Genomic DNA, 115,343 nt, shown 5'->3' with positions numbered 1-115,343 from the left:
TTTGCGCTGCACGATCGTCACTCGCGGCCAAAGCGCCCTGCATTTTTCCTCCGGCTCACTGGATTTGCTCAGCAACTTGCCCGATGGCCAACCCGTGACCGACATAGAAGTGGGTCTGAATACGCTGCGCACTCAGGCACCCGCGCATCCATATAGCATCATCGGCACGAACAATGTCCTGGACCTGGCCCAGCAGGCGCAAAATCTGCTGGAAGATTGCGGCACGCATTTGCAGGGCAAGGTACTTCAGTCACATCAGCGCGTAACCCCGTTGGGAACCCTGCGCTCAACCTGGTTAAGCTCACCAGAAGTTCCGGTCTGGCCACTGTCCGCAGATCGTATCTGCGTTGTGGGTATTAGCGGTTTACTGGATTTTCAGGCGCATCTCGCCGCAGCCTCACTGCGCCAACGCAATCTCAGCGTCGAAACGGCAGAAATCGATCTCCCTGAGCTGGATGTCCTGCGTGATAACCCGACCGAGTTTCGCGCCGTCAACATTGCGCGTCTGCTGGATAACGACGATAAATGGTCGCTACTCTATGACGCACTGCTGCCAATAGCAAAAACCTGCGACATGATAATCATGCCAGCCTGCTTCGGTCTGGCAGATGAGCGGCTCTGGCAGTGGCTGAATGAACGCCTTCCCTGCTCGCTGTCGCTGTTACCGACCCTACCACCTTCGGTACTGGGCATGCGTTTGCACAACAAATTACAGCGCCAGTTTGTGCGTCAGGGCGGCGTCTGGATGCCAGGCGATGAAGTGAAAAAAATAACCTGTCAGGATGGCGTAGTCAGCGAAATCTGGACCCGTAACCATGCCGATATTCCCTTGCGACCACGTTTTGCCGTGCTCGCCAGCGGCAGTTTCTTCAGCAGCGGACTGGTCGCCACCCGAGAGGCTATCTACGAACCGATCCTCGGACTGGATGTGCAGCAAACTGCCACCCGCGCCGAATGGTATCAACGTGATGTCTTCGACCCACAGCCATGGCAACAGTTTGGCGTCACAACCGATGCCGCCCTACGCCCGTCACTGGCGGGAAAAACGATAGATAATATGTATGCCATCGGCTCCGTTCTTGGCGGATTCGATCCCATCGCCCAGGGTTGCGGAGGCGGCGTGTGCGCAGTAAGCGCCTTACATGCCGCACATCATATTGCGAAACGTGCAGGAGGTGAGCAATGAGCGACACACGTTTTGAAAGTTGTATCAAATGTACGGTGTGCACCACCGCCTGCCCGGTTAGTCGCGTCAATCCAAACTACCCTGGCCCTAAACAGGCTGGCCCGGACGGAGAACGTCTGCGTCTGAAAGATGGCGCGTTATATGACGATGCGCTGAAATACTGTATCAACTGTAAGCGCTGCGAAGTGGCTTGTCCGTCAGATGTGAAAATTGGCGATATCATCCAACGCGCACGCGCCAAATACGACACGACGCGTCCGTCTATACGTAACTTTGTCTTAAGCCATACCGATTTAATGGGTAGCGTATCCACACCCTTCGCCCCGATAGTGAACACGGCTACGTCACTGAAACCGGTACGCCAGCTGCTGGATTACGCGCTAAAAATCGATCATCGCCGTACGCTACCGAAATACTCTTTTGGCACCTTCCGCCGCTGGTATCGCAGCGTTGCCGCCCAGCAAGCGCAGTATCAGGATCAGGTCGCCTTTTTCCACGGCTGTTTTGTAAATTACAACCATCCGCAGCTCGGTAAAGATCTGATCAAGGTGCTCAACGCCATGGGAACCGGCGTTCAACTGCTGAGCAAAGAGAAGTGCTGCGGCGTACCGCTGATTGCCAACGGCTTTACCGATAAAGCACGTAAACAGGCGGTGAGCAACGTGGCCTCGCTCCGGGAAGCGATTGACGGCAAAGGCATTCCAGTGATCGCCACTTCATCAACCTGCACCTTTGCGCTACGCGATGAATATCCGGAAGTGCTGGACGTCGATAACGCAGGCCTACGCGAACACATTGAGCTGGCAACCCGCTGGCTGTGGCGCAAGCTGGATGAAGGCAAAACGCTACCGCTGAAAACACTGCCGCTGAAAGTGGTCTACCACACGCCATGCCACATGGAGAAAATGGGCTGGACACTCTACACGTTGGAACTGCTGCGAAAAATTCCGGGGCTGGAGCTGACGGTGCTGGATTCTCAATGCTGCGGGATTGCCGGGACTTACGGCTTTAAAAAGGAAAACTACCCGACTTCACAGTCTATTGGCGCACCGTTATTCCGTCAGATTGAAGAAAGCGGCGCGGATATCGTCGTCACCGACTGCGAAACCTGTAAATGGCAGATTGAGATGTCGACAAGCCTTCGTTGTGAGCATCCCATTACCCTGTTAGCAAAAGCGCTAAGTTAAGCGCTGTATCAGGCCCGATAGCCATACACCATCGGGCCTGATATTAGTAACTGCTTTTTAACGTTTGTGCAGGCTTCTCCGGCTTAAATATTGCCAACCGGCGATCCAGCGCTTCGGTATAAAGCATGGTATCAACGCCTACAGCGACAAAGTTCGCGCCCCAGTGCAGACATTTTTGCGCCATTGCCGGGTCAACCGCGAGGAATCCTGCGGCTTTACCGGCTGCGCGGATACGGCGAATGCACTGCTCAATGATCCGCTGCACCACTGGGTGTCCGGCGTTATCCGGATAGCCCAGTGATGCAGAAAGATCCGCCGGACCAATAAAGACACCGTCAATACCTTCAACGTCCAGAATCGCATCCAGATCATCCAGGGCTGCTTTACTCTCGACCTGCACCAGCAGACAGAGTGATTCATTGGCCCGTTCCATATACTTGTCGATACGCCCCCAGCGCGCCGCTCGCGCCACGCTGGCACCAACGCCACGCTCGCCGAGCGGAGGATAACGAGTGGCGGAAACCACCTGACGCGCCTGCTCTGCACTGTCGACCATTGGGATCAGCAGCGTCTGCGCACCAATATCCAGTACCTGCTTAATCAACGCTTTACTGCCCTCAACGGGACGTACCACCGGTTGACTGGAATAAGGCGCAATCGCCTGGAGTTGGTGGTAGAGATCTTGCACCGTATTCGGCGCATGTTCACCATCAATCAATAACCAGTCATAGCCTGATGTAGCGGCAATCTCCGCCATATAGGAGGTGGTCGAACTGAGCCACAGGCCAACCTGGACCTCTCCTCTCAACAATCCTTCTTTGAAAGAGTTTGATAACAATGCGTTCATAACGATCCTTACAACGTAGATAAGATTAATGATGCGCAGCGCCGGTTTGTGAAACCGAACGGTTCACACTCAGCGTAAAGATGATAAGCGAGCCAATCATTGCAACGCCCGCCAGGACCAACAGACCAGCCGCATCGCTGGCAAACAACGTTTCGGCTTTGACGCGCAAAATTGGAGCAATAAAACCGCCTACGGCACCAAACAGGTTGACGAAACCAATCCCTGCCGCCAGCGCTGTGCCGGAAAGAAGTTGCGTTGGCATCGTCCAGAACACCGGCTGTACGGCGATGAAACCGACCGCCGCGACGCAGAGCGCCACGATCGCCAGTATTGGTGAAACCAGCCCGGACAGGCCAATGCCAATCCCGGCCGCCAGCAGCGTAAGCGCAGCAACGTTACGTCGGTCGCCAGTGCGATCGGAGTAGCGGGGAATAAGCCAGGTGCCAAACAGCGCCGCGACCCACGGTATCGCCGTCACGACTGAAGCCGTAAAGCCAACTTTTGTCCCTAACAATGCCGCAACCTGAGTGGGCAAGAAGAAGATCAAGCCATACACTGCGACCTGAATCGTCAGATAGATAATCGCCAGTTGCCAGACACGACCATTACGCAGTGCATCCGACAGTCGCGACGTCACCTTTTTCTCCTCTTCACTCGCCAGTTGGCTAATGAGCGCAGCCTTTTCCTCAGCGCTCAGGAAACGCGCCTGCTGCGGCGTGTCGTCAAGCCAGAAGAAGGTGAAAACCCCTGCGCCTACCGCCAATAAACCTTCGATAACAAACATCCAAAACCACCCCGGATGTCCCATAAAACCGTGCATCTCAAGCAGCGCGCCAGACAGCGGCGATCCCAGGGTTAATGCCAGCGGCGCCCCCATATAGAACAGGCCCATAATGCTGGCGCGATTGCGCTGGGGGAACCACTGCGATGTCAGGTAAATCATACCGGGGAAGAAGCCCGCCTCTGCCGCACCCAGCAGAGTACGGATAATCAGAAACTTCGCTTCCGTATCCGCCCATGCCATCGCCGCAGAGAGAAATCCCCACAGCAACGTGGTGGTACCAATCCAGGTTCTGGCGCCAAATTTACGCATCAACAAGTTGGCAGGAACGCCCAGAAAGGCGTAAACCACAAAGAAAATTCCTGCTCCCAATGCATAAGCTTCATTGCTCAGGCCGGTATCAATCTGATAGGTCTCTTTGGCAAACCCGATGTTCGAGCGGTCAAGAAACGCCAGCACATACAGCGCCAGCATAAAGGGAATCAAACGGGCACGGTTTTTCTTCACCACACCGTCAAGTAACGTGGTACTCATAGCAAAATCCTCAAAAAAATGAGGGCGTTGCCGTGAAAAAGGCAACGCACAGGTCATTAGTGGCTATAAGGGCGCTTCAGATTGCAGTCGCGGTTAAGCTCGACGCCAAATCCCGGTTTATCCAGCACTGACTTATGAATGCGGCCATTGACGGGCACGGGTTCGTCAAGAAGGATAGGGTCAAACTGCGGACGCATCGTTGAGCAATCCGGGCTGGTCATCAGGAATTCGCTGAACGGGGTGTTGGTGAACGTGATCACCGCATGGTGTGAGTAAACTGATGAGCCATGTGGCACCACCAGTTGGCCACGCGATTTCGCAATAGCGGCAATTTCTACTAACGTGGTTAACCCACCGCACCAGCCTACATCCGGCTGCATAATATCGATGCCAGTTTCAGACAGCGTGCGGAAGGATTGCAGCGTTCCGTGATGTTCACCGCTGGTGACCATCATCCCCGCCGGAGCGTTGCGTTTCAGTTCGCGATAGCCTTCATACTGTTGCGGAGGCAGACACTCTTCGATCCACTTCAGATTGTGTGGCGCACAGGCATGAGCCAGTTTGGTGGCATAGTTCACGTCCTGACTCATCCAGCAGTCGAGCATCAGCCAGAAATCAGGACCGCATTTCTCGCGCATATCAGCAACCATTGCCGAATCTTTGCGGATCCCGGCATCCCCGTCATGCGGTCCCCAGTGGGTTGGCATTTTACCGCCAATAAAACCCATCTCCTTCGCCAGATCCGGACGCGCGCCCGTCGCGTAGAATTGAATTTCGTCTCGTACCGCACCACCCAGCAACTTATAGACCGGTAACCCCACCACTTTGCCAAACAGATCCCACAACGCCAGATCTACGCACGAGATGGTGTTCATTACCAGACCACCAGAGCCGGAGTAATACATTGTTGCACCGAGCATCTGGTCATGAATGAGTTTGATATCGCTAACGCATTTACCTTCGATAAAACGATTGAGATGCTTTTCCACAATAAAGCAGCCCATCTCCCCTGCCGTCGAAACGGCAAAACCGGTCTGCCCGCTCTCAGCCTCTACTTCAACAATCAACGTTCCTAACACGTTGATGCCAAAAGACTGACGTGATTGCTCGTATTCACGATATTTACTCATTGGCGTGGCGATATGATCGTCAATCCAGTGGTTAGCGCCCTGATCGTGATAATCACCACCGCCTGCGCCTTTATCTGCTGTAGCGCCACCGGTAAACCAGGCACGGACATGTTTAATTTTAGGTAGGGTCATGATGTTCTCCTTTTTATGAAGCGAGTGAGTCGAAGGGACTTTTCCATCCCAGCAGGCGCGAAATATCCCTGGCGCAGGCAATTGCTTTCCCGGCCAGATAGTCACGATTCTCTTCGTTAATTTGCAGACGCGTGCCGACCACCGAAATTGCTGCGGTCAGTTCATTGTTAGCGTTAAAAACAGGCGCTGCGACGCAGCGAACATCGGGGTAATCTTCGCCATTATCAAAGCTCCATCCACGCTGACGAATACGCTCAAGCTCGTCATTCAACTGCTGTGGTCTGGTGATAGTGGTTGGCGTTGCCTGTTCCCATATCAGTTGTTCAATAATGGCTTTACGTACGGCGGCAGGTTGCCAGGCTAGCAGACACTTGCCGATCCCAGAGCGATAGAGCGAAAGACTTTTCCCCTCGTGGGAGCGCACGCTAATAGTGGATGACGACTCCACTTTCAGGATGTAATACGCGCTTTCGTGGTCAATGATCCCCAGATGGCAAAGTAACCCGGTCTCATCCATCAGTTGTGTCAACCGTGGACGCGCCAGTTCACGTAAATCCATCTTACTCAGAGCGTGCCCCGACAGCTCAACCAACTTGGTCCACAGGCAGTAATTCTCCTGATGATCAATGCTGATAAAACGCTGACGTTTAAGTTCGTTGAGTAACAGGTAAGCGGTACTTTTTGGTATACCCAGCGTCTCTATGATCGTAGCAGCACTGCATGGGCCGATACGCGCAATGAGATTGAGAATTTCGATCGCCCTGGTGAGCGCGGGAACTTTACTTGATTCCAACATACTGGACTCCAGTCTGAGATACTGGAATCAGTGTGGTAGGTTAAAGTGGTTAAAATTGTGAAGCGCATCAAATCCTCTCGTTCTTCCAGTAGGCTGGAGAAAAATCGAGTACAACTGTGAACTAACGCACAGATTTTTTTGTTGGGAGTACAACAGGTTGGACTGATAATGGGAAGGCCAGGGCACCTTCCCATAACAAAAAGAAGAGAGAGAATAAATCAGGCAGGCAGCGTCAGGGATTCCACCACGTCGATCCAGCCATGTTCGTTGGCAATATCCTGTCCGTTAAGCCAACGGCGCAGCATATTCAGTGCCATCATCGCGCACACTTCCTGGTGAATCGCCAAGCTGTAGCGATTAGCATTCAGCCGGACGCGTAAGGCATGCGTTCCATCAGGTGTTGCCAGCGCAAAGTTAATATGTTCGTTTTCGAACGCGGATATCGCCAGTGCCAGCCCCGCATAATGGTTGCCGCGTCGCTCGGTTACCCAGTGCGCTGTTTGCGCCAGCGTTTCTTCCTGGGGCGGAACCACTTCGCTCGCGAGCAGCGGAGCATTTGCGCGCGAAAGCTGCAGCGCCACCAGACCACTGGTGAATTGTTCGCTCAGCGTCAGGCTGTATTGCCGTTCCTGTAACGTGCGGGCAATTTGCGCAGGCAAGCCTTCCGTGCCTTCGAAAATCATGTTTTGCCCGGCAACCTTTTTCACCTCAGGCCACAGCGCCAGCATCGCTTCACGTTGGGAATCCGGACCGGTCAGTTTCAGCTCAATAATCGGCATCGACGAGCGATACCCCATTGTTACGCCCGGTGGCAAAGTCAGCAGATCCAGGCTTTGTGCCAACTCGCTTTCAGAGCGGCCAAAGGTGGTTAATCGCAGGCATAGCGGGGGTTGAGACAGTGAAAAGCGCTCACGCAAACGCGGCAGGATCTCATGCTCAACCATGACTTTAAATTCTGATGGTACGCCCGGCGTAAAGAACATCAGGCAGCGGTTAAGCCTCAGGGCAAACCCGCATGCAGTACCTACTGGATTATTGATAAACTCCGCGCTGGCGGGAAGCTCAGCCTGTTTGCGGTTGCTTGGTGCCATCACGCGGCCGCGTTCACGGAAATAACGTTCCATCTCGGCGAGCCAGGCTTCATGCAACACCAGCCCTTCGCCTTTTGCCGTTGCCGCCGCCAGCGCGCTCAAATCATCGCTGGTCGGCCCCAGACCGCCGTTAACGATCAGTACGTCGGCGTGTTCGCTACGCTCACGCAAAACGGCGACCAAATCGTCAAGATTGTCACCTACTGTGTTGCGACGTGTTAACGGTAAACCCTGATGAAAGAAAAAATCGGCCAGCCAGGCGGCATTGGTGTCGACAATTTGTCCGTGCAACACCTCATCCCCGGTGGATAGCATCTCCACGTTTAACATCGTGTTCTCCTGCTTTTATGATGAAAACACTATAACGCATGGAGGGGGGAAGGCGCGACTGAACGCCGCGCCGGAAAAATCAGAAACTCGCGTTAACCCCAACGTACGGGCCATCAGCAATCGCGTTATCGCGGTTGCCGTCTTTGCCAGCAAGGTTCAGGTAGCGATAACCGGCTTCAATACTCAGCGGACGCATAATGGTCAGACGTGCACCGGCATTAGCCTCTTCATAGCTGTCGATACCGCTGGAAAGCGAATCGGGAGAATAATAATACTCGCCAAACAGGCGGATGCTGTCGCCAATCGGCCACTGTAAACCACCACCGACCGCCGCCGCGTAACCCTCATCACCATCATTCGGGTTAGTATAAATGCCTTTCCCACCCACCGTTGCCAACAGCGGACCGAGTGGAACATTCAAACCTAACCCCAGACCAGCTGCATCGCCGTCGTCATCGTTATGCATCCAGTTACCACTGACGGCCAGCCCCGTAGTCTCGGTGCCCATACCGAACCCAAGGTTGGTGTAATCTTCGCCAGCCTGGCCACTAATGCTAATTGCGCTCGCCGACGCAGAAACAAACAGCATGCCGGCAAAACCCAACATTAAACTTTTTTTCATTTTCTATCCTTTCAAGCAAAAATCAAAACATAGCCCCAAAACCGAGGGATTGTACTGCCAGATGGCGAGGAATCAATGAACTAAAAAAGCGATGCACTGCCATATTGTAACTAAATACTACTTAATGAGACGAGATAATGTTAAATTTTTGTATGAAACGTATCGTTGTGTACCCCTGAATGCCATTTTCAACAACTATCAATTTTTCCCCGGTCACACGGACTTAATCGTCGATGAAGCGTTTTTTCTCCAGCCAGCAAAAGGTAAGATAGGTGAATGATGGAATTATCAATCCCCTGGAAGGACTTGACCTATGCGCCAAAGAACAATTGTTTGCCCCTTAATTCAAAACGATGGCTGCTATTTACTGTGTAAAATGGCAGATGACCGCGGCGTGTTTCCCGGTCAGTGGGCGCTTTCTGGTGGTGGCGTTGAGCCGGGTGAGCGCATCGAAGAGGCTTTGCGTCGGGAAGTGAGGGAGGAGCTGGGTGAACAACTGGTATTATCAGAAATTACTCCGTGGACCTTCAGCGATGATATTCGCACCAAAACCTATGCCGATGGCAGTCGGGAAGAGATTTATATGATTTATCTCATCTTCGATTGCGTGGCAGCTAATCGTGAAGTGAACATTAACGAAGAGTTTCAAGATTTCGCGTGGGTTAAAGCGGAAGATCTTGGTACCTACGACTTAAATATCGCCACGCGAAAAACGTTAACCTTGAAAGGACTACTGTAAGTCTAACGAGTTTAAACGTAATATAAACAATGTTCACAATAGCGGTATTGTTTTCAACATTCAGCACAGAAGCCAATGCCGCCACGTTGTATAAAAATATTTTATATTCAAACAAATAAATCACCTCCCTCTTGTCTTTATCTTGACATCCCAAACCTTAAACTCTTAAGGATAAATTAACCTTTGGCCATTAACCTTTGTAGCCTGATGAAATAATTAACGACGCCCCTGTTTAGTCCTAAAAATAAAACTTCGGTAGCGTTAAATGGCTTGAAGGAATAATGATGCCTGACTTTTTGCCTTTCTCTCGCCCGGCAATGGGTGCTGAAGAGCTTGCAGCCGTGAAAGCAGTGCTGGACTCTGGATGGATAACCACTGGCCCGAAGAATCAACAGCTGGAAGAAGCCTTCTGCCAGTTGACAGGAAATCAACACGCCGTCGCTGTCTGTTCCGCCACGGCAGGTATGCATATCACGCTAATGGCGCTGAACATAGGTGCAGGCGATGAGGTCATTACGCCGTCAATGACGTGGGTTTCTACCCTCAACATGATTGTCCTGCTGGGTGCGACCCCCGTGATGATCGATGTCGACCGCGATACGCTGATGGTCACACCAGAGCAAATTGAAGCCGCTATCACGCCACGCACCAAGGCCATTATTCCGGTACATTACGCTGGCGCTCCAGCCGACCTTGACGCGATTTATGCGATTGGCGAGCGGTATGGTATTCCGGTCATAGAAGATGCAGCCCATGCCGTAGGAACGCAGTATAAAGGCCGCCATGTCGGCGCGCGCGGCACGGCAATCTTCTCATTTCACGCCATCAAAAATATCACCTGCGCAGAAGGTGGGCTGATTGTTACTGACGATAGTCAGCTTGCTCAGCGGCTTCGCAGTCTGAAGTTTCACGGTCTGGGCGTTGATGCTTACGATCGACAAACCTATGGCCGGGCGCCGCAGGCCGAAGTGCTTGCGCCAGGCTACAAATACAACCTTACCGATATCAATGCTGCCATCGCGCTGGTACAGCTGAATAAACTACAACAGCTGAACTCACGGCGGGCGCAAATTGCCCATGAATATCAACAGGCGCTAGCCGATACGCCATTTCAACCGCTGAGCCTGCCTCAGTGGTCGCATGTTCATGCCTGGCATCTGTTCATCATTCGCGTTGACGAAGCGCGCTGTGGCCTGAGCAGAGATGCTCTGATGGAAGCACTGAAGGCTAAAGATATCGGCACTGGTCTGCATTTTCGTGCAGCCCACACGCAAAAATACTACCGCGAACGCTTCACTACCCTTTCGCTCCCAAATACAGAATGGAATAGCGCACGCATCTGCTCGCTGCCGTTATTCCCCGATATGACCGCCGCTGACACCCAGCGGGTCATAACGGCACTTCGCGAGATTGCAGGACAATAAATATGTTTGAAGCAGCACCGATCAAAAAAGTCTCGGTGGTCATTCCCGTTTTTAATGAACAGGAAAGCCTGCCTGAACTAATCAGACGTACCAGCGCCGCCTGCGAAAAGTTGGGCAAGGACTATGAAATCCTGCTGATCGATGACGGCAGCAGTGACAATTCCGCTCAGTTGATGATGAACGCCTCCCAGGCACCAAACAGCCATATTGTTTCTATTTTGCTGAATCGCAATTACGGGCAACACTCGGCGATTATGGCCGGTTTCAGCCATGTCACTGGCGACTTGATCATCACACTGGATGCCGATTTGCAGAACCCGCCGGAGGAGATCCCACGGCTGGTCGCCACCGCAGATGAGGGGTTCGATGTGGTAGGAACGGTACGTCAGAATCGTCAGGACAGCGTATTTCGTAAGACCGCCTCACGCATGATCAACCATCTGATTCAGCGCACCACCGGTAAAGCGATGGGTGACTACGGTTGTATGTTACGCGCCTATCGCCGCCACATCGTCGATGCCATGCTGCATTGCCAGGAGCGCAGCACTTTTATCCCGATTCTGGCCAATATTTTTGCCCGTCGCGCTACGGAAATCCCGGTACACCATGCAGAACGTGAATTTGGTGACTCCAAATACAGCTTCATGCGTCTGATCAACCTGATGTATGACCTGGTGACCTGTCTGACCACAACGCCGCTTCGTATGTTGAGCCTGTTGGGCAGCGTAATTGCAGCCACGGGCTTTACCATATCCGTTCTGCTTGTTGTTCTGCGCCTGACGCTCGGTCCGCAGTGGGCTGCAGAAGGGGTATTCATGCTGTTTGCCGTTCTGTTTACCTTTATCGGCGCACAGTTTATTGGCATGGGTTTACTCGGGGAATATATCGGTCGCATCTATAACGATGTCCGTGCCCGCCCCCGCTATTTTGTTCAACACGTTATACGCCCACAAACCACGCAGTCAACCGAGGAAAACCACGCATGAAAGCCGTCGTATTTGCCTATCACGATATGGGATGTCAGGGTGTCCAGGCCTTGTTGGATGCAGGTTATGAAATCGCTGCAATTTTTACGCACACCGATAACCCAGGTGAAAAAGCGTTTTTTGGATCTGTTTCCCGCCTCGCCGCCAGCGCTGGTATTCCGGTTTACGCCCCGGACGAGGTCAACCATCCCTTATGGATTGAGCGCATCAGCCAACTGGCACCGGATGTTATTTTCTCGTTCTACTATCGTCATTTGCTGAGTGACGAGATCCTCAGCCTTGCCCCTAAGGGTGCATTTAATCTGCACGGCTCGCTGCTACCGAAATATCGCGGTCGCGCGCCGCTGAACTGGGTATTGGTCAATGGCGAAACCGAAACCGGCGTCACGCTTCATCGGATGGTCAAACGTGCGGATGCAGGTGCCATTATCGCCCAGCAACGGGTTGCTATTTCGCCGGATGATGTGGCATTAACGCTGCACCATAAATTATGCCAGGCTGCGCGTCAGTTACTGGAACAAACACTACCCGCGATTAAAACGGGAGATTATGCAGAACGTCCCCAACAGGAAGAAGAAGCGACCTGTTTTGGTCGCCGTGCGCCAGAAGATAGCTTCCTCGACTGGAACAAGCCAGCTGCAGAGTTGCATAACCAGGTACGCGCCGTCAGCGATCCTTGGCCGGGCGCGTTTAGCTATGTTGGTACGCAAAAATTCACCGTTTGGTCGTCACGCGTTTGCACAAATGACCTCGCAGCCCAACCAGGAACCGTCATCTCCATTTCGCCTTTGCTGATCGCCTGTGTCGATGGCGCACTGGAAATTATCACCGGACAAGCTGGCGATGGTATTGCCATGCAGGGATCACAGCTGGCGCAGGTTCTGGGTCTGGTGCCGGGTTCCCGCCTGAACAGCCAGTCAGTTACCACCACTAAACGCCGTACTCGCGTGCTGATCCTTGGCGTCAATGGCTTCATTGGTAACCATCTGACTGAACGCCTGTTACAAGAAGACAATTACGAAGTGTATGGACTTGACATTGGCAGCGACGCCATTAGTCGTTTTCTGCAGCACCCGCGATTCCACTTCGTCGAGGGTGACATCAGCATTCACTCCGAATGGATTGAATATCATGTGAAAAAATGCGACGTCGTACTACCGCTGGTAGCAATCGCCACACCAATCGAATATACCCGCAACCCGCTGCGCGTGTTTGAGCTCGATTTTGAAGAGAACCTGAAAATCATTCGCTACTGTGTGAAATACCGTAAGCGCATCATTTTCCCGTCAACATCTGAAGTCTACGGCATGTGTACCGACAAAGTCTTCGATGAGGACAGCTCGAATCTGATCGTCGGCCCGGTGAATAAACCACGCTGGATCTACTCCGTTTCCAAGCAGTTGCTGGACCGCGTAATCTGGGCATACGGCGAAAAAGAGGGATTGCGCTTCACCCTGTTCCGTCCATTTAACTGGATGGGGCCGCGTCTGGACAGCCTTAACGCCGCACGTATCGGCAGCTCACGCGCCATTACCCAACTTATTCTCAATCTGGTGGAAGGTTCACCGATTAAGCTGATTGAAGGCGGCAAGCAAAAACGCTGCTTTACTGATATTCGCGATGGTATCGAAGCTCTGTACCGCATCATTGAAAACGAAGACGGACGCTGTGACGGCGAAATTATCAACATCGGTAACCCGGAGAACGAAGCCAGTATTCAGGAATTGGCAGAAATGCTGCTTACCTGTTTTGAAAAACATCCATTACGCAACCACTTCCCGCCGTTTGCCGGTTTCCGTAACGTCGAAAGCAGCAGCTACTATGGTAAAGGTTATCAGGACGTTGAGCATCGTAAGCCCAACATTCGTAATGCAAAACGCTGCCTGAACTGGGAGCCCACCATTGAGATGCAGGAAACAGTAGAAGAGACGCTGGACTTCTTCTTACGCAGTGTGGATATCACGGAACACACATCATGACCAAAGTAGGCTTGCGCATTGATGTCGATACGTTCAGGGGGACGCGCGAAGGCGTGCCCCGCCTGTTGGAGACATTGAACCGACATAACATTCGGGCAAGTTTTTTCTTTAGCGTTGGACCGGACAACATGGGACGCCATCTCTGGCGTCTTGTGAAGCCGAAATTTCTGTGGAAGATGCTGCGCTCAAACGCAGCATCACTCTACGGCTGGGATATATTGCTCGCGGGAACCGCGTGGCCGGGAAAAGAGATCGGCCAGGCCAATGCGGCAATCATCGCGCAAACCGCCCTGATTCATGAAACCGGTTTGCATGCCTGGGATCATCATGCCTGGCAGGCGCGTAGCGGAACCTGGAATGATAAACAGCTGATTGATGATATTTCACGAGGCATCACCGCTCTTGAAACCATCATCGGACAACCTGTTACCTGTTCTGCCGTTGCCGGATGGCGTGCCGACAACCGCGTCGTCGACGCAAAAGAAACATTCCATCTGCGCTATAACAGCGACTGTCGGGGAACGTCGTTATTTCGTCCTGTACTGGCCTCAGGGAAAGCAGGTACACCACAAATTCCCGTCACGTTACCAACATGGGATGAAGTGGTTGGTCAGGAGGTCCAGGCGGTGGACTTCAACGCTTATATTCTCTCCCACATCCAGATGAGCAGAGGAACTCCGGTGTATACCATTCATGCGGAAGTTGAAGGCATCGCTTTTCATCAGAATTTTGACGAGCTGCTGACTCGAGCCGCCGACATGGGGATTACATTTTGCCCGCTCGGCGATCTGTTACCTGACGATGTCAGTTCGCTGCCAACAGGGCAGATCATACGTGGAAAAATACCCGGCAGAGAGGGATGGCTCGGCTGCCAACAATTGGTGAGTGCAACACAATGAAACCTGCTGCCCGCTACACTCTGGCCTTTATCGCGTTTATTGCGCTGTATTTCATTCTCCCCATTAACAGCCGCCTGCTCTGGCAACCTGATGAAACGCGCTATGCCGAAATCAGCCGGGAAATGCTGACGTCTGGCGACTGGATCGTGCCGCACTTTTTAGGACTCCGTTACTTCGAAAAACCCATTGCCGGATACTGGTTAAACAGCATCGGGCAATGGGTGTTTGGCACCAATAATTTTGGCGTCAGAGCGGGGGCCATTTTTGCCACCCTGCTGACGGCACTACTGGTTGCCTGGCTTGCCATGCGGTTATGGCAGGATAAGCGGACCGCCGTACTCTCTTCAGTAATCTTTTTAACGTTTTTCTCGGTTTACAGCATCGGCACCTACGCGGTACTTGATCCCATCATTGCTCTCTGGCTAATGGCTGGCATGTGCTGCTTTTGGGAGGGGATGCAGGCCACCACCCGAACGCGCAAAATTATCGCCTTTTTGTTGCTAGGGTTAACCTGCGGCATGGGCGTGATGACCAAGGGCTTCCTGGCGCTAGCTGTTCCTGTGCTCAGCGTACTGCCGTGGGTTTTCATGCAAAAGCGTTGGAAAGACCTCATTATCTACGGTCTGCTGGCAGTGGTCGGCTGCGTCATGATTGTGCTGCCGTGGGGAATAGCGATTGCCCAGCGTGAGCCGGATTTCTGGCATTACTTCTTCTGGGTTGAACATATTCAACGCTTCGCGCAGGATGATGCCCAACACAAGGCCCCCATCTGGTACTACATTCCGGTATTTGTGGTTGGTGCACTACCATGGCTCGGACTGCTCCCCGGCGCGCTGCGTACGGGCTGGCGTGAACGGGATGTTCCGCGCAGCGCACTGTACCTGTTAAGCTGGATTATTATGCCAATCCTGTTTTTCAGCATCGCCAAAGGAAAACTTCCGACCTATATTCTTTCCTGCTTCGCGCCGCTGGCGATATTAACGGCGCGTTTCGGCCTGCAGGCCGCGGAAAAAGGCTCAGCCGCGCTGCGCGTGAATAGTTGGATCAACGTGCTGTTCGGTGTGATCGGTATTGTTGCCACATTTATTGTGTCCACATTGGGTCCGTTAAAGACGCCGGTCTGGTCGTATATCGAAACGTATAAGGTGTTTTGCGCGTGGGGCATTTTTATCACCTGGGCACTGTTCGGCTGGTATACGCTAAATAACAGCGAGAAGAACTGGAAATTTGCCGCGCTGTGCCCGCTGGGACTCGCGCTGCTGTTTGGCTTCTCAGTCCCTGACCGGGTGATGGAGTCTAAACAGCCGCAGTTTTTTGTCGAGATGACCAAAGAGTCGCTGGAGTCGAGCCGTTACATTCTCGCCGACAACGTTGGTGTTGCCGCAGGGCTGGCCTGGAGCCTGAAGCGTGACGACATCATGATGTACAGCCAAACGGGCGAGTTAAAATATGGCCTCAACTACCCGGATGCGCAGGGGCGCTTTGTCAGTCGGGAAGACTTTGCCGACTGGTTAGCGCAACATCGTCAGCAAGGAAATATTACGCTCGTGCTCACAATTGATAAGGATGAAGATATTAATCAATTTGCCATCCCTCCCGCTGACTACATTGATAATCAGGGGCGTTTGGTTCTGATTCAGTATCGGCCTAAATGATCTGGATAGCCTTAGTTCTCGCCAGTCTGCTCAGCGTCTGCGGTCAGTTATGCCAGAAGCAGGCGACCCGCCCCGTCTCCGTTCGTGTGCGGAAACGCCATGTTACGCAATGGATAGGGCTTGCTCTGGCAAGCCTCGGTCTGGCCATGCTGCTGTGGCTGGCGGTACTGCAGAACATTCCTGTCGGTATCGCCTATCCCATGCTTAGTCTTAACTTTGTATGGGTGACACTGGCCGCATGGAAAATCTGGCGCGAACCAGTCACCACGCGTCACTGGCTGGGGGTTGGGCTAATCATCACCGGCATCTTTATTCTTGGGAGTGCGGTGTAATGGGCCTATTTTGGGGATTATGTAGCGTGATTATCACTTCAGTCGCCCAGTTGAGCCTCGGCTTTGCGATGGATAATCTGCCGCCAATGCTGCAACCGCTGGCATTCATCTCTGCCGTATTTTCTCTTAGCATCGGCGCGTTTTCCCTGTATGCCGGGCTGGCAGGCTATTTACTATCGGTTATTTGCTGGCATAAAGCCCTGCACCAGCTTGCGCTCAGCAAGGCCTATGCCCTGCTCAGCCTGAGCTATGTGTTAGTGTGGGTTGCATCCATGATCCTGCCCGGCTGGCAGGGATCATTTTCAGTAAAGGCGCTCGCTGGAGTGCTATGCATCATGGCAGGGCTAATGACGATTTTTCTGCCTTCACGCAAGTGTCAGCCCTAATTATTTATCTTCGGACTGTCGTAACAGGCGTTCCCATTCGTCACAAATATACTGTCTGGCATCAATGATTTTAATCATTCGGGCCTTATCGCGATTAATACAATATTGGGCATCTTTCAGGGGTGAAAGGAGGTCTCCGGGCTTAAGCGACTCGGTAGATTGCGCCTCGGCCAGCATCTTCAGCGAACCGCCGCTATCGCAAAGTACGATATAAAGCCTCCTTGCTTTTTTGAGACAGCAAGACTTCTTCACATGCCATTCCATAACGCACCTTTTGTTAATAAATTTCACATCAGGTTACACTTTAGCTGATAAACAAAACGACAATAGCGACGGAATGGCAAAAATGAGAAATGTAATTAATGTTTTCTTAATGTTAACGACGAAGCACCTACCCAATCCGACAGTGCGCGACGGGAGATTTTAATCCCTCCGGCTTTGAGTTCGGGTGGTAATGTCAGCCAGCACACCGGTTGTTGAAAGCGGGCCAACTTATCTTTAACCCACTCAGCCAGATTGGTATCACCTGCGCTGGCGTCATATTCAACGACTGCTACCGGACGATGCCCAAACTCTTTATCTTCTATCGGCACAATAAAAGCTTGCAGAACATGCGGATGCGCTGCAATCACGCGTTCCACTTCTTCCGGCTGGATGCCTTCCCCACCGCTAAAGAACAGATTGTCCATACGACCGACAATCGTTAACTTGCCGTCCATTAACACACCGCGATCGCGGGTGGCAAACCAGCCTTCCGCGTTCACTAATGGAATAAGCTGCCCATTACGCCAGTAACCTTGCGCCATGCTGGCGGCTCGCAACCAGACTTCGTCGTTAACGATCCTGACTTCCCGCCCCGGTAAAGCAGAGCCCACATCCGCCCGGCCATCCGCTTCTTTCGCACAGACCGTAGAAGCAAACTCCGTCAGGCCGTAACCGCACCAGCAACGAATCCCCTGTTTGCGCGCTTGTTCGGTCAATTCCACAGGAATTGCCGCGCCACCTAATAGTACAGCTTTAAGCGATACCGGCGTGTTGTTGACCAGCAAGCGCCACAGCTGTGTGGGAACCAGTGAAGCGTGGGTACATCCAGCCAGCATTTGCTCAAGCGGCTGCTTGTCGCGCACGGTCATTCGTGCCCCGGCAAACAACCAGCGCCACAAAATACCCTGGCCGGAAACATGAAACAGCGGCAGCGAGAGCAGCCAGTCATCTTCAGCGCCAAACGGCATTAATGACAGCACACCCTGAGCGCTCGCCAGATGTGCCTGACAGGTATGAACTGCCGCTTTTGGTAATCCGGTAGAACCAGAGGTTAACGTCATCGTGCTCAAACGTTCGGGTAACCACGCGGCGGCATGCTTGCCCGGCAATACCTGCATTTGCAACGGATTGAGTCCCTGAAGTGCGTGAGTGGACTCCAGATCCAGCGCAAAACGCAGCGTTAACTCGGGGACCAGCGCATCAAGCAGCGGCTGAGGCAACTGTGGGTTCACAGGTAAAACCCGCGCCCCACACTGCAACAGTGCCAGCCAGGTCAACAATGCTCGCGGATGATTCCAGGCGCGAAGCAGAACACCATCGCCCTCTTCCACGCCCTGAGCGGCAAAGCCGCAGGCCAGATGGTCGACACGTGTACAGAGGTCGTCCCAGCTTAATACTTCATCATTGAGTCGTAGGGCTGGCATATGCGCACGAATCTGTCGCCAGTGGCGCCAAGGCCAGTTTCCGGGGTGTAACAGGCCCGATATGCTTACGCTATCGGGCATTTCCCACTGGGTCATAGCAGGCGTTCCAGCGCATCAACGTTGATACACGGCAACGCGCTGCCCGGCCAGGTGCGTACCTGCTGGCATTGCATCAGACTCAGGGTATCCAGACCCGGAATGGTCTGCGGTGTCAGCCAGGCGGCAATTCTCGCCAGTTGGGTTAAGCCGAGACTCGACTCGATCGACGAACTAATAACCGCGGTGAGACCAAGTGCATGCGCCGCTGCAACCTGTTCGCGCACTTTATCGAGACTGCCCGTCAGCGTAGGTTTGATAACCACAGCCTTAACGCCCTCTTCGGCTTCGAAGGTGAAATCCGCTTCACGCAGACTTTCATCCCAGGCGATAGCAATGCCGGTTTCTCGCGCGAAAGCACGGGAGTCGTCGCGGGTTTTACATGGCTCTTCGAGGAAGGCAATGCGCCCGCGATACTCAGGATTGACATATTTCGCAAACTGCTGAGCTTTTAACGGCGTCCAGGCGCGGTTGGCGTCAAGACGCAAATGCAGCTCCGGAATCGCCTCAAGCAGCAGGTTGGCAACCATGCCGTCGCGAACAGCTTCATACAGTCCGACCTTGATCTTCGCCACTTTCTCACCCGGCATATCCGCCAGTTGCAGGACCAGATCGTCAGGATCGCCCGTACACAGCGGCGCAGCACGGTAGTCCGCCGCCTCCGGCAGAGTACCTGCCAGTTCGGCCAGCGCACAGCTTGCGCCAAAGGCGACCGAAGGCAGTTGCGGCAAGGAAGCATTGCCCTGTAGCCAACCGTTGACCCAGGCCAGCAGCTCAGTTTGCGCCTCTGCCCAGCTTTCCTGACTGAAGCCCGGCAGTGGGGAGATCTCTCCCCACCCTTCGCGCTCGCCGTCACGAAGACAAACGTACAGCCCGTCACGCGTTTTTAACCGCCTGTCGCGCAGAATCACCCCCGCGTCCATGGGGATCTGCCAGCGGTATACCTGCGCGCTACGCATTACGGATTCCGTTTGAATTTGCTGAAATCAGGCTGACGTTTCTGGTTAAAGGCATTGCGGCCTTCCTGACCTTCTTCCGTCATGTAGAACAGCATCGTGGCGTTACCCGCCAACTCCTGCAGACCCGCCTGACCATCGCAGTCGGCGTTCAGCGCAGCTTTCAGGCAGCGCAGCGCCATTGGACTGTTTTGCAGCATCTCGCGACACCAGCGTACAGTCTCTTTTTCCAGATCCGCCAGCGGAACGACAGTGTTTACCAGGCCCATATCCAGCGCTTGTTTTGCATCGTACTGACGGCACAGGAACCAGATTTCACGTGCTTTTTTCTGACCGACGATGCGCGCCATGTAGGAAGCGCCCCAACCGCCGTCGAATGAACCGACTTTCGGTCCGGTCTGACCAAAGATTGCGTTTTCAGCGGCAATGGTCAGGTCGCACATCATGTGCAGCACATGGCCGCCGCCGATGGAAAAACCTGCAACCATCGCCACGACCGGTTTCGGACAGGTACGAATCTGGCGCTGGAAGTCCAGCACGTTCAGGTGATGCACCCCGGAGTCATCCTGGTATCCGCCATAATCGCCACGTACTTTCTGATCGCCGCCAGCGCAGAACGCTTTATCGCCCGCACCGGTCAGAATAATCACGCCGATGTTGTCATCATAGCGGGCATCCGCCAGCGCCTGGATCATCTCTTTCACGGTGACAGGACGGAAGGCATTACGTACCTGTGGACGATTAATGGTGATTTTTGCGATACCGTCGGTGGATTTCTCGTAGAGAATGTCGGTGTAGCCTTCAGAGCAATCGTGCCATTCTACCGGTGCGTAAAGCATTGTTTCATCAGGATAGATCATAAAATGTCCTATAGTCAGCGACGCAGAATCTGAGCCAGACAGTCCACCACGCCAGCGGGATTGTCCCGATGGGCGTTGTGCCCGGCATTACGAATCACATGGTTTGGTACTGACATTTCCGTCGCCAGAGCGCGGAATTTATCGTCACGTTCACCACATAAATAATAAAACGGAAATGTGCGCGTAGTGAGTTGCGCACGTAAATCAGGTTGTACTGCAAGCGAGGTGGCCTCCAGCATTGCCGCCAGTGTTTGCCCGTTATTCTGGCTACGCAGTTCGACCAGCGCCTCTCTTTGCACGACATTCAGCGAGGAAAAAACCGGCTGTTGATACCAGTCATTAAACACCTCGCACAGCGGCTCAGTGCGAAAACGCGCAGCCCAGAGGCTATCTGAGAGACGACGCTGGGCGCGTTCATCTTCGCTTTGCAGCCCTGGATGCCCACCTTCAACTACCAGACCACACAGTCCGGACAACGCCTGACAGGCCGTCATCATCGCGACCCTGCCACCAAGAGAGTATCCCACCAGCCAGTAGTTAAGTATGTTGTAACTAAATAAAGTATTACGCAGCAATTCGCTGACGTCATCAAATCCGCTTACGCTGATGTCAGCGGACCCACCATGTCCCGGCAGGTCGATATACAGCCGCGAATAATTTCCAAATGCTTCGCCAACCGTCTGCCATTCCCGACAATCACCCGAAAAACCGTGCAGGAAAACCAGCCAGGGAGATCCCGTCTGGCCCTCGTTCGCCTGCGCGTGCAGGATCATAGATGGCTTACCTGCGCCAGCAGTTGCTGCAAGGTTTGCGCCCCGTCAGTTTCGTTTACCACCAGCTCAATCACCGTTGCCGCCGGAGTACGCCAGGCGTCAGTCAACGCACTCTCCAGTTGCTCCCAGTTTTCCGGACGCTGGTATTTAAGGTCAAACATGGCGGCAGCATGCTCAAAATGCACGTTCTGCGGCATCAGATAAAACCGTTCGCGTTCGTTTGCTGGCGTCGGCAGCAGGGAAAAAATTTGTCCGCCGTTATTATTGACCACGATCAGGACAAACGGCGCGGAAACCTGACGCAATAACGCCAGCGCATTGAGGTCATACAAAGCAGATAAATCGCCGACGATAGCCAGCGTCGATTTCGCGCTGGCGCGCTGTACGCCGGCTGCAGTTGACAGCAGGCCGTCAATGCCGCTCGCGCCACGATTGCTATAGACCGGGTAACCAGCCGGAAGCTGCGACAGCGCATCAATCAGGCGCACCACCAGGCTGTTGCCCACGAACAGCTGCCCCTGTTCCGGTAAATAGTCGCGAATGCGATGGGCCAATTGCGCTTCACCAAACGCGTCACGACGGGCCTCTACCGCCTGCCAGGCCAGTTGCGCCAGGCGAGGGATCTCCACACACCAGGGCTGGCGTTTCTCCGCCGGATGCAGTTCCAGCCAGTCACCAACCTTCGCGACCAGCCTGCGCCCACGATGGTGAGCCGGATCGAGACGACCTTCGATATTATCAATAATCCAGTATTCCTGCGGATCACAGCTGGCCTGCCATTGCAGGAGTCGTTTTCCGGTCAGGCTGCTGCCAAGCTGCACCACAATCTGCGCCTGCTGTAATTCAGCCACCGCTTTCGCATTCCCGAGCCACAGGTCGGCGCACGGCAACGGCTGTCCGGTTTGCGACAGAACATCGCCAATCAACGGCCAGCCTAGCATCTGCGCCCATTGCGCGACTTTCTTACCTTCTTCCGCGCTCATGCGTCCCGCAATCACGACGCCGCGTTTTTGCCGCCAGAAAAACCAGTCACGCTGTTTGTCGCTCTCCAGCCGACGCGCTTCACGCAGCCAGGGCTTATCATCCTGCCACCAGTCGCCAAGGCGCTGCTGCCAGGCGATCCCCGTTTCGTCCATGTCGCCATACAGCGGCTCCGCAAACGGGCAATTGATATGCACCGCCCCGCTGTGCAGCGCAGCTAAAGCGTTATCAATGGTGGATACCAGCCAGCTTGCCGGAATATCTTGAGTCGGGCGCGGTAAAGAGAGCGTCTGCGACGGATGCGAAGCAAACATACCGGTCTGACGGATTGCCTGGTTAGCGCCACAGTCGATAAGTTCAGGAGGTCGGTCAGCCGTGAGCAAAATCAGTTTTTCACCGGTCAGGCCCGCTTCAATCAATGCGGGATACAGGTTCGCCACCGCCGTACCGGACGTGACAATCACGGCGACAGGCTGGCGACTCACTTTTGCCAGACCTAAGGCCAGATGCCCAAGACCACGCTCATCAAAATGAGTATGGTGGATAAAAGCGGAGTTTTCCGCGGCCGCCAGCGTCAGCGGTGTAGAACGAGAGCCAGGGGCAATACAGACATGCCTGACGCCGTGGCGAGTGAGTGCTTCAAGAATGACCGCCGCCCAGCGTCGGTTAAATGCGCTTACTGACATGAGATTGTCCGGTATCAATATTGCGACACAGTATAAAGAATCGAATAAATGGATTTTTGATATGAGTCGGTAATGTGTGACTCATTAGGCTTCCATCTGTAATAAAGTACGTAAACCCGCCGCTTTGTTGTCTATTTCTTGCCATTCCTGCTCAGGATCTGAGCCATGCACGATCCCTGCCCCGGCATACAGGCGTACCACGTTTGCGCTAATTTTTGCCGAACGTAATGACACGCAAAACTCACTTTGCCGCAGTGAAAGATAACCCGCAGAACCGGCATACCACTCGCGCTCAAAGGGTTCATTATGTTGGATAAAGTCTCGCGCCAGTTCACGCGGGATCCCTGCGACTGCCGCCGTGGGCTGGAGCTGCATCAGGCAAAGCGTATCGTCGGCCTGATTCAGTTCCGTCCAGATACAGCGGCGCAGATGCTGCACTTTGCGCAGTCTGAGCACCTGCGGCGGCAGCACGTCGAGAGTTTGCGTACAACCTTGCAGACGCTGGCAAATATCTTCGACCACCAACATATTCTCGCGTTGATTTTTATCATCTTTCATTAACCATTCGCCCAACTGCCAGGCCCGATGATCCTCAGGGTGGTTGGCAACGGTTCCGGCCAGAGCTTCAGTACGCAGAGCCTTGTCACGCCGCCGATACAGACGTTCAGGGGAAGATCCAAGAAAAGCGGAATCGGCGGAGAATGCCATAAAGAAATGGTAGCAGTTCAGGTTTAAGCGACGGCTGGATGCCATCATGGCCGCGGCATTAACCGACTGAGAAAACTGTAAGTCGGTCGCTCGCGCCAGCACGACCTTATCGAGTTCTTCCCTATTGATCGTTTGCGTGGCGAGTTTTATCAGTTTTGTCCAGCCCGCTTTGTCCGGCCAGTTCTGCTCGCCGGTCAAACTGAGACGCAATGCGGGTAGCGGCTTAACATTGGCGAGCGATGAGATAAACGCCACTGCCTGCGCGGCGTCGTCACGCAGCGATACGTCGCTGTAAAGATGTAGGCGTAAGCTCGCCACCCCGGCACAACGTCGCCATTCCAGTCGCGGCAGCAGCAAATTGCCGCGCTGGGGCTCAAAGGCATTCAGACCCCAGATACGCAGGTCGGGATGATTATCATGCTGGTGTAAAAAATGCTGAGCTGATTCCAGCGAGGAAAATGCGGCGACGGCTCCCAGTACAGCGGCCTCTTCGTCGCCGTTACGCTGCTGCCAGTAAAACTGGGGCCAGACGGGTTGACTGGCCAACCATCCTAAAGCGTCAAACGCATCATTCAGTGGGAAAGGTATGTCGTAAATACGAATTCCAGGTGCGGCTGGTATCTCTTGCGACAAATGACGCATCAGACTTTCCAGCGCAGTAGTGATTGAATGCACGCGGACCTCTCCCTGTTAAAAACCTCACATTATACGGGGTACTGAACAGAAAAAGCAGTACCCCCAGTTAGGGAGTACGTATAAATGCGCTGACGGAATGGAATTTATCGCCGTGCTAACAATAATCCCATCACTAAACCGACCGTTGCGCCAACACCGATTCCGCGCCAGGGCTTTTCGTGCACATAGTCATCCGCCCGGCAAACGGCTTTTTTGGCGCGGTAATAGTAACTGTCAGAAGCGTGGCTGACGCGATTTCTCACTTCTTCTAACGCCCGCTCTGCCCGCGCTTTTAACTCCAGGTACTTTTGATCGGCTGGATCGCCCGAAGAACGCAACACTTCCTCCAGCGTTTCACTCAATAATTCCAGATCGTCATCGATGCGTGATTCATAAGAATGAAAAGACATTTTATTCTCCCTTTCTATTGACGTACCCGCTAACTATAGACAATCAGACGTATTTGCGCCTGTTTACGCGCGATGCGCTTCCCGCGCCATACCAATGTGTGGAATACCGTCTTCGTCATAGACATCCGTCACCGGAACAAAGCCAAAGCGCGCATAGAAAGATTGCAAATGCGCCTGCGCCCCCAGATACAGCGCCATGTGCGGCCAGTGTTGCGTACAGGATGCCAGCGTCTGAGTCATCAGTTGTTGCCCCAGTTTTTCACCACGCAGCGCTTCGCTTACAATCACCCGTCCAATCACCACCGGCTCCAGCTCGTCATCGCTTTTCAGAATCCTCGCATACGCCACCAGCTCATCGTTATGCCAACCCAAAATGTGCCGATTCTCACCCATCAGGTCATCACCATCCACATCCTGGTATGGACACTGTTGCTCAACAACAAACACCGCACAGCGAAGCTGGAGAATCGCGTACAACTGCTGTGTATTCAGCTTTGCATGGTGGAGATCTTGCCAGTGAATCATCGTCTGCCCCTTTGTTGTGATAACCTGAACACCCTGCCTTATTGATGGCGAAAAGTGTAACGCGAAAATGGAATTACTATTTTTAGGCACGTCTGCGGGAGTCCCCACGCGCTCACGCAATGTAACGGCAATTTTACTGAATCTGCAACACCCGACACAGGCGGGGCTGTGGCTTTTCGATTGTGGTGAAGGTACGCAGCATCAAATGCTCACCACGCCATTTAATCCGGGAAAACTCGATCGTATTTTTATCAGCCATCTGCACGGCGATCACTTGTTTGGTTTACCGGGGCTGCTGTGCAGTCGTTCAATGGCTGGGAACGTCCAACCGCTAACGCTCTACGGACCCAAAGGGTTGCGGGAGTTTACCGAAACCGCTTTACGTCTGAGCGGCTCCTGGACCGATTATCCGCTGGAAATTGTGGAAATCACCGCAGGTGAGATTGTCGATGACGGCCTGCGTAAAGTCACGGCGTATCCCATGGAGCATCCTCTGGAGTGTTACGGTTTTCGTGTTGAAGAACACGGCAAACCCGGTGCGCTTAATGCCAGCGCCCTGAAGGCGGCAGGCGTTAAATCGGGCCCGTGGTTTCAGGATTTGAAAGCCGGGAAAACCATCGTACTGGAAGATGGTCGCACAATTAACGGTACCGATTTCCTCTCCCCGGCAACCCGAGGAAAATCCGTGGCTATTTTCGGCGATACCGGACCTTGCGCATCCGCCATTGCCCTGGCGCGAGGTGTGAATGTAATGGTGCATGAAACCACCCTGGACGCCTCAATGGAGGAAAAAGCCAACAGCCGTGGGCACAGCTCGACCCGACAAGCCGCACAGCTGGCTTTGGAAGCCGGAGTGGGACGCCTGATCATGACCCACGTTAGCTCACGCTATGATGAAAAAGGCTGTCAGCGTTTGCTTGAAGAGTGCAAAGCGATTTTTCCAGACACGGAACTGGCTCACGATTTCGCCATTTTCACCGTTTAGTGCTCCATTTTTCCGCCTCAGTGCCGATAACACTGGAAAGGCTGGCTTTCACACTGAGGACAGGATGAACAATTTCCAGAAAGATATTGATGACAGGACAAACCTAACCCTGTCTAACCGTTTTGAACTGCTGCTGTTTCGCCTTGGCAAATCCGTTGAGGAGCAGAAATCAGAGCTGTTTGGCATCAACGTATTCAAACTGCGTGAAATCGTACCGATGCCGACCTTTACGCGTCCGGCAGGCATGAAGGCGCCACTTTTGGGGATGGTTAATATTCGCGATCAGGTCATCCCGGTGATTGACCTGCCTGCCGTCGCAGGCTGTAAGCCAGAGACCGGACTCAACATTCTGTTGATCACGGAATATGCCCGTAGCGTCCAGGCGTTTGCGGTGGAGTCAGTGGAAAACATCATGCGTCTGGACTGGCAACAGGTGCATACCGCCGAGAAAGCCGTCAATGGTCGCTACATTACCAGTATCGCCTGCCTGGACGACAATAAAGAAACCAACAACCTGGCGCTGGTACTCGATGTTGAGCAAATCCTGTACGACATCGTACCATCGAACCACGATCTGCGCGCAACAGAGCTGAAAACCAATAAGTTCCACATTACGCCGGGTGCGGTGGCGATAGTGGCAGATGACTCAAAAGTGGCTCGCGCGATGCTGGAGAAAGGGCTTAACGCCATGGAGATCCCACACCTGATGCATGTGACGGGCCAGGATGCGTGGGAAAAAATTCAGCAGCTAACTGAAGAAGCGGAAGCAGAAGGCAAGCCAATTAGCGAGAAAATTGCTCTGGTGCTCACCGATCTGGAAATGCCGGAGATGGATGGTTTTACGCTTACCCGTAAGATAAAAACCGACGAACGCCTGAAGAAGATCCCTGTCGTTATTCACTCCTCGCTTTCCGGTAGCGCTAATGAAGATCACGTCCGCCGAGTGAAAGCCGATGGCTACGTGGCCAAATTCGAAGTCAATGAGCTTTCTTCAGTAATCCAGGAAGTGATGGATCGCGCGGCACACAATCTTGAGGGACCGTTGGTAAGCAGACAGCTTTTGAATTAAATATTTTTCACGCATAAAAAAACCCGCCTTGGCGGGTTTTTTCGTTATTGCATGTAGCCTTACATCAGCGGAGCCGCTAACTGCACGATGCTGATCAGCGGTTGCGGGTAGATACCCAGCACCAGTACCAGCAGGGCAGAAATCAGCACCACAATACCGCCCGCGCTGTACTGCCAGTTGGATGGCGCATCGCGGTTCAACTGCTGTGGTGCGCTCAGATACAGGCTTACGGCAACGCGCAGGTAGTAGTACAAACCAATCGCGGAACCGACAACCACGGCAGCAACCAGCCACCACAGGTTAGCCTGCACACCGACCGCCAGTACGTAGAACTTACCGATAAAGCCCAGCGTCATCGGGATACCTGCCAGAGAAAGCATCATCACCGTCATCACTGCTGCGAGGATCGGACGATGCCAGAACAGGCCACGGTAGGAGAACAGAGAATCGGCATCCGGACCACGATACGGGCTGGACATCAGGCTGACCACACCGAACGCGCCGAGGCTGCTGAACAGGTAACCGGCCAGATAAACGCCAACGGCTTCCATCGACATCTCGCCGCTCTGCAGGGCAATCAGCGCCACTAACAGATAACCGAGGTGAGAGATAGAAGAGTAACCAAGCAGACGTTTGATATTGGTCTGACTCAGCGCCATCAGGTTACCAAAGATGATGGAAGCAAAGGCAATCACGCCCAGAACGATACGTACCGCTTCGCTATCACCGACCGGTGCGTACAGGAACAAACGCATTACCACGCCGAAGATAGCGATTTTGCTCGCCGTCGCCAGGAAGGTGGAAACCGGAGCCGGAGCGCCCTGGTAGACGTCTGGCGTCCACAGATGGAACGGAACCAGCGAAAGTTTGAAACCGAGGCCAACAATCATCAGACCGAAGCCCGCCAGCAGCAGCGGTTCGCTCAGCATGCCATCGCCGAGGCTCTTACCGAGCGCGACAAACGACAGATTGCCAGACTGCGCGTACACCAGCGCCATACCGAACAACAGGAAGGAAGAGGCTGCGGCAGACAGAATGGTGTATTTGATACTGGCTTCCAGCGAACGTTTCTGACGGAACGCATAGCCAACCAGACCAAACAGCGGCAGAGAAATAAGCTCAATACCAAGGAACAGCGCCGCCAGATGGTTAGCGTTAGCCAGCAGAATACCGCCGAGCGCCGCAATCAGTACCAGCAGGTAGAACTCTTCCCGGTTGTCGTCGTAGCCTTCCAGCCACGGGTAAGCGAAGGTACAGGTGGCAAGACTCGCCAACAGCACCAACCCGGTGTAGAGCATGGCGAAACCGTCAACCCGCATCAGCGGGGTGACGTCCATGGCGCCCGCCTGGCCAACAAACCAGAGCGAAACCAGCGCGGCGTTAAGCCCAATGACCGATAACGTGGCATTGAGGAAGTGATTGCGTCGCCACGCAATGGAGAGCATCACAACCACCACCGTCAAGCCGACGATCAGCAGCGGTAGCAGCGCAATCAGGTGTTGTGGAGTTATTGTCATGGCGATTTACGGCCTTGTAGTAGTAACGGAATTAACAAACCACTGCTGGATGTTGCTCATCGCAGAATGCGAGGTATCCAGAATCGGCTGCGGATAGAAGCCAAGCAGTACCAGAAGCACGACCAGCAACAGGATGATAAACAGCTCACGCAGCGACATCCCTGGCAGTTCAACACTGGCAATCTGGCTCTTCGCCTTACCGAAGTAAGCGCGATGCAGCATCGCCAGCGAGTAAACGGAGGCAAACACCAGACCAAAGGTTGAGATCACGGTAATAACCGGAACCACCTGGTAGCTGCCGAAAAGAATCATAAATTCGCCAACGAAGTTACCTGTACCCGGCATACCCAGCGTACACACTGCGAAGAACATTGACAGCGCAGGCAACCATTTCATTTTGCCCCACAGGCCGCCCATCATACGCATATCACGCGTGTGCAGACGTTCGTACAGCTGACCACACAGGATGAACAGGCCGGCTGCGGACAGACCGTGCGCAATCATCTGAATAACCGCACCCTGGTACGCCAGCTGGCTGCCGGTGTAGATAGCAATCAGCACGAAGCCCATGTGCGATACGGAAGTGTAGGCAATCAGACGTTTGATATCGTACTGATTAAAGGCCATCCACGCGCCGTAGAAGATACCGATAACGCCCAGCCACATGGCGATAGGCGCAAACTCCGCCGACGCGTTCGGGAACAGCGGCAGAGAGAAGCGCAGCAGACCGTAGGCCGCGGTTTTCAGCAGAATCCCCGCCAGGTCAACAGAACCTGCGGTCGGTGCCTGGGAGTGCGCATCCGGCAACCAACCGTGCAACGGAACTACCGGCATTTTCACCGCGAAGGCGATGAAGAAGCCCAGCATCAACAGATATTCCACGCCGTGGGACATAGGGGTGTTCAGCAGCTCTTCATAGTTGAAGGTCCACACGCCAGTCGCTTTGTAGTGCACAAACACCAGCGCCAGGATGGCAATCAACATCACCAGACCACTCGCCTGGGTATAAATGAAGAACTTGGTTGCCGCCGTGATACGCGTTTTACCGTCAGAGGCTTTATGCCCCCACAGCGCGATCAGGAAGTACATCGGCACCAACATCATTTCCCAGAAGAAGAAGAACAGGAACATGTCGATGGCAAGGAATACGCCGATTACGCCGCCTAAGATCCACATCAGGTTCAGGTGGAAGAAGCCCTGATATTTTTCGATTTCATTCCAGGAGCAAAGTACCGCCAGAACACCGAGCAGACCGGTTAGCACCACCATCAGCAACGACAAACCGTCGATAGCAAGATGAATAGAGATGCCAAAACGTGGGATCCACGGCAGGACAAACTCAGACTGCCACTGCGGAATGCCAGCGGATTGCGTCAGTGAATAGCCGCCCTGCAACCACAGTTGCAGGCCAAGCGCCAGCGTCAGTCCCATGGTAATCAGCGCGATCCAGCGCGGCACCTTCACGCCAAAGCGTTCGGTCTGCCAGCACAGGAAGCCACCGATAAAGGGAATCAATATTAGCCAGGGTAGTAACATGGCGATTTTTATTCCTTTTTAAGGCCCCTAACAGAGGCCTGATTTTCAACGAATTTGGATAAAATTCACTTTACGATCAACGCAGTACCATCAACAGTGCCAGCACAACAACGGCGCCGATGCTCATTGATGCCACATACCAACGCAGATAGCCGTTCTCGCTGAGCAGCAGGCCTTTACCTGCAAAGCGAGACAGGATCGCCGGAATGTTCATCATTGAGTTCAGCGGATCGCGTTTCAGCAGCCATGCCACGCCAAGGAACGGCTTGACGAACACTTTGTCGTACAGCCAGTCGAAGCCCCAGGCGTTATACCACCAGGTACCCAGCAAACGGCCCGGCGCACTGTTGGCAATCGACGTCACCAGCGTGCGTTTACCCAGCCACAGCCATGCTGCGATCAGGATGCCCGCAATCGCGACGATACCGGAGGTAATTTCCAGCGTCATAACGCGCCCATGCTCAAGCTCGGTCGTCGCAGGCAGTACACCATGAAGCGGCGGCACAATCAGCGCGCCAACGAAGGTGGACAGGATCATCAGCACAATCAGCGGCAGATGATGGGTAATCCCCTTCCCGGCGTGAGCGTGAATTTGTTCTTTTCCGTGGAACACGATGAAAATCATACGGAAGGTATACAGAGAGGTCATGAACGCACCGACCAGACCTGCCACCATCAGATTGATATGACCGTTCGCCATCGCACCGGCCAGAATCTCATCCTTACTAAAGAAGCCTGCGGTAATCAGCGGTAGAGCCGAAAGCGCCGCGCCACCGACCAGGAAGCAGGCGTACACCAGCGGAATAGACTTACGCAGGCCGCCCATCTTGAAGATGTTCTGTTCGTGGTGGCAGGCCAGAATAACCGAGCCGGATGCCAGGAACAGCAGCGCTTTAAAGAAGGCGTGCGTCATCAGGTGGAAAATCGCCGCATCCCATGCCTGAACCCCAAGCGCCAGGAACATGTAGCCAATCTGGCTCATGGTGGAGTAAGCGAGAACGCGTTTGATGTCGGTCTGTACCAGCGCAGCAAAACCCGCCAGCACCAGCGTGATAGCACCGATAATCCCCACCAGATGCAGGATTTCCGGGGTCATCAGGAACAGGCCGTGCGTACGTGCAATCAGGTAGACACCAGCGGTAACCATCGTTGCGGCGTGGATCAGCGCGGAGACAGGCGTTGGACCCGCCATCGCGTCGGCCAGCCATGTTTGCAACGGCAGCTGCGCAGATTTACCGACCGCACCGCCCAGCAGCATCAGGGTCGCCCACATCAGCATGTTGTTGCCGTCTGCAAAGTGCGCAGGTGCCAGCTCCACCATCTCGCGGAAGTTAAGCGTACCCAGCTCGTTGTAGAGAATGAACAGCGCGAAGGCGAGGAACACGTCACCGACACGGGTCACCACGAAGGCTTTCATAGCCGCTGCGCCATTCTTCGGATCGGAGTAATAGAAACCGATCAGTAAGTAAGAGCACAGGCCCACACCTTCCCAGCCCAGGTACATCAGCAGCAGGTTATCCGCCAGTACCAGTACCACCATGCTGGCGATAAACAGGTTGGTGTAGGCGAAGAAACGGGAGTACCCCTCTTCCCCGCGCATATACCAGGAGGCGAACATGTGGATCAGGAAGCCGACGCCGGTTACCACCGAAAGCATGGTCAGCGACAGACCGTCCAGCACCAGGTTAAAACCGATGTTGAAATCACCGACCGACATCCACGTCCACAGCGGCTGGCTGTAGACCTGCTGGCCATTAGCAAAGAAATCAACGCCAACAAACGCAGTGACCAGCGCCGCCAGGCCAATCGACCCAACGCCCACAGTCGCGGAGAGATTTTCTGACCAACGACCGCGAGAGAACGCCAGTAATACAAAGCCAATAAATGGCAGAATAATGGTTAAGGCAAGCATGTTCATCCACGCATCTCACTTACTGAATCAATGTTCAGGTTCTGGCGACGGCGATGAAGTTGCAGCAACAGCGCAAGTCCAATGCTCGCTTCCGCAGCCGCAAGGCTGATGGCGAGAATGTACATCACCTGACCATCGGTCTGGCCCCAGTAGCTTCCGGCGACCACAAAGGCCAGCGCGGAGGCGTTAATCATGATTTCCAACCCGATCAGCATAAACAGCAGATTGCGGCGGATAACCAGACCGGTCAAACCCAGGACGAATAAAATCGCAGCGAGGATCAGTCCATGTTGTAAGGGGATCATGCGTGCTCCTCCGTTTTTCTTTTCGCGCGGTCATCGGTGCGATTGCTCAGCACTTCACCTGAACGCTCTTCGCGCCCCACGTGGAAGGCCACAACCAGACCCGCCAGCAGCAGCATCGAAGCCAGTTCGACCGCCAGTACATACGGTCCGAACAGGGAAATCCCGACTGCCTTCGCGCTAATTGGCGTCCCGTCGATGCCCTGATCGTTAACGCCCAGAATGGCGTAAACAATGACCACCAGCATGATGGCCGACAGAATCGCTGGTCCAATCCACACTTGAGGTTTCAGCCACTGGCGTTCCTGTTCAATTTCAGAACCACCGAGGTTGAGCATCATTACCACGAATACGAACAGCACCATGATGGCGCCCGCGTAGACGATAATTTCCAACGCACCCGCGAAGTAAGCGCCTAACGAGAAGAACACCCCAGAAATCGCCAGCAGCGAAATAATCAGATACAGCAGTGCGTGTACCGGATTGGTGTGGGTGATCACCCGCAAGGTTGCGAGAATGGCTATCAGGCCACAGATATAAAAAGCGAACTCCATTGCCCCTCTCCTTACGGTAACAGGCTCTTGACGTCGATAGGCTTGGCTTCGTTCTCAGCTTCGCCCTTATCTTTGCCGTCGATTGCCATACCTGCCATCCGGTAGAAGTTATATTCCGGGTATTTGCCCGGACCGGAGATCAGCAGATCCTCTTTCTCGTAAACCAGGTCCTGGCGCTTGTACTCACCCAGCTCGAAATCTGGAGTCAGCTGAATAGCCGTTGTCGGACAGGCTTCTTCACACAGGCCGCAGAATATGCAGCGTGAGAAGTTAATGCGGAAAAACTCCGGATACCAGCGGCCATCTTTGGTCTCTGCTTTTTGCAAAGAAATACAGCCTACCGGACACGCTACCGCACACAGGTTACAGGCAACGCAACGCTCTTCACCGTCTGGGTCACGGGTCAGAACGATACGGCCACGGAAACGGGGCGGTAGATAGACCGGCTCTTCCGGGTACATCTGCGTTTCGCGTTTCGCGAACGCATGCAGGCCGATCATCCAGATACTGCGTACCTGGGTGCCGAAACCTACGAACAATTCTTTTAAGGTCATGGTCTTTGTGTCCCTTATTGCGCCTGCCAGAGAATGACAGCCGCCGTTACCAGCAAGTTGACGAGCGTCAGCGGCAGACAAACTTTCCAGCCGAAGGACATTACCTGGTCATAACGAGGACGCGGTAACGACGCACGAATCAAAATGAACATCATCATGAAGAACGCGGTTTTCAGCGCGAACCAGACGAATGGCGGTAAGAACGGGCCATGCCAGCCACCGAAGAACAGGGTAACCATCAACGCAGAAATGGTGACAATACCGATGTACTCACCCACGAAGAACAGACCGAATTTCATACCGGAATATTCAATGTGGTAACCATCTGCCAGTTCCTGCTCGGCTTCTGGCTGGTCAAACGGGTGACGGTGACACACCGCCACACCCGCGATGGCAAAGGTGACAAAACCAAAGAACTGCGGAATTACGTTCCAGATATCAGCCTGGTTGTTGACAATGTCGGTCATGTTAAATGAACCGGCCTGTGCCACCACGCCCATCAGGGAAAGTCCGAGAAACACTTCGTAGCTCAGCGTCTGCGCAGACGCACGCATCGCACCGAGCAGCGAGTATTTGTTGTTGCTCGACCAGCCGGCGAACAGCACCGCGTATACCGCGAGGCCTGCCATCATCAGGAAGAACAGGATCCCGATGTTCAGGTCGGCAACCACCCAGTTCGGACTCACCGGCACAATGGCGAAGGCCAGCAGCAGCGAAGTGAAGGCGATCATCGGAGCCAGGGTAAAGATGACGCGATCCGAGAATTTCGGGATCCAGTCTTCTTTAAAGAACATCTTGATCATGTCCGCAACCAGCTGGAGCGAACCACCCCAGCCAACACGGTTCGGTCCGTAACGGTTCTGGAACAGACCCAGCAGACGACGTTCGCCAAAGCTCATGAATGCCCCGCAGGTGACCACCACCAGCAGGATCACCACAGCTTTGAGAATGCTCAGCAGGATCTCAATCAGATCGGGTGTAATCCAACTCATTGTTGTGCCTCCTGCAGATCCTCAAGACGCGCACCTGCCAGAACTGGTGCGATGCCCGGCATACCCATCGGCAAACCAACCTGCCCTGCCGTTAATCCTTCAGCGATGTCAACCGGCAGCGTGACCGTAATGCCATCGTAGCTGAAAGAAACGCGCGTACCGGCATTGACACCTAACTTCGCGGCATCTGCCGGGTTGAGTTTAATGTACGGCTGCGGCATACGGGTCTGGAAGACCGGCGCACGCTGGGACATTTCGTCACTACCAAACAGGTGATAGTAAGGCGCGATACGCCACTGACCTTCCTGAGCCTGGAAGCTCGCCGGAACGGTCGTGAAATAATCCATACTCCCCGCGGAAGCTTCGATCAGACGCACACCCGGATCGCCATGGCGCAGTTTACCGCCCACTTCATCCTGGAACTTGTTCCACGCCTGTGGGGAGTTCCAGCCTGGAGCCCAGGCAAACGGAATTTGTGAACGCGGCGCAGACGGCTGGTTGTTCCCTTCCATAGAGAAAGCGAACATGGTGTCTTTGTCCTGCGGCTGACGCGGTTCGTGTACGCTGATGTTAGCGCGCATTGCGGTACGCCCACTGTAGCGGTGCGGTTCACGCGCCAGTTTCTGTCCACGGATACGGAAGCTTGCGTCCGGTGCGGCATCTTTAATACCCGCCAGTTGCGGCAACTTCTCAACGACCGCGTCGATAACGTGGTCGAGCTGCGTCCAGTCCACTTCACGGCTCTGCACGGTGCTGTGCAGCGAGTGCAGCCAGCGCCAGCTTTCCAGCATTACGGTGTTGCTGTCGTAGTAGGATGGGTCATAAACCTGGAAGAAGCGCTGGGCGCGGCCTTCGTTGTTAATCACCGTACCATCGCTTTCGGCGAAGCTTGCGGCGGAAAGCACCAGATGGGCGTTTTCCATAATCGCGGTGCGCTGATGGTCAACAACCAGTACCAGCGGCGCTTTCGCCAGCGCGGCATCAACGCGGGCGGCTGAAGCATGGCGATGCAGGTCATTTTCCAGCACCACAACGGCGTCAGCGCGACCTGTTTCCAGCTCGGTCAGCGCATCGTCAAGAGAACCACCCCCCATCATGCCGAGGCCCATGCTGTTAACCGAGCGAGCAATCATGGTGATGCCGACGTCTGCGCCACGGCCTTTCAGCGCCTTCGCCACGTTGGCTGCAGCCTGAATCACTTCGGCGCTACCTGCGTTGGTACCGGAAATAATCAGTGGTTTCTTCGCCCCGGCCAATGCCTGAACGATAACGTCAATTTTGTTCTGCAGGTCACGGTCGATACCGTCAACCGCCGGAGCGTGGTTATCCAGCGCGTGGGCGATAGCGAAACCTAAACGCGCCTGATCTTCAACCGGCGCACGGTAGGTCCATGCCGCGATGTCATCCAGACGGGTGTTATCGACGTTGGTAACGAACAGCGGGTGCTTGGCGCGCTGGCCGATGTTAAGGATGGCCGCGATCTGCCAGTCAGCCACTTTTTGTGCCGCCGCCATTTCGCGAGCTTTCCCTTTCACCGCCTGACGCACCGCCAGCGCAACGCGCGCACCAGTCTGGGTCACATCTTCACCCAGCACCAGGACTGCATCGTAAGACTCGATTTCGCGCAGTGCCGGCGTATGAATGCCGCCGTCACGCAGCACGCTCAGTGCCAGTTGCAGACGCTCCAGCTCACCCTGAGCAATACCGGTATAGAAGTTATCCGCACCGACCAGCTCACGCAGCGCGAAGTTACTCTCAACACTGGCGCGCGGAGAGCCGATACCGATTACTTTCTTCGACTGACGCAGAATGTCAGCCGCGCCCTGCATCGCCTGTTCTGCGTTGAGGGTGATCAGGTCATCGCCACGGCGCTGTACTGGCTGACGCGGACGGTCTTTCAGGTTCACGTAACCATAACCGAAACGACCACGGTCACAGAGGAAGTAGTGGTTAACGGTACCGTTGTAGCGGTTTTCGATACGGCGCAGTTCGCCATAACGCTCACCCGGGCTGGTGTTACAACCAATGGAACACTGCTGGCAGATGCTCGGCGCAAACTGCATATCCCATTTACGGTTATAACGCTCGGAGTGCGTTTTGTCGGTAAACACGCCGGTCGGGCAAATTTCTACCAGGTTACCGGAGAATTCGCTTTCAAGCGTACCGTCTTCCGGACGACCAAAGTAGACGTTGTCATGTGCGCCATACACGCCCAGATCCGTACCATCAGCATAATCTTTGTAGTAACGCACGCAGCGATAGCAGGCGATGCAGCGGTTCATTTCGTGAGAGATGAACGGCCCCAAATCCTGGTTGCGGTGTGTACGCTTCGTGAAGCGGTAACGACGGAAGCTATGACCAGTCATGACGGTCATATCCTGAAGGTGGCAATTACCGCCCTCTTCGCAGACCGGGCAGTCGTGCGGGTGGTTGGTCATCAACCACTCGACGACGCTTTCGCGAAACTGCTTCGCTTCTTCGTCATCAATTGAAATAAAGGTGCCTTCGGTGGCAGGTGTCATACAAGACATCACCAGGCGACCACGCGTATCTTCCGCGTTCTGATATTGCTTCACCGCACACTGGCGGCAAGCACCGACGCTTCCCAGCGCCGGGTGCCAGCAAAAGTACGGAATATCAAGGCCAAGAGACAGACAAGCTTCCAGCAGGTTGTCCGCTCCGTTGACCTCATATTCTTTGCCGTCTACATGAATCGTAGCCATAGTCAGCATGCTTCCAGTTGGCTTAGTCAGAGACTAAGCGTTAATCGAATTACTTATCGCGATGCAGGGGTAAGCCTGTAATCACCAGCGCTCTTTCAGCAGGTTCGGCTGAATACCACCAATAGCGTGGGTATTGCTGAAGGTCTGCTTGATGCCAGCTTCGAATTCTTCGCGGAAATATTTAATGGCGCTCTGTAGCGGTTCCACCGCCCCCGGTGCGTGTGCACAGAAGGTTTTACCCGGGCCGAGGAAACGACACAGTTGCTCAAGTGTCTCGATATCCCCAGGCTGGCCTTCGCCACGCTCCAGTGCGCGCAGAATTTTCACACTCCACGGCAGACCATCACGGCACGGCGTACACCAGCCACAGGACTCGCGGGCAAAGAACTCTTCCAGGTTACGCACCAGCCCAACCATACCAATCTCGTGGTCGACGGCCATCGCCAGCGCAGTACCCAGACGGCTACCCGCTTTACCGATGCTTTCGAATTCCATCGGCAGGTCGAGGTGTGCTTCAGTCAGGAAGTCAGTCCCCGCACCGCCAGGCTGCCAGGCTTTGAACTTCAGGCCATCGCGCATACCGCCCGCGTAATCTTCGAGGATCTCACGCGCGGTAGTGCCGAACGGCAGCTCCCACAGTCCCGGATTCTTCACGCGACCAGAGAAGCCCATCAGCTTGGTGCCAGCATCTTTGCTCTTCGAAATGTTCTGGTACCACTCCACGCCGTTTGCGAGGATAGCCGGTACGTTACACAGGGTTTCGACGTTGTTAACGCAGGTCGGTTTACCCCATGCACCAGAGCTTGCCGGGAACGGCGGCTTGGAACGCGGGTTAGCACGACGACCTTCGAGGGAGTTAATCAGCGCGGTTTCTTCACCACAGATGTAACGACCTGCCCCGGTGTGCACAAACAGTTCGAAATCGAAGCCAGTGCCCATAATGTTTTTGCCAAGCAGACCGGCTTCGGTCGCTTCAGCAATCGCGCGGCGCAGATGCACGGCCGCTTCGATATATTCCCCGCGCAGGAAGATGTAACCGCGGTACGCTTTCAGCGCAAACGCGGAGATCAGCATGCCTTCCACCAGCAAGTGCGGTAGCTGTTCCATCAACAGGCGGTCTTTATAGGTGCCCGGCTCCATTTCATCGGCGTTACACAGCAGGTAACGGATGTTCATGGATTCGTCTTTCGGCATCAGGCTCCACTTAAGACCGGTGGAAAAGCCCGCGCCGCCACGCCCTTTCAGGCCAGCGTCTTTTACCTGATTAACGATTTCATCCGGTGACAGTCCGGTCAGGGCCTTACGCGCACCTTCGTAGCCATTTTTGCTACGGTATTCGTCCAGCCATACCGGCTGTTTGTCATCACGCAGACGCCAGGTCAGCGGATGCGTTTCGGGAGTACGGATAATGTTTTTCATTTATACCGCTCCAGCAGTTCGGGAATGCCTTCCGGGGTCAGGTGAGCATGAGTATCTTCATCGATCATCATGTTCGGCCCCTTGTCGCAGTTCCCCAGGCAACAGGTTGGCAGCAACGTAAAACGACCGTCAAAGGTCGTCTGCCCCGGCTTGATGTTGAGTTTTTTCTCAAGCGCAGCCTGGATCCCCTGGTAACCATTGATATGGCACACGACGCTGTCGCAATAGCGGATCACGTGGCGACCGACCGGCTGGCGGAAGATCTGGCTGTAGAACGTGGCAACACCTTCTACGTCGCTGGCCGGGATACCCAGCACATCAGCGATCGCATAGATCGCCCCATCCGGCACCCAGCCACGCTGCTTCTGAACGATTTTCAGCGCTTCAATGGACGCCGCACGCGGGTCTTCGTAGTGGTGCTTCTCGTGCTCAATCGCTTCACGCTCAGCCGCACTCAGCTCAAAAGCCTCGGTTTGTGGTTGTTGATTCTCGTGCATAATTAGCGGTCCACATCTGACATAACAAAATCGATACTACCCAGATGGACGATCAGGTCGGACACCAGGCTGCCACGTACCGCTACCGGGATCTGCTGCAGGTGCGCATAGCTCGGGGTACGGATACGGGTACGATAACTCATGGTGCTGCCATCGCTGGTCAGGTAGTAACTGTTGATACCCTTGGTCGCTTCCACCATCTGGAAGGACTCGTTTGCCGGCATAACCGGTCCCCACGAAACCTGCAGGAAGTGGGTGATCAGGGTTTCGATATGTTGCAGCGTGCGCTCTTTCGGCGGCGGCGTGGTCAGCGGATGATCCGCTTTAAACGGGCCTTCCGGCATGTTGTTGAGGCACTGCTCAAGGATGCGCAGACTCTGGCGGAGCTCTTCAACTTTCAGCATCACGCGGGTATAGCAGTCGGACACGCCGCCGCCAACCGGAACTTCAAAGTCAAAGTTCTCATAACCAGAGTACGGACGTGATTTACGCACGTCGAAATCAATACCAGTCGCACGCAGCGCAGCACCGGTACAACCCCAGTCCAGCGCTTCTTTTTTACCGTATGCGGCAACACCCTGAGAACGGCCTTTCAGGATGGTGTTGCGCAGTGCGGCTTTCTCGTAAGAATCCAGACGTTTTGGCATCCAGTCGAGGAAGTCACGCAGCAGTTTGTCCCACCCGCGCGGCAGATCGTGTGCTACGCCACCGATACGGAACCAGGCTGGGTGCATACGGAAACCGGTGATCGCTTCCACTACGTCGTAGATTTTCTGACGGTCGGTAAAGGCGAAGAATACCGGAGTCATTGCGCCGACGTCCTGAATGAACGTGGAGATGTACAGCAGGTGGCTGTTTATGCGGAACAGTTCGGAAAGCATAACGCGAATCACGTTCACGCGATCCGGTACGGTAATGCCCGCCAGTTTCTCAACCGCCAGCACGTACGGCATTTCGTTAACGCAGCCGCCGAGGTACTCAATACGGTCGGTGTACGGGATGTAACTGTGCCAGGACTGACGTTCGCCCATCTTTTCAGCACCACGGTGGTGGTAGCCGATGTCAGGTACGCAGTCGACGATTTCTTCGCCATCAAGCTGCAGCACAATACGGAACGCACCGTGAGAAGACGGGTGGTTAGGACCGAGGTTGAGGAACATGAAGTCCTCGTTTTCGGTGCTACGCTTCATGCCCCAGTCTTCTGGTTTGAAGGTCAGCGCTTCCATTTCCAGATCCTGTTTGGCTTTAGTCAGCTCAAACGGATCGAATTCGGTCGCACGCGCCGGGTAGTCTTTACGCAGCGGATGACCTTCCCAGGTATGTGGCATCAGCAGACGCGTCAGGTGCGGGTGACCTTCGATGTCGATGCCAAACATTTCCCAGGTTTCACGCTCATACCAGTTGGCATTCGGAAATAGTTTGGTGAAAGTCGGTACGCGCAGATCGTTTTCAGACAAAGCCACCTTGAGCATGATATCGCGATTGCGTTCAATGGAGATCAGGTGATAGAAAACAGAAAAATCCGCGGCGGGTAACCCTTCGCGGTGCGTACGCAGACGTTCGTCCATGCCGTGTAAGTCAAACAGCATGACGTAAGGTTTCGGCAGTCTCTTTAAGAAATCGCCAACTTCCAGTAATTGTTCACGCTTGACCCAAACAACGGGTACCCCGGTGCGAGTCGCCTGAACGGTAAAGGCATCCGGCCCAAAACGGTTGCGCAGTTCGCCAATGACCGGGTCATCAAGGTGATCCCGTGTTTGCCATACGGCGTCTTGCGCGGTTAAGTCGGTCATATTGTTCACCATTGCAAATGGTCCGTGGTGGTCGGCAGTGCTTCGCGCTATTTATGTAGTGGTAAGCGAAGGAAGTGCTGCTGCCGACAGGCGCAAATTAAATCTCGTCTGGTGTACGAAGATTCGTTACAGCAATACGTTCGCCGCGTTTACGCTCGCGTTCTGACTGCATATTGGCGCGATAAACGCCCTGATCGCCAACCACCCAAGAGAGCGGGCGGCGTTCTTTGCCAATGGAATCTTGCAACAGCATCAGAGCCTGCATATACGCTTCCGGGCGCGGCGGGCATCCCGGGATGTACACATCGACCGGAATGAATTTATCAACGCCCTGCACCACAGAATAGATGTCGTACATACCGCCAGAGTTAGCGCAGGCGCCCATGGAAATAACCCATTTAGGTTCCAGCATCTGATCATAGAGACGCTGAATTACTGGCGCCATTTTGGTAAAGCAGGTTCCGGCTACGACCATCAGGTCAGCCTGACGCGGCGATGCACGCAAAACTTCAGCACCAAAACGGGCCACATCGTGCACGGCGGTAAACGAGGTCACCATCTCAACGTAGCAGCAGGAAAGGCCAAAGTTATATGGCCAAATTGAGTTTTTACGGCCCCAGTTAACCATGTCATGCAGCTTGCCCATGAACACGTTTTTGTTAACTTCCTGCTCCAGGGGGTCGGTTACGATCTCCTGTTTTTGCAGGGGGTAACGGTCGTTCTCACCGTTAGGATCTATGCGGGTGAGCGTATAATCCATCTTAATGCCTCGCGGTTAGCGTTGACGATTAGCGATACTGTTCGTTTCCGGGTTCATACGCTCGCGGCGTGAACGCGCGGGCGTCCAGTCCAGCGCGCCAATACGCACCAGATAAACCAGACCTGCCAGTAACACAAAAATAAAAATTGCAGCTTCCACAAAGCCAATCCAACCGCTTTCACGGATAGAAGTTGACCATGCGAACAGATACAGCGCTTCAACGTCGAAGATAACGAAGAACATGGCTACCAGATAAAACTTGGCAGACAGGCGCAAGCGGGCGGTGCCGACCGAGTCGATACCTGATTCAAACGGCACGTTTTTAGATCTCGCGCGCGCGCGACCACCTAAAAACCAGCCGCCGACGAGCATCAGGCAGCACAGGCCAATGGCAACAATAAGAAAGATAGCGAATGCCCAGTGATGAGCGATGATTTCAGTGGATGTTGACATACTCATTGCTTACTCATCAAAAGTAGCGCCAAATTCTCTGCTCTTTTCGGCAGATGAACGCCACATCGATTCATGGGGAGGAATAAAAAAAACCTTACAATCACTGTGAAAAATCATTCTAGACAGCTAATTGATAGGGTTTTTTACTCCTTTCTATAACCTTTTGTCAACTTTAACAAAAGTTTCCTCACATTATTTTACACTACTCCAACTTCATTAACATAAAGTGCTCTTTAGACCCATTTCGATCGTATCATCGGTCATTTTTAATGTTGTTGAATCGTGTCCGTAGTGAAGTAAAAAAATGATACCCGTCTATTTTGACAGGAATTCACACAGATGCCTCCCCCTAAATGGGAGTATTTTCTTGATCTGTGACACGCTTTTGTTAATTCACCATAAAAAACAGCAACAATTTCTCTAGTTTTTTAACATAGAAACAATTAGTAACGCGGTTGTTTATTTTTCACCCTCCCATCAGACTGTTTTTTTACTCGCTGATTTTGTTAAGTTTTAGTATAGCAAATGACATAAATCGGCAATATTTGCATATAAAAAGAGCCACTGGATGTTTTTTCATCATCAGTGGCTCTTTTTCACACTTACATTTTAAACTGTTTTTTTGTGACGCATTACTCAAAGTCGCCTTCAACAATCATCGAGTCATCTCCCCCTTCAGGGGTAAACTGATTGTATTGCCAAGGGTTTTGATATGTTTGCATCGATTTAAAAATAACGTCTGCTAACTCATTTTGCACGCTCGGGTCGCTGCATAACAGATACTCAGTGTCAGGCAATGGCGGTAATCCGTCCGCTACACCCAGTACACGTAGATCCGGACTCATCATTTCAACAGGCCGCGCAGTAACACCGAGCCCTGCTTTTACCGCCGCACGAACTGCAGGCAACGTAGAAGCAACATAAGCCAAACGCCACGGGATCTGCGCAGCATTCAATGTTGCCAACACGATATCGCGAAACGGGCTCGGATCGTCAAGCAGAACCAACGGTACCGGCTCACCTTTTTGCAGGATATATTCAGCTGCGCAGTACCAGTGCGTCGGGGAGGTGCGTAGATTCAGGCACTCAAAATCTCCTGGACGATTGGTGGTCACCACCAGGTCCACTTCCTGCGACTTCAGCATATCCACCATATAAGCGTTACGTTTGACTCTCACATCAAGCGCAAGCTTCGGATAAACCGAACTTATACGGTTAAGCAGAAAAGGCAGTATGGTATCGGCGGATTCATCAGAAGCACCGATAGTTAACACTCCCTGAAGATTGTTAAACATTAATGATGAGCATGCCTCATCATTAAAACGCAGTATTTTTCTGGCGTAACCCAATAGCTGGATACCATGTTCAGTCAGCAATTTGTTGCGTCCATGGCGCGCGAACAACTCTTTCCCCACGAGCTGTTCAAGACGCTGCATTTGCTGACTCACCGCAGACTGAGTTCGACATACCGCAGCTGCCGCAGCCGCGAAGGTATTCAGATCGGCAACAGCAACAAAGGTTCTCAGCAGATCGAGGTCGAGGTTAATGATCGGACGATTTGCATTTATCATAGTTTTTCACTTACTCGCGGGTCATACCGGGTTAATGCTGTGCATTTAGAATCAAACAACTCCATTTGTAATGTGCCTCCCTTGCGGTTTCGCTTAGTGTAACCAAGTGAAAATAAGGATGTATTTGGTTAAACAAACGAAACAATGCTCTTTCTGAGCTATTTTAATACCCGTGATATTCATTCGGAATATAGCAACGAGAAAGAATCGTATTTTTAGCTGCCGGATGATTCAGGCTAATGGGAAACATGTAAATTTTGTAAATATAAAAAATGGTTAACGAACAATAATTTACACATTAAAAACAAATTTTTCAGTATGTTAGAAACAACCAACAAACATTTGAATTATCTTAAAAATCTTACTACACACCATTTGATGGGAGTTATCTTAACCTAAAACCACTATATTTATAAGTGTTATCGCGAATAATTCCGGGCAAATTGGTGCCATGTCAGAACAGCGGTTTTCGTATTATTATCCCATTCAATTTGATACTGTTTAAATATTAAATAATAATTAATTAAGAACCTCTCAATTCATTAATTATGCTTAACAATGAGTTCACACCGCATCACGTCGGGATCACACCGATAACAGAATTCTGAGACAAAACCTCAGTATTTTCGAATTACGTCAGACAGTTTAGATATCGACTACCTATTGTTTTACAGCATCAACTTTTTTTGACCAGACAAACGACCACACCATCACCACCAAAGCAAAACATAAAACCATAACAACAACAAGATACAGATTATCACTCCACAATAACTTCATTATTTAGTCGTTAAAAGTTAATTACACCCCCGATGCTTTTCAAAATCTTCTCCTGGAGACCCTTCAAAACTTACCGGTGTGGGAGTACATTGTGCTGGCTGACTTCCACGGCAGGGAGTGGCATTCACAGCTAAAAAGGTCAACGTTCATGTCCCCCATTGAAAAATCCAGCAAATTAGAAAACGTCTGTTATGACATTCGCGGCCCGGTTCTGAAGGAAGCAAAGCGTCTGGAAGAAGAAGGTAATAAAGTTCTGAAACTGAACATCGGCAACCCCGCACCATTCGGGTTTGAAGCGCCAGATGAAATTCTGGTGGATGTGATCCGCAATTTGCCAACTGCGCAAGGGTATTGCGATTCAAAAGGCCTTTATTCTGCCCGCAAAGCGATCATGCAGCATTACCAGGCTCGTGGGATGCGTGATGTCACCGTGGAAGATATTTATATCGGTAACGGCGTTTCTGAATTGATTGTGCAGGCCATGCAGGCTCTGTTGAACAGTGGGGACGAAATGCTGGTTCCTGCTCCTGATTATCCGCTGTGGACGGCGGCGGTATCGCTCTCCGGCGGTAATGCCGTACACTATCTGTGTGACGAATCGTCAGATTGGTTCCCGGATCTGGATGATATCCGCGCCAAAATTACGCCGCGTACACGTGGGATCGTCATAATCAACCCAAACAACCCAACCGGTGCTGTTTATTCTAAAGAGCTGCTGATGGAGATTGTTGAGATTGCTCGCCAGAACAACCTCATCATCTTTGCAGATGAGATTTACGACAAAATTCTCTACGACGACGCAGAACATCACTCCATCGCCGCTATGGCTCCGGACCTGCTGACCATCACCTTCAACGGTCTGTCAAAAACCTACCGCGTTGCGGGGTTCCGTCAGGGCTGGATGGTGCTTAACGGACCGAAGAAACATGCCAAAGGCTATATCGAAGGCCTTGAAATGCTGGCTTCAATGCGTCTGTGTGCCAACGTCCCTGCGCAACATGCCATTCAGACCGCGCTGGGAGGATACCAGAGCATCAGCGAATTTATTATGCCTGGCGGTCGTCTGTATGAACAACGCAACCGTGCCTGGGAACTGCTCAATGACATTCCCGGCGTCTCCTGTGTGAAACCGCGCGGTGCGCTGTATATGTTCCCGAAAATCGACGCTAAGCGCTTCAATATTCATGACGACCAGAAGATGGTGCTGGACTTCCTGTTACAGGAAAAAGTACTGCTGGTTCAGGGGACGGCGTTCAACTGGCCGTGGCCGGATCATTTCCGTATCGTCACACTGCCGCGTATTGACGATATTGAGATGTCGCTGAGTAAATTTGAGCGTTTCTTGTCAGGATATCACCAGCTGTAATAACAGAGAGTGCTACCGAGATTTGCATCCGGTAGCACTCTCTGCGCAAAATACCTTTACTGAAGTCACTGAGTAAGGGTCGTTATGAAGCAGAGCCATTTTTTTGCCCACCTCTCCCGTCTGAAGCTCATTAACCGCTGGCCGCTAATGCGCAATGTGCGCACCGAAAACGTGTCTGAACACAGCCTGCAAGTTGCCATGGTTGCTCATGCGCTGGCCGCGATCAAAAACCGCAAATTTGGTGGTCAGGTTAATGCTGAGCGTATTGCCCTGCTGGCGATGTATCACGATGCATCAGAGGTGCTGACCGGCGATCTCCCTACCCCGGTGAAATATTTCAACTCGCAGATTGCTCAGGAATATAAAGCGATAGAGAAAATTGCCCAGCAAAAGCTGGTCGATATGGTTCCCGATGAGCTGCGCGATATTTTTGCCCCGTTAATTGACGAACACGCATACAGCGAAGATGAAAAATCGATCGTCAAGCAGGCTGACGCCCTGTGCGCATACCTGAAGTGTCTGGAAGAACTCTCCGCCGGTAACAACGAATTTCTGCTGGCCAAAACACGGCTGGAAAAAACGCTGGAGTCGCGACGCAGTGAGGAGATGGACTACTTTATGGATGTATTTGTCCCGAGTTTTCATCTTTCATTAGATGAAATCAGCCAGGATTCACCATTGTAAGTTTGGGGCGACGTTGCCTTATCCGGCCTACACAGGCAACGTCGCCGGGGAAGCATTAAAACGGAAACAGCATCGGGATCATCACCACACACACCGCCATTACAATGATGGTAAACGGTACGCCGATCTTCACGAAGTCGCTAAAGCTGTAGTTGCCCGGTCCCAGCACGAGCGTGTTAACCGGTGAAGACACCGGCGTCATAAAGGCTGCGGAAGCTGCCATCGCAATCGCCATCGCGAAAGGATATGGTGAAACCCCCATCGACTTCGCCGCCGCTAACGCAATCGGCGCCATCAACACCGCGGTCGCGGTATTGGAGATAAATAACCCGATGGTTGCACACAGCACGAACAGGCAGCCCAGCATCATGTATGGGCCATATCCACCGCCGACATCCATCAGGCCTTTCACTACCAAATCGACGCCGCCGGTTTTTTGTAAAGCCAGCGCGAAAGGCATCATCCCGACGATCAAAATAATACTTGGCCAGTGAATCGCCTTGTAGGCACTTTCGGCATCGATACAGCGAAATTTCCCCATCAGCAGACAAGCAATGATCGCAGCAACCGTATTGGGAATTTCATCAGTGAGCATCAGAGCGACCATCAGCACCAGGCAGAAAATCGCATGCGGCGCCTGGCTGTGCGCCGGAGAAGCTTCACTGACTTCCGCGGGCATATTCAGCACCACAAAATCGCGCCCTTTTTGGCCCAGAAGAGTAATGAGTTTCCAGTTGCCCACCACTAATATGATGTCGCCCATTAGCAGCGGCTCATCCACCACCGCGCCGGCCAATGCAGCACCATCACGTTTCAGCCCAACGACATTCAGGCCGTAACGTGTACGAAAAGCAATTTCTCGTACCGTTTTGCCAATCAATTCCGATTCAGGGATCAGCGAAATTTCTGCCATTCCCACATCAAGCGCCTGCTCGGAGAAGTATTCACCGCGCAGCACCATCGGCTCCAAAAACTGTTCACTGCAAAATTCACGCAAGTCGACATCGGCCGCAGACATATCAATCAGCAATACGTCACGGGCGCGAAACTCAGAAACCCCGTTTACGTCAACGATCACACGACGAAAACGCCGCCAGCGTTCAACGCCAATCACGTTTGCCCCGTAGCGCTCACGCAGCTTCAGGTCGTCCAGACGCTGGCCGATCATCGGAGAACCTGGGCGAATCGCCAGGCGACGCGCGCGCCCGGTCAGGCGATATTCTTTAATCAGATCGCGAAACGTCCGACGCTTCCAGCCGTCTCCCGACGGCCCGGAATCTTCCCCCTTGAGCATAAAGCGCATCAGCAGCATATAAATTATGCCGAGTACCAGAACAACCAGCCCCAGTGGGGTAACGCTAAAAAAACTGAAACCGTTGAGTCCTTCACGTAACAGTTCACTGTTTACGACCAGGTTGGGTGGCGTCGCCACCAGCGTCATCATGCCGCTTATTAATCCGGCAAAGCTCAGCGGCATCATCAGGCGTGAAGGGGAAATTTCCATGCGCATGGAAACGCTTAACACCACCGGAATAAAGATGGCGACTACGCCGGTGGAGCTCATAAATGCTCCAAGCCCGGCAACGGTAATCATCAACAACACCAGCATTTTGACTTCGCTGCTGCCGGCCACCTTCACCAGCCAGGCTCCCATTACCGTCGCCACCCCGGTACGCACCAGGCCGTCGCCGATAATGAATAAAGCCGCTATCAAAATAACGTTAGGATCGCTGAATCCGGAAAAAGCTTCTGTGATGCTCAATGTTCCACTCAGAACAAAGGCAATAATGACCAGCAAAGCGATCGCGTCCATACGCACTCTGCCAGTTGCAAACAAAACGACGGCAATCGCCAGCAATGAGAGAACCCATATCAATTCACCGTTCACAACATATCCTTGTTAAATGAGAGGGATGAGTCGATTCTGCCATAAAAAAGCCCCAACAATCTGGGGCTAAATCATGATCAGGTATTTCTTACAACGACCACATTTCCGTTAGGTTGTTTGGTCACAGAAATATGTTCCAGACTGGTCAGAGAAAAATCGACCTCATCCAGACGCGGCGTGTCCGCAGGCGCATTGACCGCGATCACATGACACCCAGCCGTCAGTCCTGAAAGCACCCCGGCGGGCGCATCTTCCACTACCGCGCACTCCTGCGGCGCAAGCCCCAGAAGCTGTGCGCCTAACAGATAAGCGTCTGGCTCTGGTTTCCCTCTTTTTACCCGTTCGGCGGTGACAAACACTTCAGGCGCAGGAAGCCCCGCGACACGATGGCGCGCTCGTGCGACTGGCATAGAACCGGAGGTCACAATCGCCCATGGAATACCCGCTTTATTGAGGTGATTGAGCAACTCAACCGCCCCCGGCAGCGCGGTGATCCCAGCGGTTTCTGTCGCTTCGATCTGCTCCAGGCGGGTGAACTCCGCAGCGATCTCTGCCTCAGATTTGCCCACCATAAAGTGTCGCAGAGAGGTAATGGCCTGCTTGCCATGAATAAAACCGAGCACTTCAGCATGATCGAGGCCAAAACGATCGGCCCAATTGCACCACGCGCGTTCTACTGCGGGTAAGGAATCGACCAGCGTTCCATCCAGATCAAACAGAAAACCTTTGCACTGCACGCTCGCCCCCTCAGGCATTAATGATTTGGTTAATTTCATTCGCGCTCAAATGATACTGGCGCGGGCAAGAGTGCCAGACGTTCAACATACGCTGATATTTTTCCCACATCGGGGTCTGAGCGTTGAAGCCATGCGTCCCCGCATCAAAGTGGGTATAGCGACCTTCCACATTCACCATAAAGCGAACGTATCCGAGAAAACGGGCTTCCGTTGCGGCGTCAAAACCGAGGAAGGTCACGCGGCGCTCATCAATGGCCTGTGCATCCTTAAGATTAGTCCAGGACACATGTAATGCGTGATACATCTCCATAATATCGATAATCGTACGACAGGTTTCTTCCGTCAGCTCACCAAACTCACGATCCAGCTCGCGCATCTGCAAGCCGTAACCGCGTTCAATAATCGTCTGCAAACGACGATAACGCTCGGCGTTAGTGGGATCGAGCATAGTCATCATTTTGTACTGATTAGACAAAATCAGACGTTGAGCGTTGGTCATTTCCATTTGGGACTCCTGTATCACTACTACTGCGATGAAAAAAAAGAAGGCATCTTGTGCCTTCTTTTATATGCGTAATCAGGGGTCAATTACAAATCATCGAGGAAAGTTTTATCCAGTTGTTTGAAGGCGCGCTTAAGCGTGTCAGCCAGCGCCTGATAATCAGGCTTTCCTTCGACCGGAGAGAGCGCCTGCCCGGCTTCCTGCAATTTACCCCGAACTTCGTAGAACCAGTTGAGTATTGAAGGCGGCAGCGGCGTCACGGAACGTTTACCCAGCCACCACATGCCCTGCATCGGCAGGCTAAGCGCAAACAGCGCGGTCGCAACGGCCGGTCCCAACTGCCCCCCTAGCGCAATTTGCCAGCATAAGGTGAAGACGGCGATAGGCGGCATAAAACGGATTGCGTAACGCGTCATACGGATCACGCGGTTCTCTACAAACACGGGCGCGAGGCGCTTTTCCATTGGCCACGTCTTTGCGTAGTGCTGCCCCCGGCGAAACAAGCTAAAAAAATTGACGGAACGATTATCCGGTGTCGACATGGCGGTTACCTCAACTTCACATATAAAAATTAAAAAATTTGTGCAAAACAACAACTGCAATGGACATCGTTCAAAACATTTTGTCTTTGATACCCACATTCAGGTATCCTGTGCCGGCCTGTAAGGCCATTAGTCCAAAATCATTGAGTCGTCAAATTGACACATAGTATGCCATTGGCTGAAAAATACGCAAAATGACATAGACTCAAAGGTATTTATTCCATCGTGCCCAAAAAGACTATGGCGCATGATGTTAATCATAAACGTCGGTGTCATCATGCGCTACGCTCTATGACTCCCTGACGTTTTTTTAGCCACGTATCATAAATAGGTACTTCCATGTCGAGTAAGTTAGTACTGGTTCTGAACTGCGGTAGCTCCTCACTGAAATTTGCCATCATCGATGCAGTAAACGGTGAAGAATACCTTTCTGGTTTAGCCGAATGTTTCCATCTCCCAGAAGCACGTATCAAATGGAAAATGGATGGCGGTAAACAAGAAGCGGCTTTAGGTGCAGGCGCCGCTCACAGTGAAGCGCTGAATTTTATCGTTAATACTATTCTGGCACAAAAACCAGAACTGTCCGCTCAGCTGACTGCAATTGGTCACCGTGTTGTTCACGGCGGCGAAAAATACACCGGCTCTGTGGTTATCGACGATTCCGTTATTCAGGGTATCAAAGATGCAGCCTCTTTTGCACCGCTGCATAACCCTGCACACCTGATCGGTATTGCTGAAGCGCTGAAATCCTTCCCGAATCTGAAAGACAAAAACGTGGCCGTATTCGACACCGCGTTCCACCAGACTATGCCGGAAGAATCTTACCTCTACGCCCTGCCGTACAGCCTGTACAAAGAACACGGCGTTCGTCGTTACGGTGCGCACGGTACCAGCCACTTCTTCGTCACTCAGGAAGCGGCAAAAGTACTGAACAAACCAGTTGATGAGCTGAACATCATCACTTGCCACCTGGGCAACGGCGGTTCTGTATCTGCTATCCGTAACGGTAAATGTGTTGATACCTCCATGGGTCTGACCCCGCTGGAAGGTCTGGTGATGGGTACGCGTTCCGGTGACATTGACCCGGCGATCATCTTCCACCTGCACGACACACTGGGCATGAGCGTTGACCAGATCAACAAAATGCTGACCAAAGAGTCCGGCCTGCTGGGTCTGACCGAAGTCACCAGCGACTGCCGTTATGTTGAAGATAACTACGCGACTAAAGAAGACGCTAAACGTGCAATGGACGTTTACTGCCACCGTCTGGCGAAATACATCGGTTCTTACACTGCGCTGATGGATGGTCGTCTGGATGCTGTTGTCTTCACTGGTGGTATCGGTGAAAACGCCGCGATGGTTCGTGAACTGTCTCTGGGCAAACTGGGCGTTCTGGGCTTTGAAGTTGACCATGAACGTAACCTGGCCGCACGTTTCGGCAAATCTGGGTTCATCAACAAAGAAGGTACCCGTCCTGCGGTGGTTATCCCAACCAACGAAGAACTGGTTATCGCGCAAGACGCGAGCCGTCTGACCGCCTGATTTCACACCGCCAGCCTAGCTGGCGGTGCTGTTTTGTAACCCGCCTGAAACGGGCGGTAACGAAAGAGGATAAACCGTGTCCCGTATTATTATGCTGATCCCAACCGGAACCAGCGTCGGTCTGACCAGCGTCAGTCTTGGCGTGATCCGCGCAATGGAACGCAAAGGCGTTCGTCTGAGCGTCTTCAAGCCGATCGCTCAACCGCGTGCCGGTGGCGATGCGCCAGACCAGACTACCAGCATCGTCCGTGCTAATTCTTCTCTGCCAGCCGCTGAGCCGCTGAAGATGAGCCACGTTGAATCTCTGCTCTCCAGCAATCAGAAAGATGTGCTGATGGAAGAGATCATCGCGAACTACCACGCGAATACTAAAGACGCTGAAGTTGTCCTGGTTGAAGGCCTGGTCCCAACCCGTAAACATCAGTTCGCGCAGTCTCTGAACTACGAAATCGCGAAAACGCTGAATGCAGAAATCGTCTTCGTTATGTCTCAGGGTACCGATACTCCGGAACAGCTGAACGAGCGTATTGAACTGACTCGCAGCAGCTTCGGCGGCGCGAAAAACACCAACATCACCGGCGTAATCGTGAACAAACTGAACGCACCGGTTGATGAACAGGGCCGTACTCGCCCGGATCTGTCTGAGATTTTCGACGACTCTTCCAAAGCGAAAGTGATCAAAGTTGATCCGGCTAAACTGCAGGAATCCAGCCCGCTGCCAGTTCTGGGCGCGGTGCCATGGAGCTTTGATCTGATTGCCACTCGTGCAATCGATATGGCGCGTCACCTGAACGCCACCATTGTGAACGAAGGCGATATCAACACCCGTCGCGTGAAGTCTGTGACCTTCTGCGCACGCAGCATTCCGCACATGCTCGAGCACTTCCGCGCAGGTTCTCTGCTGGTGACTTCCGCTGACCGTCCGGACGTGCTGGTTGCTGCATGCCTGGCAGCGATGAACGGCGTAGAAATTGGTGCTCTGCTGCTGACCGGCGGCTACGAAATGGACGCGCGTATTACTAAACTGTGCGAACGTGCATTCGAAACCGGCCTGCCGGTATTCATGGTAAACACCAACACCTGGCAGACCTCTCTGAGCCTGCAGAGCTTCAACCTGGAAGTTCCGGTTGACGATCACGAGCGCATCGAAAAAGTTCAGGAATACGTTGCTAACTACATCAACGCTGACTGGATTGAATCTCTGACCGCAACGTCTGAGCGCAGCCGTCGTCTGTCACCACCAGCGTTCCGTTATCAGTTGACCGAGCTGGCGCGTAAAGCGGGCAAACGCGTCGTTCTGCCAGAAGGCGACGAACCGCGTACCGTTAAAGCGGCGGCTATCTGTGCTGAACGTGGTATCGCAACCTGCGTACTGTTGGGTAACCCGGATGAGATCACCCGCGTAGCGGCCTCTCAGGGCATTGAACTGGGCGCTGGCGTAGAAATCGTTGATCCGGATGTAGTTCGCGAAAGCTACGTTGCTCGCCTGGTCGAATTGCGTAAAAACAAAGGCATGACCGAAACCGTTGCCCGCGAACAGCTGGAAGACAACGTAGTTCTCGGTACCCTGATGCTGGAACAAGACGACGTTGACGGCCTGGTTTCTGGTGCCGTTCACACCACCGCGAATACCATTCGTCCGCCGCTGCAGCTGATCAAAACTGCACCGGGTAGCTCACTGGTATCTTCCGTATTCTTCATGTTGCTGCCGGATCAGGTTTACGTTTACGGCGACTGCGCGATCAACCCGGATCCGACTGCAGAGCAGTTGGCAGAGATCGCGATTCAATCCGCTGATTCCGCAACTGCTTTCGGTATCGAACCGCGCGTAGCGATGCTCTCCTACTCCACTGGTACTTCTGGTGCAGGTAGCGATGTAGAGAAAGTACGCGAAGCAACCCGTCTTGCGCAGGAAAAACGTCCTGACCTGATGATCGACGGTCCGCTGCAGTACGATGCCGCAGTTATGGCTGACGTAGCAAAATCCAAAGCGCCGAACTCTCCGGTTGCTGGTCGCGCTACCGTGTTCATCTTCCCGGATCTGAACACCGGTAACACCACCTACAAAGCGGTACAGCGTTCTGCCGACCTGATCTCCATCGGGCCGATGCTGCAGGGTATGCGTAAACCGGTGAACGACCTGTCTCGTGGCGCGCTGGTAGACGATATTGTCTACACCATCGCTCTGACCGCGATCCAGTCTTCCCAGCAGCAGTAATCTGCCATGCGTGCCGGATGCCTTATCCGGTACACATCCTGCTTATCAAACCGGAAATAGCTGATATTTCCGGTTTTTTTATATCTGATTTCCCGTTGGCCTGGTCTGAATGATTTACCAGGATGCGCTGCATCAATGAATAACTATTCTTCTGTTTGCATACTTACCCTCTTTTGCATTGCAACAGGGATAGTCTTTCATGTCAGCAGTAACAGAAACACGGCCAGCTAAAAAGTGGGCGATGCCCGACACGCTGGTGATTATTTTTTTCGTCGCCATTTTGACCAGTCTGGCGACATGGGTAGTTCCCGTCGGGATGTTCGACAGCCAGGAAGTGCAGTATCAGGTTGATGGGCAAACCAAGACTCGCAAGGTCGTTGATCCCCATTCATTCCGCATTCTGACCAATGAAGCCGGTGAAGAGCAGTATCACCCGGTTAAATTCTTTACCACCGGTGATGAAAGTCCTGGCCTGATGAACTTCCCGTTTGAAGGGTTAACCTCCGGTTCTAAATTCGGCACCGCTGTTGGCATCATCATGTTTATGCTGGTTATCGGTGGCGCGTTTGGCATCGTGATGCGCACCGGAACTATCGATAACGGCATCCTGGCGCTCATCCGCCATACCCGAGGGAACGAGGTCTTGTTTATCCCGGTGCTGTTTATTCTCTTCTCTTTAGGTGGCGCAGTGTTTGGTATGGGAGAAGAGGCCGTCGCCTTTGCGATAATTATCGCGCCGCTGATGGTACGCTTGGGTTACGACAGTATCACCACCGTGCTGGTAACCTATATTGCCACCCAAATCGGTTTTGCCAGTTCCTGGATGAACCCGTTCTGCGTGGTGGTCGCGCAGGGCATTGCGGGCGTCCCGGTGCTTTCCGGCTCAGGTTTGCGTATCGTGGTATGGGTCGTTGCCACGATGATTGGTCTGACCTTCACGCTGGCCTACGCGGCGCGCATCAAAAAGAATCCGCTGCTGTCGCGCGTTCATGAATCAGACCGTTTCTTCCGCGAACAGCAGGATGAGGTCATTGAGCGCCGCTTCACGCTCGGCGACTGGCTGGTGCTGATGGTGCTGACGGGCGTGATCGTGTGGGTCATTTGGGGTGTTATCGTCCACGCATGGTTTATTCCTGAGATTGCCAGCCAGTTCTTCACCATGGGTCTGGTGATTGGCATTATTGGCGTCGTCTTTCGGCTGAACGGCATGACGGTCAACATAATGGCATCCTCATTTACTGAGGGTGCGCGCATGATGATTGCTCCTGCCCTGCTGGTCGGTTTTGCCAAAGGGATATTACTGTTGGTAGGCAATGGTGAAGCGGGCGATGCCAGCGTGCTGAATACCCTGCTGCACAGCATCGCCAACGGCATTAGCGGTCTGGATAACGCCATTGCGGCGTGGTTTATGCTGCTGTTCCAGGCAGTGTTTAATTTCTTCGTCACTTCCGGCTCCGGGCAGGCTGCGTTGACCATGCCGCTGCTGGCACCATTGGGTGATCTGGTTGGCGTAAACCGTCAGGTCACCGTTCTGGCATTCCAGTTTGGTGACGGATTCAGTCATATTATCTATCCTACGTCGGCATCACTGATGGCAACGTTAGGCGTTTGTCGGGTGGATTTTCGTAACTGGCTGAAAGTAGGCGCCACGCTGTTAGGACTGCTGTTTATTATGTCCAGCGTGGTGGTGATTGGCGCGCAGATAATGGGTTACCATTAAAAAAGATTGCCCGGCCTACACGATTTCTAGACGCTGTAGGCCGGATGAGCCGATTCTATTCAGCTTCTTCCTGATTTTCAGCTTTCGCCCCTTCATTCTTGGCGTTGCGGGTCATCCACAGCGCCAGGGCTTTCAGTGAGTCCGGCGTAAATTCGTCGCAGCGCGCGGTGATTTCTTCCGGCGTCAGCCAGCAAACTTCACTGACCTCTTCTTCCTGAAGCGCAAACGGTCCATGGGAAACACAGCTAAACAGCCCGCCCCATACGCGACAGTTCTGGTCTTCAAAATAAAACTGCCCATGCTCGGCAAACGGTACGCCCGCAATCCCCAGTTCCTCTTCCGCTTCACGGCGCGCTGAGTCCAGTAACTGTTCGTCAGCCTGCACAACGCCGCCAGCGGTAGCATCCAGCATACCGGGCAAAAAATCTTTTGTCTCAGTACGACGCTGAACCAGAATTTTGCCCATACCATCGTGCACGACGATATATGTCGCACGATGACGTAAGCGCTGCGCCCGCATTTGTTCCCGGCTGGATTGTGCGATGACTTCGTTGTCTTCATTCACAATATCCACCCATTCCGTACTTGCCAAACGACGCTGTTCCACCATCAGGAAACCTTCTTTTTTCTTGCGCTCTTACGGCGCGTTTATGTTTGTGGGGTAAATTACGGATTAATCTCGACCTGTGCAATAATACTTTGATCATTGAGTGCCATTACGCTGAGAACATTATCATCCAGAATCCCGTAACTTGCCGCAAAGTCCCCTTTCGGGATGCTTACCGAGCCAGGATTGAAGTGATAAATGTCTCCTTGTCGCTCAGCGACGGGCAGATGAGTATGTCCATAAACCAGCACATCTCCCACGTTTAGCGCAGGCATATTTTGCGGACCAAAAAGATGTCCGTGTGTCAAAAATAATCGCTGGTTTTCTGTCAGAATTTGCTGCCACGGCGCGGTCATCGGAAAATGCAGGAGCATCTGATCCACTTCGCTGTCGCAATTGCCACGTACCGCGATAATCTGCGCTGCCAGCTCGTTCAACCGCTCGGCAACCTGCGCGGGCGCATAGCCTTGCGGTAGTGCATTGCGCGGCCCGTGGTTTAAAACATCACCCAATATCACCAACCATTGCGCACCGCTCGCGGCAAACCGTTCGAGTACGCGTTCCGTGGCTGGCAACGAACCATGAATGTCCGATGCGAACATCAGTTTCATCACTCACCCCTCGTTGAAAAGTACCTTGTAATGATACTGGATTACGACCCGTTTTTCAGCAGGAACGCTTCGCTGAAAGCGCGATAAAACGCTGGATTGAAGCGCGCTGCCACTGGAAGGCGGCGTATTCTGCAAGCGCTTCTGGAACCTCATCACCGTTAAGGACCAGACGATTAAGCATTAGCGCTAAATCACAGTCGGCGATACACCATTCACCAAATAAATTCTGTTTGCCATGGCTTACCAAACTGCTCGCCGTAGCGAACAATTTCTCCGCGCAGGCTTTTCCCGCGTCACTCAACGGCGCTTTCTTCACGCCAGCAAAAACCACATCCGTAGAGCGTTCTTCACGGATAGGCATCAGATCGCTGCGGATCCACGCCTGAACCTGGCGAGCCCGCGCGCGTTTTTGTACATCATGCGGGTAAATACGCTCCCACTGCGGCGGCGCAAAGCTATCTTCCAGAAATTCAGTAATCGCTGATGATTCACTCAGCTCGAAACCGTCGATTTCAAGAACCGGTACGCGGCGCGTCAACGCATACCCTTGCCATGAAGGTTGCAAGTGTTCGCCGTTGTTGAGATCAACCGTTTTCAGCGTAAAAGGCAGTCCTTTCTCTTGCAGAGCGACATAAACAGACAGCACGTAAGGGGAGAAAAAATTGGCATCTGACCACAGCGTAATTGCAGATTTGCTCATAATGTCCTCTGAAGTGTATTGGCTTGCTTTCAAAATATAGAGTCTTTCTCTCGCTGTCACTTGATGAAAACTCACGTACGCCAACAAGCTCTATACTTGTTATGACCCGGTTCATGACAAAACGGACGCTGAAAATGATCGATCTCTATTACACCCCATCGCCAAACGGTCACAAAATCACGCTGTTTCTTGAAGAGGCACAACTGCAATACCGTTTGATTCATGTCGATATCAGCAAAGGCAATCAGTTTCGCCCTGATTTCTTGCAGATCTCGCCGAACAATAAAATCCCGGCCATTATCGACAGTGCCCCGATGGACGGCGGAAGGCCCATCAGCTTGTTTGAGTCCGGAGAAATTTTACTCTATCTGGCAGAGAAGAGCGGTAAGCTGCTGAGTGGTGAATTACGTGAACGTCACACTACGCTGCAGTGGCTGTTCTGGCAGGTCAGCGGCCTGGGACCTATGTTGGGTCAAAATCATCATTTTAGCCATTACGCCCCACAAACCATTCCCTACGCCATTGAAAGATTTCAGATTGAAACTCAGCGCCTGTACAACGTGATGAATAAACGACTGGAAACGTCCCCATGGCTAGGAGGCGATCACTACAGTATTGCCGACATTGCCTGCTGGCCGTGGATCCACGCCCATCAGCGTCAGCGCATCGACCTCGACAACTACCCGGCGGTCAATAACTGGCATGAACGCATTCGTACGCGTCCTGCGACTGAGCGCGCCATGCAGCACGCACAAATCGAGAAGCGATGACGCAATTCGGTTCTCGTGTATCATGCAAAGGTTCATACATGGAGGAAACCTGCAATGTCACAACCTGACGCTATTATTCGTATAAAAAACCTTCGTCTGCGCACCTTTATCGGCATCAAAGAAGAGGAGATCCTGAATCGCCAGGATATTGTCATCAACGTTGCCATTCACTATCCGGCAGACAACGCCCGTACCAGCGAAGATATCAACGACGCGCTGAATTATCGCACTATCACCAAGAGCATCATTGCCCACGTGGAGGGTAACCGCTTCTCATTGTTAGAAAAATTAACTCAAGATGTGCTCGATATCGCACGCGAACATCACTGGGTCACTTATGCTGAAGTGGAGATCGATAAACTTCATGCATTGCGTTACGCCGACTCAGTTTCCATGACGCTGAGCTGGCAGCGCTAAAACATAACCCGGGAGGCGACATGCAGATTCTGATTACCGGCGGTACTGGCCTGATTGGGCGTCATCTGATCCCCCGCCTGCTGGAGTTGGGGCATCAGATAACCGTAGTAACCCGTTCTCCTGATAAGGCGCGTCAGATTTTCGACTCCCGGGTTAGGCTGTCCAAAGGGTTAGAAGAGCGGCAAAATCTCAATGATATTGATGCCGTCATTAACCTTGCCGGAGAGCCGATTGCCGACAAGCGCTGGAGTGCGCAACAAAAGGAGCGTCTGTGCCAGAGTCGCTGGGGGATTACGCAGAAACTGGTCGATTTAATTAATGCCAGCGAGACGCCGCCCGAGGTGCTCATCTCCGGTTCCGCCACCGGTTACTACGGCGATTTGGGCGAGGTTGTGGTCACGGAAGAAGAGCCGCCGCACAACGAATTTACCCATAAGCTATGCGCCCGCTGGGAACAAATTGCCAGCACAGCACAAAGCGACAAAACCCGCGTGTGTATGCTGCGTACCGGCGTGGTGTTGGCCTCTGCTGGCGGCATTCTGGGGAAAATGGTCCCGCCATTTCGTCTTGGCTTAGGCGGCCCTATAGGTAACGGACGCCAGTATATGGCCTGGATCCATATTGATGATATGGTCAATGGCATTATCTGGCTGCTGGATAACGACCTGCGCGGCCCCTTCAATATGGTTTCACCCTACCCGGTCCACAATGAGCAGTTTGCCCACGCGCTGGGACATGCCCTGAATCGCCCTGCCATTCTACGCGTTCCCGCCAGCGTAATGCGGCTGCTGATGGGCGAGTCTTCAGTGCTGGTCCTCGGCGGGCAGCGAGCATTACCCAAACGCCTGGAAGCCTCCGGTTTTGCATTTCGCTGGTACGATTTAGAAGAAGCGCTGGCGGATGTGATCCGATAATCCCGAAGCCCTATTCATGGTCGCCGTTGTGGTGGTAAGGTTATAGACCAGAATTCCGCAATGGCGACGTTATGGCGATAATATCGACTCCCCGACTTACCCTCTCCTTATTTAAATTTTCTGACTGGTCATTTTTCCAGAGATTACGTGAATGCCCAGAAGTCATGCGTTATATGGGCGACATTGCCCCGGCGAAAGACACACGTCTGTTATTCGCCAGACGTCTGGCTGCACAGCATACTTTCGTCATCCGCGAACATAACAACTCAACGCCTCTTGGCGATATTGGCCTGCAGATCAGTCATTTATACCTACACGAGGCCGACCTCGGCTACGCCATCTTGCCCGAAGCTCAGGGAAAAGGGATTGCCAGCGAAGCCGTGACGGCGGTGTGCCAGTACGCTTTCGATCACACGGCCGTCACGGCGATAAACGCTTACGCACTCGCGGAAAATAAGGGTTCTGTTCGTATACTGGAAAAAACAGGCTTTGTGCGTACGCAGGTACTGGAAAAGGCGTATGAGATTGATGGCATCGCCTACGACGACTGGGTTTATCGCCTGGAGCGCGATGCGTTTAAGCTGTAGTGCCCGGAAAGCGTAACGCCTCCGGGCAGCTCACTTATTTCAGCGAGCCCTTGAGAAACTGCTGCAAACGCGGACTTTGCGGATTACCGAATACCTGCTCCGGGTCGCCCTCCTCCTCAATTTTTCCCTGATGCAGGAAAATCACGTGCGTGGAGACATGCCGAGCGAATCCCATTTCGTGGGTCACGACCACCATGGTTTTACCCTCTTCGGCCAGCTGTTGCATAATGCGCAGCACTTCGCCTACAAGCTCTGGGTCAAGCGCCGACGTAGGTTCATCAAATAGCAACACTTCCGGTTCCATCGCCAACGCCCGTGCAATGGAGACGCGCTGCTGCTGTCCGCCAGACAGGTGCACCGGATATTTGCCCTGCGCGCGCTCATCAATGCCCACTTTAGCCAGATACTTCACTGCTCGTTCGCGGGCTTCTTGTTTGCTCAGCCCCAACACCTGGATCGGCGCTTCCATCACGTTTTCCAGCACCGTCATGTGGCTCCACAGATTGAAGTGCTGAAAAACCATCGTCAGTCGCGTACGCAGCAGGCGCAGCTGATTTTTGTCCGCAACCTTGAGCTGGCCATCTTTGTCACGCACCAACCCAATGTTCTGACCACTGACCACAATCGTCCCGGCACTTGGCTTCTCAAGAAAGTTAATGCAGCGCAGGAAGGTACTTTTACCGGAACCTGACGAACCAATAATACTGATAACATCACCCGCATTGGCCTGCAGCGATACCCCTTTCAGCACTTCATGTTCGCCGTAGTGCTTATGTAAATCGATAACGTTTAATTTATTTTCAGACATCGTGTTACTCGAATCATTTAGAGGATACATGCTGCAACCAGCGTTTTTCCGCTTTACGGAACAGACTGATCAGGACATACGAAATAATCAAATACAGTACAGCGGCAATACCGAAGGCGGTAAACGGCTGATACGTTGCCGAGTTGATATCACGGGCGATCTTCAACAAATCAGGCACCGTGGCGGTAAATGCCAGCGCCGTGGAGTGCAGCATTAGAATCACTTCATTGCTGTATGCCGGCAGCGCAATACGCAGTGCGGAAGGTAAAATAATGCAGCGATACAGTTTAAACGACGAGAAACCGTAAGCCCGCGCGGCTTCAATCTCACCATGGGGTACAGAACGAATAGCCCCGGCGAAAATCTCTGTGGTGTAGGCACAGGTATTCAGCGTCAATGCCAGCACGGTACAATTCAGCCCACTGCGGAAAAACGCGTTAAGGAAGTCCGTTCCTTTGACGATCTCCAGCGTATACATCCCGGAATAAAACACCAGCAGTTGAACGTACAGCGGCGTGCCACGAAAAATATAGGTGAACAGCCAGATGGGAAACTGGATAAATTTATTACTGGAAACGCGACCAATCGCCAAAAACAGCGCCAGAATCCCGCCCATCACCACCGACGAAATCAGAAGCCAGAGAGTGATAGCAACGCCAGTGTAACGATATCCATCAGTCCACAGCAGGGACTTCCAGTATTCCTGAATAATCTCAATCACAGGTCAGCCCTCTTCACACCCACGGAATAGCGGCGCTCAAGGTACAGCAGCACACCATTAGATACCGTGGTAAACACCAGATAGATGACCCCGCACACCACGGCAAAATAGAACGGCTCCCAGGTACTTTTCCCGGCAAGCTGAGTGGCTTTCACTACGTCCTCAAGTCCGAGCAACGACACCAGAGCCGTGGCCTTAAGAATGACCTGCCAGTTGTTGCCAATCCCCGGTAAGGCATAACGCATCATCGCCGGGAACATAATGCGGCGAAAGATTTGTGAGCTGGTAAAACCGAATGCCGTCGCGGCTTCGATATGGCCTTTTGGCACGGCCATAAATGCGCCACGAAATGTTTCGGTAAAATAGGCGCCGTAGATAAACCCGAGCGTAATAATACCCGCGACCATTGGATCGATATCAATCTGGCCGATACCGATTGCATCGGTAATGGTATTCAGCGCAATTTGTAACCCGTAGAAGATGAGCAGCATTAAGACAAGATCGGGCACTCCGCGGATAAGCGTTGTGTACCCTTCGAAAATAAGCCCCATTGCCCGGCTTTGCGACAGCTTAGCTCCCGCGCCGACAAGACCTATCAGAACCGCCAGTACCACCGAGCTGAGTGCCAGCTCAAGCGTAACAATTGCGCCCTGTAAAATAACACCTGAAAAGCCATACAACATGCTGCCTGTCCTGTCGTGTGTGGTGGAGTAATAAGCCTCTTTTGATTTCAGACTAACCGTTAAATGCCGGATGGCGGCTTTGCCTTATCCGGCCTACAAAATTACCGTAGGCCGGATAAGCGCAGCGCCATCAGGCGTAAATTCAACGCGTCAAAAATCTACGGGCTTTATCAGCACCTGCGGTGATTAACCGCCGTAAACATCAAAATCGAAGTATTTTTTTGCCAGTTTCTCGTAAGTCCCGTCAGCGCGCATTTCAGCAAAGGCTTTGTTCAGTGCTTCGCGCAGCTCGTTATCGTCTTTGCGCAGCCCCATACCGGTACCCACGCCGAATAACTTCTCGTCTTTCACAGACGGGCCGCCGAATTTGTAATCTTTACCGACCGGCTGTTTCAGGAAGCCTTCGCTGGCCGCGACTTCATCCTGGAATGCGGCGTCAATACGCCCTGCTGTCAGGTCAGAATAGATATTGTCTTGTCCCTGATAGGAGACAATTTCAATGCCTTTTGGCGCCCAGTGTTCGTTGCCGAACGTTTCCTGAGTTGTGCCCTGCAGCACGCCAACACGTTTACCTTTCAACGATTCAATGGTCGGCTGAATAGCAGAATCTTTAGCGACAACCAGACGCGAGTCGGCTGCATAAAGCTTGTCGGTAAAGGCGATTTCCTGCTGACGTTTTTCAGTAATGGAAAGCGAGGACATGATCGCATCGATTTTCTTCGCTTTTAGCGAAGGGATCAGCGCGTCTAGCGGGTTTTCCACGAAGGTACATTGTGTATTGATACGTTTGCACAGCTCTTTTGCCAGATCGATATCAAAACCGACTAATTCACCCTGCGCATTTTTCGATTCGAACGGCGCATAAGTCGGATCCGTACCGATACGAATTTTTTGCGGAATGGCGGCAAATGCTGCGGTAGCACTGGAGAAAGCCAGAACCAGAGAAAGAGACAACACCAGTTTTTTCATAACTATCCTCAACAGACTGTCTTTTATAGGGGATCTTTACAGGACCAGGTGCAGTTATCGTGCCATTAATCAGGCCGACAAGGCAAAGCATTCTGCCCTGTCGGCGGTATTTATTTGCATGAAAAGCGCTTAAGTATGCACTCATGCTTATTATGTCAGCGACAACAGCACCAAAACAGTGCACTGAATGTATTATGCACCGCAATAGTTACCCGCAATGGTGCAGTCAATTCCCCGCTGCGACGTATTAATCGCCGTAGACATTAAAGTTAAAATACTTACTCGCCATTTTGTCGTAAGTGCCGTCTTTGCGCAGTTCACCCAGCGCTTTATCAAAAGCAGCTTTCAGCTCGGTGTCATCTTTGCGCAAACCAATCCCGGTTCCGTCGCCAAAGTATTTTTTATCTTTCACCGAAGGACCTGCAAAGTCGTAGCCCTTACCGGCAGGCTGCTTCAGGAAGCCTTCGCTGGCCGCGACTTCATCCTGCAGCGCTGCGTCAAGACGCCCCGCCGTCAGGTCAGAATAGATGAGGTCCTGGTTCGCATAGGCCACTACATCCACGCCTTTGCTACGCCAGTTGTCATTGGCATAGGCTTCCTGAGTAGAGCCTTGTAGTACACCAACGTGTTTACCCTTAAGGGAATCCAGAGTCGGTTTAATCGGAGAACCTTTCGCGGCGATCAGACGTGAGTCTGCTGCGTAAAGCTTGTCGGAGAACGCAATCTCTTGCTGACGTTTCTCGGTGATAGAAAGCGAGGAGATAATGGCATCAATTTTTTTCGCTCTCAGCGACGGAATTAGCGCATCAAAGTCGCTGGCAACCCAGGTACATTTGATCTGCATGCGCTTACACATCTCATTTCCCAGATCGATATCAAAGCCGACAAAGTCGCCTTTAGCATCCTTAGAGGAAAAAGGTGCGTACGTCGTATCTGTACCAATACGAACCGTCTGCGGAAGTGCTGCGTGGCTGGCCGCGGTGGCACAGAGTCCTACCAGCAAAGACAAAGCAAGAACCGTCTTCTTCATACATAACCCTCAGGTGGCGTAATTTTATTATGTTTTACGTTGTGTTGTGTGTTTGCAGACTTTTTCATGCAGGTCTTATGCCATTTTGGCGTCGATGAGGATATTCGACGTTAAATATGTTAATAAAACGTTGCAACAATGTCCTGATTTTGAAGATAGCAGGTCTGACGGTTGAACCGCAGCGTTTCGTTGGGTTTTAGCGAATTAAATGTTGAGGATATGATCGCGGTTACAAAATTGCCCTGAAACAGGGCAATGGATGTTTCTTTGCACGCGAATAGAACGGATTACGCCCCTTGCCAGCGGGTGAACAGATCCTGCGCAAGGGAGATATCAAACTGGTCAAGTACGCGGTTAACCGTTTGATTAATCACATCATCGAGCGTTTGCGGGCGATGATAGAATGCCGGGACAGGCGGCATAATCACCGCGCCAATTTCTGCCGCCTGGGTCATCAGCCGCAGATGCCCCAAATGTAGAGGCGTTTCACGCACGCACAGTACCAGCGGACGACGTTCTTTCAACACCACATCTGCCGCACGGGTAAGCAACCCATCGGTGTAGCTGTGGACGATGCCGGAAAGCGTTTTAATTGAACACGGCAGGATAACCATTCCAGCGGTCTGAAAAGAGCCGGAGGAGATGCTGGCGGCAATATCTCGCGAATCATGAGTCACATTCGCCAGCGCCTGCACGTCGCGCACGGAGAGGTCCGTTTCCAGCGCCAGCGTCTGCCGGGCAGCGGCGCTCATCACCAAATGGGTTTCCACATCGGTAACGTCACGCAAAACCTGCAGCAAGCGCACGCCGTAAATTGCCCCGCTTGCGCCACTAATCCCTACAATGAGTCGTTTCATTTTACTTTTCCATCACTTGATGGGCTAACTGTGCCGTATTTCTTTACCGCAGACAACCTGGAATCACTCTCCTCTTCAGTCCGCAAAGCAGGTTTTAGCGCATACCATGAAACCAGAATACAAACCATAAAAGCCAGTTCTACCAGCATGATCACGCCCCCTTTTTCACTGAACCAGGTTCCCACCATAATGGCAACATTTGTAACAATAACAAACCTGGCCATCCAGGGAAAAAACGGTGAACGATAGCGCAGTAAATCAGGGGAATACTTCCCGTCATTCACAGCCTTGCGAAACTGATACTGACACCAGCCAATAGTAATCCACGCCAGACAACCCACCTGCCCGGTACTGGCAATCAACAAAATATAGAATTTCTGTGCAGGAATATAGCGAGTCAGCATCGATACCAGAGCCAGCATTACTGTTATCAGAATAGCGTAAACAGGCACACCGCTGGCGTTAGTCCTGGCGAAAAAACGGGGGGCGAAACGGTCGCCCGACATTGACCATAACATGCGTGAACTGGCATAGATTGCGGAATTCGCCGCTGACACAGCAGCAGAGAATATGACTAGCGTCATCAGGACATCTGCGCCAGGCATACCGACATGTGAGAATACCCACACGAAGGGGCTGGTTCCATCGGGTATCTTTCCCTGCGGATAAACCAACGCCAGAACAGCAATCGCCAGACCGTAAAACAGAATAATACGCAGACCGATTCCAAGAATCACCTTGGGTAAGACACTATGCGGCGACTCCGTTTCGCCTGCCGCGTTTCCAACCAGCTCAACGCCCTGGAACGAATAGATGACGATTGTCATGCAGACCAGAATTTGCTCCCATCCGTGGGGAAACCACAATCCTCCACTTTTTAACGTTGGATGCCAGTTCGTGTCTCCTGACAACGAGAAGATCATTACCCCACCCGCCGCGATAAAAAGCACTATCGCGAAAACTTTAATCGCAGATAACCAGTATTCACATTCGCCGAAACTTTTCGCCGAACAGAGATTGATCAGCGTTAACACGACAAGAATGATAAGACAGAAGAAGTGGATAGGAATAACGGGGAAAAATTGATGGGCAATGAAGCCCGCAGCAGTCAGATCCGCCGCCAGGGAAAACACCCAACTCAGCCAATATAACCAGCCAATGGTATAGCTCCAGATAGGATTGGGCATGAACATCAACGCATAATGCTGAAATGAGCCTGAGTGGGGAAATGCGCAGGACAGTTCGCCAAGGCACATCATAGTTGCCAGCATAATCGCACCAGCGAACAGATAAGCCAACAATGTTCCAGCTGGTCCAACGCTATTCAGCGGTTCGGCTATGCCGATAAACAAACCTGTACCGATTGTCCCGCCGAGCGACATCATCAGCAAATGACGCTTTTTGAGGTTTCGTCGTAATCCATTTTCAGGTTCGACGGGGGGTAGCGCTTGCAGGGTACTCATGGTCACTCCCTGTCTCAGAAAGGGTCAGAGACGCCGCCACATATGCACTACTGTGGCGGCAGTGGCTTAACGAATAAACCGCGTGGCAACGCCCTTCGTCTGACAGGCCATCAGAAGCCCTGTGTAGTCGAGTTCAAAGCGGATGATATCCCCGACTTTCAGCGGCTGCTCGCATGCTTCAATATCCACCAGCGTATGATCGCTGGTTTGTCCCAGAATGGTGATATTGTCATCGCAAGGCACACAGTTATCGGAAGGGACATCCTGTCGACCAAATGCCAACAACGCCCGCAAACGCGTGCCATGATCGACAAAGGTTTTTGTTTGCAGGAAGGCGTCTACGCCAAGTTCTCCAACGGGTATTGTTGGCTTGCTGTTCAGCTCAATAATCTCTGCCTCAAGTACATACATGTCGGAACAGGCTTTTTCCACCGGTTTTGTAGAGTGATGAAATTCATTCAGATACTTCATCTCGACATATTCAATGCCGAACTCATGTAGCCCCCCAATACGCAGGTGGTTTAACCCCTTAGGCCAAATACCTTTATCCAGTAAATGGTAGCTGGTGCAATTACCGGCAGAGAGTCGGCGAACTGCCACACCGCTGTCCTGCTCGACTCGTGCGGCCAGTGCCAGAAAATCTTCACCATTTTTTACCGTCGGCAAGACCGTGCCATAGCAGTTGAAGTTAGTTCCCAGGCCATACAGTTCCAGGCAAGGCAATTCCTGAATGAGCCGGATGGTGCTGAGAATGTGTGAATACTCGGTGAACCAGATACCTTCGCGTAAATCCCCCATATCCACCATCAGCAATACCTGATGCGTTTTCCCCTGGCGTTGGGCTTCCTGAGATAGCGCCCGCAGGATGATGGGTTCGCTGTTCAGACTGATATCGGCATAACGGATAACATCTTCAATCTCACTCAGGCAAGGACTGCGGAGCAGACAGGTTGTACAGCCGATTTCACGGATTTTTTTCAGGTTATAGGTCCGCGATTCTGCAATCACCTTAATGCCGCCATCAAATACCGCCTGTGCGGTTTCAATACAGCCATCAAAAACTTTATTGACGGCCATGACCTCAATCCCACTGCTGGCTAACAGCGCTTTTTCCGTTCGGGCATTTTCTTCCAGCTTGCGTAAATTGATTTCCAGGATTGGCATATACATTTTATTTTCCTCCTGCCACGCTCAGACGAGCGTTACGTTTCTGGGCCCGGTGATAGATACATTCAGCAACGATGACGGCCAGCAACGCGCCACCCACGATCTTGCCGGCGTACTGGAAATATCCTCCCATATCAATTTGTGAAGGCGGGATAAACAGTAATGCGACAGCAAAAGCAATAGAGATAAATCCAAGTGCAGGCAGGACGGCAGGTAAGACTTTTCCAGGGATTTTGAAGCTTCTGGGCGTATCCGGTTGCGTCTGACGCAAACGCCAGAATGCCGGGAACATCACCAGATAAGGAATGAAATAGGTGATGGTCGTCAATGCAGTCAGCATCCAGTATGCTGCGGCGACGCTCGGGGAGATAAAGGTTGAGAAACACAGTACCGTAACGATTATTGCCTGAACAATCAGCGCAAAGGCTGGCGTTTTCCAGACTGGATGCAACCGGGCAATTTTATCCCCTAACAAATTATCCTCACGCGAGGCTTCCTGAAGCATGTAGATAGGACCTACCAGCCAGGAGTTGATCTGGCCTAATGCACCAAAGAACATGCAGATTGCCATTACCGGGATCAGCCAGGGCATATGTAACGTATCCGCCGCGGCATGCATTGCCTGCATCACACCCGCCACAATATCGGTTTTTCCCGCGGGTAACAGTGTGTTCAGCGCCCAGGTACCAACCATGTAAATCCCAACAATAACGGCTGCAGAAACCGCCATCGCGCGCGGGAAATCACGTTGCGGATTGCGCGTACGTCCGGCAATCATTGGCGCGACTTCCAGCCCGGCGAAAGCAAACATCATGCTCGACAGAAAGACGATAGTATCCCAATGGCTCAGATCAGGAACCCAGTTCGCCGCCGTCGCATAATCGGTTTGCATCTTATGCCCGGTCGCCAACCACACAATAGCCAGGATAATCAAAATGGCGGATGGGATGAACACGCCGCACCAGGCGCTGACGCTATTGATAATTTTGGTCCACTCCATGCCGCGAATATTCATTAACGTCAGCAACCAAAAAATCACCGCCGAACCAATACCAATAAAGGCCTTATTCTCTGCGAGGCCCCCGCCTATCATGTACCCCAACGCCGTAAAACCGAACTGAAGCATCAAGGGAAAAAACAACACGCAGGAAAAGAGGAAGCACACCACCACTATCCACGCGATACGTTTCCCAAACGCCTCTTTGATCCAGACGAATATCCCGCCATCTTTCGGCCATCCGGTCGACAGTTCACCGCACACCATCGCCAGAGGGAAGAACAGACAGAATGCGGCGATCACCCACAGCAACATTGCTGAAGCGCCGTAGGGCGCGACATTGGGTATTTGCCGCAAACTCAGAATGGCAATGACATTCATAAAGACAATATCTTTGATGCCAAGTAAGCCAGAACTATTGTTACTCATGGCCATCTCCTGTTATGCACTCAGGGGCATCACTGCCCTCTTCGAATCACCTGACTCACGGACTCCAGCCGCTGCCGGAGTCCCAAAATGAGATTTAATAAATGTCGTACTTGACCATATCTTCGTAACTGTCTTCCCGACGGATTAAGCGGTCTTTACCCTCTTTGTCTATCATCACAACAGCTGAGCGTGGGCGGTTGTTATACACGGTTTGGCTTTCGATGGTATAAGCGCCCGCATCCAGAAACGCGACGATATCGCCGATTTGCGTGTTCTGCGGCATCAGGAACTCTTCCCCCTTCACGCCCATATGGAAATAGTCACCGCCATCACACAGCGGTCCGGCGAGTTTGATCCACGCATCGTGAGCATCGGTCATTCTGGAGACGTTGTAGACGTAGAAGAACCAGTCAAAATGCTGGCTGTCTGACAGCACGCTGTATCCGGCATCAACAAATTTCCATTCAACATGACATTCCACATTGCCGTTCAGGTCGTAGTTCGTTTTACGTTTTTCACAGGCAACTTCGGTTAACAGGACCGCAGCCGAGCCGGTCACTTTACGCCCAGGCTCAATGCAGATCTCCACATCCGTACGCCATTTATGAACTTCACGAATAACCGCATCAGCAAAGTCCTGCGCCGTTATCCCGGCATACATGTTGTCTTTCAGCGGATCACCATTCTCTTCATCATATTTGTAGGGCACAGGGATACCGCCGCCTACGTTGATAAGATCAAATTTAATGCCCAGAACCTCTTCCAGGCGTCGGGATTCATCCACCAGCACTTTTGTCGCTTTGGCAAACGGTTCCGACTCCGGCACCTGGTCGCCCACATGCATGTGCAATCCGCGCAGATGGACATAAGGCATTTCCAAAATCCGCCGACAGGTTTCTTCCGCTTGCTCCAGATCCAGCCCCGATTTAGCGTGAAAAGCCGTCACCAGCTCTGCATGTGTCGCAGAAGGAACGTTGGGTTCCACGCGCACGCAGACATTGGCAACTTTCTTCAATTTACGGGAGATCGCGTCGATATGATCCAGTTCATATAGGCTGTCGACGTTGATCAGGTACAGATCGTTGGCAATGGCATATTCCAGATCTGCAGGTTTTTTCACTACGCCGTTAAAAACGATCTGATCGCCACGAAAGCCAATTTCCAGGCATTTACGCACTTCATACTGCGAATTTGCCTCTGCACAAATTCCTGCGTCACGAATGGCCTGAAGAACGCCCATTACTGAACAGGTTTTAGAAGCAAAAAAAGTTTTAGTGTTTTTGTGGGCAGCGAACGCCTGCTGAATTTCGTTGATATTACGAATGATCTCTGACTCAGAGAACACATAGAACGGGGTAGGATACTTGCGTGCTAACGCATCCAGATCCACGCCTTCAAAACACAAGTGCCCCTCTTTTTGCTGGAAACGGCGATCGTTCTTTATCAGCTGCTCACGTAACTGGTTGTAGTTTTGAATAATCGAATCAGTCATAACATCCTCTGCTTATTTTCATCACAAGAATCCACATTCATTTGATGGATATATAGCAACAGGCATGCCATGTTTTTATTTATTAAAAATCAATACGTTATAAATAATAGCGAATTATATTTTTTGTCACTTAGCATGTTATTCATCAAAACGACGAAAATTCGTCATCTCTATAATGATGCAGTGAAAAACAGGAAAAGAAGGAATCCGGCTATGGCTTCGACCAACAAAGAGCTGGCTGCAGCACTTAAAATATTCTCCCGCTTCTTCGACCTCATCCACCAACCCCTGGCGGTGATCAATGAACGTGGCGAGTATGTCTACTACAACCAGGAAAGCGCGGATCTGGATGGATATAGCATTGAGCAGGCATTAGGAAAACATATGCTGGACGTCTATCCGAGCATGAAAGAGACGCAAAGCACCATGCTTTCATCATTGAAGAAGGGCGTGGAATATATTGGACACTACCAGATTTACTATAACGCACGCGGCCAGGCGGTAGATTATCAACATACCACCGCCCCGCTCTGGTCAAGCGATGGCAGTATGATTGGCGTGATTGAAATTGGCAGGAATATGTCCGGCGTCAGGCGGCTGCAGGAGCAGGTTGTTGAACTAAACCATCTGCTCTATGCCGATCGCCATGAAAAACACCACGCAATCATTACTGAGAATGCGGAAATGCTGCACAACATTGCGAAGGCAAAACGTCTGGCAGCCAGCAATATTCCAGTGACTATCGTTGGCGAAACAGGAACCGGTAAAGAGCTTTTTTCTCGTCTCATCCATCAATGTAGTAAACGCGCTGACAAACCTTTTATTGCCCTGAACTGCGGCGCACTCCCGCCGACGCTCATCGAAAGTACACTTTTTGGTACTGTCCGCGGTGCGTACACCGGAGCAGAAAATAGTCAGGGGTATCTGGAACTGGCCAACGGAGGAACGCTCTTTCTGGATGAACTAAACGCGATGCCCATTGAGATGCAAAGTAAGCTCCTGCGTTTTCTCCAGGATAAAACGTTCTGGCGGCTGGGCGGTCAACAGCAGATCCATTCTGATGTACGTATCGTTGCGGCAATGAATGAAACGCCCGCACGGCTGATTCAAACAGGTAAGCTACGCGCAGATCTGTTTTATCGTCTGAATGTGGGTATGCTCACCCTTCCGCCTTTACGCAAACGTCCGGAAGATATTGCGCTACTGGCTAATTATTTCATCGATAAATACCGTAATGATGTGCCGCAAGATATACATGGTCTGAGCGAAGCCGCACGTATTGCCTTGTTACATCATACCTGGCCCGGCAATGTCAGGATGCTGGAAAATGCCATCGTGCGCAGCATGATTATGCAAGAAAACGACGGAATGCTAAAAAAAATTGTCTTTGAAGAGGAAGAATTAAGCTTAGGGGTTACGGATATCCCAACCGTTGTCAGCCGCCCAGTACGCGCGGAGTCTGAGGGAGATGGCTCCCTTGATGTACAGGTAGCCAGGTTCGAAAAAAGCCTGATTGAAACGGCACTAAATACCTGTCAGGGAAATATTGCCGCTGCGGCACGCAGTCTCAATATTTCTCGAACGACGCTGCAATACAAGGTACAGAAATACGCTATTCGCTTCGGCGTAGTTAGTGACTGATGAAAGCCAGCGACATTTTGCCGCTGGCGATATCATTAACCTTCGTTGTGCATCTCAAGGTTTTCCGCTTCGTTCTGACGCAAAATCGCTTTGGCGTCGTCGTTACGCAGGGAGTCGAGGAAATCGAGATATTGCTGGTCGACATCTTTGGTGACGTACACGCCGTTAAACACTGAACATTCAAACTGCTGAATATCCGGGTTCTCAGCGCGAACGGCTTCAATCAGATCGTTCAGATCCTGGAAGATAAGACCATCTGCGCCAATTATCTGGCGAATCTCGTCCACTTCGCGACCATGTGCAATCAGCTCCGTCGCCGTAGGCATATCAATACCATAAACGTTCGGGAAGCGAATTTCCGGGGCAGCAGAGGCCAGATACACCTTCTTCGCTCCGGCTTCACGCGCCATCTCGATAATCTGTTCAGAGGTGGTACCGCGTACAATAGAGTCATCCACCAGCAGCACGTTTTTATCACGGAATTCCGCACGGTTGGCGTTCAGCTTACGGCGCACGGATTTACGGCGCAGCTGCTGGCCCGGCATGATAAAGGTACGGCCCACGTAGCGGTTTTTCACAAAACCCTGACGGTACGGCTTACCGAGAATGCGGGCAATTTCCAGCGCGATATCGCACGAGGTTTCCGGAATCGGGATCACTACGTCGATGTCCAGATCTTCCCACTCACGAGCAATTTTTTCGCCAAGCTTGGTACCCATGTTTACACGGGCGCTGTAGACGGAAATCTTGTCGATAAAAGAGTCAGGACGTGCAAAGTAAACATACTCGAACAGGCACGGATTGCTGACTGGGTTATCCGCACACTGCCGGGTAAACAGCTGACCTTTTTCGGTGATATAGACCGCTTCGCCAGGAGCTACGTCACGCAGGAATTCAAAGCCCAGCGTATCCAGTGCTACGCTCTCGGAGGCCACCATGTACTCGGTACGACCATCGCCAATATCACGTTTACCCAGCACCAGCGGACGGATGCCGTTCGGATCGCGGAAGGCAACCATACCGTGACCGATAATCATCGCCACGCAGGCATAGGCACCGCGGATCTGGCGGTTGGTTGCCGCAATAGCGGCAAAAATATTATCGGCTTCCAGCGGGTAGTGGCGGAAGTTATCCAGCTCACTGGCGAAAATATTCAGCAGAATTTCTGAATCTGAAGTGGTATTGATGTGGCGGCGCTTTTCTTCAAACAGCTTTTTACGCAGCTCATGCGCGTTGGTCAGGTTGCCATTGTGGGCAAGCGTGATGCCATACGGTGAGTTGACATAGAAAGGTTGAGCCTCGGAGGCGCTGGAGCTGCCAGCCGTTGGGTAACGCACATGACCGATGCCCATGTTGCCCTGCAAACGCTGCATGTGGCGCGCTTCAAAAATGTCGCTCACCATTCCGTTAGCTTTACGCAAGCGGAAGCAGTTGTTGGCATCAATGGTGATGATGCCAGCGGCATCCTGGCCACGATGCTGGAGCACCGTTAACGCGTCATAAATCGACTGGTTTACCGGCATAACACCGGCGATACCGACAATACCGCACATACGTCTTTTCCTCGTTCAGCAACAACCCAAAGTTTATACTTTGGGCAAGAAACTTGACGAGCTTTGCAGATAGTCAAAGAACCATCTGATGATGAAACTGAACTGCGGGATCAGCTGCGACTTACTCCAGTCTTCACTTTTCGACAGACCGGTAAACGTATCGAGAAAGAACAAGATGGCGGCGACAATCAGCGCTCCGCGCAGAGCACCGAAGCAGATCCCCAACACTCTGTCGGTTCCCGACAGACCTGTTTTCTCTACCAGTTGGCCTATCACAAAGTTAACGATAGCGCCGACGATAAGTGTCGCGATGAACAGTATCGCGATAGCAATCCCATTTCGAACCAGTTCGTCTTCAAAGCCCGTAAACCAGACAGACAGGTAAGTGTAGTAATGGCTGGCGACAAAGAAAGCACAACCCCAAGTCACCAACGATAATGCTTCACGAACAAAGCCACGGATCAGGCTAACCAGACAGGAAAAACCAATCACCGCGATAATGGCGTAATCAATCCAGACCATATGTGTCCCACGATTTTACGCCCTGTCGTCCTGTTCGGGGCGCATTCTAACAGAAAAAGAAAACGTTTGCGTAGGGATTTCCTTTCCACGCGTAAATAAAAATGGCGCTGAAAAAATCTTCAACGCCATACCGTTTTATGCCTCTTCGGGCACTGCCGGATAGCGGTGAAAACACCGTATCCGGCCAGAATAAGAGCTGCGCCGTAAATAGCGCAATCCCTTAATTAGGGGTGTACCCCATCACGACGCCACTCAGACCAGAGAGCTTCTGCAGCTCGCCCAGCGAGCTCTTCAGCTTATCTTTGGAGGCGTCCGGCCCGACGAGAATGCGGGTTATTTTACCCTGCACCGGCGTTGACGGGGAAGTATATACCCGGAAGCCCGCGCCACGAAGTTTACCCACGATCTCATTGACCTTATCCGCATTTTTCAGCGCCCCGAGCTGTACGACGTACGCCTTGCCGGTTGGCGCTGGCGGTTCTTCAGCGGCCGGTTTAGGTGCTGGGGCCGGTGCAGGCGTCGGAGCGACGGCAACAGGCTGCGGCTTCGGTTTAGGCTTCGGCTGCTCTACGGGCGCAGGGACAGGATCCAACTCTGCGCTGTTGGCCGTCGTCAAACGTGAAGGATCTAAGGATGGCGCGGCAGCATCACCCGCACGCACCTCTTCTGCCGCCCCTTCCGGCGGCTGGGTCGGCAGCGCCTGCGTTGCCGCAGGCATCATGTCTGGTTCATCGCGATCGCCGGGTTTCGGCACCAGAGGGATCGCCGCAAACTCATCCTGATAATGCTTTTTCTGCCCGTCAAGCAACCCGGGGAGCACAATCACTCCCAGCGCGACCAGCACAATTGTGCCGACTAATCGATTCTGAAACTTACTCGCCACCGCTTCTCCCCACGTCTATTACTTCCATGACATGTGCGACAGTGTGAAACGATCCACACACCAACACGGTATCTTCAGGCTTCGCCTCAGCCAGTGCCGCAGACCATGCCTGCGCCACGCTGTCATAGGCGTTGCCTTTGCCCAGATGCTCCAGCAATTGTTCTGCCGTTGCGCCACGCGGCCCTTCCAGGGGCGCACAGTACCAAACGTCAACCACGCTTTTTAACCAGGCTAACGTACCGGCAATGTCTTTATCATGTAGCATACCGATAACCGCAAGTACACGCCCGCTTTTCACTAACTTTTTCAGACGTCCGGTCAGATATTCCGCCGCATGCGGGTTATGGGCAACATCGAAAATCACTCGCGGCGACTCGCTCACAATCTGGAAGCGTCCGGGCAAAATCGCGTGTTTGATGCCGTCACGAATGGCCTGCTCGCTGACTTTTAGCCCGCTTGCGCGCAGCGCGGCCAGTGCGGTAGCAGCGTTAGGTTGGGGAACCTGTGGCAACGGCAGATGCGCCAACGTTCCGTGATTATCCGTAAACGACCAGTCGTTCTCAGTTACCGCATAGCGCCAGTCCACGCTGCAGCGTTGCAAAATTGCCCCGCACTCTTGCGCGACATCCGCGATGGTGTAAGGCATTTCCGGTTCGCCAACGATAGCCGGTTTCTCTGCGCGGAAAATTCCCGCTTTCTCACGACCAATGCTTTCACGATCCGGGCCCAGCCAGTCGGTATGATCAAGCGCAATACTAGTGATCACAGCCACATCAGCATCAACGATATTGGTGGCATCAAGACGCCCGCCCAGCCCCACTTCCAGAATAACGACATCCAATTGCGCCTGTTTAAACAACCAGAGCGCTGATAGCGTACCGTATTCAAAGTAGGTCAGAGAAATGTCGCCACGCGCGTCTTCGATCTCAGCAAACGATGCGGTATGCGCTGATTCCGACAGTTCACGCCCCTGCACGCGCACGCGTTCCGTGTAGCGCACCAGATGCGGCGAACTGTAGACCCCGACTTTATAGCCTGCTGCGGTCAGCACAGATTCCAGCGTACGACAGGTCGTGCCTTTTCCGTTGGTTCCTGCCACCGTAAACACAAATGGCGCGGGTTTCAACACACCCAGTTTGCGCGCCACCTGGCTTACACGCTCAAGGCCCAGATCGATGGTTTTACTGTGCAGGTTTTCCAGATAAGAAAGCCACGACGCCAGGGGCGACGCGGCTTGAGGAATACGTTTATTGTCCATGATGCCTGTAATTTTATTACGTAGAAAAAAGCAAAAGGCAGCGCCAGTTGGCCCTGCCCTTTTTTACTCGTCGTCCTTCAAGCTGCAGGTGTATTGGCTGCTCTCGCTCACCCGAATCACTTGCCTGCGCAAGCTCATCGGGGTTCACTCTCTTGCCGCCTTCCTGCAACTCGAAATCCATAGAGTAAGTTATCAGGCCTCTGATTCCTGATCGGGTACCGGAGGTACCACCTCGCCTTCACGCGGCTCATCCGGATTCGGCGCAGGAAGATTCATCAGCTTCGCCAGAATGCTTGCCAGTTTCAGGCGCATTTCCGGACGGCGGACAATCATATCGATAGCGCCTTTTTCAATCAGGAACTCGCTGCGCTGGAATCCCGGCGGCAGTTTCTCACGTACGGTTTGCTCGATAACACGCGGACCCGCAAAACCAATCAGTGCTTTCGGTTCGGCAATATTGAGATCGCCCAGCATTGCGAAGCTTGCGGAAACACCGCCCATCGTTGGGTCGGTCAGTACAGAAATATACGGTAAACCGCGTTCCTGCATTTTCGCCAGCGCGGCAGAGGTTTTTGCCATCTGCATCAGAGACATCAGTGCTTCCTGCATACGCGCCCCGCCAGAAGCGGAGAAGCAGATCAGCGGACAGTTATCTTCCAGCGCCTGTTCGACGGCACGGACAAAACGCGCGCCGACCACAGAGCCCATGGAGCCGCCCATAAACGCGAACTCGAATGCCGCAGCAACGACCGGCATACCATGCAGCGTGCCTTTCATTACCACCAGCGCATCTTTCTCGCCGGTTTCTTTCTGCGCAGAGGCCAGTCTGTCTTTGTACTTTTTGGAGTCACGAAACTTCAGCACATCTTTCGGCTCAAGTTCGCTACCCAGTTCCACAAGAGAACCTTCATCTAACAGGCTATGCAGGCGATTGCGCGCCGACATGCGCATATGATGGTCACACTTCGGACAGACCTCAAGATTACGTTCCAGCTCAGCACGGTATAAAACCTGACCGCAGCTATCACACTTGGTCCACACCCCTTCAGGAATGCTTGCCTTGCGGGTGGGAGTAATGTTGCTTTTAATTCGTTCAATCCAGCTCATTGGTGACCTTTCTGCCTGAACCCTAGTCAGCTTTGTTATAAGGGGCGCATAATGCCATTTTTGCCCCTAACAGACCATGAATGTTGCACATTAAAACATAACAGCCCGAAACTTTGGATAAAAAAGTGGTCGAACCGCTGAGTTACTTTCTATTTTGCAGCCCGTGACGCAGCACGCTTATGGCGAATCACTTCAATTACGCCCGGCAATACGGAAAGGACAATAATCGCCACAATCAGTAATTTCAGGTTTTCCTGAACGATCGGCAGGTCGCCGAACAGATAACCTGCATAGGTAAACAGCAAGACCCACAGCAGCGCGCCTGCGACGTTATACATCGCAAAATGACGGTAGGACATGTGCCCCATACCGGCAACAAACGGCGCAAATGTCCGTACGATGGGTACGAAACGCGCAAGAATAATAGTTTTACCACCATGACGCTCATAGAACGCATGGGTTTTATCCAAATAGCTGCGACGGAAAATTTTGGAGTTCGGGTTGCTAAATAGTTTTTCACCGAACAACCGGCCAATCGTGTAGTTCACCGCATCGCCCACGATCGCCGCCACAATCATCAATACCACCATCAGATGAACATTAAGATCGTTAGTTGGCAGCGCAGAAAGCGCACCAGCAACAAACAGCAGCGAGTCTCCCGGCAGGAACGGCGTCACCACCAGCCCGGTTTCACAGAACAGGATCAGAAACAGAATCGCGTATACCCAGATACCGTATTCCGCGACCAGCTCCGCCAGGTGCACATCAATGTGCAGGATAAAATCAATAAGAAAGTAAATCAGGTCCATAGTTTTGCCTTTATACGACTCAAATTAGTCCGCCAGAAATAGCGGGCCCATAGGCGGTTTTGGCAGGTCGAACCGTTCCGGGTAATCTACTGCAACCAGATACAGTCCTTCCGCTTTCGCCGTTGCCGCTGCCAGCGTTCTGTCCTTCGCCGCTAACAGTTCTGCTATCCAGCTCTCCGGCTGGTTGTGGGCACCTACTTCCATCAGGCTGCCGACAATATTCCTGACCATATGATGTACAAAGGCATTCGCTTTAATATCCACCACCACATATGCACCGAAACGTTCGACGTTAATGTGCATCACGTTACGCCACGGTGTGCGCGACTGGCACTGTACCGCACGGAACGAGGTAAAATCATTTTCGCCAATCAGACACTGGGCTGCACGATGCATACGCTCAGCGTCCAGCGGTTCATAATAATGGGTTACCCCTTTACCCAAAACCGCAGGGCGCAACCGATGATTGTAGATGATGTAGCGATAACGGCGAGCCGTAGCGCTAAATCTGGCATGAAAATCATCAGGTACAGCTTTCACCCAGCGCACGGCGATGTCACCAGGTAAATTCGCATTTACCCCCAGTGTCCAGGCCGCATCTTTACGCTGAGCAGTGGTTTCAAAATGCACGACCTGCCCAGTGCCATGAACGCCCGCATCCGTGCGACCTGCACAAAAAACATTAATACGTTCATTCGCCACCTGAGAGAGCGCTTTTTCCAGTTTTTCCTGAACACTACGCACTTCGTTCTGGCGCTGCCAGCCATAATATTTGCTGCCGTCGTACTCAATGCCCAGCGCAATTTTATGGGTTGACGGCTGTTGCAGGTCAGACATTAGTACAGGTACTCCTGCACCAGTTTTTCCGCAATTTTCACCGCCATCAACGCACCGCCAAAGCGTACGTTGTCTGCCACAGACCAAAACTGAACCTGCTCCGGCATGCCGTAATCGTTATGCACGCAACCAATGGAAAGGTGCGGAGTACCTGACGCGTCGCCAACCTGGGTCGGGAAATCGGTCTCTTCCGACAACACCACATCTTCGCCGCGTGAAAACGCATCACGAGCTTCTTCCGCCGCCAATGGACGCAGGGCTTCAAAATTCACCATCTGCGCATGGCCATAAAACACCGGGGACTGCACGATGCTGGCGGAGATCAGCAGACCGTCGTCTTGCATAATTTTGCGCACTTCATCAACGATACGACGCTCTTCCCGCACGCTGCCTTCGCGATCGGGCAGCAGCGGCAGCATATTGAACGCCAGCTGACGACCAAAGAAATCATCTTCGTCAATCGGAATGCCATTAAGCAGTTTCGCGCTTTGTCCGGCCAGCGCGTCTACGGCTTTTTTACCGTGAGCGGAAGCCGAAATAATGTTGGTCACCGTAATCCGTGACAGCCCGCCGTCATCAATCAGCGGCTTCAGCGCAGACAGCAACTGGCTGGTCAGGCTGTCAGGGACCGCAATCACATTCCGGTTGCGATAATCCGCCAGCACGAACGGATTAACGTCCGGAACCACCAGCGGAACGTCCGGCTCGAGCGCAAACAGGCCACTGCTGTCGATAACCAGACAACCTGCATTGGTTGCTTCTTCCACCCATGCGGCAGTGGCTTCAACGCCTGCAACAAAAAATGCCAGTTGCGCCTGCGTCCAGTCAAAGTCGGCAACATCCTGAACAATGACCGATTTACCGTTAAAACGCAGATGCTCACCGGCGCTTTCATTACGCGCCAGCGCATAAATTTCACCGACCGGGAACTGGCGTTCAGCCAGCGTATCGAGCAGGGCTTCGCCTACGGCGCCCGTTGCGCCCAGAATGGCAATATTCCAGCCTTCAGACATGGTGATTTACTCCAGAAATACGTAAGCCTCCCTGTCGCATTATTCGACAGGGAGCATTAAGAAGACATTAATGTGCCGGGTGATGAACGGCGTTAAAACCCAGCTTACACAACAAGGCAGCAGCGGTTGCGTCGTCACACATCACATACAAAGACGACCATTCACGGCGCTCAAGATAATTTTTGCGCAGTTTATCAAATTCACCCGGAATTCCAGCGACTTTACGCAGCGGCGCATCATCGCGGCGCACATCATACACTAAATGCGCCAGCCTTTTCAGCGTTGGCTGATCTAACGGACCATGCAGGGTGATACGACCAAACTCCGGCGCAGGTAACAGGGTATTAAGCGCAATGTGCTGTTCGTGTCCAATAAACTTGCTATAGGCCTCAAAGACCTGCGTGGTGCCTCGCGCTTTTCCTTCCAGGGTATATCCGGCAATGTGCGCGGTGCCGATATCAGCTTTTTCAAGCAATGCCACGTTGAGATCCGGCTCCCCTTCCCAAACATCAAGCACGACACTTAACAACTGCCCGGCATTCAATCGGTTCAGCAATGCCGTATTGTCGATCACCGGCCCACGACAGGCATTGATCAGGATGGTACCCGGCTTCAGTCGGCTAATCAGTGCGTCATCAGCGAGATGCAGCGTTTTGTAGGGTCCGTCTTTGAACAGCGGCGTATGGAAAGTCAGCACATCGGCCTGCTCTACCAGTTCGTCCAGCGAGCGGAAATCGCCCTCGTCACCGCGATCGGCCCGCGGCGGATCGCACAGCAACGTGCGGATCCCCAGCGCTTCCAGGCGCGCCTGCAAACGCCCGCCCACGTTGCCCACACCCACAATACCCACGGTACGATCGCGTAACGCGAAGCCGTCGCGCTCCGCCAGCATCAGCAACGCTGAAAAAACATATTCTACGACCGCTATCGCGTTACAACCGGGCGCGGCGGAAAAACCGATCCCAGCCTGCGCAAGCCAGGCGTCATCCACATGATCTGTGCCTGCGGTTGCTGTGCCGACAAATTTAATCGGTTTTCCGCTAAGCAGTGATTCATTTACTTTCGTCACCGAGCGCACCATTAAGGCATCCGCATCATCCAGTTCGGCAACGGGAATCGGACGGCCAGGAACCGCTTTGACCTCCCCCAAACGACTGAACAGTTCGCGGGCATAGGGCATATTTTCATCAACGAGAATTTTCACGTCTTTCGCACCTGTTTGAGAACGAGAGTTAACCGGGCAAGTGTGCCATAATCTCGCCGCCAGGCATACTGCGAGACCTGGTCAGGACAGATTTAAGGAACAGAGATGATGCAGCCCATTTCAGGTACGCCCGCCCGTCCTCCCGGCGAAGGTCAAAATGCCCCTTCCGCTGCGGGTGAACAACCGTTATCCACGCAACAACGTACCGTACTGGAACGATTAATCACCCGTTTGATTTCGCTCACCCAGCAGCAAAACGCCGAGGTGTGGGCAGGAATGAAGCACGATCTGGGCGTTAAAAGTGACACGCCATTGCAGTCACGCCACTTTCCTGCCGCGGAGCAAAACCTGAACCAGCGACTGGAGGTTGCTCAGCAAAATCATGCCAATCGTCAGGCGCTGTCACAGCTCACGGAATTACTTGGTCAGGGAAATAACCGCCAGGCGGTGAGTGATTTTATCCGTCAGCAGTTTGGGCAAACGGCGCTCAGCCAGCTCACGCCAGAGCAGTTAAAGAACGTGCTCACGCTATTGCAGCAGGGGCAGCTTTCAATACCGCAGCCGCAGCAGCGCCCGGCCACCGACCGACCGCTATTACCCGCAGAGCACAATACGCTGAACCAGTTGGTGACTAAACTGGCGGCGGCTACCGGGGAATCCGGCAAGATGATCTGGCAGTCGATGCTGGAGTTGTCTGGCGTAAAAAGCGGTGAGCTGATCCCCGCCAAACAATTTACGCATCTGGTGACCTGGTTACAGGCGCGCCAGACGCTCAGCCTGCAAAGTGCCCCGACGCTACAAACGCTCCAGGCGGCGCTGAAGCTGCCATTAGAGCCGAATGAGCTGACAGCAATAAAAGAGTACGCGCAGCAGACGTATCAGATCCAACCACAATCGATTCTGACCACGGTGCAGGTGCAGGACTTGCTCAATCAAATCTTCCTGCGCCGCGTGGAACGCGAACGCGAGCTCAGCGATCCGCGTTATCCGCAGCCCATTTACAGCCCGTTCGCGCCGATGATTGAAACAGTTAAATCACTGTCGGCGCGACCGGGACTGCTATTTGTTGCGCTGATGCTCGCATTAGCTATTTTCTGGCTGGTCGCTTAACTTTTGCGCAGCGTCAGCAGCGTCACCATAATCCCCACCACGGCAGATATCGCCCCGGCAAGGAATACCGAAGGATAACCGTACGCGGTAGCCAGAACCCCGGCGACCGGGCCGCTTACGCCGTAGGAGATATCCTGAAACGCGGCGTAACCGCCCAGCGCCGTACCGCGAACCTGTGCGGGCACTCGCTTCACCACCTCGACGCCCAATGCCGGGAAAATAAGCGAACATCCGGCCCCGGTTAATGCTGCTCCAAGTAGTGCAACCCAGGCTGTTGGGGCCTGCCACAGCAGAATCAGTCCTGCGGTTTCCACCAGCAAAGAGACAACGGCAACCTTCACGCCGCCGAACCGGTCCGGCATCCAACCAAACAGAATGCGCATCAGCACAAACGCCCCGCCAAACGCGGTCAGGGTAAATCCCGCCATCGTCCAGCCGTTGCTGACAAAATAGAGTGAAATAAATGTACCGATCACCGCAAAGCCCACGCCCTGCAGCGCCAGGCCCAGGCCCGGTTTCCAGATAAGCCCTACCACGCTCCATAGCGAAGGACGCTCTCCTGCATGTGCAGGGACTTTACGCACGGTGCCATTGAATGCCCATGCCAGCAGTGGTAATAGCATCGTGGTTCCTGCCAGCGCCGCAAAGCCAAAGTGGCTGTGGATCAGAAGTCCCAGCGGCGCACCTGCGGCCAACGCGCCGTAAATCGCCATCCCGTTCCAGGACATCACCTTACCCGAACGCGTTGGCCCAACCAGCCCCAGCCCCCAGGTCAGGGTTCCGGTGAGCAACTGGCTTTCGCCAAAACCAAGGATCAAGCGCCCGACAATCAACAATGCAAATTTAACGGGAACAGAGACAGGCAGGAGCGCAGCTAAAAGCCACGCCGCACCTGCCAGCGCACAGGCGAACATCCCCTGTAGCGCCGAACGTTTTGCGCCATATTGATCGGCTAAGCGCCCGGCATAGCCGCGCGTTAATACCGTTGCCAGAAACTGTACGCCGACGGCGATGCCGACCATGGTATTGCCATAGCCCAGTTCCTGGTGCACAAACAGAGGAATGACGGGCAAAGGTAAACCGACCGTCATATAGGTCAGGAAAACCGCAAAAGCGATGCGAAACAGCGAAAAGTTCGCCGAAGGTGTTTTTTCTTGTTGGGTTACAGCAGTCATGCGTTACTCCAAAATGCAGAGTAAGGCGAGGAATGTCCACGCCCCCTCTACCTGACTATCAGGATTAAGGTGCGTTGGATAACGTTAAACGCTTACGCATTATCAAGAGGATAATGTTGAAGCTGGAGTCTGCCTGTAAACCAGAGCGGTTGTCAACGATATAAAAAAGGGAGCCATCAGGCTCCCCTTTTGCATAATCTTTCAGTCTTACGCTTTCAGTTTACGCATAACCAGCGTAGCGTTGGTGCCGCCAAAGCCGAAGCTGTTGGACATCACGGTGGTCAGCGCCTGCTCGGTCGGTTTGGTCACGATGTTCAGACCTGCCGCCTGCTCGTCCAGCTCTTCAATGTTGATGCTTGGCGCAATAAAGCCGTGTTCCAGCATCAGCAGAGAGTAGATAGCTTCCTGTACACCAGCCGCGCCCAGTGAGTGACCGGTCATCGCTTTGGTCGCAGAAATTGCCGGGCTGTTGTCGCCAAACACTTCACGAATTGCGCCCAGCTCTTTCACGTCGCCTACCGGAGTAGAGGTACCGTGGGAGTTCAGGTAGTCGATCGGCGTATCTACGCCGTGCATCGCCATCTGCATGCAACGTACTGCGCCTTCGCCAGACGGAGCAACCATGTCTGCGCCATCGGACGTTGCGCCGTAACCGACGATTTCCGCATAGATGTGCGCGCCACGAGCCAGAGCGTGTTCCAGCTCTTCGACCACGACCATACCGCCGCCGCCTGCAATAACGAAACCATCACGGTGTGCGTCATAGGTACGGGAAGCTTTAGATGGGTCGTCGTTATATTTGGTAGACAGCGCGCCCATTGCGTCGAATTCACACGCCATTTCCCAGCACAGCTCTTCGCCGCCGCCAGCAAAAACGATGTCCTGTTTGCCCAGCTGAATTTGTTCTACTGCGTTGCCGATGCAGTGCGCAGATGTCGCACAGGCAGAGCTGATGGAGTAGTTAACACCGTGGATTTTGAACGGTGTAGCGAGGCAGGCAGAAACGCCTGAAGCCATCGCTTTAGTGACCACATACGGGCCAACCGCTTTCAGGCCACGCGGGCTACGCATTGCGTCAGCGCCGAACACCTGGAAACGCGGGGAACCGCCGCCGGAACCTGCAATCAGGCCAACGCGCGGATTGTTCTGGTAATCTTCTGCAGCCAGGCCGGCATCAGCCACTGCCTGCTCCATTGAAAGGAATGCATAGATGGATGCGTCGCTCATGAAGCGCACTACTTTGCGGTCAATGAGGCCAGTGGTATCCAGTTTTACGTTGCCCCAAACGTGGCTACGCATGCCGGAGTCCTTCAGCTCCTGAGAGAAAGTGATCCCTGAACGTCCTTCACGCAGAGATGCCAGGACTTCCTGCTGGTTATTACCGATGCTGGAAACGATGCCCAAGCCAGTAATCACTGCACGTTTCATTCAATACCTCTGTAAGTCGCACTATTTTAAAGTTTCGAGTGGCACAATAGCGTACACTTGTACGCCGAACAAGTCCGATCAGCCATTTTATGTGGAAATTTGCGCAGCCAGGCACTCATCGCTAAGATCGGGACACAGCCTGCCAGACGAGTAACTTACGTGAAACAATACGCTATACAACCTGCCAACCTTGAATTCAACGCTGAGGGTACACCTGTTTCCCGAGATTTTGACGATGTCTATTTTTCTAATGACAACGGGCTGGAAGAGACACGTTACGTCTTTCTCGGCGGTAACCATCTCGCCCAGCGATTCCCTGTGCATTCACGTCCCCTCTTCGTGGTGGCCGAAAGCGGGTTTGGCACCGGACTTAACTTCCTCACGCTCTGGCAGGCATTTGCCGAATTCCGTGATACCCACCCTGACGCTACCCTGGAAAGATTACATTTCATTAGTTTTGAAAAATTTCCGCTGACCCGTGAAGATCTCACCACAGCCCACCAACACTGGCCAGAACTTGCCCCATGGGCCACGGCGCTGCAAGAACAATGGCCGCTGCCGCTGGCGGGGTGTCATCGTCTGCTACTTGATGATGGGCGCGTCACGCTGGATCTGTGGTTTGGCGATATTAACGAATTAACCAGCAAGCTGGATGACTCTCTGAATCAAAAAGTGGACGCCTGGTTTCTGGACGGTTTCGCACCGGCAAAAAATCCGGATATGTGGACGCCGACGCTGTTTAACGCGATGGCCCGACTGGCGCGTCCCGGCGGCACGCTGGCGACTTTCACCTCGGCAGGATTCGTACGTCGCGGGTTACAGGAAGCCGGATTTACGATGCAAAAATGCAAAGGTTTTGGTCGCAAACGTGAAATGCTTTGTGGCGTAATGGAACAAACTCAGGCGCGGCCTTCTTCAGCCCCCTGGTTTGCACGTACGGGAACAGAGAAGCGCGAAGCCGCCATTATTGGCGGAGGAATAGCCAGTGCATTGCTGTCGCTGGCCTTATTGCGTCGCGGTTGGCAGGTCACGCTCTATTGCGCGGACGATAAACCTGCCGGGGGCGCATCCGGTAATCGCCAGGGCGCACTCTATCCGTTACTCAGCAAGCAAGACGCGGCTATTAATCTCTTTTTCCCCACCGCGTTTACCTTCGCCCGTCGACTGTATGACACCCTTCCCGTTGAGTTTGCGCATGACTGGTGCGGCGTAACGCAACTCGCATGGGATGAGAAAAGTCAGCAAAAAATCGCTCAGATGCTGTCCCTTGAACTGCCCGAACCGCTCGCCGTCGGCGTGAACGCGAAGCAGGTGTTGCAAACTACGGGCGTGGAAACCGAATGCGGTGGGATTCAGTATCCAGCCGGAGGATGGCTGTGCCCGGCGCAGTTGACCACCGCCGTACTGGACTACGCTTCAACTCTGGGATTACGCGCCCGTTATCAACACACGTTGACCTCTCTGACACGCCAGACGTCAGGCTGGCAACTACAGTTTTCTAACGGTGAAATCGCCACTCACGCAGCCGTCGTTCTGGCTAACGGTCACCGCATTAACAGCGTTGAGCAGACGCAAGCTCTACCCGTGTACTCCGTAGGCGGTCAGGTGAGTCATATTCCCACCACGCCAGCACTTTCAGCGCTACGCCAGGTGTTGTGCTATGACGGCTACCTCACGCCGCACAACCCGCAAAACCAGCAGCACTGCATTGGCGCCAGCTATCATCGAGGAAGTGAAGAGACAGCCTTTCGCGAGGACGATCAGCAGCAAAACCGTCAACGCTTAGTCGACTGCTTCCCCAACGCTGCGTGGGCAAAAGAGGTAAACGTTAGTGATAATGCCGCCCGCTGTGGGGTGCGCTGCGCCACGCGCGATCACATACCGATGGTCGGCAACGTCGCGGACTATAACGCCACGCTCAGCCAGTACGCCACGCTTGCTGAAGATAAAGAGCATGCCGTAAGCGCACCGGTGTATTCCGATTTATTTATGCTGGGCGCGCTGGGCTCGCGCGGACTGTGTTCTGCGCCGTTGTGTGCGGAAATTCTGGCTTCGCAAATGAGCGATGAACCTATTCCCATGGATGCCAGCACCCTGGCGGCGCTGAATCCTAATCGTCTGTGGGTCAGGAAGTTATTAAAGGGAAAAGCGGTGAAATAAAACTCACTATTGCCTGATGGCGCTACGCTTATCAGGCCTAAAGACTATGCTTCACTCTGCCAGGCCGGATAAGACGCCTGAGCGTCGCCATCCGGCACACGCAACTGCAATTATTGTTTTGTCGCTTTCTGGAACAGAGTGTCCCACATTTCTTTCACTAACGCCTGGTCACGCGGCGAGAGTTCACCTGCGCTGATGGCTTTTTCCAGGCTGCTGGTCACATTGGCGTACAATGCCTCAGCGGAATGGTCCTCGCCAGCGCCCAGTTCGGCCACGGCCAGCGTCAGGTGTCCACGCAAATAACCACTGGCAAACAACTCATCATCGCTGGCGTGCTCTACCATATCGTCGATTAATACCAGAATGCGTGATTCAAACTCCGCGATCATCTTCTTTCCTCATTGTAAACGTGGCAGCGGCTTCAGTTTAGCGCTTCGGGCCACGGGAATTGTTCCGCCTTAAGTTCAGGCGTGTGATAATAATTCTGTAACGCGTTGATGAAGCGCGCCGGGCGTTCAGGGATCCCCTTCTCCAGGTACTCCATCACCTGAGCATGAACACGGCGCTGGAATAGGACGCGATCCGGTTCAAAGTCCCCTTCCAGGTTGTCGCAACTGACGTTAAACGGGTAGCCCGCCGCCACGCAAAACAACCAGTCAAACGCCTGCGGCTTCACTTCCACATCTTCAAACTGACATTGCGTCTTCGCGTCGCGTCCGTCAGGGCAGTACCAGTAACCGAAGTCAACCAGCTCACGACGCGCCTTTCCCGCGATGCACCAGTGTGAAATTTCGTGTAACGCACTGGCATAATAACCATGCGCAAAAACGATACGGTGATACGGCAATTCCGCATCTGCAGGAAGATAGATCGGTTCATCGTCGCCTTTAATCAGACGGGTATTAAATTCATCGGCAAAGCAGCCGTTAAAAATCTCAATTAACTGTTCGTAGTGATGGGTATTATTCATTAGTTCATCCCCAGCCAGTGGAGAATCTCCTGTCCATGATTATCATAAAGTAGCTTGGCGCTCATCACGGCGGAGACAATGACGATCATCGGCCGAATGAGTTTTTGTCCTTTGCTGAGCACCAGCCGTGAGCCCATCCGTGCGCCAATAAACTGGCCAATAAGCATCACAAAGCCCGTCGCCCAAATCACTTTGCCGCCCAGGGCAAATAACAGCAGCCCACCGATATTCGAGGTGGCATTTAATACTTTGGCGTGGGCCGTCGATTTCGCAAGGTTGTAGCCGCACAGCATGACAAAGGCCAGCGCGTAGAACGACCCCGCCGCCGGACCAAAAAAGCCATCGTAAAAACCGACACAGCCTCCGGCCACCAGCGCGAAAGGCAAACCATGCAATCGACGCTGTCGGTCCTCTTCCCCCACTTTCGGCATTAACAGAAAATAGAGGCCAATACAGATAACCAGAACCGGCAGGATCTGGCGCAGAATATCTGACTGCACATGCTGAACCAATAGCGCGCCGCTCATTGATCCGACAAACGTCATGAAGATATTGAGTTTCTGATCCGCCAGGTTAACCACACCCCGGCGAATAAAATAAAGGGAAGAAGAGATAGACCCGCCACAGGCCTGCAATTTGTTGGTGGCCAGAGCTTGCGCGGGCGGCATCCCGGCCGCCATCAATGCCGGAATGGTGAGTAAACCACCACCTCCGGCCAGAGAATCAATAAAACCTGCCAACATCGCCACAAAAAAAAGCACACCTAACAGCAGTGGCGACACCATAAACAGAGAGACAAAATGATCCATTAGAGTACATGCTCGTCCAGTAGCGCCTGGCAGGAAGGCGGCAACGGCGGCGGTGTCTTCTTCTCAGGCTTGGTGGTTCCAGGTTTCGGAGGTTCGAACCAGCTTTGCAGCTCCGCGCCGCAGCCGTCACCCGGTGGCGGTAACGGTTGATCTTCGCACTCAAGACTGTCAGCAGGACAACGTAACCGGACGTGCATATGCGCACGGTGCTGGAACCACGGTCGCACTTTACGCAACCAGTCCCTGTCGGTCCCTGCATCCAGACAAAGTTGCTGCTTAATCGCCGGATTCACGAAAATACGCGTAACTTCATTATCTCTTGCAGCCAGCCTGATCAGGCTGAAAATCTCCGGCTTCCACAGGGACGGCACAACGCGTTTACCATCCTGCGAGACCAGATCTAACGCCTGAGGCCGCAGCAGCTGTGACCGGGTCCAGCGCGTTTTCGGCAGTTGCAGGAAAATATCCACATCCAGTCCCGTCTGGTGGCTGGCGTGACCGCCATTGAATCGCCCACCGGCCGGCATGCCCATATCACCGATTAACACCGTGCCCAGCCCCAGATTATTGGCCTGATTACTCAAACGCTGGATAAACATCACCAGATCCGGATGACCAAAGTAACGGCGCTGATCGGTGCGCATCACCTGATAGTGTTCTGACTGTACAGGCAGCGTATCTGCGCCAACAATACAGCCATTGGAAAACGCGCCGATCGACTGCGCGCTGCCTGCAATCGGATGGGTAATTTTCTGCCAGGGCGTTGCCGCCAGACAGGCGGTACTGACAAACAGAGCCAGCGCCGCAAGTGCCGTTTTTTTCATTTTTACCAGCGTGGAATATCGGTCTTCACATCCGCATTTTGCGCCCTCTGACGCAACAAGTGATCCATCAACACGATCGCCAGCATTGCTTCAGCGATCGGCACTGCGCGGATCCCAACACACGGATCGTGACGACCTTTAGTGATCATGTCGACTTCTTCACCAAAGCGATTAATGGTGCGTCCAGGAACGGTAATACTGGACGTCGGTTTCAGTGCCATATGAGCAATGATTTGTTGCCCACTGCTGATCCCGCCCAGAATGCCGCCCGCATGGTTGCTCTGGAAACCCTCTTTGGTGATTTCATCGCGGTTCTGACTGCCGCGCAGTGCAACAACGTCAAATCCGTCGCCAATCTCAACGCCCTTAACAGCGTTAATACTCATCAGCGCATGGGCGATATCCGCATCCAGACGGTCGAATACAGGTTCGCCAAGACCCGCAGGTACGCCGCTTGCAACAACGGTCACTTTCGCACCGATGGAGTCGCCCTCTTTCTTCAGTCCGCGCATCAGTTCGTCCAGCGCGTCGAGTTTATCCGGGTCCGGACAAAAGAACGGGTTAAGTTCCACCTGAGACCAGTCTTTGATCTCCAGCGGAATATCGCCCATCTGCGTCAGACAGCCGCGAATTTCAACGCCGAATTTTTCTGCCAGATACTTTTTGGCAATCGCTCCGGCCGCCACGCGCATCGCCGTTTCACGTGCGGATGAACGCCCACCACCACGGTAGTCGCGCAAACCATATTTCTGTTCATAGGTATAGTCGGCATGACCCGGACGGAAAACATCTTTGATCGCGCCGTAATCCTGTGAACGTTGATCGGTATTTTCAATCAGCAAGCCAATGCTGGTGCCGGTGGTAACGCCCTCGAACACGCCGGAGAGGATTTTCACCTGATCCGGCTCACGGCGCTGCGTAGTGTAACGCGAAGTACCTGGACGACGTCTGTCGAGATCGTGCTGCAGGTCAGCTTCTGTCAGAGAAATGCCCGGCGGAACACCATCGACAATACAACCGAGCGCCAGCCCGTGTGATTCGCCGAAGGTGGTTACGCGAAAGAGTTGCCCAATTGTGTTTCCTGCCATCACGGCTCCGTTATGCGTGTTGTGTATGTGCGTGCGCGTGTAATTAGTCTTTATAAATGCTGAAGTGCTCACGAGCAGCAACTAACTGCTCTTTGGTCAGCATGAATACGCCGTCACCGCCGTTGTCGAACTCCAGCCAGGTGAACGGTACATCCGGATATTGCTCTATCAGATGTACCATGCTGTTTCCGACTTCACAAATCAGAATACCGTTATCTGACAGGTAGTCCGGGGCGTTACCCAGAATGCGGCGGGTAAGTTTCAGCCCATCGCTACCGGACGCCAGTCCCAATTCAGGCTCATGGCGGTATTCGTTTGGCAGATCGGACATATCTTCTGCATCGACATACGGTGGATTGGTCACTATCAGGTCATACTGAACCTTCAGCAGATCGCGGAACAGATCGGAACGGATCGGCGTTACGTGATGGATCAGGCCGTGCTCTTCAATATTTTGCTCAGTCACCGCCAGCGCATCAGTGGAAATGTCCACGGCATCGACTTCGGCTTCCGGGAAGGCATAGGCGCAGGCAATGGCAATACAGCCGCTGCCGGTACACATATCGAGGATATGCTGGGGCTGCTCATTAATCAGGCCAGCAAAGCGGTTATTGATAAGCTCGCCGATCGGTGAACGTGGAACCAGCACACGTTCATCAACATAAAATTCATGCCCGCAGAACCAGGCTTTGTTGGTGAGATAAGCCACCGGAATGCGCTCGTTGACGCGGCGAATCACGCGCTCAACAATACGATGGCGCTCGCTGGAGGTCAGACGCGCAGTGCGCATATCTTCTGGAATATCCAGCGGCAAATAAAGCGACGGCAGCACCAGCTGTACGGCCTCGTCCCATGGGTTATCCGTGCCATGGCCATACCAGATATTCGCCGCGCTAAAACGGCTGACCGCCCAACGCAACATGTCCTGAATGGTATGCAGTTCACTCACGGCTTCATCGACGAAAATTTTATCCACGTATTTCTCCAGGGCATGCTCGTATTAATTTCGGCGGCTAGTTTGCCACGAAGGCGGCGATAAATCAGCATTCACGCGGAGCCTGAGCGCGAAAATTGCGTTTTAAGCGATCGGATGCCTGCCGAGTCGGGTTAAACTAAGGGAAAATAAAAGATGAGATGCTCGAATGAAAAAGAAAACATCGCTCAGCGAGGAGGATCAGACGCTGTTTCGCCAGCTGATGACCGGCACGCGTAAAATTAAACAGGACACCATTGTTCACCGGCCTCCACGTAAAAAAATGACCGAGGTTCCGGTTAAAAAGCTGCTGCAGGAGCAGGCGGATGCCAGCCACTATTTCTCAGACGAGTTTCAGCCACTGTTGAATACGGACGGCCCGGTAAGATATCTGCGTGCCGACGTCAGCCATTTCGAACTGAAGAAAATGCGCCGTGGCGATTACTCCCCGGAGCTGTTTCTCGATCTGCACGGGCTGACCCAGCAGCAGGCGAAACAGGAGTTAGGCGCGCTGATTGCCGCCTGCCGTCGTGAGCATGTGTTTTGCGCCTGCGTGATGCACGGCCACGGAAAGCATATTCTTAAGCAGCAAACGCCGCTCTGGCTGGCACAGCATCCGCATGTGATGGCCTTTCATCAGGCACCAAAAGAGTACGGTGGTGACGCCGCGCTGTTGGTGCTGATTGAAGTGGAAGAGTGGCTGCCGCCCGAACTTCCCTGATGCAGGCAAACAGAAAGAGCCGCGTTTGCGGCTCTTTAATTTTCCGGATAGCGGCTGTGCGCCTTGTCAGAATCCAATCTTTATTAAATTGCTTTTGCCATTTTCAGGTTACACGGGCTCATCTGCCAGTTGAATGTCCCCTTCCCGCTCTCATCAAGCGTAACGCTGGCAATCGCTGATGTGGTAAACATCGGTGGAGTTTCGCCAGGGCACAGCTCAGATACCAGGTACCCCACTAAAGGCAAGTGAGAGATAACCAGCGCCGTGGCGATACCCTCATTGGCCAGAGCCTGTAAATAGGCGCTGACCAGACCGACATCGCCGCACGGAGTCAGCTCCGGCAAAACATCCACACCGGTTGGCAGGTTCATACATTCCCCCACCACATCCAGCGTTTGTTCGGCTCGTAGGAACGGGCTCACCAGAACACGTTCGATATCCACTTTTTGACCTTTCAGCCAGTTCGCCATCAGGCGAGATTCGTCACAACCACTGGAGGTTAAGGGACGAACCGAATCACTGGCGGCATCGAGGGCCGCGTCGCCGTGACGCATGATAAAAACTTGCATATTGCACCGCTTTTGTTAACCAGAATCACCAACACCTTTAATCACAGCCCCTATTGGCGGTGGTAACGATGTGGTGGCCGGCATTGTGCCTTATCCATTCACCGAATGAAACGCTGTTTTTTACCTCAACGGCGTAAGTATAGTCAATCTCTGTTTACATTTTGAGCTCAACCCTTACACTCAGTGCGGATTCATCCTACTTTTGACCTCATGAATTCAGGTCAGTTTCCCTAACGCTCCAGAATTTTTCACCACGTTCCGCCATCAGCAATAACTGCTCACAAGGTGTAAACCGCGAGCCGTACTGCGTGGTCAGTCGTTGCAGCGCCGCAACCACTTCACCCGCGCTCAGAGAATCCATATACCGGAACGGGCCACCGAGGAATGGTGGAAAACCAATGCCAAATACAGCGCCGATGTCGCCATCACGCGCGCTGCGAATAATTTTCTCGTCGAAACAGCGTGCTGCTTCGTTAAGCATTAACATGACGCACCGCTCTGCAATCTGCACGGCGGTCAGTCGGCCCTGGCTCTGGACGCCAATAAGCGTATAAATTGCAGGGTCGACCTGTTTTTTGCTTTTACGCCCTTTCGCACCATAAAGATAGAAACCTCGACCATTTTTTCTACCTTTGCGATCGTCATTCAAAATTGAAGCAACAACATTTGCAGGCGCGCTAAAGCGTTCTCCATAGGCGGCTTCAAGCACTGGTATAATTTTAGTGCCCGTATCAATTCCGACCTCATCCAAAAGTTGGATTGGCCCGACCGGAAAACCAAATTTAACCAGCGCGGCGTCGATGGTTTCAACCCGCTCACCTTCGGTCAACAGGCGAATCGCTTCGTTAATGTAAGGCGCTAAAATGCGGTTAACATAAAACCCGGCTTTATCTCTGACCACTATCGGCGTTTTACCCTGTTTTTTCGCCAATTTAACGGTGGTTGCAATCGTCTGATCAGACGTTGTGGCATGTGGGATCACCTCGACCAACGGCATTTTTTCCACTGGACTAAAAAAGTGCAAACCAATCACTTGTTCAGGTCTGGCAGCGTTCGCCGCAATATCACCAATTGGTAAAGACGAGGTGTTAGACGCAAAAATGGTGTGAGACGCGCAATTTTGCTCAACTTCCGCCACCATCTGTTGTTTTAACGCCAGATCTTCAAACACGGCTTCAATAACCAGGTCACGATGCGCAAAGCCGCGGTAATCGGTCGATCCCGAAATCAGTGCCAGTTGTTTATCACGCTCGCTGGCTTTGATATGACGGCGACGAACCTTCGTTTCAAGCTGATCCCAGCTGTACTTCAGTGCGTGGTTGATTCCCTTAGCGTTTATATCTTTAATACGTACTGGCAAGCCCCCTTTACAGGCCGTCACATAGGCAATACCGCCCCCCATCAGACCGCCGCCCAAAATGCCAACGCTGTTCAGCGGACCAGGCTTCGCATCGCTTCCCGGATCCTTTTTCACGTCAGTGTTGGCAAAAAAGATGTGCCGCAATGCCTGCGACTGAGATGTCATCGCCAGTTCGCCAAATGCACGAGCTTCTGCGTCATAGCCGCTACTGCTACCTTGCGCCAAACCGGTTTCAATCACCTCAAGGATTCGCTCCGTCGCTGGGTAGTTGCCATGCGTTTTTTGCGCCGTCTTTTTACTGACCATACGGAACAAAAGCGCGCGCCCCAGCGGGCCCGCTAACACACGCTCACGCACTGGCAACGCTCGATGTGCGGGACTGTCTTTTTTGGCCAGTTCTACAGCCGCTTCCAGTAAAATAGTCTGCGGCACAACTTCGTCCACCAGCCCTACTTTCAGCGCCTGTTTAGCGCGTAATTGCTTTCCTGTGAGGATCATATCCAACGCGGTACTGACGCCAATCAGGCGCGGTAACCGCTGCGTACCACCGGAACCGGGTAGCAGACCAAGCTGTACTTCCGGTAACCCCAGAACGGTTTTAGTATCATCGGTACAAATACGGTTGTGGCACGCCAGCGCCATCTCCAGGCCACCGCCCAGGCAGGCTCCGTGAATAGCGGCGATAACCGGGATCGGCAACGCATTAATTTCCGCCATAATCTGCTGTCCCTGACGCGCCAGGGTTTCAGCTTCCTGCGCACTGCGGCAGTTGCCGATCATGTTAATATCCGCCCCGGCGATAAAATTATCCGGTTTCGCCGAAATAAACACCACGCCGCGCAATGCTTTGTTATCACGAATTTGTTTCAGAATAGCCCGCACCTGAGAGGCAAACTCCGCCTTCAGGGTATTCATCTTCTCGCCGGGTACATCAATGGTGACAACAGCAACGTTATCCAGACGTACGTTTAGTGTAAAAGCCGATGTCATTTCCATTATTCCGCCTCCAGAACCATTGCCGCGCCCAGACCACCTGCCGCACAGGCAGTCACTAAACCGAAACCACCGCCACGACGTCGTAACTCATGAAGGGTTTGGGTGATCATGCGCGCCCCGGTGGCGGCAAAGGGGTGTCCATAGGCAATAGAGCCGCCCAACACGTTAAATTTGCTGTCATCGACCTCGCCAGTGGCGTGCGCTCTGCCCAGCACTTCGCGGGCAAAACGTTCGCTGCCCAGCAGTTGAAGATTCGCCAGCGTTTGTGCGGCAAAGGCTTCATGCATATCGATCAGAGTTAAATCGGCCATCGTCAGACCCGCTCTCTCCAGGGCAAGCGGCGTTGACCACGCAGGTCCCAGCAGCATGTCCTGCCAGACATCGATGGCGGTGAAGGCAAAACTACGCAGGTATCCCAGCGGCACCAGCCCCAGTTCTTTCGCGCGTGACTCTGTCATCATAATCACGGCGGCGGCGCCATCCGTTAGTGGGGTGCTGTTCGCCGCAGTAACGGTGCCGTGTTTTCGGTCAAATGCCGGACGCAGTTTGGCGTAATCAGCCAACGTAGAGTTACCACGAATATTGTTATCTTCTGAAAAAGGATCTTTGAAAGGTGGTGCGTAGGTGGTCATCACCTCATCTGTCAGTTTACCTTCAGCCCATGCCTGAGCGGCGCGCTGATGAGAACGGTGCGCGAGGGCATCCTGTTGCTCTCGCGTAATACCATAAGTTTTGGCCATTTGCTCGGCCGTATCCCCCATGCGTAAACCGGTGGAATATTCGGCGACAGCTGGCGGTACGGGCATCAGGTCACGTAAGCGCAGTCGGGAGAAAAGTTTAAGACGCTGACCGGTAGTGCGCGCTTTATTGACATCCACCAGCACCCGCGCCAGCTTTTTACTGACACCAATAGGCAGAACTGACGAGGAGTCCGCACCACCGGCAATTCCTGCGCGAATAGTTCCTGCCATCAGGCTTTCCGCAACATTCGCCACCGCCTGGAAACTTGTAGCACAGGCCCGGCTTACACTGTAGGCATCCGTGTGCACATTCATCCCGGTTCCCAGTACGATTTCACGAGCGATATTCGGCGCTTCAGGCATTTGCACCACCTGACCAAAAACCAGTTGCTCAATCACATCTGCAGGAATTTCGCTACGCGCCAGCAGTTCGCCAACGACCATTTTCCCCAAATCTACGGCGGGAATGCCATGAAACGCAGTTGCCTGGCGGGCAAACGGCGTACGCAATCCGCTTACAATGGCGATGCGATCGCCCTGGCGGGTAACCAGCGGTAAAGCCTGACTCATAACACTCCCCTGTAAAAATAAAAAATAAGTGGTCTGACCTGATCACAGTCTTAACTAATTTTTTACATTTAGCCAAGCAGGGAGAAAAGAAAGTGGGAGCTAAGACACAGTGAATAATCACTGACAGTGACAAAAAAGCCCTTGCTACCGGGTAGCAAGGGCTTTTACAGAAGGGATTAACGCAGGCCCAGCTGGAAGATCAATGTTTCAGCTTCACAGGCAAAAACAAAGTCGATATCCAGACGCACACCTTCTGATTCTTCAGTAAAGGTCGAGGTGATTTGGCAAGGCTCAGATTCCACGCCACGTGCCTTCTCAGTCAGAGCGGCCAGCGTTTCTTCTGCCTCTGCGCGATTCGCGAACACACGGCTGTATGACGCGGTGCAATCGGAGTTGTCCATGATGGTACCAACATCCATACAGCAGCAAACCGGGGTTTCATCAGCACTGCATTTACTCATTGTAGATTTCCTCTGTATTCGCACCTGAGGTGCCAGATAAACGATGGGGATATTTTACGCTCCCATTATTCGCCTCTCCAGTCGTTAATTGTATGAAATGCGATAAGTGACCGAAATCACACTTAAAAATGATCTAAAACAAAAATCACCCAAACAGGTGAGTGCGTATACCCGCAATTTTGCCAGCTGGATCGCGTTTCAGAGATCAGAATTGAAAATATTTATAAACATACTTGCAACATTTCAGCTGGTCAGACCTATACTCTCGGCACTGGTCTGATTTCTAAGTCGTACCTCAGACCCTACACTTCGCGCTCCTGTTACGGTATGTAACATTGTTTGTATAAAAATAAATCTATGAGGTTATGGTCATGAGCCAGAAAACCCTGTTTACAAAGTCTGCTCTCGCAGTCGCAGTGGCAATTATCTCCACACAGGCCTGGTCTGCAGGCTTTCAGTTAAACGAATTTTCTTCCTCTGGCCTTGGCCGGGCATATTCGGGTGAAGGCGCTATTGCAGATGATGCAGGCAACGCCAGTCGCAACCCGGCGCTGATTATGATGTTCGATCGCCCTACTTTTTCTGCGGGTGCGGTGTATATCGATCCAGACGTTAATATTTCCGGTAAATCGCCATACACCGGACGCAGCACCGATGCGGACAACATCGCGCCTACGGCGTGGGTTCCTAATGCTCACTTCGTGATGCCTATCAACGAACAGTTTGGTTGGGGGGCGTCTGTCACGTCAAACTATGGCCTGGCAACTGAATTTAACGATAGTTACATCGTCGGCGAATACGGCGGGAAGACCGATCTTAAAACGGTCAACCTGAACCTGAGTGGTGCTTACCGTCTGAATGATAGCTGGAGCTTTGGTGTCGGTTTTAATGCCGTCTATGCCGATGCAAAAATTGAGCGTTATTCCGGCGAACAAACGGCTGCATTGCCAAAAGTCAGCCAGAAAATCGCCAGCCTGAAAGGTGATGAATGGGGTTATGGCTGGAACGCCGGTATTTTGTACGAGCTGGATAAAAATAACCGCTACGGTTTAACGTATCGTTCCGAAGTCAAAATCGACTTCGATGGCGATTACAAGAGCGGCATCCGCACCCAGGCAAACGTGTTACCTGGTGCAGGCACGGCGTTCCCTTGGGGAACAACCAATGCCACCGTCCCGGGTTCTTTGACGCTTAACCTGCCGGAAATGTGGGAACTGTCGGGTTACAACCGCATCGCTCCACAGTGGGCTATTCACTACAGCATGGCTTACACCAGCTGGAGTCAGTTCCAGGAGCTGAAAGCAACCGGCACCAACGGGAAGACGCTGTTCTATAAAGAAGAAGGCTTCAAAGATTCTTACCGCATCGCGCTGGGTACCACTTACTACATGGATAAAAGCTGGACCTTCCGTACCGGTATTGCCTATGACGATAGCCCGGTTCCTGCAAGCAAGCGTTCCATATCCATTCCGGACCAGGATCGTCTGTGGCTGAGTGCGGGTACGACTTACGCATTCAATGATGACGCGTCTATTGACGTTGGCGTTTCTTATATGCACGGCCAGAAAGTGACCGTAAAAGAAGGCCCATATACTTTCGATTCTGAAGGTAAAGCCTGGCTGTTCGGTACCAACTTCAACTACGCATTCTGATTTTCTTCAGATATAAAAAAGGTGAGCTTTTTAGCTCACCTTTTTCTTTTCATCTTTCCTTACTCGGAATCGATCTCTTTTAATTCATCCTGAATTGCTTGCGCGTTCGGATTTTCTTCTGGTTTGAGTTTCCCGCCGTTCGCAATAAAGTCATGACGCTGGAAGTAAGCTTCACGCACCATAATGTAAGGATCGGAAGACTGACGCAGCAGACCGTCGGAATCAAGCAACTGCGCGCGGGTTTCAATACCTTCAACCGTCCACTTACCTATCGACAACGGCCAGGTGAGCCAGGAGAGTACTGGATACAGCGTATCCACCATATCACCACCATCATCACGTAGCGTAAAGCTGCCGTAGAACGGAAGCTGCATATACGGTCCGTAACCCACGTCATAGTGGCCTAACGTACTACCAAAACGGTGTGGCTCAACGCGTTGCAACTTCGGATTTGCCATACCCGCCACATCGATAAATCCGCCCATACCTAACAGGGTGTTGAGGAAGAAACGGGTAAAATGGACCATCCCTTGATAAGGGTCACCTTGCAGGAAGTAGTTGACCATCACGGCCGGTTCTTCAAGGTTGCCAGTAAAGTTGCTCAAACCGTTACGTGCCGGCTGCGGAACATAATCACGCCATGCTACTGCTACCGGTCGAACAACATAGGGATCCAATACATTAAAGTTGAAGTTGTACATGGTGCGGTTGAACCCTTCAAATGGGTCCGAACGCCCTTGTTGTTCATTACCGGAGCTCGCACACCCCACCAACAGTGTGGTTCCCAGCGCAAGCGCCGACAGGCGAAGCTTCATAAGTGTCTCCCTGTGTATTATGGCTATCGCTGATTGCCATCCATGACGGAACAATGACGTATCCGCCTGTTTAGATGTGAGCGATTGTAACAGCACGTCAAACGATGTCTATATACCCGGTCTTACTGATTTGATCATAGCCTGGTAATGCACACCGCGCGGTGTTGCTATTTTAACTAAGCCGATAAAAACAAACGTTACCATTTTTGCTATCTCAGACTTTCTCCCGCTGATTTTCGCATAAAAGCCGCTACGCTTTAGCAATACGTGCTAATTCAGGATTCGGTTATGAATGACATTGAAAAAGAAAAAATTGATCGACACAGCGACGAACTTCAGGTCGAAAGTGATGAAAAGTTAGAAGGTAAAAAGATTGAGGTCGATGAGGACCGACTCCCCTCCCGCGCCATGGCGATCCATGAACATATCCGTCAGGATGGGGAGAAAGAGATGGAACGCGACGCAATGGCTCTACTGTGGTCAGCCATCGCTGCCGGACTGTCAATGGGAGCCTCGCTACTGGCTAAGGGGATTTTTCATGTGCAGCTTGAAGGTGTGCCTGGAGGATTTTTACTGGAAAATCTTGGTTATACCTTCGGCTTTATTATTGTCATCATGGCCCGCCAACAGCTCTTTACCGAAAATACCGTCACCGCCGTGCTCCCGGTTATGCAAAACCCTACCCTTGGAAATTTTGGTCTGTTGATGCGCCTGTGGAGCGTGGTGCTGCTGGGTAATATCATTGGCACCGGGGTCGCTGCATGGGCGTTTGAACATATGCCGATTTTTGATGAAGAGACTCGCGATGCTTTTGTCAAAATCGGCATGGATGTGATGAAAAATACGCCGATGGAGATGTTTTCCAACGCCATCATTTCTGGCTGGTTGATTGCCACGATGGTATGGATGTTTCCCGCCGCCGGTGCAGCAAAAATTGTGGTTATTATTCTAATGACCTGGCTGATTGCGCTGGGGGACACCACGCACATCGTCGTCGGCTCAGTGGAAATTCTCTATCTGGTCTTTAACGGCACGCTGCACTGGAGTGATTTCCTCTGGCCCTTTGCGCTACCCACACTCGCAGGGAATATCTGCGGCGGGACGTTTATCTTCGCGCTGATGAGCCACGCACAGATCCGTAATGATATGAGCAACAAGCGCAAGGAAGAAGCCAGATTGCAAGCAAAGCGGGATGAGCAAGAGCAGAAAAACCCAAAAAAACAGGCCTGAATGGTGACTGTTTGAGCAGTTGGGCGGCCCGAGGCTTACCGTCGTGGGTAAAAAACGCTATACTCGTGCCGCTTCGTCCCCTTAGTTAAATGGATATAACGAGCCCCTCCTAAGGGCTAGTTGCAGGTTCGATTCCTGCAGGGGACACCATGAACACTTCTCACTAAGTCCAATTAATTCCATAACTCACTGTTTCTACTGTTCTCATCTCCTTTTACTTGTCCAGAAAAGTGCCATTATTTCTAATGGAATCTATACATTTTTGCGTATAACATTGTGTATAACTGAGTTCGATCTTTTTTCTATACACATGCTGCTATCTGACATCCAAATAAAACGAGCAAAACCGAAGGACAAACCCTATACACTTAACGATGGTATGGGACTATCACTCCTCATCGACACCGCGGGCAGCAAAGGCTGGCGTTTCCGCTATCGCTTTGCAGGTAAACCTAAGATGATCTCCTTCGGCGTATATGGCGATGTGTCATTGGCACAAGCACGTGCTAAACGTGATGAGGCGCGTTCGATGTTAGCTAAAGGGATCAACCCAAGTGAAGCCAGAAAAGCAAATAAAATAGCTTTACAGTTCGCGCATGAGAACAGCTTTGAGTCTGTGGCCAGAGAATGGCACTCATCGAAAAAAACCACCTGGTCAGAGGGGTATGCAAAAGAGGTTCTCAACTGCATGGAAAAGGATATTTTCCCTTTCATCGGACAACGCCCAATTGAGCAGATTGAACCACTAGAGCTGCTCACCGTCCTGCAAAAAATTGAGAAAAGAGGTGCGCTAGAGCAAACCAGCAAGATCCGCCGCCGTTGTGGTGAAGTGCTTCGTTATGCTGTTGCCACTGGTAGAGCAAAGTATAATTTTGCACCCGATTTAGCTATCGCACTCAACAAACCTAAAACTCAACACTTCCCGTTCCTGACTGAAAGCGAGTTGCCCGAGTTCGTCAATGCTCTGGATAACTATCAGGGCAGTTTAGTCACCAAATACGCCACGCAGCTATTGATGCTAACAGGCGTGCGAACAATTGAACTACGTGCAGCGGAATGGACTGAGTTTGATTTAGATAATGCCTTATGGGAGATCCCCAAAGAACGGATGAAGAAACGCCGCCCCCATCTGGTTCCGTTATCCACTCAGGCGGTCAGCATCCTGAAAAAGCTGCAAGAAATAACTGGGAACTACAGCCTCGTTTTCCCTGGACGAAACGACGTCAGGAAACCAATGAGCGAAGCCAGTATAAACAAAGTGATAAAACTATTGGGCTATCATGGTCGGTTAACGGGTCACGGCTTCAGGCATACCATGAGTACTATTTTACATGAACATGGTTTTGAAAGCGCCTGGATTGAAATGCAACTTGCGCATGTTGATAAGAACTCTATACGAGGAATTTACAATCATGCGCAATATATTTTAGGTCGCAAGTCTATGCTGCAATGGTATAGTGATAATTTAATTCCTATTAGGGGAAAGAGTTAATCAATCTATTAATAAGTGCATCTATCATTTCATGCTCCATTATAAATAATCGTTCTACAGCACTATCGGAATAGAATTCCTTTTTACCCTTTAATTTTTTTGCTACAAAAGCAATCATAGAAGTAAAGTCATGGCCACGAATACTCATTCGTGCATCTGTATTTAGTTCAGATTCAATCTGTAACAATACTTTATTAAATTCTGCAATGTTATTTAACTTTCCACCATTCATTAGAATTTTTGATATAAATGAAGTGGAATCAAAATGAATAGATTCACCATTGACACTTAGATTTTTTTCCACATCCACCCAAGAAATATTCCATTTTAATCTTTCCAGTGCAGCTCTAATAGAAAATATCTTTCGCAAAACAGATTCAAATGAAGTTAAGAATAAATTTTGATTTTGGATATCCACACCACAAACCATCATTACTTTTAACAAAAGTTCTGGTTCATAATAATATAACTCCAAAGAACAATAATCTGTTTTTTGTAAGCCGTAACTTTCGCCCCACTCAACTTTATTAATTTCATCATAGTCAAGATCAACAAGACAAATATATCCACGTCCTTTACATAAGGATAACTCACGAGATAATGCAATCACACGCTGTTTATTCCCACTCGTCATACTGTATTTTTCAAGGCAATCATCTGGAATATCTACTATCTTTATTGGGAAAACAACAGGCTCAGCAATTTTATTTACTGAAAACCAATACTTCACTATATCCCTATCAAAGTCACCTTCAACGTAAATATCTTTTATATTTGGTTCCAAAGTATACCTAGCGATCAGTTCAGTTATTTTCTTCCTTGGCAACCCATTCATTTCAGTGCTCCAATCTAATAACTTTATCTAAATGAACCGATAGTATTTCCATTGAATGAGATGCAAAAATAAATTGTGTGCTTTCGCCGTCAGTAATATCAACAAGTGCTTTAATTAGATTACGTTGCCACTTAATATTAAGAGATATTTCCGGTTCATCAATCATGAAAAGACTTTTTGAGTCACGTGCAACCAATACATATAAAAATAAAAGAAGTAACTGTTGCTCACCTGAAGACAAATAGCTTGGTTCTAATTTTTCACCAAGAGAGCTATTTATATAAAACCCAGTCTTTAAATTATAGCTTATAGTTTTATCTGTCAACATTTCGTTTATAGTTGTAACGAACTTATGGATAATATTGTAAATAGGTATTAATGCATTAAGCCTACTTTCGAGGCTATCAATATAAGGACTTAAGAGTTCAACAGACACATGATAATATGATTTTGTCTCATCCGACAGAGCTGTAAAAAAAGACTGCGTATCTAATATAGTAGCGAGTTCATATTTTGATAAATTCTTTGTAAGAAGATCAATCTCCTCTAAGCGCTTTAGTAGTCCCTCCTTAGTATTTTTATCATCCGATAAATCAAACACCTGACTTGACGTCGAAAGATGTTTTAGAACATTAATATAAACAGAGTGTACATTCTCTGCACCTAAATTATTCCCCTCAACTACTTTTGTAGATATCCACTTATGAGCGGAGTTCAGCGCTTGAGCTAATGCAATTTCACGACTACGGGATACTAAGCCATATATACTTCGAGGCTCTTTATTATTAACCATTCTGCGGAGTTGTACTTCATCAGCAGGATCTGCGATTGAATCACCATCTAATCTACGATCTGCGTTAAGCAGAAAAACCTCAGGCACTACTTTTCGTAACGTCGAATAATATCCAAGTCTATTTTTAAATTGTTTATCTCTAATTTTATTAAGTTTTATTTCTGATAAATCATAACTTTCCATACCCACTTCCAAACTATTATAATCCATTGAAGTATAGTACTCGTCAAAAATATCAGACTCATCAAACCTTATAATACGACTTTCGTGCGGAGAGTAATCCCATTCAAAACTACGGCCACCAACCTGAATACTTAATTTCATTACTTTACTATTACTTTTCTTAAGTTGTGTGGCGCTCACCTCAACATCATTACCAATAAGAACAGTAATTTTTTCAAACCGAATATTATATAAACTCCGCAAGTGAGAACTCGATTGATTTTTAGTCCCTGACAAAAGATGAAAAACCATTCTCAAAATAGTGCTTTTGCCTACTCCATTTTCTCCATAAAGTACTGCTATATTGGCAAAGATACTATCTCCAGGAAGAGTATAATCATATAGACCAAATAGTTTTTTTATTACAACAGCAGAAATCCTTTTAGGATGCTGTAATTTTTGATTCTCAGTTAAAGTTTTCATGAGTCCCTCAATATGATTTATTAAGCAAGTAGCCTATTAATTACTCTACACTTACACATGCTTTCGCATGAACTATCCCTAACTTTAGATATTTATACCAAACAATTGTTTTTTTTGCGAATATCAAAGACACCTCACACACAACAAAAAGGAATAAAAATAAATTTTAAATTCCATTAAGTTATTAATAGTGGTTTTTATTAGACCTAAATACAAAAAGTGTGATGTTGACAAAATCGCACTACACCGCACCCGCCTGCGGTTTTCATATCACTAAAATTTTTCAGTTGTGTTTTTTTACAAACAATACCGCCAGCCCGCGCCCGTGCTGGGGATGCACGGCGAGGCAGGAACTGAAAAGAATGAAAAGAATTTCAGCTTTTTTCAGTTTTACTATCCGTAGTATCTATGACCTGAATACGCAACCCTATGATATTAAATGGATAATTAATTTTAGGTGTGTGATTTTATGAAGGTTTGTGAAACATGAAAAACATAACAATCTGAAAAATAATAATTTTATGTCCGTATAAACTGAAATCCTGTGTTCAGATTTCGGGAACGGATCGGCCATTCCCGACGCATACTTTACCCATTCTTTTGCGCAGCCAGCAGCAACTTTAAAGCCTTTTCCCGTTCCTCGGGTGGAATTGCATCAATTAGCTCTTTAACCCTTCCCTGCCCGTTCAGCGCGCTTGGACTAACGGAATGGGAGAAAGCAACATTCATCACAAACGAGTGACCGCACTCCACATTAGAGCAATAGCAGTACACATCGTACAGTTGTGGGTGTTTCCTGTTTGTTTTACCTATCCGCGCTACTGCCTGACATGTGGGGCAGTACATTCTCATCATCTTCATCGTTCTGTGCCCTATACTGTTGCCCGCCAGAAGAAGGGATTTGGATCCCTACCTCTTGTTCTGAACGTGTAACACTGGTAACACGTGTAACGCTATTGATTTAAAAGGATTTAATCTGTTACCAGTTAGCATAATCAAGAGGTAACGCGTGGTAACACACCATTTTTTGTTACCAGTGTTACCAGTCAGTATTTTTGACTGGTAACACTGAAGAACCGCATCAGTAATGGGTGTTACCTCTGTTACCAGTGTTACCTCATAAAAATAAGACTCACGCGATGATTACTCAGGTTCGGCGCTTCCCAGTACCTGTGTATTGAACTGGTACACACGTTTAAGCCCTATTTCTGGCAGGCGAATGCTGTTTTGCGTCCGGCCATCTTCACCGGGTTTCAGCCAGCCCGCGTCCACACACAACCTGGCCACCTTACGCGAGTCAAATCCCTTACAGATCTCCTTCCAGCCTGACGGGAGCACGTAGAACGTCACAACCGGCTCGGTCACGTTGTCTCCTTTATCGACTTTTCTGAATCCCATCATTGAAACAGGCCGGTTCCTGTCGTCATTCCAGTCAGCAAACCGACTGAACTGATTACGCGTCATGAAGTCCCGTACCTGTTCAAGTGCCGCTTTATCTTCCTGATTAGCTGTATGGCCCCGGTCAGCCATCCATGCAGCCAGGCAACTTTGAGCGGCACGAAAGGCCTCTCCCTCCGGCCATCCTGTGATGCCCGCTTTTGTGGCCAGCTCCCCGGCCATCGCAACCAGAGCAAAACGGGTAACAGCCCGGCCAACCTGATTCCCGGCATTTTCCGGCGTCAGCCTTCGGGTGTACTCTTTCAATAAGGCTTTCGCTTGACTGGTCAGTTCCGGCAGATCAGCGGTCAGACAATGCAACCAGTCGCGGAATGGTGCACCATGATAATGCGCTACGTGCTGCTCAAGATGCTCAGCCAGGGTTTTCCCGCTACTGAAACCATGAAGTTCTTCAAACACGCCATATTTGCCTGAATCACTTGGGATCTGGATCATTCTGACCTCAACCCCGGCATACGTACGTTCCCCGGCGCTTGCCGCATGTTCCACCAGTGACAGTTCCCCGGTGGACAGAAACAACAGATTCCAGCGGTTGGTTTCCCTTACCGAACCATCTGTTCTGGCTCTGGCTTTGCCCTGCCCGTTAGCCAGCATATAAGCGATATTCCCCGCCTCCCTGCCGTCAACCTCCCGGATTTCATCCAGCATCAGCGTGGCATCATTGCGGCGGCTCGCCGTTCCTTCTAATGCATTCCCCGTCGCCCTCCACGTATGCCAGAAATCTGTTCCACCACATACCGATGCAGCCACTTTCATCGTCGTGGTTTTACCATCTGTTGATTCCCCTTTGAGGTGATAACCTCCACCGCCGATACCAACCAGTTTCAGAAGTGGGGCAGCAAATGCCAGACTCACCGCAAAGGCAAGACGGGCATTATTTATGCAGTAACGGCCTATATTTTCACGCCAGTCCTCTGATGTGCCGCTGACACGAAAATCACGCCCCTGCACACTCGACGTTTGTAAGATGACTGACTGGGCTTCGCGCCCTATCACTTCATCCTGGAGAACGTAAACCCCGCCGTGCCAGCCCGTTTTATTCACACAGGTTACTTTTCTGTCCGGTTTACACAGCGAGATATATTCCATCAGGAATGCTCTGGCCATGCCGTTAATGTTGATGTACGAAAGCCCGTTAACCAGCAGAACGCGGCGCAGCTCTTCCCCGCTGCCACCCAGCATCTCCATCGGCATTGCCCATTTACGGCTGTTTCCGTTGGTATCTTCCCATTCCAGCAAACGCCCGTAATTACTCCCATCAGCATCACTGGTGATTGCCGTCACCCGCAACGGACTGGAAATTTTGATATTACGTATCTCCGTATCGCCATCAGACTTATTAACCAGCTTGTCGTACCACAAATATTCTTTTGTCAGCCGGAACCCTTCTGGTAAACGGGTCTGCCCTTTACCATGCAGCGTCATTTCTTCCCGAAAGGCATCTCTCGCCCGTTCTTTCCCCACTTCCTGCCGATAATCATCCCAGTCAGCCTTATGGCGTACCGGAGGGAGCGTTACCCAGCCATCCACCGCTTTGGCGGCTTTCTCTGCCTGAATACGCCCGGTGTTTTCTTTCCCGTCAGCCAGATCATTATCTCCGGCCAGAATGATCCGGGTTTCCGGCCAGCGTTTTCGGATCTGCTCCGTCACCTTCAGTAAATTGGTGGCAGCGACAGCCGCCACGATCCATCCTTCAGTCAGCAGACTGACGGTAAGCGCCGTGGCAAAACCCTCAGTGATAATCACCTGTTCAGGTGTTTCAGCGGGTATATCGGTCAGGGCAATGAATGCGCCAGACAGCTGGCTACCTGGCAGCAGACTTTTATCCCCGTCAGGATTGATAAGCTGACCACCGGTAATATTCCCGAAGATATCCGTCAACGGCAGCAGTAATGAACCGGAGGAAAATGTTATTCCGGCCAGATTCAAAGGCTGTGACAGCAAGGGAAGTGAATACCCGTGTAAGCCCTTTTTTGTCAGATAGACCGGCTCACCATTGCAGGACTGCTGTCTGAGTCTGGTATATCGCTCCGCACCCGTTTCTTTTCCTGCGGCCTTTTTCCTGGCTGGCAAAGCGGGCTTCTCCTGTATTTCTGGTAATGCAAGCGCCTCAGATACCATCCCGGCGGCTTCTTTTATCTTTCTTCCTGTCACCAGACGAACCAGATCAAGACCATCACCATGACCGCACTGATTACAAAACCACGTCCCACGCCCCGCTTTATCGTCCAGTCGGAAGCGATCTTTGCCACCACAGGCAGGGCAAGCACCATGATGTCCTGCGGACGGTACTTTGATACCTAATGCTGACAGGATATAAGGCCAGCGCCCAATCGCAGCCCCGGAAATCGTGGATACAGACTGTGTTTTCACAGCAGCACCTCCTGACCTTCCGGCTTCACAAATTCAAAACCTTCGGGTAGTTCGCCATCAGGTGCACCGAAAATAATATCCCGGTAAACCTCACGCATCTCTGTGACACCAAAAACTGACAGGCGAATATTTTCTGACATAAAGCCTGGTTTAAGCATTTTTTCCAGTTTCTCTGCGGCCAGTATGCAACCAGCATCAGCCCCAAACTCATTCACCCACGGCATTTCAATATGGTAAATAATATTGCTCACCACTTTTTCGTGGGTGAGTTCTATTCGTTCGCCATCTTCAATATAAACAGGTTCATTATGAACACGCTCCATTAAGGAAATGAATGCATCAGCAATGTAGTACCGTAAGACCGCTGTTCGTAAAGCATGCGCCTTTAAATTTTGATTATTATTCATCGCGCATCTCTCCCTTAATTGTGCTGGTTTCCTTAACAACGCCATCCAGTTGTTCGGCAATACAGGCCACTAAAGCCGCAGCGCCTTCGGCTGAAACAGTTCTCGCTCCATTCACTGTGGGAACGGACAGGACCTCTGCAAGAAATTCACTGGCCAGTGCCGCCCGTAACAGACGACTCTCACCCAGTTCACTCAATATGCAGCCTTGCTGAAAATTCATGGATTTCATGCAACCACCTCCCCGGCGCTTTTCACAGGGATACGGGCAGCAAAGCTCAGGATAAATTCAGTGGCAAGTTTGAGGCGTGCAGCATGCTCGCAGTCTGCGATTACACGCACAGGACGTGGACGGGCATCACGGTCTGTACGGTGGACAGCCAGAAAGACAAAGGTAAATTCAGGGTGAGATAAAGCAGGGACTGTAGCCATAATGGCAACCTCCTTCAGATAGCGGGTAACGCTACCACCGGAGTTCCTACGCTCATGGGTGGTAGCCCAGACGGGGGTAGGAATACCGGCTCTGAAGGATACCGGCCAGCCCGAAAGCTGCCCCGCCTGGACTACCATAATACTGATGATGTGGCGTAAAAAATAAAAAAATACAATCAGCCACCACACCATAAATTTTAGGTGAGTCAAAGCTGCGACACAAAAAAACACGCCTGGCGCGTGTAGTATCGCCTTCAGATAACACGGGTTCCTACGCCCGGCTGCCGATTTTGCGGCAACCTTTAAACTATATCCCGCACATTCCTGGTGAGGCAAGAAATTTATAACCGAAAACTGATCATTGCCTGGATTAATTAACGCTGGCATGCTTAAGCCTCTGCTTAAAAATAGTTCTTCATTTTTCCTGATGCTGTAAACGAGACCCGCCTCTGAGCGGGTCTTTCTGTCGCTAAGTCAATCCGCAAACGTCAGGGCGCTCTCATCGACTGCCGCGTACAGTTCTGGTTCACCGAGTGCATAGCCTTCATTGCGCAGGTATGAATGTACGTATTCACTGTTTTCATCATCAAACTCAGCACGAAACCAGCGTGTTATCGCCTGGGTGTAAATATGCAGGTTATCCAGCGTCGTTACTGCCAGACGCTTACCCGGCATAAACGGGGGAATAAACGCAAAGCGGCCAGCAACAGAACTTGTAGCCATCTGTGCAGCATTCACATCAGCCGGGCGGTCTGCGGCATTAAATAACTTCAGGCGTTGATGTGCTGCCAGCTCTGCCCCAACCAGTACAACCAGACGGGGATCTTCACGAAACTGCTCAGCAATAAGCTCAGTAATCAGATGGTTGGCCAGAGAATCAATATTTTTCCAGGTGCCAGTCTCTCCCAGAGTGACAGGCTCAGAGATGATTTGCTTCCCGTTCCCGTAGGTTTTCGCCAGTGCATGCCAGCCAATATTGACATCCTCGCCTTTTTTATTGATTTCCGGGTTTGTAGTATTTGCAATCGACACACCATTGAAACCGATCCGCAGCATGTCCAGCGCATATGCCTGGGCAAAAAAGCTCTCAACCGCTTTCTCAAACTCATCCGGCACACCGGTATGGTAAATATGAGACATATCGGAATAGCTGATCCGGGCGCAGGTATCCGTCTCTGTCAGAAAGAACTCCGTACCATTGATTGCCATTTTTTTGTGGAAACGGCCACCATCCACACGTCCGGTATGCAGTTCACTGGCACCAATATTTACGGCATTACCTGACACGGCGTTAACATCACGTAGGGTGATATTTTTAATAAGCCACCCGGATTCCAGAATTGAGGTACGCAGTATATTTTCAGTGGGTTTGCTTAATGCAAAGCGTCTGTTTGATTCCTCCTGATAGTTAGTGCCAGTGACGATTTTATTATGATAACGACGTGCTGCGTCCGGCCTTTCAGTTTTGAAGGCATACATAGTTTTTCACCTTTAATAGTATTTAAGAAAAGATTTTATTTTTGTACTCAGTAACCCGATTGTATTTCATTACATGCTCAACATAATCCCGGTCACTTACGACTGAACGTAATACATAATTATCTGCTCGATAGTACTCCCTGTAAGCCATAGCTATTGCCATTCCACCGTTATTTAATACATAACGATCAGTTGGAACGCTACAACGGCTAATAATTTCATTCACAGAATCAGACAAAGATTTGAGTGCATCTGTAATAAATTTAATATCACGGACAACGTCACCGTCATTAAACACAGAAATAAAATCAGCAGGGATCTGGCCGGATTGAGGAAATATGTTCAGTAAACGCTTCTCAACTCCCTTACCGATGTAGTTAACTTCATCGGCCAGAACGCCCGGTAAAAGCTTGATTGTGTTCAGTCGGCTATGTTGCTCATTCAGCCGGGAAACAGCCAGATGGTAACACCGTTCAGCATCCGCTCGTTCAGCATGCCCCGTTTTATTCGCTTTGGCTTCAGCAATGCTACTGACGCCGTTTTTTGAGAATGTGCTTTTCCATGCAACTTCCGCATTTGTCACTTCACGCTGCCGGAAAGATAACTCTTCCTCTTCCTGACGACACAACTGGGCATAACGGCTCAGGAGCAGGTTGATCTCATTCGACACAGCTTCCGTATCAGGTACTGTTAACCCCGTAAGTGAATACAGCTTTTCACCTTTAGTGCGCAGCTTATTCAGTGAATAGATTTCGATAATACGCACAATACAGGCTGTGTTGCTATGAGTTTCTTTAAATGGGCTTACTTTGTAACTGTCTAACACCGACACATGTTCGTTCTTAATTGATGCCAGCTTTCTCTTAAAAACATTGTCAACCATATAATTACCACCTCAGTTTAGGAATTTAATTTTCTATTGAGAATATTCTTCTCTATCCATTCATTAACTTCATGCTCCACCCATGCAACAGAACGAGAACCGATAGAAACTTGGTTAGGAAATTCATCATTCTTTATCTTTAGATAAATTGTTGACTTGGGTAAGCCAGTCAAATTAATCACTTCTGATATTCTCAGAAGTCTATAGCTTTTTTGGGGTGCGTTTTCCCGAGGCAATAAGCTCATGGCTATGTCCTTCACATTAGATATTTATACTAAGACTTAATTAGTCTCTATTGGGTGTATATATACTTGCACAGAAGAATTAATACGTAAAGAATGACACTATCAAACTTATTCAAATAATTTGAATGGTGAATAATGGTGAATAATGGTGAATGTTAGGGAATATTACTGAGTGACAACCTTTGTCAATGCTTGTTAATCGCTGATAACGATGAAATTTGATGAACAAAGTATGTAACAATTTGTAAATTCATAGGATAGGCTGGTTGGATTGGATTGGATTGGATTGGATTGGATTGGATTGGGTTGGGTTGGGTTGGGTTGGGTTGGGTTGGGCTGGGCTGGGCTGGGCTGGGCTGGGCTGGGCTGGGCTGGGCTGGGCTGGGCTGGGCTGGGCTGGGCTGGGCTGGGCTGGGCTGGGCTGGGCTGGGCTGGGCTGGGCTGGGCTGGGCTGGGCTGGGCTGGGCTGGGCTGGGCTGGGTACAGTACTTCCCAGCCCATAAAAAACACAAATTTTTTCTTGTACGTATAACTAAATGTATAGAATTAAAATGAAAAAATTAAAATACAAATATAAATCAACTAATTACATTGTTAATTCCATTCCTGCAGGGGACACTTATCACTAACTTGTCGGTTTCCATGACACAGTAAAGTATCCCTTAATGACGTCTTTGCTTAAGCTTTTTGTATATACTTTGCACGCTTAAAGCGTATTGTTTTCTCTTTAAGTTTTGTTGCTCATTAATTTTGAAGCCAGCATTATAAGCGCCTACAGCCTGCCATGAGTATCCCCAGCGTTTGAAAGCTATGGAAAGATAGTAAGCACCCGTATAAATATTTAAACAACTGTTATGATAGAGTTTTTGAGGTGTAATACCAAACGTTGCTAAATGAGAGAAATTTTGTGAGTGAATTTGCATCATTCCTACCGCATACTCGGTTGATGATACAATATTCATGGCTTTACCCCGCCAGGAGGACTCCCTGAAAGCAATAGCACGTAATAAATCGGGATCTATTCGATAATACCTACCAGCACGATCAAAACAATCCCGAGACAAAGCAGGGAGAGAAATCAGCAGCGAACCTATAAAAAAAGTTATTATCATCCCTGAAAAACCACGGCTCATTTTTACTCCTTTTTACTAGCAAATTGACTTAGATTATAGCTGCTAAGCACGATAACTCCTTGAACATATTGACGTTACATATTGGGGGTCATAATAATTTATAATCGAACTCTGCGGTAAATTTATTAAACTCAGTTCAATTGGCCGAAAGTTAACGTAATGCAAACGTTATGGCTGTGGATACAATAAACTTGTGCATTCATCAAGGCGATCCAGCGCAGTAATGAGTTGTTGGCTAGCCTCTTCTACATTATGCAATACTCGTTTCAGTTCTTCAGGGGTAAACGTTTTAAGCTTGCGTCTGAAAAGATTATTACTGGTCTCATGAACAAGGTGATGACAGGCGTCGAGTTCCCGAAAACCAGGCAACGTACGAAAACGACGGAGACCTTCGCCATGTATCCATAGCCCTAAGGTGCACTCTCGCTCATCAGAAACAATATTATTATGTTGCTCTGTCAACAAAGCGATATACAACCTGTCACGCCATTGATAGTGCTGTACTTTAAGAAGTGCAAATAATAACTTGTCCGCCGCAAGAGCCAACCCCGACGCAACACGACTTAGATTCTCCTGAGTAAAACCCGTTTGTTGGTACTGCTCACGTGCCAGCTTTAATAACTGGCTATGTTCAGTTCTGTAATTATCTTGCTGGGTATCTTTAGCAAGATGATTAACAAGGCGATACTGACGGTTTAGGACAAGAGTAAGCGATTGAGACTCTTCCCTACAGTGCGATGCCGAATGCAACATACTTTCACGTAAGCGAAAACTCTTCTCTGATGTATAATGTACATGGGCGAATTTTGTTACGGCACTGGAACGAATATGATCAAGGAGAATGTCACGAAGTTCAGATGTAAACATGGAAAAATCCTTCATATACTTCACTGAAAGCCTTTTCACTACCAGAAACTGGATAATAAATCCCTTTAAAAAATTACAATAAATTTATTTGTACAGCATGTATCATGCCAGCAACAAATCGGAAGTTAAAAACTGATTACCATTTCATAGAAATAACAGGCGCTGCGAACAACGCCCTTAACTCAATCAACAGTATTAAATACTGTCAAAGAAATGGACGATTTGTTCCTGTACAAGTGCAGACCTTTTCTGGAAATTCCCCGTCAACTCGCATTTCGCAGCGTCAACACCTTCAGCGATATACATATCAACAACTTCCTGCACACAACGATGGAAATCATGATGCAATTTCATTAGTTCCTGAAATTCAGACATACTGCCATATTGGTTTTGACCAACTGTATGCAGCCACTGTCCTAACTCACACCTATCATCCATCCCAAGTTCATTAAGATTGGTAACAGTATCGGTGCCATTGATTATTGCAATTAACTTATCACGCCAGCGACAATGCGCATCCAATGCCGACTTAACATTAAAACCATGATTTTGAATGTCGCCATCTGTATACATTATGGAGATTAGGTTAGCCTC

110 protein-coding genes and 1 tRNA gene (2 of these 111 cut by a window edge) are annotated in these 115,343 nt (G+C 51.7%); 30 read left to right on the top strand and 81 right to left on the bottom strand.

Translation table 11 applies throughout. From position 1 onward, the window contains the following. Positions 1–1,186, top strand: the 3' portion of a protein-coding gene (gene glpB, locus NMD08_RS08775; protein WP_151219901.1) for a glycerol-3-phosphate dehydrogenase subunit GlpB. 74 nt of this gene lie to the left of the window's left edge; the window shows 1,186 of its 1,260 coding nt (coding positions 75–1,260); the start codon falls outside the window, past its left edge; the stop codon is at positions 1,184–1,186. Beyond that, positions 1,183–2,373 (top strand): anaerobic glycerol-3-phosphate dehydrogenase subunit GlpC, encoded by a 1,191-nt coding sequence (glpC, locus tag NMD08_RS08770; protein WP_151219902.1) that lies wholly within the window; start codon positions 1,183–1,185, stop codon positions 2,371–2,373. Before glpB ends, glpC begins: the two co-directional genes overlap by 4 nt. A gap of 43 nt (positions 2,374–2,416) precedes the next feature. Here glpC and yfaU read toward each other — a convergent pair whose 3' ends face one another. The 6 genes from yfaU to NMD08_RS08740 form a co-directional block, all read right to left on the bottom strand. Further along, positions 2,417–3,220 (bottom strand): 2-keto-3-deoxy-L-rhamnonate aldolase, encoded by an 804-nt coding sequence (gene yfaU / locus NMD08_RS08765; RefSeq protein ID WP_370619982.1) that lies wholly within the window; start codon positions 3,218–3,220, stop codon positions 2,417–2,419. A gap of 25 nt (positions 3,221–3,245) precedes the next feature. Next, on the bottom strand, positions 3,246–4,535 hold the full coding sequence (locus tag NMD08_RS08760; protein ID WP_252837784.1) for an MFS transporter: 1,290 nt from the start codon (positions 4,533–4,535) through the stop codon (positions 3,246–3,248). Between the two features lie 56 nt (positions 4,536–4,591). Continuing rightward, entirely contained in the window at positions 4,592–5,797 is a 1,206-nt protein-coding gene (rhmD, locus tag NMD08_RS08755; RefSeq protein WP_187253449.1) for an L-rhamnonate dehydratase, read from the bottom strand. Between the two features lie 13 nt (positions 5,798–5,810). Beyond that, positions 5,811–6,593, bottom strand: coding sequence for an IclR family transcriptional regulator (locus NMD08_RS08750; protein WP_151219906.1), 783 nt, complete (start codon positions 6,591–6,593; stop codon positions 5,811–5,813). A 218-nt stretch (positions 6,594–6,811) separates the two neighbouring features. Beyond that, positions 6,812–8,014: a nicotinamide mononucleotide deamidase-related protein YfaY gene (locus NMD08_RS08745; protein ID WP_151219907.1), complete on the bottom strand. Its 1,203-nt coding sequence runs from the start codon at positions 8,012–8,014 to the stop codon at positions 6,812–6,814. A 79-nt stretch (positions 8,015–8,093) separates the two neighbouring features. After that, a complete protein-coding gene (locus NMD08_RS08740) occupies positions 8,094–8,636 on the bottom strand; it encodes a YfaZ family outer membrane protein (RefSeq protein WP_151219908.1) in 543 nt (180 codons plus the stop codon). Positions 8,637–8,949: 313 nt separating this feature from the next. Between NMD08_RS08740 and nudI the strand changes: the two genes are divergently transcribed. The 8 genes from nudI to arnF all read left to right on the top strand — a co-directional run bounded on the left by nudI (position 8,950) and on the right by arnF (position 17,036). Then, on the top strand, positions 8,950–9,375 hold the full coding sequence (gene nudI / locus NMD08_RS08735) for a nucleoside triphosphatase NudI (RefSeq protein WP_151219909.1): 426 nt from the start codon (positions 8,950–8,952) through the stop codon (positions 9,373–9,375). A 284-nt stretch (positions 9,376–9,659) separates the two neighbouring features. Beyond that, a complete protein-coding gene (gene arnB / locus NMD08_RS08730; protein ID WP_151219967.1) occupies positions 9,660–10,799 on the top strand; it encodes a UDP-4-amino-4-deoxy-L-arabinose aminotransferase in 1,140 nt (379 codons plus the stop codon). 2 nt (positions 10,800–10,801) lie between these two features. Further along, positions 10,802–11,785: an undecaprenyl-phosphate 4-deoxy-4-formamido-L-arabinose transferase gene (gene arnC, locus NMD08_RS08725; RefSeq protein WP_187253452.1), complete on the top strand. Its 984-nt coding sequence runs from the start codon at positions 10,802–10,804 to the stop codon at positions 11,783–11,785. Continuing rightward, on the top strand, positions 11,782–13,764 hold the full coding sequence (arnA, locus tag NMD08_RS08720; RefSeq protein WP_187253453.1) for a bifunctional UDP-4-amino-4-deoxy-L-arabinose formyltransferase/UDP-glucuronic acid oxidase ArnA: 1,983 nt from the start codon (positions 11,782–11,784) through the stop codon (positions 13,762–13,764). The genes arnC and arnA overlap by 4 nt, the downstream gene beginning before the upstream one ends. After that, positions 13,761–14,663 (top strand): 4-deoxy-4-formamido-L-arabinose-phosphoundecaprenol deformylase, encoded by a 903-nt coding sequence (arnD, locus tag NMD08_RS08715; protein ID WP_370619978.1) that lies wholly within the window; start codon positions 13,761–13,763, stop codon positions 14,661–14,663. Before arnA ends, arnD begins: the two co-directional genes overlap by 4 nt. Then, positions 14,660–16,318 (top strand): lipid IV(A) 4-amino-4-deoxy-L-arabinosyltransferase, encoded by a 1,659-nt coding sequence (gene arnT, locus NMD08_RS08710; RefSeq protein ID WP_187253455.1) that lies wholly within the window; start codon positions 14,660–14,662, stop codon positions 16,316–16,318. Before arnD ends, arnT begins: the two co-directional genes overlap by 4 nt. Continuing rightward, complete coding sequence (arnE, locus tag NMD08_RS08705; RefSeq protein WP_151219913.1) at positions 16,315–16,650, top strand: 4-amino-4-deoxy-L-arabinose-phosphoundecaprenol flippase subunit ArnE; 336 nt, start codon at positions 16,315–16,317, stop codon at positions 16,648–16,650. The genes arnT and arnE overlap by 4 nt, the downstream gene beginning before the upstream one ends. Next, positions 16,650–17,036 (top strand): 4-amino-4-deoxy-L-arabinose-phosphoundecaprenol flippase subunit ArnF, encoded by a 387-nt coding sequence (arnF, locus tag NMD08_RS08700; RefSeq protein ID WP_151219914.1) that lies wholly within the window; start codon positions 16,650–16,652, stop codon positions 17,034–17,036. Before arnE ends, arnF begins: the two co-directional genes overlap by 1 nt. Here arnF and pmrD read toward each other — a convergent pair whose 3' ends face one another. The 9 genes from pmrD to NMD08_RS08655 form a co-directional block, all read right to left on the bottom strand. Then, positions 17,037–17,300 carry a signal transduction protein PmrD gene (gene pmrD / locus NMD08_RS08695; RefSeq protein WP_151219915.1) on the bottom strand — a complete coding sequence of 88 codons (264 nt, stop codon included), beginning with the start codon at positions 17,298–17,300 and terminating at the stop codon, positions 17,037–17,039. A 95-nt stretch (positions 17,301–17,395) separates the two neighbouring features. Beyond that, the gene (gene menE / locus NMD08_RS08690; protein ID WP_370619976.1) at positions 17,396–18,820 is read right to left on the bottom strand and encodes an o-succinylbenzoate--CoA ligase; all 1,425 of its coding nucleotides are present in this window, start codon (positions 18,818–18,820) and stop codon (positions 17,396–17,398) included. Beyond that, complete coding sequence (gene menC, locus NMD08_RS08685) at positions 18,817–19,779, bottom strand: o-succinylbenzoate synthase (protein ID WP_151224758.1); 963 nt, start codon at positions 19,777–19,779, stop codon at positions 18,817–18,819. Before menC ends, menE begins: the two co-directional genes overlap by 4 nt. Continuing rightward, entirely contained in the window at positions 19,779–20,636 is an 858-nt protein-coding gene (gene menB, locus NMD08_RS08680; RefSeq protein ID WP_003027671.1) for a 1,4-dihydroxy-2-naphthoyl-CoA synthase, read from the bottom strand. Before menB ends, menC begins: the two co-directional genes overlap by 1 nt. Positions 20,637–20,650: 14 nt before the next feature. Beyond that, the gene (menH, locus tag NMD08_RS08675) at positions 20,651–21,409 is read right to left on the bottom strand and encodes a 2-succinyl-6-hydroxy-2,4-cyclohexadiene-1-carboxylate synthase (protein ID WP_370619974.1); all 759 of its coding nucleotides are present in this window, start codon (positions 21,407–21,409) and stop codon (positions 20,651–20,653) included. Continuing rightward, a complete protein-coding gene (gene menD / locus NMD08_RS08670) occupies positions 21,406–23,076 on the bottom strand; it encodes a 2-succinyl-5-enolpyruvyl-6-hydroxy-3-cyclohexene-1-carboxylic-acid synthase (protein ID WP_278237781.1) in 1,671 nt (556 codons plus the stop codon). Before menD ends, menH begins: the two co-directional genes overlap by 4 nt. An 84-nt stretch (positions 23,077–23,160) precedes the next feature. Further along, positions 23,161–24,459, bottom strand: a complete 1,299-nt coding sequence (menF, locus tag NMD08_RS08665) for an isochorismate synthase MenF (RefSeq protein WP_151224759.1) — start codon at positions 24,457–24,459, stop codon at positions 23,161–23,163. Between the two features lie 104 nt (positions 24,460–24,563). Further along, positions 24,564–24,869 carry a stress response protein ElaB gene (gene elaB / locus NMD08_RS08660; RefSeq protein WP_003027683.1) on the bottom strand — a complete coding sequence of 102 codons (306 nt, stop codon included), beginning with the start codon at positions 24,867–24,869 and terminating at the stop codon, positions 24,564–24,566. Positions 24,870–24,932: 63 nt separating this feature from the next. Continuing rightward, positions 24,933–25,394 (bottom strand): GNAT family N-acetyltransferase, encoded by a 462-nt coding sequence (locus tag NMD08_RS08655; RefSeq protein WP_187253459.1) that lies wholly within the window; start codon positions 25,392–25,394, stop codon positions 24,933–24,935. A gap of 67 nt (positions 25,395–25,461) precedes the next feature. Between NMD08_RS08655 and rbn the strand changes: the two genes are divergently transcribed. Beyond that, the gene (gene rbn, locus NMD08_RS08650; protein WP_370619971.1) at positions 25,462–26,379 is read left to right on the top strand and encodes a ribonuclease BN; all 918 of its coding nucleotides are present in this window, start codon (positions 25,462–25,464) and stop codon (positions 26,377–26,379) included. 64 nt (positions 26,380–26,443) lie between these two features. Next, the gene (locus NMD08_RS08645; protein ID WP_278237779.1) at positions 26,444–27,448 is read left to right on the top strand and encodes a chemotaxis protein; all 1,005 of its coding nucleotides are present in this window, start codon (positions 26,444–26,446) and stop codon (positions 27,446–27,448) included. Positions 27,449–27,507: 59 nt separating this feature from the next. Here the strand turns inward: NMD08_RS08645 and nuoN are convergent, their stop codons facing one another. From nuoN to lrhA, 14 genes are all read right to left on the bottom strand, one after another. Then, positions 27,508–28,965: an NADH-quinone oxidoreductase subunit NuoN gene (gene nuoN, locus NMD08_RS08640; RefSeq protein WP_048211072.1), complete on the bottom strand. Its 1,458-nt coding sequence runs from the start codon at positions 28,963–28,965 to the stop codon at positions 27,508–27,510. A gap of 6 nt (positions 28,966–28,971) precedes the next feature. Beyond that, a complete protein-coding gene (nuoM, locus tag NMD08_RS08635) occupies positions 28,972–30,501 on the bottom strand; it encodes an NADH-quinone oxidoreductase subunit M (protein WP_003027692.1) in 1,530 nt (509 codons plus the stop codon). A 76-nt stretch (positions 30,502–30,577) separates the two neighbouring features. Continuing rightward, a complete protein-coding gene (gene nuoL / locus NMD08_RS08630) occupies positions 30,578–32,419 on the bottom strand; it encodes an NADH-quinone oxidoreductase subunit L (RefSeq protein ID WP_210904534.1) in 1,842 nt (613 codons plus the stop codon). Beyond that, positions 32,416–32,718, bottom strand: coding sequence for an NADH-quinone oxidoreductase subunit NuoK (gene nuoK, locus NMD08_RS08625; RefSeq protein WP_000612644.1), 303 nt, complete (start codon positions 32,716–32,718; stop codon positions 32,416–32,418). Before nuoK ends, nuoL begins: the two co-directional genes overlap by 4 nt. Further along, on the bottom strand, positions 32,715–33,269 hold the full coding sequence (gene nuoJ / locus NMD08_RS08620) for an NADH-quinone oxidoreductase subunit J (protein WP_003028059.1): 555 nt from the start codon (positions 33,267–33,269) through the stop codon (positions 32,715–32,717). Before nuoJ ends, nuoK begins: the two co-directional genes overlap by 4 nt. A gap of 11 nt (positions 33,270–33,280) precedes the next feature. After that, the gene (gene nuoI / locus NMD08_RS08615; protein ID WP_003028062.1) at positions 33,281–33,823 is read right to left on the bottom strand and encodes an NADH-quinone oxidoreductase subunit NuoI; all 543 of its coding nucleotides are present in this window, start codon (positions 33,821–33,823) and stop codon (positions 33,281–33,283) included. Positions 33,824–33,837: 14 nt separating this feature from the next. Beyond that, positions 33,838–34,815, bottom strand: coding sequence for an NADH-quinone oxidoreductase subunit NuoH (nuoH, locus tag NMD08_RS08610; protein ID WP_003028063.1), 978 nt, complete (start codon positions 34,813–34,815; stop codon positions 33,838–33,840). Continuing rightward, a complete protein-coding gene (nuoG, locus tag NMD08_RS08605) occupies positions 34,812–37,538 on the bottom strand; it encodes an NADH-quinone oxidoreductase subunit NuoG (RefSeq protein ID WP_370619968.1) in 2,727 nt (908 codons plus the stop codon). The genes nuoH and nuoG overlap by 4 nt, the downstream gene beginning before the upstream one ends. Before the next feature lie 81 nt (positions 37,539–37,619). After that, positions 37,620–38,957 carry an NADH-quinone oxidoreductase subunit NuoF gene (nuoF, locus tag NMD08_RS08600; RefSeq protein ID WP_187253461.1) on the bottom strand — a complete coding sequence of 446 codons (1,338 nt, stop codon included), beginning with the start codon at positions 38,955–38,957 and terminating at the stop codon, positions 37,620–37,622. Continuing rightward, positions 38,954–39,454 carry an NADH-quinone oxidoreductase subunit NuoE gene (gene nuoE, locus NMD08_RS08595; RefSeq protein WP_003028069.1) on the bottom strand — a complete coding sequence of 167 codons (501 nt, stop codon included), beginning with the start codon at positions 39,452–39,454 and terminating at the stop codon, positions 38,954–38,956. Before nuoE ends, nuoF begins: the two co-directional genes overlap by 4 nt. 2 nt (positions 39,455–39,456) lie before the next feature. Beyond that, positions 39,457–41,259 (bottom strand): NADH-quinone oxidoreductase subunit C/D, encoded by a 1,803-nt coding sequence (gene nuoC, locus NMD08_RS08590; protein ID WP_151219925.1) that lies wholly within the window; start codon positions 41,257–41,259, stop codon positions 39,457–39,459. Positions 41,260–41,344: 85 nt separating this feature from the next. Further along, positions 41,345–42,007, bottom strand: a complete 663-nt coding sequence (gene nuoB, locus NMD08_RS08585) for an NADH-quinone oxidoreductase subunit NuoB (protein WP_003028075.1) — start codon at positions 42,005–42,007, stop codon at positions 41,345–41,347. Positions 42,008–42,022: 15 nt separating this feature from the next. Continuing rightward, entirely contained in the window at positions 42,023–42,466 is a 444-nt protein-coding gene (gene nuoA / locus NMD08_RS08580) for an NADH-quinone oxidoreductase subunit NuoA (RefSeq protein ID WP_003028077.1), read from the bottom strand. A 626-nt stretch (positions 42,467–43,092) separates the two neighbouring features. Beyond that, positions 43,093–44,031 carry a transcriptional regulator LrhA gene (gene lrhA, locus NMD08_RS08575; RefSeq protein WP_151219927.1) on the bottom strand — a complete coding sequence of 313 codons (939 nt, stop codon included), beginning with the start codon at positions 44,029–44,031 and terminating at the stop codon, positions 43,093–43,095. Between the two features lie 928 nt (positions 44,032–44,959). Between lrhA and alaA the strand changes: the two genes are divergently transcribed. Continuing rightward, positions 44,960–46,177, top strand: a complete 1,218-nt coding sequence (gene alaA, locus NMD08_RS08570) for an alanine transaminase AlaA (protein WP_005129483.1) — start codon at positions 44,960–44,962, stop codon at positions 46,175–46,177. A gap of 84 nt (positions 46,178–46,261) precedes the next feature. Further along, a complete protein-coding gene (gene yfbR, locus NMD08_RS08565; protein ID WP_151219928.1) occupies positions 46,262–46,861 on the top strand; it encodes a 5'-deoxynucleotidase in 600 nt (199 codons plus the stop codon). 55 nt (positions 46,862–46,916) lie between these two features. Here the strand turns inward: yfbR and NMD08_RS08560 are convergent, their stop codons facing one another. The 4 genes from NMD08_RS08560 to yfbV all read right to left on the bottom strand — a co-directional run bounded on the left by NMD08_RS08560 (position 46,917) and on the right by yfbV (position 50,530). Then, on the bottom strand, positions 46,917–48,749 hold the full coding sequence (locus tag NMD08_RS08560; protein ID WP_151219929.1) for an SLC13 family permease: 1,833 nt from the start codon (positions 48,747–48,749) through the stop codon (positions 46,917–46,919). Positions 48,750–48,826: 77 nt separating this feature from the next. Further along, positions 48,827–49,504, bottom strand: a complete 678-nt coding sequence (locus tag NMD08_RS08555) for a sugar phosphatase (protein WP_151224804.1) — start codon at positions 49,502–49,504, stop codon at positions 48,827–48,829. Next, a complete protein-coding gene (locus NMD08_RS08550; RefSeq protein ID WP_003028086.1) occupies positions 49,497–49,991 on the bottom strand; it encodes a YfbU family protein in 495 nt (164 codons plus the stop codon). The genes NMD08_RS08555 and NMD08_RS08550 overlap by 8 nt, the downstream gene beginning before the upstream one ends. 83 nt (positions 49,992–50,074) lie before the next feature. Further along, on the bottom strand, positions 50,075–50,530 hold the full coding sequence (gene yfbV, locus NMD08_RS08545) for a terminus macrodomain insulation protein YfbV (protein WP_003028087.1): 456 nt from the start codon (positions 50,528–50,530) through the stop codon (positions 50,075–50,077). A gap of 339 nt (positions 50,531–50,869) precedes the next feature. Here yfbV and ackA point away from each other — a divergent pair, with 339 nt between their 5' ends. The 3 genes from ackA to yfcC all read left to right on the top strand — a co-directional run bounded on the left by ackA (position 50,870) and on the right by yfcC (position 56,010). Beyond that, positions 50,870–52,072, top strand: a complete 1,203-nt coding sequence (ackA, locus tag NMD08_RS08540; RefSeq protein ID WP_003028092.1) for an acetate kinase — start codon at positions 50,870–50,872, stop codon at positions 52,070–52,072. A 76-nt stretch (positions 52,073–52,148) separates the two neighbouring features. Continuing rightward, positions 52,149–54,290, top strand: coding sequence for a phosphate acetyltransferase (gene pta / locus NMD08_RS08535; protein WP_151224765.1), 2,142 nt, complete (start codon positions 52,149–52,151; stop codon positions 54,288–54,290). 199 nt (positions 54,291–54,489) lie between these two features. Beyond that, positions 54,490–56,010 carry a putative basic amino acid antiporter YfcC gene (gene yfcC, locus NMD08_RS08530; RefSeq protein WP_048211065.1) on the top strand — a complete coding sequence of 507 codons (1,521 nt, stop codon included), beginning with the start codon at positions 54,490–54,492 and terminating at the stop codon, positions 56,008–56,010. Between the two features lie 55 nt (positions 56,011–56,065). Here yfcC and yfcD read toward each other — a convergent pair whose 3' ends face one another. The 3 genes from yfcD to yfcF are packed head-to-tail and all read right to left on the bottom strand — an operon-like array spanning position 56,066 to position 57,928. After that, positions 56,066–56,620 (bottom strand): NUDIX hydrolase YfcD, encoded by a 555-nt coding sequence (yfcD, locus tag NMD08_RS08525; protein WP_151219930.1) that lies wholly within the window; start codon positions 56,618–56,620, stop codon positions 56,066–56,068. Positions 56,621–56,676: 56 nt separating this feature from the next. After that, a complete protein-coding gene (gene yfcE / locus NMD08_RS08520) occupies positions 56,677–57,228 on the bottom strand; it encodes a phosphodiesterase (RefSeq protein ID WP_151219931.1) in 552 nt (183 codons plus the stop codon). Positions 57,229–57,283: 55 nt separating this feature from the next. Continuing rightward, entirely contained in the window at positions 57,284–57,928 is a 645-nt protein-coding gene (yfcF, locus tag NMD08_RS08515) for a glutathione transferase (protein ID WP_370619966.1), read from the bottom strand. A 134-nt stretch (positions 57,929–58,062) separates the two neighbouring features. Between yfcF and yfcG the strand changes: the two genes are divergently transcribed. From yfcG to NMD08_RS08495, 4 genes are all read left to right on the top strand, one after another. After that, positions 58,063–58,698, top strand: a complete 636-nt coding sequence (gene yfcG, locus NMD08_RS08510; protein WP_151219932.1) for a GSH-dependent disulfide bond oxidoreductase — start codon at positions 58,063–58,065, stop codon at positions 58,696–58,698. A gap of 54 nt (positions 58,699–58,752) precedes the next feature. After that, positions 58,753–59,115, top strand: a complete 363-nt coding sequence (gene folX / locus NMD08_RS08505; protein ID WP_151219933.1) for a dihydroneopterin triphosphate 2'-epimerase — start codon at positions 58,753–58,755, stop codon at positions 59,113–59,115. A 20-nt stretch (positions 59,116–59,135) separates the two neighbouring features. Further along, positions 59,136–60,029, top strand: coding sequence for a TIGR01777 family oxidoreductase (locus NMD08_RS08500; protein ID WP_151219934.1), 894 nt, complete (start codon positions 59,136–59,138; stop codon positions 60,027–60,029). A 71-nt stretch (positions 60,030–60,100) separates the two neighbouring features. After that, positions 60,101–60,616: a GNAT family N-acetyltransferase gene (locus tag NMD08_RS08495; RefSeq protein WP_370619964.1), complete on the top strand. Its 516-nt coding sequence runs from the start codon at positions 60,101–60,103 to the stop codon at positions 60,614–60,616. 34 nt (positions 60,617–60,650) lie between these two features. Here NMD08_RS08495 and hisP read toward each other — a convergent pair whose 3' ends face one another. From hisP to NMD08_RS08445, 10 genes are all read right to left on the bottom strand, one after another. Next, positions 60,651–61,424, bottom strand: coding sequence for a histidine ABC transporter ATP-binding protein HisP (gene hisP / locus NMD08_RS08490; protein WP_061068225.1), 774 nt, complete (start codon positions 61,422–61,424; stop codon positions 60,651–60,653). Between the two features lie 13 nt (positions 61,425–61,437). After that, on the bottom strand, positions 61,438–62,145 hold the full coding sequence (gene hisM, locus NMD08_RS08485; RefSeq protein WP_003028116.1) for a histidine ABC transporter permease HisM: 708 nt from the start codon (positions 62,143–62,145) through the stop codon (positions 61,438–61,440). Further along, positions 62,142–62,828: a histidine ABC transporter permease HisQ gene (locus NMD08_RS08480; protein WP_016150709.1), complete on the bottom strand. Its 687-nt coding sequence runs from the start codon at positions 62,826–62,828 to the stop codon at positions 62,142–62,144. Before NMD08_RS08480 ends, hisM begins: the two co-directional genes overlap by 4 nt. A 186-nt stretch (positions 62,829–63,014) precedes the next feature. Continuing rightward, positions 63,015–63,797, bottom strand: a complete 783-nt coding sequence (hisJ, locus tag NMD08_RS08475; protein WP_003028120.1) for a histidine ABC transporter substrate-binding protein HisJ — start codon at positions 63,795–63,797, stop codon at positions 63,015–63,017. Between the two features lie 247 nt (positions 63,798–64,044). Then, positions 64,045–64,827, bottom strand: a complete 783-nt coding sequence (gene argT / locus NMD08_RS08470) for a lysine/arginine/ornithine ABC transporter substrate-binding protein ArgT (RefSeq protein ID WP_370619962.1) — start codon at positions 64,825–64,827, stop codon at positions 64,045–64,047. A 287-nt stretch (positions 64,828–65,114) separates the two neighbouring features. Then, positions 65,115–65,684 carry a UbiX family flavin prenyltransferase gene (locus NMD08_RS08465; RefSeq protein ID WP_151219936.1) on the bottom strand — a complete coding sequence of 190 codons (570 nt, stop codon included), beginning with the start codon at positions 65,682–65,684 and terminating at the stop codon, positions 65,115–65,117. Beyond that, entirely contained in the window at positions 65,681–67,147 is a 1,467-nt protein-coding gene (locus NMD08_RS08460) for an amino acid permease (protein WP_210904528.1), read from the bottom strand. Before NMD08_RS08460 ends, NMD08_RS08465 begins: the two co-directional genes overlap by 4 nt. A gap of 66 nt (positions 67,148–67,213) precedes the next feature. Further along, a complete protein-coding gene (locus tag NMD08_RS08455) occupies positions 67,214–68,317 on the bottom strand; it encodes an alanine/ornithine racemase family PLP-dependent enzyme (RefSeq protein ID WP_151224770.1) in 1,104 nt (367 codons plus the stop codon). Between the two features lies 1 nt (position 68,318). Then, complete coding sequence (locus NMD08_RS08450) at positions 68,319–69,740, bottom strand: APC family permease (protein WP_151219937.1); 1,422 nt, start codon at positions 69,738–69,740, stop codon at positions 68,319–68,321. Between the two features lie 94 nt (positions 69,741–69,834). Continuing rightward, positions 69,835–71,232 (bottom strand): alanine racemase, encoded by a 1,398-nt coding sequence (locus NMD08_RS08445; RefSeq protein ID WP_187253468.1) that lies wholly within the window; start codon positions 71,230–71,232, stop codon positions 69,835–69,837. Between the two features lie 213 nt (positions 71,233–71,445). On the opposite strand from NMD08_RS08445, the gene NMD08_RS08440 reads away from it, so the two are divergent. Next, positions 71,446–72,873, top strand: a complete 1,428-nt coding sequence (locus NMD08_RS08440; RefSeq protein WP_187253469.1) for a sigma-54-dependent Fis family transcriptional regulator — start codon at positions 71,446–71,448, stop codon at positions 72,871–72,873. 35 nt (positions 72,874–72,908) lie between these two features. On the opposite strand, the gene purF is transcribed toward NMD08_RS08440, so the two are convergent. The 9 genes from purF to pdxB form a co-directional block, all read right to left on the bottom strand. Beyond that, on the bottom strand, positions 72,909–74,426 hold the full coding sequence (gene purF, locus NMD08_RS08435) for an amidophosphoribosyltransferase (protein WP_005129677.1): 1,518 nt from the start codon (positions 74,424–74,426) through the stop codon (positions 72,909–72,911). A 33-nt stretch (positions 74,427–74,459) separates the two neighbouring features. Then, entirely contained in the window at positions 74,460–74,948 is a 489-nt protein-coding gene (gene cvpA, locus NMD08_RS08430; RefSeq protein ID WP_005129678.1) for a colicin V production protein, read from the bottom strand. Positions 74,949–75,168: 220 nt separating this feature from the next. After that, positions 75,169–75,831, bottom strand: a complete 663-nt coding sequence (gene dedD / locus NMD08_RS08425) for a cell division protein DedD (RefSeq protein ID WP_187253470.1) — start codon at positions 75,829–75,831, stop codon at positions 75,169–75,171. Beyond that, positions 75,821–77,089, bottom strand: a complete 1,269-nt coding sequence (gene folC, locus NMD08_RS08420) for a bifunctional tetrahydrofolate synthase/dihydrofolate synthase (protein ID WP_151219940.1) — start codon at positions 77,087–77,089, stop codon at positions 75,821–75,823. Before folC ends, dedD begins: the two co-directional genes overlap by 11 nt. Before the next feature lie 192 nt (positions 77,090–77,281). Next, complete coding sequence (accD, locus tag NMD08_RS08415; protein WP_115601722.1) at positions 77,282–78,196, bottom strand: acetyl-CoA carboxylase, carboxyltransferase subunit beta; 915 nt, start codon at positions 78,194–78,196, stop codon at positions 77,282–77,284. 149 nt (positions 78,197–78,345) lie between these two features. After that, entirely contained in the window at positions 78,346–79,005 is a 660-nt protein-coding gene (locus tag NMD08_RS08410; protein WP_103770339.1) for a DedA family protein, read from the bottom strand. Between the two features lie 24 nt (positions 79,006–79,029). Then, entirely contained in the window at positions 79,030–79,842 is an 813-nt protein-coding gene (gene truA / locus NMD08_RS08405) for a tRNA pseudouridine(38-40) synthase TruA (protein ID WP_151219941.1), read from the bottom strand. Next, positions 79,842–80,855 (bottom strand): aspartate-semialdehyde dehydrogenase, encoded by a 1,014-nt coding sequence (locus tag NMD08_RS08400; protein ID WP_187253472.1) that lies wholly within the window; start codon positions 80,853–80,855, stop codon positions 79,842–79,844. The genes truA and NMD08_RS08400 overlap by 1 nt, the downstream gene beginning before the upstream one ends. A gap of 67 nt (positions 80,856–80,922) precedes the next feature. Next, positions 80,923–82,059 carry a 4-phosphoerythronate dehydrogenase PdxB gene (pdxB, locus tag NMD08_RS08395; protein ID WP_252837791.1) on the bottom strand — a complete coding sequence of 379 codons (1,137 nt, stop codon included), beginning with the start codon at positions 82,057–82,059 and terminating at the stop codon, positions 80,923–80,925. 108 nt (positions 82,060–82,167) lie between these two features. On the opposite strand from pdxB, the gene flk reads away from it, so the two are divergent. Then, positions 82,168–83,169: a flagella biosynthesis regulator Flk gene (flk, locus tag NMD08_RS08390; protein WP_210904660.1), complete on the top strand. Its 1,002-nt coding sequence runs from the start codon at positions 82,168–82,170 to the stop codon at positions 83,167–83,169. Here the strand turns inward: flk and NMD08_RS08385 are convergent. Both NMD08_RS08385 and fabB read right to left on the bottom strand, forming a co-directional pair. Next, entirely contained in the window at positions 83,166–84,344 is a 1,179-nt protein-coding gene (locus tag NMD08_RS08385; RefSeq protein WP_370619960.1) for an MFS transporter, read from the bottom strand. The two genes, flk and NMD08_RS08385, sit on opposite strands and share 4 nt — an antisense overlap. A 207-nt stretch (positions 84,345–84,551) precedes the next feature. After that, a complete protein-coding gene (gene fabB / locus NMD08_RS08380) occupies positions 84,552–85,772 on the bottom strand; it encodes a beta-ketoacyl-ACP synthase I (protein WP_046670107.1) in 1,221 nt (406 codons plus the stop codon). A gap of 159 nt (positions 85,773–85,931) precedes the next feature. Between fabB and mnmC the strand changes: the two genes are divergently transcribed. After that, positions 85,932–87,932: a bifunctional tRNA (5-methylaminomethyl-2-thiouridine)(34)-methyltransferase MnmD/FAD-dependent 5-carboxymethylaminomethyl-2-thiouridine(34) oxidoreductase MnmC gene (gene mnmC, locus NMD08_RS08375; RefSeq protein WP_278237772.1), complete on the top strand. Its 2,001-nt coding sequence runs from the start codon at positions 85,932–85,934 to the stop codon at positions 87,930–87,932. Between the two features lie 110 nt (positions 87,933–88,042). On the opposite strand, the gene NMD08_RS08370 is transcribed toward mnmC, so the two are convergent. Genes NMD08_RS08370 through prmB form a run of 6 tightly spaced genes read right to left on the bottom strand, consistent with a single transcriptional unit; the run spans position 88,043 to position 92,599 of the window. Then, a complete protein-coding gene (locus NMD08_RS08370) occupies positions 88,043–88,321 on the bottom strand; it encodes a YfcL family protein (protein WP_252837793.1) in 279 nt (92 codons plus the stop codon). A 32-nt stretch (positions 88,322–88,353) separates the two neighbouring features. Then, a complete protein-coding gene (locus NMD08_RS08365; protein WP_151219947.1) occupies positions 88,354–88,902 on the bottom strand; it encodes an elongation factor P hydroxylase in 549 nt (182 codons plus the stop codon). Then, positions 88,902–89,711 carry a sulfite exporter TauE/SafE family protein gene (locus tag NMD08_RS08360; RefSeq protein ID WP_187253475.1) on the bottom strand — a complete coding sequence of 270 codons (810 nt, stop codon included), beginning with the start codon at positions 89,709–89,711 and terminating at the stop codon, positions 88,902–88,904. Before NMD08_RS08360 ends, NMD08_RS08365 begins: the two co-directional genes overlap by 1 nt. Then, positions 89,711–90,535, bottom strand: coding sequence for a penicillin-insensitive murein endopeptidase (mepA, locus tag NMD08_RS08355; RefSeq protein ID WP_370619958.1), 825 nt, complete (start codon positions 90,533–90,535; stop codon positions 89,711–89,713). Before mepA ends, NMD08_RS08360 begins: the two co-directional genes overlap by 1 nt. A gap of 2 nt (positions 90,536–90,537) precedes the next feature. After that, the gene (gene aroC, locus NMD08_RS08350; protein WP_043017081.1) at positions 90,538–91,623 is read right to left on the bottom strand and encodes a chorismate synthase; all 1,086 of its coding nucleotides are present in this window, start codon (positions 91,621–91,623) and stop codon (positions 90,538–90,540) included. A gap of 43 nt (positions 91,624–91,666) precedes the next feature. Next, positions 91,667–92,599, bottom strand: a complete 933-nt coding sequence (prmB, locus tag NMD08_RS08345; protein ID WP_151219949.1) for a 50S ribosomal protein L3 N(5)-glutamine methyltransferase — start codon at positions 92,597–92,599, stop codon at positions 91,667–91,669. A gap of 166 nt (positions 92,600–92,765) precedes the next feature. Between prmB and smrB the strand changes: the two genes are divergently transcribed. Next, a complete protein-coding gene (gene smrB, locus NMD08_RS08340; RefSeq protein WP_151219950.1) occupies positions 92,766–93,317 on the top strand; it encodes an endonuclease SmrB in 552 nt (183 codons plus the stop codon). 83 nt (positions 93,318–93,400) lie between these two features. Here the strand turns inward: smrB and sixA are convergent, their stop codons facing one another. The 4 genes from sixA to NMD08_RS08320 all read right to left on the bottom strand — a co-directional run bounded on the left by sixA (position 93,401) and on the right by NMD08_RS08320 (position 98,013). Then, the gene (gene sixA, locus NMD08_RS08335) at positions 93,401–93,886 is read right to left on the bottom strand and encodes a phosphohistidine phosphatase SixA (protein WP_151219951.1); all 486 of its coding nucleotides are present in this window, start codon (positions 93,884–93,886) and stop codon (positions 93,401–93,403) included. Positions 93,887–94,094: 208 nt separating this feature from the next. After that, positions 94,095–96,242, bottom strand: a complete 2,148-nt coding sequence (gene fadJ, locus NMD08_RS08330; protein ID WP_370619956.1) for a fatty acid oxidation complex subunit alpha FadJ — start codon at positions 96,240–96,242, stop codon at positions 94,095–94,097. Beyond that, positions 96,242–97,552 carry an acetyl-CoA C-acyltransferase FadI gene (gene fadI, locus NMD08_RS08325; RefSeq protein ID WP_151219952.1) on the bottom strand — a complete coding sequence of 437 codons (1,311 nt, stop codon included), beginning with the start codon at positions 97,550–97,552 and terminating at the stop codon, positions 96,242–96,244. Before fadI ends, fadJ begins: the two co-directional genes overlap by 1 nt. 176 nt (positions 97,553–97,728) lie before the next feature. Further along, a complete protein-coding gene (locus NMD08_RS08320; RefSeq protein ID WP_003834838.1) occupies positions 97,729–98,013 on the bottom strand; it encodes a YfcZ/YiiS family protein in 285 nt (94 codons plus the stop codon). A 371-nt stretch (positions 98,014–98,384) separates the two neighbouring features. On the opposite strand from NMD08_RS08320, the gene fadL reads away from it, so the two are divergent. Further along, positions 98,385–99,665, top strand: a complete 1,281-nt coding sequence (gene fadL, locus NMD08_RS08315; RefSeq protein ID WP_151219953.1) for a long-chain fatty acid transporter FadL — start codon at positions 98,385–98,387, stop codon at positions 99,663–99,665. Positions 99,666–99,724: 59 nt separating this feature from the next. Here fadL and mlaA read toward each other — a convergent pair whose 3' ends face one another. Next, positions 99,725–100,480, bottom strand: coding sequence for a phospholipid-binding lipoprotein MlaA (mlaA, locus tag NMD08_RS08310; protein ID WP_151219954.1), 756 nt, complete (start codon positions 100,478–100,480; stop codon positions 99,725–99,727). 288 nt (positions 100,481–100,768) lie between these two features. Between mlaA and NMD08_RS08305 the strand changes: the two genes are divergently transcribed. The 3 genes from NMD08_RS08305 (at position 100,769) to NMD08_RS08295 (ending at position 103,202) form a co-directional block, all read left to right on the top strand. After that, positions 100,769–101,710 (top strand): formate/nitrite transporter family protein, encoded by a 942-nt coding sequence (locus tag NMD08_RS08305; protein WP_151219955.1) that lies wholly within the window; start codon positions 100,769–100,771, stop codon positions 101,708–101,710. A gap of 75 nt (positions 101,711–101,785) precedes the next feature. After that, positions 101,786–101,860, top strand: a tRNA-Arg gene (locus tag NMD08_RS08300). A gap of 160 nt (positions 101,861–102,020) precedes the next feature. Next, positions 102,021–103,202 (top strand): tyrosine-type recombinase/integrase, encoded by a 1,182-nt coding sequence (locus NMD08_RS08295; RefSeq protein ID WP_370609828.1) that lies wholly within the window; start codon positions 102,021–102,023, stop codon positions 103,200–103,202. On the opposite strand, the gene NMD08_RS08290 is transcribed toward NMD08_RS08295, so the two are convergent. From NMD08_RS08290 to NMD08_RS08245, 10 genes are all read right to left on the bottom strand, one after another. After that, the gene (locus NMD08_RS08290) at positions 103,186–104,037 is read right to left on the bottom strand and encodes a DUF4435 domain-containing protein (RefSeq protein ID WP_370609557.1); all 852 of its coding nucleotides are present in this window, start codon (positions 104,035–104,037) and stop codon (positions 103,186–103,188) included. The two genes, NMD08_RS08295 and NMD08_RS08290, sit on opposite strands and share 17 nt — an antisense overlap. Position 104,038: 1 nt before the next feature. Beyond that, the gene (locus tag NMD08_RS08285; protein ID WP_370609556.1) at positions 104,039–105,475 is read right to left on the bottom strand and encodes an AAA family ATPase; all 1,437 of its coding nucleotides are present in this window, start codon (positions 105,473–105,475) and stop codon (positions 104,039–104,041) included. 588 nt (positions 105,476–106,063) lie between these two features. Beyond that, the gene (locus NMD08_RS08280) at positions 106,064–106,336 is read right to left on the bottom strand and encodes an ogr/Delta-like zinc finger family protein (RefSeq protein WP_000783295.1); all 273 of its coding nucleotides are present in this window, start codon (positions 106,334–106,336) and stop codon (positions 106,064–106,066) included. A gap of 282 nt (positions 106,337–106,618) precedes the next feature. Next, a complete protein-coding gene (locus NMD08_RS08275) occupies positions 106,619–109,306 on the bottom strand; it encodes a DUF927 domain-containing protein (RefSeq protein WP_370609555.1) in 2,688 nt (895 codons plus the stop codon). Beyond that, entirely contained in the window at positions 109,303–109,713 is a 411-nt protein-coding gene (locus NMD08_RS08270; protein WP_001063903.1) for a hypothetical protein, read from the bottom strand. Before NMD08_RS08270 ends, NMD08_RS08275 begins: the two co-directional genes overlap by 4 nt. Then, positions 109,706–109,942, bottom strand: coding sequence for a hypothetical protein (locus tag NMD08_RS08265; protein WP_137477539.1), 237 nt, complete (start codon positions 109,940–109,942; stop codon positions 109,706–109,708). Before NMD08_RS08265 ends, NMD08_RS08270 begins: the two co-directional genes overlap by 8 nt. Further along, positions 109,939–110,529, bottom strand: a complete 591-nt coding sequence (locus tag NMD08_RS08260; protein WP_370619953.1) for a host cell division inhibitor Icd-like protein — start codon at positions 110,527–110,529, stop codon at positions 109,939–109,941. Before NMD08_RS08260 ends, NMD08_RS08265 begins: the two co-directional genes overlap by 4 nt. Positions 110,530–110,616: 87 nt before the next feature. Then, complete coding sequence (locus NMD08_RS08255; RefSeq protein ID WP_370609552.1) at positions 110,617–111,621, bottom strand: P2 family phage major capsid protein; 1,005 nt, start codon at positions 111,619–111,621, stop codon at positions 110,617–110,619. A gap of 22 nt (positions 111,622–111,643) precedes the next feature. Then, positions 111,644–112,504 (bottom strand): hypothetical protein, encoded by an 861-nt coding sequence (locus tag NMD08_RS08250; RefSeq protein WP_203436626.1) that lies wholly within the window; start codon positions 112,502–112,504, stop codon positions 111,644–111,646. Between the two features lie 17 nt (positions 112,505–112,521). Next, positions 112,522–112,749 carry an AlpA family transcriptional regulator gene (locus NMD08_RS08245; protein ID WP_000055090.1) on the bottom strand — a complete coding sequence of 76 codons (228 nt, stop codon included), beginning with the start codon at positions 112,747–112,749 and terminating at the stop codon, positions 112,522–112,524. Between the two features lie 281 nt (positions 112,750–113,030). On the opposite strand from NMD08_RS08245, the gene NMD08_RS08240 reads away from it, so the two are divergent. Beyond that, on the top strand, positions 113,031–113,252 hold the full coding sequence (locus NMD08_RS08240) for a hypothetical protein (RefSeq protein ID WP_370619951.1): 222 nt from the start codon (positions 113,031–113,033) through the stop codon (positions 113,250–113,252). Positions 113,253–113,411: 159 nt separating this feature from the next. Here the strand turns inward: NMD08_RS08240 and NMD08_RS08235 are convergent, their stop codons facing one another. From NMD08_RS08235 to NMD08_RS08225, 3 genes are all read right to left on the bottom strand, one after another. Beyond that, positions 113,412–113,882 (bottom strand): transglycosylase SLT domain-containing protein, encoded by a 471-nt coding sequence (locus NMD08_RS08235; protein WP_370608056.1) that lies wholly within the window; start codon positions 113,880–113,882, stop codon positions 113,412–113,414. A 168-nt stretch (positions 113,883–114,050) separates the two neighbouring features. After that, complete coding sequence (locus NMD08_RS08230; RefSeq protein WP_370619949.1) at positions 114,051–114,749, bottom strand: CZB domain-containing protein; 699 nt, start codon at positions 114,747–114,749, stop codon at positions 114,051–114,053. A gap of 195 nt (positions 114,750–114,944) precedes the next feature. Further along, positions 114,945–115,343, bottom strand: partial view of a CZB domain-containing protein gene (locus tag NMD08_RS08225; protein ID WP_187253479.1) — the 3' portion only. It continues 339 nt past the right edge of the window; the window shows 399 of its 738 coding nt (coding positions 340–738); its start codon lies beyond the right edge, outside the window; the stop codon is at positions 114,945–114,947.

It is taken from the genome of Citrobacter meridianamericanus (assembly GCF_041320245.1).
Classification (GTDB): domain Bacteria; phylum Pseudomonadota; class Gammaproteobacteria; order Enterobacterales; family Enterobacteriaceae; genus Citrobacter; species Citrobacter meridianamericanus.
This window is presented reverse-complemented; position numbering and strand designations above follow the sequence as displayed.

What these genes read in the sequence shown, in the direction of transcription:
- fadI (WP_151219952.1), bottom strand. Translation starts at nt 97,552, where the DNA reads ATGAGTCAGGCTTTACCGCTGGTTACCCGCCAGGGCGATCGCATCGCC.
- NMD08_RS08245 (WP_000055090.1), bottom strand. Translation starts at nt 112,749, where the DNA reads ATGAGCTTATTGCCTCGGGAAAACGCACCCCAAAAAAGCTATAGACTT.
- rhmD (WP_187253449.1), bottom strand. Translation starts at nt 5,797, where the DNA reads ATGACCCTACCTAAAATTAAACATGTCCGTGCCTGGTTTACCGGTGGC.
- yfcE (WP_151219931.1), bottom strand. Translation starts at nt 57,228, where the DNA reads ATGAAACTGATGTTCGCATCGGACATTCATGGTTCGTTGCCAGCCACG.
- yfbR (WP_151219928.1), top strand. Translation starts at nt 46,262, where the DNA reads ATGAAGCAGAGCCATTTTTTTGCCCACCTCTCCCGTCTGAAGCTCATT.
- sixA (WP_151219951.1), bottom strand. Translation starts at nt 93,886, where the DNA reads ATGCAAGTTTTTATCATGCGTCACGGCGACGCGGCCCTCGATGCCGCC.
- NMD08_RS08445 (WP_187253468.1), bottom strand. Translation starts at nt 71,232, where the DNA reads ATGACTGATTCGATTATTCAAAACTACAACCAGTTACGTGAGCAGCTG.
- elaB (WP_003027683.1), bottom strand. Translation starts at nt 24,869, where the DNA reads ATGTCTTTTCATTCTTATGAATCACGCATCGATGACGATCTGGAATTA.
- menD (WP_278237781.1), bottom strand. Translation starts at nt 23,076, where the DNA reads ATGTCAGTAAGCGCATTTAACCGACGCTGGGCGGCGGTCATTCTTGAA.
- NMD08_RS08465 (WP_151219936.1), bottom strand. Translation starts at nt 65,684, where the DNA reads ATGAAACGACTCATTGTAGGGATTAGTGGCGCAAGCGGGGCAATTTAC.
- nuoB (WP_003028075.1), bottom strand. Translation starts at nt 42,007, where the DNA reads ATGGATTATACGCTCACCCGCATAGATCCTAACGGTGAGAACGACCGT.
- nuoH (WP_003028063.1), bottom strand. Translation starts at nt 34,815, where the DNA reads ATGAGTTGGATTACACCCGATCTGATTGAGATCCTGCTGAGCATTCTC.
- menB (WP_003027671.1), bottom strand. Translation starts at nt 20,636, where the DNA reads ATGATCTATCCTGATGAAACAATGCTTTACGCACCGGTAGAATGGCAC.
- argT (WP_370619962.1), bottom strand. Translation starts at nt 64,827, where the DNA reads ATGAAGAAGACGGTTCTTGCTTTGTCTTTGCTGGTAGGACTCTGTGCC.
- NMD08_RS08400 (WP_187253472.1), bottom strand. Translation starts at nt 80,855, where the DNA reads ATGTCTGAAGGCTGGAATATTGCCATTCTGGGCGCAACGGGCGCCGTA.
- nuoG (WP_370619968.1), bottom strand. Translation starts at nt 37,538, where the DNA reads ATGGCTACGATTCATGTAGACGGCAAAGAATATGAGGTCAACGGAGCG.
- NMD08_RS08550 (WP_003028086.1), bottom strand. Translation starts at nt 49,991, where the DNA reads ATGGAAATGACCAACGCTCAACGTCTGATTTTGTCTAATCAGTACAAA.
- pmrD (WP_151219915.1), bottom strand. Translation starts at nt 17,300, where the DNA reads ATGGAATGGCATGTGAAGAAGTCTTGCTGTCTCAAAAAAGCAAGGAGG.
- menH (WP_370619974.1), bottom strand. Translation starts at nt 21,409, where the DNA reads ATGATCCTGCACGCGCAGGCGAACGAGGGCCAGACGGGATCTCCCTGG.
- nuoA (WP_003028077.1), bottom strand. Translation starts at nt 42,466, where the DNA reads ATGAGTATGTCAACATCCACTGAAATCATCGCTCATCACTGGGCATTC.
- nuoI (WP_003028062.1), bottom strand. Translation starts at nt 33,823, where the DNA reads ATGACCTTAAAAGAATTGTTCGTAGGTTTCGGCACCCAGGTACGCAGT.
- NMD08_RS08260 (WP_370619953.1), bottom strand. Translation starts at nt 110,529, where the DNA reads ATGCCAGCGTTAATTAATCCAGGCAATGATCAGTTTTCGGTTATAAAT.
- nuoJ (WP_003028059.1), bottom strand. Translation starts at nt 33,269, where the DNA reads ATGGAGTTCGCTTTTTATATCTGTGGCCTGATAGCCATTCTCGCAACC.
- ackA (WP_003028092.1), top strand. Translation starts at nt 50,870, where the DNA reads ATGTCGAGTAAGTTAGTACTGGTTCTGAACTGCGGTAGCTCCTCACTG.
- menC (WP_151224758.1), bottom strand. Translation starts at nt 19,779, where the DNA reads ATGCGTAGCGCGCAGGTATACCGCTGGCAGATCCCCATGGACGCGGGG.
- NMD08_RS08495 (WP_370619964.1), top strand. Translation starts at nt 60,101, where the DNA reads ATGGCGATAATATCGACTCCCCGACTTACCCTCTCCTTATTTAAATTT.
- NMD08_RS08285 (WP_370609556.1), bottom strand. Translation starts at nt 105,475, where the DNA reads ATGAAAACTTTAACTGAGAATCAAAAATTACAGCATCCTAAAAGGATT.
- NMD08_RS08555 (WP_151224804.1), bottom strand. Translation starts at nt 49,504, where the DNA reads ATGCCTGAGGGGGCGAGCGTGCAGTGCAAAGGTTTTCTGTTTGATCTG.
- NMD08_RS08750 (WP_151219906.1), bottom strand. Translation starts at nt 6,593, where the DNA reads ATGTTGGAATCAAGTAAAGTTCCCGCGCTCACCAGGGCGATCGAAATT.
- NMD08_RS08385 (WP_370619960.1), bottom strand. Translation starts at nt 84,344, where the DNA reads ATGACTGCTGTAACCCAACAAGAAAAAACACCTTCGGCGAACTTTTCG.
- NMD08_RS08255 (WP_370609552.1), bottom strand. Translation starts at nt 111,621, where the DNA reads ATGTATGCCTTCAAAACTGAAAGGCCGGACGCAGCACGTCGTTATCAT.
- hisP (WP_061068225.1), bottom strand. Translation starts at nt 61,424, where the DNA reads ATGTCTGAAAATAAATTAAACGTTATCGATTTACATAAGCACTACGGC.
- NMD08_RS08290 (WP_370609557.1), bottom strand. Translation starts at nt 104,037, where the DNA reads ATGAATGGGTTGCCAAGGAAGAAAATAACTGAACTGATCGCTAGGTAT.
- nuoM (WP_003027692.1), bottom strand. Translation starts at nt 30,501, where the DNA reads ATGTTACTACCCTGGCTAATATTGATTCCCTTTATCGGTGGCTTCCTG.
- NMD08_RS08265 (WP_137477539.1), bottom strand. Translation starts at nt 109,942, where the DNA reads ATGAAATCCATGAATTTTCAGCAAGGCTGCATATTGAGTGAACTGGGT.
- NMD08_RS08280 (WP_000783295.1), bottom strand. Translation starts at nt 106,336, where the DNA reads ATGAAGATGATGAGAATGTACTGCCCCACATGTCAGGCAGTAGCGCGG.
- NMD08_RS08320 (WP_003834838.1), bottom strand. Translation starts at nt 98,013, where the DNA reads ATGAGTAAATGCAGTGCTGATGAAACCCCGGTTTGCTGCTGTATGGAT.
- yfaU (WP_370619982.1), bottom strand. Translation starts at nt 3,220, where the DNA reads ATGAACGCATTGTTATCAAACTCTTTCAAAGAAGGATTGTTGAGAGGA.
- rbn (WP_370619971.1), top strand. Translation starts at nt 25,462, where the DNA reads ATGGAATTACTATTTTTAGGCACGTCTGCGGGAGTCCCCACGCGCTCA.
- smrB (WP_151219950.1), top strand. Translation starts at nt 92,766, where the DNA reads ATGAAAAAGAAAACATCGCTCAGCGAGGAGGATCAGACGCTGTTTCGC.
- cvpA (WP_005129678.1), bottom strand. Translation starts at nt 74,948, where the DNA reads ATGGTCTGGATTGATTACGCCATTATCGCGGTGATTGGTTTTTCCTGT.
- fadJ (WP_370619956.1), bottom strand. Translation starts at nt 96,242, where the DNA reads ATGGAAATGACATCGGCTTTTACACTAAACGTACGTCTGGATAACGTT.
- NMD08_RS08250 (WP_203436626.1), bottom strand. Translation starts at nt 112,504, where the DNA reads ATGGTTGACAATGTTTTTAAGAGAAAGCTGGCATCAATTAAGAACGAA.
- NMD08_RS08365 (WP_151219947.1), bottom strand. Translation starts at nt 88,902, where the DNA reads ATGAATAATACCCATCACTACGAACAGTTAATTGAGATTTTTAACGGC.
- nuoL (WP_210904534.1), bottom strand. Translation starts at nt 32,419, where the DNA reads ATGAACATGCTTGCCTTAACCATTATTCTGCCATTTATTGGCTTTGTA.
- NMD08_RS08305 (WP_151219955.1), top strand. Translation starts at nt 100,769, where the DNA reads ATGAATGACATTGAAAAAGAAAAAATTGATCGACACAGCGACGAACTT.
- fadL (WP_151219953.1), top strand. Translation starts at nt 98,385, where the DNA reads ATGAGCCAGAAAACCCTGTTTACAAAGTCTGCTCTCGCAGTCGCAGTG.
- yfcF (WP_370619966.1), bottom strand. Translation starts at nt 57,928, where the DNA reads ATGAGCAAATCTGCAATTACGCTGTGGTCAGATGCCAATTTTTTCTCC.
- mlaA (WP_151219954.1), bottom strand. Translation starts at nt 100,480, where the DNA reads ATGAAGCTTCGCCTGTCGGCGCTTGCGCTGGGAACCACACTGTTGGTG.
- NMD08_RS08500 (WP_151219934.1), top strand. Translation starts at nt 59,136, where the DNA reads ATGCAGATTCTGATTACCGGCGGTACTGGCCTGATTGGGCGTCATCTG.
- NMD08_RS08440 (WP_187253469.1), top strand. Translation starts at nt 71,446, where the DNA reads ATGGCTTCGACCAACAAAGAGCTGGCTGCAGCACTTAAAATATTCTCC.
- yfcC (WP_048211065.1), top strand. Translation starts at nt 54,490, where the DNA reads ATGTCAGCAGTAACAGAAACACGGCCAGCTAAAAAGTGGGCGATGCCC.
- NMD08_RS08270 (WP_001063903.1), bottom strand. Translation starts at nt 109,713, where the DNA reads ATGAATAATAATCAAAATTTAAAGGCGCATGCTTTACGAACAGCGGTC.
- folC (WP_151219940.1), bottom strand. Translation starts at nt 77,089, where the DNA reads ATGGACAATAAACGTATTCCTCAAGCCGCGTCGCCCCTGGCGTCGTGG.
- yfcD (WP_151219930.1), bottom strand. Translation starts at nt 56,620, where the DNA reads ATGGTGGAACAGCGTCGTTTGGCAAGTACGGAATGGGTGGATATTGTG.
- NMD08_RS08450 (WP_151219937.1), bottom strand. Translation starts at nt 69,740, where the DNA reads ATGAGTAACAATAGTTCTGGCTTACTTGGCATCAAAGATATTGTCTTT.
- flk (WP_210904660.1), top strand. Translation starts at nt 82,168, where the DNA reads ATGCAGCCCATTTCAGGTACGCCCGCCCGTCCTCCCGGCGAAGGTCAA.
- lrhA (WP_151219927.1), bottom strand. Translation starts at nt 44,031, where the DNA reads ATGATAAATGCAAATCGTCCGATCATTAACCTCGACCTCGATCTGCTG.
- purF (WP_005129677.1), bottom strand. Translation starts at nt 74,426, where the DNA reads ATGTGCGGTATTGTCGGTATCGCCGGTGTTATGCCGGTAAACCAGTCG.
- nuoN (WP_048211072.1), bottom strand. Translation starts at nt 28,965, where the DNA reads ATGACAATAACTCCACAACACCTGATTGCGCTGCTACCGCTGCTGATC.
- yfcG (WP_151219932.1), top strand. Translation starts at nt 58,063, where the DNA reads ATGATCGATCTCTATTACACCCCATCGCCAAACGGTCACAAAATCACG.
- arnD (WP_370619978.1), top strand. Translation starts at nt 13,761, where the DNA reads ATGACCAAAGTAGGCTTGCGCATTGATGTCGATACGTTCAGGGGGACG.
- NMD08_RS08230 (WP_370619949.1), bottom strand. Translation starts at nt 114,749, where the DNA reads ATGTTTACATCTGAACTTCGTGACATTCTCCTTGATCATATTCGTTCC.
- NMD08_RS08740 (WP_151219908.1), bottom strand. Translation starts at nt 8,636, where the DNA reads ATGAAAAAAAGTTTAATGTTGGGTTTTGCCGGCATGCTGTTTGTTTCT.
- alaA (WP_005129483.1), top strand. Translation starts at nt 44,960, where the DNA reads ATGTCCCCCATTGAAAAATCCAGCAAATTAGAAAACGTCTGTTATGAC.
- NMD08_RS08410 (WP_103770339.1), bottom strand. Translation starts at nt 79,005, where the DNA reads ATGGACCTGATTTACTTTCTTATTGATTTTATCCTGCACATTGATGTG.
- yfbV (WP_003028087.1), bottom strand. Translation starts at nt 50,530, where the DNA reads ATGTCGACACCGGATAATCGTTCCGTCAATTTTTTTAGCTTGTTTCGC.
- arnF (WP_151219914.1), top strand. Translation starts at nt 16,650, where the DNA reads ATGGGCCTATTTTGGGGATTATGTAGCGTGATTATCACTTCAGTCGCC.
- nuoK (WP_000612644.1), bottom strand. Translation starts at nt 32,718, where the DNA reads ATGATCCCCTTACAACATGGACTGATCCTCGCTGCGATTTTATTCGTC.
- NMD08_RS08655 (WP_187253459.1), bottom strand. Translation starts at nt 25,394, where the DNA reads ATGATTCACTGGCAAGATCTCCACCATGCAAAGCTGAATACACAGCAG.
- aroC (WP_043017081.1), bottom strand. Translation starts at nt 91,623, where the DNA reads ATGGCAGGAAACACAATTGGGCAACTCTTTCGCGTAACCACCTTCGGC.
- hisJ (WP_003028120.1), bottom strand. Translation starts at nt 63,797, where the DNA reads ATGAAAAAACTGGTGTTGTCTCTTTCTCTGGTTCTGGCTTTCTCCAGT.
- menE (WP_370619976.1), bottom strand. Translation starts at nt 18,820, where the DNA reads ATGACCCAGTGGGAAATGCCCGATAGCGTAAGCATATCGGGCCTGTTA.
- arnE (WP_151219913.1), top strand. Translation starts at nt 16,315, where the DNA reads ATGATCTGGATAGCCTTAGTTCTCGCCAGTCTGCTCAGCGTCTGCGGT.
- nuoF (WP_187253461.1), bottom strand. Translation starts at nt 38,957, where the DNA reads ATGAAAAACATTATCCGTACTCCCGAAACGCATCCGCTGACCTGGCGT.
- arnC (WP_187253452.1), top strand. Translation starts at nt 10,802, where the DNA reads ATGTTTGAAGCAGCACCGATCAAAAAAGTCTCGGTGGTCATTCCCGTT.
- arnT (WP_187253455.1), top strand. Translation starts at nt 14,660, where the DNA reads ATGAAACCTGCTGCCCGCTACACTCTGGCCTTTATCGCGTTTATTGCG.
- NMD08_RS08370 (WP_252837793.1), bottom strand. Translation starts at nt 88,321, where the DNA reads ATGATCGCGGAGTTTGAATCACGCATTCTGGTATTAATCGACGATATG.
- NMD08_RS08745 (WP_151219907.1), bottom strand. Translation starts at nt 8,014, where the DNA reads ATGTTAAACGTGGAGATGCTATCCACCGGGGATGAGGTGTTGCACGGA.
- NMD08_RS08760 (WP_252837784.1), bottom strand. Translation starts at nt 4,535, where the DNA reads ATGAGTACCACGTTACTTGACGGTGTGGTGAAGAAAAACCGTGCCCGT.
- accD (WP_115601722.1), bottom strand. Translation starts at nt 78,196, where the DNA reads ATGAGCTGGATTGAACGAATTAAAAGCAACATTACTCCCACCCGCAAG.
- fabB (WP_046670107.1), bottom strand. Translation starts at nt 85,772, where the DNA reads ATGAAACGTGCAGTGATTACTGGCTTGGGCATCGTTTCCAGCATCGGT.
- nuoC (WP_151219925.1), bottom strand. Translation starts at nt 41,259, where the DNA reads ATGGTGAACAATATGACCGACTTAACCGCGCAAGACGCCGTATGGCAA.
- nuoE (WP_003028069.1), bottom strand. Translation starts at nt 39,454, where the DNA reads ATGCACGAGAATCAACAACCACAAACCGAGGCTTTTGAGCTGAGTGCG.
- arnA (WP_187253453.1), top strand. Translation starts at nt 11,782, where the DNA reads ATGAAAGCCGTCGTATTTGCCTATCACGATATGGGATGTCAGGGTGTC.
- NMD08_RS08480 (WP_016150709.1), bottom strand. Translation starts at nt 62,828, where the DNA reads ATGTTGTATGGCTTTTCAGGTGTTATTTTACAGGGCGCAATTGTTACG.
- NMD08_RS08360 (WP_187253475.1), bottom strand. Translation starts at nt 89,711, where the DNA reads ATGGATCATTTTGTCTCTCTGTTTATGGTGTCGCCACTGCTGTTAGGT.
- truA (WP_151219941.1), bottom strand. Translation starts at nt 79,842, where the DNA reads ATGTCTGACCTGCAACAGCCGTCAACCCATAAAATTGCGCTGGGCATT.
- arnB (WP_151219967.1), top strand. Translation starts at nt 9,660, where the DNA reads ATGCCTGACTTTTTGCCTTTCTCTCGCCCGGCAATGGGTGCTGAAGAG.
- folX (WP_151219933.1), top strand. Translation starts at nt 58,753, where the DNA reads ATGTCACAACCTGACGCTATTATTCGTATAAAAAACCTTCGTCTGCGC.
- NMD08_RS08235 (WP_370608056.1), bottom strand. Translation starts at nt 113,882, where the DNA reads ATGAGCCGTGGTTTTTCAGGGATGATAATAACTTTTTTTATAGGTTCG.
- mepA (WP_370619958.1), bottom strand. Translation starts at nt 90,535, where the DNA reads ATGAAAAAAACGGCACTTGCGGCGCTGGCTCTGTTTGTCAGTACCGCC.
- NMD08_RS08645 (WP_278237779.1), top strand. Translation starts at nt 26,444, where the DNA reads ATGAACAATTTCCAGAAAGATATTGATGACAGGACAAACCTAACCCTG.
- NMD08_RS08295 (WP_370609828.1), top strand. Translation starts at nt 102,021, where the DNA reads ATGCTGCTATCTGACATCCAAATAAAACGAGCAAAACCGAAGGACAAA.
- nudI (WP_151219909.1), top strand. Translation starts at nt 8,950, where the DNA reads ATGCGCCAAAGAACAATTGTTTGCCCCTTAATTCAAAACGATGGCTGC.
- NMD08_RS08460 (WP_210904528.1), bottom strand. Translation starts at nt 67,147, where the DNA reads ATGAGTACCCTGCAAGCGCTACCCCCCGTCGAACCTGAAAATGGATTA.
- glpC (WP_151219902.1), top strand. Translation starts at nt 1,183, where the DNA reads ATGAGCGACACACGTTTTGAAAGTTGTATCAAATGTACGGTGTGCACC.
- NMD08_RS08455 (WP_151224770.1), bottom strand. Translation starts at nt 68,317, where the DNA reads ATGTATATGCCAATCCTGGAAATCAATTTACGCAAGCTGGAAGAAAAT.